We start from the raw sequence: 81,137 nt of genomic DNA, 5'->3' as shown, positions 1-81,137 counted from the left end.
CCCCCCGAGGTGGGTGATCGTGCGGTTCCCGGTGACTGGGAAGGTGACTGCATCGTGGGCCGTGACGGGCGTTCGCAGATCGGCACGTTGGTCGAACGCTCGACCCGGTATGTGATGTTGCTGCATATGCCGACCACACGCACCGGTGAGGACCTGCGTGCTGCGTTGCAGGTGGCGATCGGCGGGTTGCCGGCGCACCTTCGGCGTTCGATCACCTGGGATCAGGGCTCGGAGATGCGTGGGGTTCATGCCCGTCGAAGTACGGCAGTGTGATCGCAGGCGTCTACGACATCCTCTCGACCGACGGAGTCAACGAGAAGGGGTTGGCGGGCCACATTCTGTGGCTTGCCGAATCCGAGTACGGTGCCCCCGACCCTGACCGCCCTCAGCTCGCGATGTCGATCTGGCTGCAGTTCTTCCTCGACAATTTCGCGTCGGTGGCAGAAGCCGTCCGGTGGGCAGAGGAAAACAACCCGCAGGTGATCCCCATGACGGATCCGACCGGTGGCAGCAAACCTGCGATCCACCTCGCGATCGATGACGCGTCGGGCGATTCGGCGATCTTCGAGTACATCGACGGCAAGCTGGACATCTATCACAGCGAGGACTACTGGGTGATGACGAATTCGCCCAGCTACGACCAACAACTCGAACTCGTGAAGAAGTATGAGGGTCTCGGCGGCGACCAACCACTTCCGGGTACATGCGCAGCTCCCGACCGTTTCGCTCGCGCCACCTTCTACGTGCACAACCAACCAGAGCCGAAGTCACGCGTGCAGGCCACGGCCGCCATGGCGAGCATTATCCGAAATGCTGCGCAGCCGTACCGGATTCCCGAACCCGGCAAGCCGGATGCGTCGACGACGCTGTGGCAGGTCGTCATCGACCTGACCAACCCCCGCTACATCTTCGAGTCCGTCACGTGCCCGAACGTCGTGTGGGTGGATTTGAAAGACCTCGACTTCACCGAGGGTTCTGGCGACGCCAAGTTGGATCTGGTCAAAGGTCTCGCGGTCGAGAATGGGCTTGCGGGCAATGTGGCCCACAAGTTCGAAAAGCATAAGTTCCATATCGTTTCCATCGAACAGGCGAAACTGATCGGCGAAGTAGCCGCCAAGGCGAAAGAAGGCTTGGATTCGACGAAGCCGATAGAGGATCGCATCAAGGCGGTCCAGGAAAAGGTGGACGCAACGCTCGCGGAATTCGTCGACGCGACGTGAGGCGGTGTGGCCTGCAGGGTCACACGTTCCCGACACATTCGGCGGTACGCATTGCGTAGCGGAATGTGGCACCGCCGCCCCGGCGTTGCACAGAGCATGAGTACTTTACCTATCGACGTGTGGTCGGACATCGCCTGCCCGTGGTGCTATATCGGCAAGCGCAACCTCGACGCCGCGCTCGTGCTCCTCCAAGATTCCAACGCTGTCGACTCCAACGCTGTCGACTCCAACGCTGTCTCTGTGGACTTCCACAGCTACCTACTCGCGCCTGACACACCGCCGGAGACGGACGCTCCCGAGATCGATTTCTTGGTGCAGAGCAAGGGGATGCCTGCCGATCAGGTCAGGCAGATGTTTGCCCACGTCACCCAGGTCGCCGCCGATGCCGGTCTGCACTACGACTTCGACATCGCCCGACACGCCAACACCCGCAAGGCCCACGAGCTGCTGCATTACGCCAAAAGCGTTGGGCGGCAGGCTGATATGGCCGAGCGTTTGTTTGCCGCACACTTCACCGAGGGCAAGCGCCTCGGCGACGTCAATGAACTCACCGACCTCGCAGCCGAGATCGGCCTGGACCGGGACGACGTCGAAAATGCCTTGCGCACAGGGACGTACGCGAACGTCGTCGACGCCGATCTCGACCAGGCGAGCGCCTACGGGATCAGTGGTGTGCCGTTCTTCGTGATCGACGGTCGCTACGGGATCTCGGGTGCGCAACCGCCGGAGGTGCTTGCCCAAGCCATCGGTCGGGTTCTCTCCGAGCGCGCTGAAACCTGATGTAATCCGACCGAGGGGCCCAGAGCGGCACTGCCTGGGATTACACGGTCAATTGCCCGCGTTGAACCAGCTCAGCGCTGTGGTCGAAGTGAGTTCTTGGCGGTCAACTGGCCGTCGGGTTGATCGACGAACTGTCCGTCGCAATGTCCGGCTGCTGCACGCGAAACAGCTCGGAAAACTCCGGGATTGACGGCCTCGGCGGTGTGTTCGGTGTAGCCGGTCGGCGCGACGAATGCGGGCAACGGCGTGACACGGCACTGACCGCCGTCGAGGTCGCCGGTCACCCATTCGTATGCACTGCGGATGCGGTAGTACTTGGTGGGGCCGGGGGTGTCGTCTCCTGCATTGAGATCGCGCAGGAACGCACTGCCCGGACACAACTGTCCGTCTGTGCCGGGTTGGTTGCATCCGCCCGGCGAGCCGTATTCCGGTGTGCCGACGGCGATTACGTTCGCCACCTTCGACGCGCCGCCGAGGTTCTTCACGTAGTAGCGCGTCGTCACGCCACCGACGCTGTGTCCGACGAGCGACACCGGCGTCGACGGCCTGGCCGCCTTCTCCGCATCGACGGCCCTGCCGATGGCGTGAGCGTCGGAGACGAGTTGCGTTCCCATGAGGTCGAGGACGCGCACTCGGTAGCCATCACGGCGCAGCGCGTCGGCCATCAGGGTGTACGGAGTGGCTCCGAACGACTGGCCGGGGACGATGAGCAGCGTCCCGCGGGGCGCTGCCGCATTCGCGGTGGTCGTCGGCGCTGCCACTGCAGCCCCGGCGGCGGCGGCGGTGAAGGCGACGATCGCAGTAAGGCGGCGCAGAATTCCCATGCGCGCCATCTAATCATGCTTAGCCTTGCCTTACTAGCCCGCGCGTTTGCACTCGGCCCCGACCACGCGCTCGCCGAGATGCTTCTTGCCGACTTAATGATCGTCGACGCGTGGAAGCCGTTTGGCGACAACACTTTTCTCGAGATCGAGCGCGCTGTCCGCGATGGGCGTCCGCACGAGACGATGGGCGGGCGCTCACTCAACGACGACTGCATGGACACCCTGTACACGTATCTCGTCAACGCGGCGAAGGGTCCGCGCATCAGCGACCACGTCGACTCGCCGTCGCGCCGCGCGAACGACACATTCCCGTATCTCGTGCCCGCCAATCCGAATCCGCCCGCGGGGCCCGGCCCTCACTGAAGTGCGACCATTCATCTGGAAGACTCGGTGCCATGTCCTCTGAGCCGTCTTCTGGGCCCGGTGCGCCCAGCCCCGTCTCCAGCCTGCCCAACCTGCGCGACCTCGGTGGGTACCGAGGACACGATGGAAGGGTCGTTGTATCCGATCGGTTGTACCGTTCGACGGATTTCCGGTCCATGGCCACCGCCGATCTCCCGTCCTTCGAGAAGCTCGGTGTCCGCACGATCTACGACCTGCGGTCGACGGCTGAGCGGACCGCACTTCCCGATCCCGCGCTTCCCGACGTCGCCGACATCCACCTCGACGTCCTTGCCGATTCGGAGACCGCGGTACCGGCAAATCTGCAGCGGTTCTTCTCCGACCCGGAGACCGTGAAGATGGCCTCACGTGAACTCGCGGGCGGTAAAGCCGCCGAAGCCATCGCGGCCACCTACCGCGGAATGGTCTCGCTACCGAGCGCTGTGCGCTCCTACCGCGGCTACTTCCGGGGGCTCCTCGGCGAATACGACGGTCCGTCGCTGTTCCACTGCACGACAGGCAAAGACCGCACCGGCTGGGCGGCAGCGTCGCTGCTGGCGCTGCTCGGCGTCGACAAGGACGACATCTATCACGACTATCTGCTCACCAACGAGCGCCTGATCCCCTCGTTGAAGCCGATCTTCGACGACTTCGCGGCAGCGGGCGGCGACCCGGACGTGCTACTTCCGGTCCTCGGCGTCGACCCCGCCTACCTCGACGGCGCGTTCGACGAGGTACGGCAGAAGTTCTCCGACATCGAGGGTTACTTCCTCACCGGACTTGGATTCGACGACGCCGCGCTCGCCACGCTGCGCGACACCTACCTCGTCGCGGACTGATCGTGATCACTGCGCGCCGCAGTGGTGTCGACCGGTGAATCCCCGCAGCGGAGGGCATCGGCATGCAGTGCGTCGGGCGTGGCGGGTGGCGCACGTGGCAGCCACCGTTGCTATCCCGTGGATGCTAGCGGTCTATTACTGGACATCAGCGGACCGATACACCATCGAGGGTTCGGGCCGTGTGGCCGCGCACTTCCACATGGCGGCGGCAATAGCTGCGGCGGTCCTGTTCGTAGATGCAGTGGTCCTGCGTGTCATTGGTCGGAGCGCCGCGGCGACGGTACCCTTCGCGATCGTGTGGGCGGGCGCCCTTGCATACTCGCTCAACGGGATTCGCACGTTCAGCGGTAAGGAATTCAAGGACTACTGCGGGAACGTCGAGTTGTGCATCCCCGACCTCGATTTGTTCGTGGGTGCGGTTCCGTTCGCGCTCGCGATGTCGTGCGCCGCGGTGTGCTCGATCGTCGTTGACCGCAAGCGTCGATCTGAGCGATTGACGGTGGAGGCAATCCACAACGGCTGAGCCGGGTCGGCTGGTGTCAAAACCGGGTGCCGCCCTAGCGGAACACGATGCACGTGGTGCTGCCGTGCGCGACGAGCTTGCCGTCGGACGAGAACACCTTGCCCTCGGCGGTGGCGGTACGCCCGCCGACGTGGATGATCTCGCCGACGCCGGTGAGTTCGCCGTCGTCGGTCTGCACGGCGCGAATGTAGTTGACCTTCAGTTCCAGCGTCGTATAGCCGGCGCCCGCGGGAAGGGTTGTGTGGATGGCGCAGCCCATCACGGAGTCGAGGAGCGTCGCACAGATACCGCCGTGGACGGTGCCGAGCGGATTGGCGAAGTCGGGTTGCGGGGTGACCGCAAAACTGACCGAACCCTCGTCTACGCGGACCGGGCGCATGCCGAGTAGTCGGCCGATGCTGGGGTGTCCGTCGTCGGGATTGTCGGCCCAGGCGCGAAGCAGCTGCAGGCCTGACATGGCTGTCGGATCGCTCGGTGCTGCTGTATCTGAGGTGGATTGCTTCATGACTATGTATCCTTGCATAGAAGCGATCAACTATGAAGGCCTACATAGTCGAGTTCTGAGAAAGGTGGCGTGACAGTGGCTCACGATGACGGCGAACTCGGCCCGCGGGACCGGATGATCGTGTACGCGGCAGACCTGATCGGTCGAGACGGTGTGCCGGGGACGTCCATCGGCGACGTTCTCGCGGCCAGCAAGGCGCCACGCGGTTCGATCTATCACCACTTCCCGGGCGGGAAGTCGGAGTTGATGACCGAGGCCGTACGGTATGCGGGCGAGTTCATCTCGTCGCGAATCGCTGACACCCACGCCGGTTCTGCCGCTGATGCCGTGGTCTCTATCGGCGACGTCTGGCGCAAGATGCTGGTCAGCACCGATTTCCAGCGCGGCTGCCCGGTGCTCGCGGGCGGACTCGCGCGGCGGGCCGAGCCGGCGACGGCCGACGAGGCCGACGAGATCTTTCGACGCTGGAGCCACCAGATCGCGGCGCGCCTCGTCTACGAGGGAGTCGACGACGCGCGCGCCGACTCGCTGGCCAATCTGATCATCGCGGGTATCGAGGGGGCTGTCGGGCTGTCGATGACCCAGCGCAGCGTCGAACCTCTTGATCTGGTGATCGGTGAGCTCTCGCGGTTATGCGAATCCGCGGTGGTCGTGGCCTGAAACCACCCGCTCTCTCGAGCGTCACGGGCATCACTCGCCGAACTCGGGCCGGAGGTCTCTACACGGTGTCGTGCGCCACATAGTAGGTTCTCCCACAGGTCCGGGGGCAGGGGTTGCCGTCGGTACGGCCAGGGGAGGTGGAATCGTGACGCCGGTGTATCGGGAGGCGCTGGGTTCCGACTTCGACAACCTGCACCCCAATGTCGCGTGGCGGTACTCGATCGACTCGACGTCGGGTGTTGCCCAACTCGGCAGCGGAATCTACGAGTCGGTCTACGTATCGTCGGCGCTGCCGCCCCCGCTCGTCTGGTTCTACGCCAAGCGCAACGCTTTTCCGGCACGGTCGAGTCGAATGGTGCCGTTCACCCAGAATCAGTACTGCTACGTCGACGAGCTCGGCCGGGAATCGCTGGCCGTGCTGCGCACCTTCTCGTACGGCAACGGCGACCGCGCGCTCAACTCACTTCTGGTCGACGGCAGGTCGGGACTCGTCGACTACTTCGGCGACGGCCCCGATCTGCTGTGGCCCATCGAGCCGTCGGTGACGCGGGCAGGCGAACTGCTTCTCGAGAGCGGGCCGATGCGCTGGCTCGGTCGCGGACCCAAGGTCGGAATGAAGGGCATGTTCGCCACGCAGATGAAGTACATCGAGGGGTGGGATGACGAGCACGAGCGTTTTCGCTGCGACGCCACCGTGCGCAATCCCGTCATCGGTGAGGTCATCCACTTCCGCGGTTGGTTCACCGCTGTCGATGTCGCGTGCGGTCTGCGCGACATCCCCGACGAGGCATGGCCGCTCCATCTCGTCGACCGCGAGGATTGACGTCATCCCGATCACACGCACAGGGTAGGTTGCTCATCATGGCCGTCTCAGCAAAGACCGAATTCGATATCGCCGCACCGTTATCGGTGGTGATGGAAGTCCTGATGGACGTCGAGTCACTCCCGGAATGGTCCGGCCCCCACAAGGCAGCGCAAATCGTCAGCACCCACGATGACGGCACGCCCGACGAGGTCTCGATGACCGTCAACGCGGCAGGCATCAACGACGACCAGTCCGTGAATTACTCGTGGACCGACACCACCTGCGAGTGGACGCTGATCAAGTCGACGACGCTCTCGGAGCAGCAGGGCAAGTACACGTTGACCGATAACGGTGATAGCACGCACGTCGAATTCGAGTTGCTGGTCGACCTCAAGATCAAACTGCCCGGACTCATCGTGAAGAGGGGACAGAAGGTCGCCGTCGACACCGCGCGCAAAGGCTTGACCGCCGAGGCTGAGCGTCGCGCAAAGGCTTGAGCCACATAGCTTTTCGTCCTTCCTGACAACAACGCCGGAGCTCCCGTTCGGGGGTTCCGGCGTCGTTTCCTATCCGTTACCTGAGAACGTGGGTTCCGCGGTATTCGTGAGGACTGTGGCGGGGTACGCTGACGGGGCTGTCCGCGTCTGCGCGACGCCCGAACGTCTTCTGGAGGCCAAACAAATTGCGTATCAACACTTTTGCCGTCCGTATCGTCGCCGTCGTCTGCGGAGGTGCGGGATTAGTTGCCGGGTTCACGCTCGGCGGCGGTGATGCGCACGCGGCCACAGAATGTAATGCCGCCAACGGCACTTCGGTGCAGCACATTTCGGGCACCAGCGGTTGCGGTGCACGCGCGGGCGCAGGCAGCACGGCCAGTGCCAGTGATGCCTCGTCGAGCGGCACCGCAGTGGCAGTCGCAGACGGCGGAGGGCACGCCCGCGCACACAATCTGCAGCCGGGATCGACGGCGCTGGCCGGAGCCAACTCCGGCGGCAACGCCTACTCGGTGACCACCGGCCCCGGCTCGATGGCGATCGCGCAGGCGCGTCGCGGGAGCAACTCGGTCGCTGTCGGTGGATGGGGTGGCCAGGCGGTCGCGACGCAGCAGGGTGTCTCGTGCACCGGTGGGTTCGCGGCGGCAGCTGATTCGGGCAGCGGCAAGGCATGCCTGCGTTCGGGGTCGATCAGCCTGCGCAACTGAAGCGTGTGCCTCGACTGAACACGCGTAACTGAACTTCACGCGCACAGCCGACTGCCGACGCCCCGAGGGAGCGTCGGCAGTCGGCTTTTTGGGAGCCACCCCACGTTCTGGCCGACGCCGAGTTCACCTCATTGCCACGCAGCGTTTGCCGGATACGCATATCGTTGGGTAGTGACCGAGTTACACGATCTCGAAGCCGTCGGCCCCGATTTCAGCAAGTTGAACGGACGTGAAGCCCTTCAACAGCTTGTCGATCTCAAGGACACCACGCAGTTCACGGTGAACGACGATGATGACGACGACCCGATCCTCCTCACGCTTCCCGAGCGCAACGTCGTCGACACCTGGCGCGAGGACTATCCGTACGACGAACGCATGAGCCGCCGTGAGTACGAGATCACGAAGCGTCGCCTGCAGATCGAACTGTTGAAGATGCAGAAGTGGTCCAAGCAGACCGGCCAGCGTCACCTGTGGCTCTTCGAGGGCCGCGACGCTGCGGGCAAGGGTGGCACCATCAAACGATTCAACGAGCACCTCAACCCGCGCGGCGCGCACACCGTCGCACTGGAGAAGCCCAGCGAGCGCGAGTCGACACAGTGGTACTTCCAGCGGTACGTGCAGCACCTGCCCGCGGGCGGCGAGATCATCTTCTTCGACCGGTCCTGGTACAACCGGGCCGGCGTCGAGCGGGTCATGGGATTCTGCACAGACGAGCAGTACGACGAGTTCATGCGACAGGCCCCCGGGTTCGAGAAGATGCTCGTCGACGACGGCATCAGCCTGGTGAAGTTCTGGTTCTCCGTCACGCCGCTCGAGCAGCGCACCCGGTTCGCGATCAGGCAGATCGACCCCGTGCGGCAGTGGAAGCTCTCGCCGATGGATCTCGCCTCCCTGGACAAGTGGGACGCATACACCGCGGCCAAGGAGAACATGTTCGAGCGCACCGACACCGACCATGCGCCGTGGATCGTCGTGAAGAGCAACGACAAGAAGCGTGCCCGCATCAATGCGATGCGCTACGTGCTGTCACTGTTCGACTACGAGGGCAAAGACGAAGAGATCGTCGGCCGGCCGGATCCGCTGATCGTCGGGCGTGCCCGCGATCTGGTCGGGGAGTGACGGCCACGGAACACTCATCGAGAGGTCAGCTTCGAGCGGTAGCGTCATAGCCGTGCGAACCTTCCTCAGCGGTCTGGCGACGATCGTCGCGGTCGTGGCCATCATCCTTGCGGTACCCGCTGTGTGGATCAGCGAACGAATCGTCGACGACGCCGGCTTCAGCTCACTGATCGAGCCGGTCGGCCACGACCAGGCGGTCAAGGACTACCTGGCGGGCGAGATCACCGAGCAGATCGCCTCGCGGACGTCGATCTCGGGGGCCGACGCAGTGGTGCGGCCACTCGCCAACGCTTATACCAACAGTTCGCAGTTCCCCGCCGACTTCGCCGACGTCGCCACGCAGCAACATCAGTGGTTGTTCGACGAAGCATCGGATCCCAACGCGCCGATGCAACTCGACATCACGTCGATGGTCAACCGCGTGCTCGAGAACGCGCGTGTCGGTGTCAGCGTCTCCGGACCGATCACGATTCCCGTCTCCAGCGGCGACACCGGCCTGCACGCGGGCGCGTATCACCGAGCCGGGGAGCAGATCACGACGATCGCCAAGGTGTCGGTGATCGTGGGGATCATCGCTGCGGTCATCGCGCTGCTTGTGGCGAGGCGACGCGGGACCGTGATCGCGTGGCTGGGCATCGCGACGGTCATCGCGGGTGTGGTGTGCTGGGCGGGCGCGAATCTCTACGGGACCTACCTGAAGAACGACATCGCGTCGTCAGAGAACAACGCCAAACCAGTTGCCGACGTCGTCATCGACACCATCTCGCACGAACTGCAATGGACCGGCGTGATCTCGATGCTCGTGGGCGCGGGCATCCTGGTGTTCGGAATCATCATCCGGCTCGCCTTCGGCGGACGGCGATGACTGCGCGCCTTCGGCGGACGGCGATGACTGCGCGCCTTCGGCGGACGGCGATGACTGCGCGCCTGCGGCCGGGAGAGATGGCCCGATGACCGCGAACGCCGTCGACTTCTCCGTTCCGCAGCGTGCGCCAGATGTCGTCGACGACATGGTGTTGGCTGACGGCACCCATACACCGGTGCGGATCTTCCGCGCGGAGGCAGACTCTGCCGGGCCGCTGGTTGTCCTGTTCCCCGGATTGGGAACCCCGGCAAGCTACTTCGACCTGTTCGCCACCCGCTGTTCCGCCGCCGGGGTGTCGGTCGCGTGCGCCGACCTGCGGGGGCAGGGCGCAAGCAGGCCACGCCCGTCGCGCGCCAGCGTGTTCGGCCAGCAGGAGATGGTTGTCGACGACGTGCCGTCGGCCATCGCCGTTGCCCGACGACACGTCCCCGACGGCCCGCTGTACCTCGCCGGGCACTCGATGGGCGGGCACATCGTGTCGCTGTATGCCGCGCGGCAGGCTCACCGCGCTGCCGAAGGCGGCCGACAGCTCGGCACCGACGGCAGTCACCGACTGAGTGGACTCATCCTGATTGCCTCCGGTGTGCCGTTCCACAAGCTCTACCGCGGCGGCTCGGGTCTGCGGGCCTCACTGGGGCCACTGGCGATGTACCGCATCTCGCACGCCGTCGGCTTCTGGCCGGGGACGGTCGTCGAGGGCTACGGCAGGCAGTCCCGCGTGCTCATCCGCGATTGGACGTACCTGAACAGGCACGGCCGATTCAGTCCCCGCGGTGCCGACATCGATTACGAGGCCGCTTTCGGCGAGATCGACATCCCGGTGTTAGCGGTGACGATCGGTGCCGACTCCGACGCACCGCCACCCGTCATGGGCGCGTTGACCGCGAAGTTCACGCACGGCGCCGTCGATCATCGGCACATCGCGGCACCTCTCGGACACAATCGTTGGGCGCGCGACTCGACCGCACCTCGCCTGGTCGTCGAGTGGCTGTCGGAGCTGTGAGTCTCCTCGGAGGATGACCGGCAGGCGTCGATCGCGGGCGCGGTAGCCGTCGGTGCGTCACACTTGACCACGATGACGCAGGCAACCGGTGATGTGAGGACAGGCGGGCTACCACGACGTGTGGCAACCCACGTCGTGTCCTGCCTGCGCAGCGCACCCCTGACCTTCCTCTGGCTTGCGGTGCTGTTGGCGACGACCATCGCACAGCACCTGATGAGCCCCGCCGACCTCGACCGCGTACTCGGCGCCCGGTCGACCAACCTCGAACACCTGACGCACGATCCCATCCACGTCCTGTGGACGAGCCTGTTCTGGATCGACGGCGCGTTCTGGCTGCCGTGGGCGGTGGCGTTCTGCATCTTCCACGTGCCGGCCGAGCGGTGGCTGGGGTCGTGGCGCTGGCTACTCGTCGGTGCGTCGGCGCACATCTTGGCGACCTTTGTCAGTCAGGGTGTGCTCGGGCTCGCCATCCGCGAGGGCGTCCGCAGCGCCGACATGATCCATGTGCAGGATGTCGGCGTCAGCTACTTCTTCGCCGGGGTGGTCGGAGTACTCACATATCGGATCGCTAGACCGTGGCGGTGGATCTACCTCGCGGGAGTGTTCATCTACTACGGCGTTCCGGTGATCACCGATCTCAGTTTCACCAACATCGGCCATCTGAGCGCCGCGCTGGTCGGGTTGGCGTGGTATCCGATCACGCGCGGTCGGGGCGAGGCGTGGGACCCCGTCGCCGCGGTCCGTCGATGGCGTGGGTGGAATGCGCGCGGACAGCATCCGTGACGCGCTGAGCGCTGTGCCTACGAGCCGTCGTCCCCGCCTTGCTTTTCGGTCTCACCCTGCTCGTCGGTCTTACCTAGTGTCTCCCAGAGGAACTCGTAGGCAAGCGCCGACTTGTATGCCGCCTGCTTGTTGTCGGCGGCGCCGCCGTGGCCGCCCTCGATGTTCTCGTAGTAGTCGACGGTGTGTCCGTTTTCTTCAAGCCGCGCAACAAGTTTGCGTGCGTGACCGGGGTGTACGCGGTCGTCGCGGGTCGAGGTCGTCACAAGGATCGGCGGGTAGTCGACGTCGCGTCGGATGTTCTGATATGGCGAGAACGGCTGCATGAACGCCCACTCGTCGGGGTCTTCCGGATTGCCGTACTCGGCCACCCACGACGCTCCCGCGAGCAACAGGTGATAGCGGTACATGTCGATCAGCGGCACCTGGCAGACGAGCGCACCGAAGAGCTCGGGATAGCGGGTGAGCATGACGCCCATCAGCAGTCCGCCGTTCGAACCACCCTGTGCACCAAGCTGTTCCGGAGTCGTGAAGCGTCGGATGACCAGATCCTTCGCGACGCTGGAGAAGTCCTCGTAGACCAGATGGCGTCCCGCCTTCTGGGCAACGGTGTGCCATGCGGGGCCGTACTCGCCGCCACCGCGGATGTTGGCGATCACATAGATGCCGCCGCGTTCGATCCATGCCCTCCCGGCAACTGTTAAATAGCCTGGGGTGAGCGCATTTTCGAATCCGCCGTACCCGTAGAGCAGCGTCGGACCACTCGTGACGTCGGTCCGTCGGACGACGAAGTAGGGGATGAGCGTGCCGTCGTCGGAGGTGGCGAAGTACTGCTCGGTGGTCACCGATGAGGCGTCGAAGAACTCGGGGCTGTGCTTGATCACGGTGGCGTCGTCCGAGCCGATCGTGCCGTGCAGCAGGCTGGGCGGTTCGGTGAACGACGTGGCCGACCAGAACACTTCGTCGCTGTGGTCGGGATCGGTGTCGAGCACGGAAATCGTTGCCAGGTTCGGCAATCCGGCGATCTCGACGGGCGACCAGTCGCCGACGGTCAGCACCGTGATCGATGTGTGCACGTCGTGCAGCGTCGTGATGATCAGGTAGTTCTTGGTGAACGTGAAGTCGACGAGGCTGGTGTGGCCGTCCGGCTCGAACAGGACTGTGGCGTCGCGGTTTCCGTCGAGGTAGGCCGGATAGTCGAACGTGAGGAGTGTGCCGGGCGCGTACGTGGGACCGTCTGGGCCCGACGGCGACCACTCCGAGCGCGTCATGACCAGCAGCCAGTCGCGTCGTACGCCCGCATACGCATCGGTGGGGACGTCGATGAGGACGAGCTCGCCGTCGCGGTTCTCGAAGAGCAGAGAGTTGAAGAAATCTGTTGCGCGGGAGACAAAGTGACGTTCGAACCCGGGAGTGTCGTCGTAGACCGCTCGGATCGAGATGTCGGACGGTTCGCCCGTGAAGACGGTGACGGCGTCATCGAGTGGGGTGCCGCGCGTCCAGCGTTTCGCGATGCGCGGGTATCCCGATTCGGTCAGCGAGCTGTGCCCGTCGGGTGCGGTACCGAAGTCGGTGCCGACGTAGACGTTGTCCTCGTCGATCCAACTCACCGTCGACTTGTTCTCGGGGAGCGTGAATCCGTCGGTGACCCAGGTGCGTGTGGTGAGGTCGAATTCGCGCACCACCGCGGCGTCGGCACCGCCGCGTGACAGCGAGATCAGCACGCGCCGATAGTCGGGGCCGCTGTCGGTTGGTGAACGCAGCGCCGTCGCGCCCTTCCACACCCAGTTCTCGTCCTCGGACTTCGCGAGCTTGTCGACGTCGATCAACACGTCCCACTCGGGATCGTCGGTGACGTAGGAGTCGAGTGTGGTGCGGCGCCACAGGCCGCGCGTATTGGTGGCGTCGCGCCAGAAGTTGTAGAGGTAGTCGCCGCGGCGTCGAACATAGGGAATGCGGTCGTCGGTGTCGAGAGCTTCGAGGGTCTGCTCCTCGATCTCGGCGAATCGCTTCGACGCGGTCAGCCGGTCGACGGTCGGGGCGTTATGCTCGCGCACCCAGTCGAGCGCGGAGTCGGAGGTGACCTCCTCGAGCCACAGGTACGGGTCGGTGCTCTCGGATGTCATCGGTGCGCAACCTCTCGTCGGGGACGTCTGGCATGGTCGATCGTCCGCTCACACGGACCTACTGGCCAAAATAGCGCGCCCACGCAGTGGGGTCGGTGCTCTGCTGGTCGCCGGCGTCGGCAGCGTGTCGATACGGTCGGGCGTGGATAGGCTCGGGAGGGTGAGCCGTTCCGTCCAGCATGTGCCCGCCCCCGTGCGCCGCAGTGCAGAGCCTGATCAGATCTCCGTGCGCGGGGCTCGGGTGAACAACCTGGCCGACCTCGACGTCGACATCCCGCTGCGCGCGCTGGTGGGGATCGCGGGAGTGTCCGGGTCGGGTAAGTCGTCGCTGGCACTCGGGGTGCTGTACGCGGAGGGGTCGCGGCGCTACATCGAGGCACTGTCGACCTACACCCGACGACGGATGGCGCAGGCGGCGCGCGCGAAAGTCGATTCCGTCGAACACGTACCGGCAGCGCTCGCACTGCGACAGCGACCTGCGCCACCGGGAGTGCGCTCGACGTTTGGTACGTCGAGTGAGTTGCTCAACGTGCTGCGGCTGATGTTCTCGCGCCTGGCGTCGCATCGATGTCCCAACGGCCACTACGTGCCCCCGACGATCGACGTCGCTGCCGAACGGCCGTTCTTCTGCCCGGTGTGCGGCGCGCAGGTCGACGCTCCCGGCGCCGAGGATCTCGCCTTCAACTCGCGCGGCGCGTGCCCGACGTGTGCGGGGACCGGCGTCGTACGGACCGTCGACGACGACGCGCTCGTCCCCGACCCCGACAAGACCCTCGACGAGGGCGCGGTGGTGCCGTGGAACATGTTCGGGTTCAACGTGCAGCCTGCCATCGCCCGCGAGTTCGGGGTGCGCACCGACGTGCCCTGGCGCGACCTCACCGATGACGAACGCGAGATCGTGCTCGACGGACCGGAGGAGAAGAAGCACATCACCGTCACGTCGAAGAAGGGTGTGCACGATCTCGACTTCACCTTCCGCAACGCCCGACTGACGGTCACCGAAGAGCTCAAGCGTGCCGACAACGAGAAGCGGCTCGCTCGGGTGAGCCGATTCCTCACTGTCGGAACGTGTCCCACGTGTGACGGCACGCGATTGAGCGACGCGGCGCGGGCACCACGGATCGGCGACGACAATCTGGCGGATATCACCGCGCTCTCGCTCGACGATGTACTCGCCTGGGCGCCAGGGGTTCCGACGACGCTGCCACCCGAGATGCGGGAAATGGCACAGGGACTCGTCGACACGCTGTTCGATATGGCGCGACGACTTGTCGAGTTGGGCCTCGGCTACCTCACCCTCGACCGCGCGGGCGCCACACTGTCGACGGGAGAGCGGCAACGCGTACAGCTCGCGCGGGCGGTACGCAATCGCACCACGGGCGTGCTCTACGTGCTCGACGAGCCGTCGATCGGTCTGCATCCCGCGAACATCGAAGGCCTGCTCGGTGTGATGAACGACCTTCTCGCCGACGGTAACTCGGTGGTCTTCGTCGACCATGACGTGCAGATTCTGCGTCAGGCGGGATGGCTCGTCGAGATCGGACCCGGATCGGGAAGCGACGGTGGCAGGGTCATCGCACAGGGGACGGTGTCGACGGTTTCTGACGACCCGGATTCGCGCCTGGCCGGATTCCTCACCGGCGCAGAGGATGTGGTGGTTCGCGCGCAGAGTCCGCGCGACCAGGTATTCGCGCTCGGTACATTCCATCTTGAGACGTCGGCGATTCACACCGTCGAACCCCTGACCGTCGACATCCCGCGTGGTCGGCTCGTAGCCGTCACCGGGGTGTCGGGCTCGGGCAAGACCACGATGGTGCTCGAGTCGTTTGTGCCGGCGCTTGCGGCGTTGTCGACCGAGCCGGCAGGGCGCCTCCCGCGGCACGTCGTCGAACTCGATGTCCCGGAACTGTCGTCGGGCAAGAGGTTTCATCCCCAGGTGGTCGACGCAACTCCGATCGGTATCAACGTACGATCCACTGTCGCAACCTATTCGGGTGTGATGGACGATCTCCGGCGTGCCTACGCCGACACCGACGCGGCACATGCTGCGGGTTTGACCGCCTCGGACTTCTCCTACAACACCGGATCGCTCTCGTGCCCGAGATGTGAGGGAACGGGCGAGGTCTCACTCGACGTACAGTTTCTGCCCGACATCGACATCGTGTGCCCCGAATGCAAGGGGAACAGGTTCGCGCCACGTGCGCGGGAGTTCACCCGCGACGGAGTGTCGCTTCCGGAGTTGCTCGGTTACACGATCCGCGACGCCGCGCGCGCAGTGTCGGGTCTGGCGCGAGTCACCAAGCGGCTCAAGGCTCTTGACGAACTGGGGCTCGGCTACCTCACACTCGGCGAATCGACGCCGGCGCTGTCGGGCGGCGAAGCGCAGCGTCTGAAACTGGTGAATCAGTTGCACCGCGACCAGTCCGACACGGTGTTCATCCTTGATGAGCCGAGCGTCGGGCTGCACCCGCTGGACGTGCGCACGCTACTTCAGGTGCTGACTCGACTGACCGAGCGCGGCGCAACGGTCATCGTCATCGAGCACGACCTCGACGTGATCGCCAACGCAGACTACGTCATCGACATGGGGCCAGGGGGTGGGGAAGCGGGCGGTCGGATCGTCGCGGTTGGCACGCCTGGCGAGGTGGCGACGGATTCGGCGTCGATCACCGGCCGCTACCTCGCGGAGCATGTGCGGAGCTGAGGGTGGTCTCGACAAGCTCGACCAGCGGATAGCGCTCGACCAGCGGGTGATGCTCGACCAGCGGCGGGAGCGCCTACTCGCGTTCCGGGCACCTCGTGCGCGAGTAGATCGTCGGCATGCACAGGTTGCAGTGCGTGCACTGCGAGCGCACGGCGGGGTCGTCGGCGATCCGCAGCGGTAGGTCGGGTTCGCGCAGCAGTGCGCGGCCCATCGCGAGAAAGTCGAAACCCTCACCCAGCGCAGTGTCCATCGTTGCGCGGTCGGTGATGCCGCCGAGCAGGATGATCGGCAGGTCGACGCTCTCACGCAGCCTGCGGGCCAGCGGCATCAGGTAGCCGGGGTGATAGTCGTAGTGCTTGAGGAAGAAGGGGCCCGCCGCCTTCAGCCCCCACCGCATCGCGCCGTGGAAGGCGTCGGCGAAAGCCTCACGCGGTGCGTCGCCGTGGAAGAGGTACATCGGGTTCAGCAGTGAGCTGCCTGCCGTCGGCTCGATCGCGTCGAGGTGGCCGTCCGATTCCAGAAGTCGCGCGACCTCGCACGCCTCGTCGACGTCGAATCCGCGCCACCTCCCGACGCCGCCGACGCCGTCGTACATATTCAGCTTCACCCAGACGGCAGCCGAATCGCCGACCTCGTCGCGCACCGACTCGACCACTTCACGCGCGAGCCGCGCACGATTGACCAGTGTGCCGCCGTATCCGTCGCGTCGATGGTTGAGCAGGGGTGAGAGAAAACAACTGATGAGATAGTTGTGGCCGCAATGGATTTCGAGTCCGTCGAAACCCGAATCGACCGCGATGCGCGCCGCCCGTCGAAACGATGTGCGGAGATCCGCGATGCGGTCAGCCGAGATCTTTCGTGTCACCGACATTCCCATCGGCGCCGGAATGCGCGACGGACCAAGGGCTTTCGCGCGATTCGACGCCGAGTTCGCGACCGGCCCCGCGTGGCCGAGCTGGGCAGCGGCAAGGGCACCTTCGGCGTGGATGGCGTCGGTGAGCCTGCGCAACCCCGATGCCGCCTCGGGACGCATCCAGATCTGATGTCGATCGGTCCGCCCCTCGGGGCCGACCGCGCAGTACGCAACCGTGCTCATGGCGACGCCGCCCGCCGCCACCTCGCGGTGGAACTCGACGAGATCGTCGGTGACGAGTGCGTCGGGGGTCGCACCCTCGAACGTCGCACATTTGATGAGGCGGTTGCGCAGCGTCAGCGGACCCAACCGTGCCGGTGCGAAGGGATCGGGGGTCGACGACGAGCCGTTCACGGGTTGTCCTCGGTACCGGCCGTGTTGCTCGTGGCCGCAGGTTGACCGAGTCCGGCTGTGACGAACTCGCTGAGCGACGCCACTGCGTCGTCGGACAGCGGACGGTCGGCGGAGAAGCGCGACAGGATCAGCTCGAAGGCGAGTGCCCAGCGTCGTCGAGCCTGGTCGTGGCCGAGGTTGCCGACCATCGCGACCAGCATGTCGGCCCACCGGTCGAGATCGAACCAGGCGCCGTGCCAGGGAGCCTCGGGACGCGCGTGGACGAAGCGGGCCAGGAGTTGCAGATGCAGATGTCCGGCGGGGTCGTGCTGGATCTCGACGAACGGGGTGAGCACGACGTCGACCAGCGCGGCGACGGAGTCGCGTGAGACATCGACGGAGCAGAGGGACGCCGCCCAGAGTGACGCGAGGCGCGCCTCGAGCAGTGCCGTCGCGAGCTGATCCTTCGATCCGAAGTGGTAGTGCACGGCCGCCGGATTGGCTCCCGCGCCCGCGCAGATGGCGCGCACGGAGACGGCGTCGTAGCCCTCGGTGAGGAAGAGGCGCTCGGCTGTCCGCAGCAATTGCTCGCGGGTGGGAGATGTGGACACGCTCATGCGGCGATTCAATCAGTGATTGAACGACGCGGTGGCCGATTCGCGGTAACGGTCGATTCGGACCAGTCCGGGGGACGTTCTGCGCGCAGGTTGGCCCTAGTCGTAGGCTGGCAGTCGTGGCTGATCACTTTGAAACAGTTGTCCTGGGAGCAGGTCCAGGTGGGTACGTGGCCGCGATCCGGTCCGCCCAGTTGGGCATGAACACCGCCATCATCGAAGAGAAGTATTGGGGCGGTGTCTGTCTGAACGTTGGATGTATTCCGTCCAAGGCGTTGCTGCGCAACGCCGAGCTCGCCCACATCTTCAACCATGAGTCGAAGACGTTCGGGATGTCCGGGGATGTGACCTTCGACTACGGCTCGGCATTCGACCGCAGTCGTAGCGTCGCCGACGCGAGCGCCAAGGGCGTGCACTACCTGAACAAGAAGAACAAGATCACCGAGATCGAGGGCTACGGCACCTTCGTCGACGCCAAGACCATCAAGGTCGGCGACCGCGAGATCACCTTCGACAACGTCATCATCGACACCGGCTCGGTGGTCAAGCTCCTGCCGGGCGTCGAGCTCTCCGACAACGTCGTCACCTACGAGACCCAGATCCTCACCCGCGATCTGCCCGGCTCCATCGTCATCGTCGGCGCGGGCGCGATCGGTATGGAGTTCGGCTACGTCCTCGCCAACTACGGCGTCGACGTGACGATCATCGAGTTCCTCGACCGCGTGCTCCCCAACGAAGACGTCGACGTCTCCAAGGAGATCGCCAAGCAGTACAAGAAGCTCGGCGTGAAGGTCCTGACCTCCACCGGAGTCCAGACCGTCACCGACAACGGCAACGACGTCACCGTCACCTACAAGGACGCCAAGGGTAACGACGGAGAAGTCACCGTCGACCGCGTGCTCATGTCGGTCGGCTTCGCTCCCCGCGTCGAGGGCTTCGGACTCGAGAACACCGGCGTCGAGCTCACCGAACGCGGCGCCATCGCGATCGACGACTTCATGCGCACCAACGTCGACGGCATCTACGCGATCGGCGACGTCACCGCCAAGCTCCAGCTCGCACACGTCGCCGAGGCGCAGGGCGTCGTCGCAGCGGAGACCATCGCGGGCGCCGAGACCATGACACTCGGCGACTATCGGTTCATGCCGCGCGCGACATTCTGCCAGCCGCAGGTCGCCTCGTTCGGACTGACCGAGCAGCAGGCCAAGGACGCGGGCTTCAACGTCAAGGCCACCACGTTCCCGTTCAGCGCGAACGGCAAGGCGCGCGGCATGGGCGAGACCGCGGGCTTCGTCAAGCTCCTCACCAACGCCGACACCGACGAGCTTCTCGGCGCACACCTCGTGGGCGACAACGTCTCCGAGATGCTGCCCGAACTCACGCTCGCGCAGAAGTGGGACCTGACGGCCAAGGAACTGGCCCGTAACGTCCACACCCACCCGACCATGAGCGAAGCGATGCAAGAAACGTTCCACGGCGCGATCGGGCACATGATCAACCTGTGAGCCGCGCGTTGCGTCGTGTAGCCACGGCGCGATCGGGCACATGATCAACCTGTAGAACACACTGCAGCACAACCGAATACACGCGAGCCGGGACCGACGACGATGTCGGTTCCGGCTCGCGTCTCTTCAGCGACGAGGCTTCAGGGTAGGAGAGTTACGGCACGGGGCTCACGGCACGATGATCAGGGGGCACTGGGCTGAATGCAGAACCCGTTGGCTCGTCGACCCCAGTAGAAGCCCGGTGAATCCGCCGCGACCTCGACTGCCGACGACGACGACGTCGGATTCGGCCGACGCCTTGGTGAGTGCAGCAACCGGAGCGTCGTCGACGATCTGCGTGGTCACGCGCAAGCGGGGGAGGCGTCGTTTGATTGCTTCGACAGGTATGGCGAGTGCGCCTTCGATCTGGTGCGCGGCTGTGGTGAACGCTTTACGCGAGTGGTCGAAACCCGTTGCGTCCCAGGCCGAGAGCACGACAAGTTCAGCAGCTCGATCAGTCGCCTCGTGCGCTGCCCAATCGAGCGCCTCCAGTGATTCGGGAGAACCGTCGACGCCGACGGTGACCCGACCGTTGGGTGGGGCGTCGTTACTGTGCTCGCGTATCACCGCGAGGGGGCACACCGAGTGCGCCGTCAGCGCTGACGCTGTCGACCCGATGAAAGCCGCTGTGAGACGGCCGGTCCCGGACGCGCCGACGGCGATGATCGACGACGCCCGCGAGCGCGCGAGCAACTCGCCACGCGGCGAACCGGTGACGATGTGTGTGCGCGGCGCGAGATCGGGGTCCTCGTCGAGGGCGACCTCCGTCGCCGCACTGAGCGCAGCCTTGGCGCCGACGCGCGCGGCGTCGAAGAATGTCTCGGGTACGGCGAATTCGATCAGTGGGGGTGACGCGGCCTCGACTGCGAAGACGATGTCGAGGGTCGTCTGATGGATAGATGCGGTGTGCGCTGCCCAGCGCGCCGCTGCCAATGCGTTCGACGAACCGTCGATGCCGACGGTGATGGGTTCCGAGTACCTCATGACCCGAGTGTGCGCTGGTCAGCGACGCCGATCGTGAGGCTTACGTCCCAACCGGCGCGGGTCGCACGGCCCCCAACGGCGCCAGTGTGCGAGCCCAGCGATGTCGGACACGACGACTACAGTCGAAGAGTCGCGGGCAGGAAGGTTTGGGCAGGGAGAAACCGATGAGCAGGGGCGAGGCCACACGGTTGTGGACACCGTTGCAGCCGGTCGACGTCCGCGCGACGCTCGGGCTGCACCGGCGTGGCAGCGGCGACCCGGCTTTCCGATACGGAGCCGACGGTTCCATCTGGCGCGCGATACACACTCCCGACGGACCGGGCACGCTGGCCATCGCCACCGACGGTTCGACGATCCGCGGGCGTGCCTGGGGTCCCGGCGCCGCATGGCTACTCGACCAGATGCCGGACATGCTCGGCGCCTCAGACGACCCGGCCGCCCTGGTGCCGAAAGACGATGCCGTCGCTCGATTGATCGCGGCGTCGACCGGCTTGCGTATCGGCAGCAGCGGCCGCGTGTGGGAGGCGCTTGCGCCGGCGATCCTCGAGCAGAAGGTCGTAGGGACCGAGGCGTGGCGGGCGTGGCGGCACATACTGAAGCGATTCGGCGAACCCGCGCCGGGACCCGTTCCGCGCGACATGCGCGTGCCACCCCCGCAGGCCGACTGGGCGCGGATTCCGGTGTGGGAGTGGCATCGCAGTGGTGCAGAGCCCGTTCGGATGCGCACCATCAGAGGTGCGACGGCACTGGACGTCGAACGTCACCACGACAAGTTGGAGGTGCTCCGCGGAGTCGGCCCGTGGACTGTTGCGGAAACCCGAGCGCGAGCCGTCGGCGACGCCGACGTCGTGCCGGTCGGCGACTACCACATACCTGGTCTCATCGGCCATACGCTGATCGGCGAGAAGGTCGACGACGCCGGGATGCTGGAACTGCTGGAACCCTATGCGGGCCAACGCTATCGAATCGTGCGCATGGCCGAACTCCACGGCACCTGGGCACCGCGGCGGGGACACCGGATGTCGGTCCGCGACTATCGGGAGCTGTGATCGGCGTCAGGCAGTGGGTTCGGTTGTCAGGCAGTGGGTTCGGTTGTCAGCCAATGGGTTCGGGCATGCGCGCAACGCGGTACCCGCACTCGATCGTCGCGCCCGTGGCCTCGTCGGTCATCGCGACCCGCCACGAATCGGCGAACTGGTCTATCCCCTCAACCATCGGAATGGTTCCCGAGATCAGAATCGTGCCTTCGCGCAGCAACTTTCGTTCCGCGAGGACGTCGAGCCAGTAGTTCGGCGACAGCAGGTCGCCGAGGGTGCCGGACTGGATCAGGGTGTCTGGGGTGCCGCTCCCGTGCCCGACCCACGCCGACAAGGTGATGTCGTCGATGTGGTCTGCGACGTCGGACAGGCGCCACGCCGCGGTACCGAGCACGTCCGGTGACGCGTTCTTGCTCCACGCGACACCGTGAACTTCGAGTTCTCTGTCGGTGTGATCGCATGCGACGGTGAGCAAGACGTCGTCACGGGTGTCACCGGTGACGATCAGGGCCCACTCGGCCTCGCCGGAGGTACGACCGTGCTGCACTACGACCTTGTCAGTCTGCTGCGCGAGGTACGGCGAGATCGGATACAGCGACGGAGTGACTGCAGGCGCAGGTACTCCGAGCTCGGCGAGTTCTGTGATGTGGCTGGCAACGGCGGCCTGGTCGCGGCCTGCGTAGCCGGCATTGCACACGACCTGCGGTTCTACGGCGACCGACGATCCATCGGGGAGCGTAAATGTGAGCATGTGGGTCGGAGTCCTTTCGTAAACAGCCTGTTTCGATAGCGCTGAAACACTTGCGCATACGTCTTGTATACAGCAAGTATGGGAGGCACGTCACACGACGACAGTCCGCGACAACGAATGGAAACTACCGATGACCGATGCTGTCACCGATAAGAAGTCGCTGGTCAAGGCGTTTGCTGCCAGTCTGACCGGCACCGCGCTCGAGTGGTACGACTTCGCTGTCTACTCCGCGGCGGCCGCGCTGGTGTTCCCGAAAGTCTTCTTTCCTGATAGCGATCCGCTGACCGGCACCCTGCTCGCGTTCTCGACGTACGCGGTCGGCTACGTGGCCAGGCCCGTCGGCGGTTTCGTCTTCGGCAGGCTCGGCGACGTGATCGGGCGTAAGCGCCTGCTCGTGATCACGCTGCTGATGATCGGTGCGACCACGTTCGTGATCGGATTGATCCCCTCCTACGCGGCGATCGGAGTCGTAGCCCCGATCATCCTGGTCGTCATGCGGTTCGCGCAGGGAGTTGCGGTGGGCGGCGAATGGGGTGGTGCGGTGCTGCTCTCCAGCGAGTACGGCCCGCCGGAGAAGCGAGGCTTCTGGTCGTCGGCAGCGCAGATCGGTCCGCCCGCGGGAAATCTCCTCGCCAACGGTGCACTCGCGCTATTGACCCTCACCCTCACCGAGTCCCAGTTCGAGTCGTGGGGCTGGAGAATCGCGTTTCTGCTCTCGGCGGTACTTGTCGCTTTCGGACTTTGGATTCGACTGCGTCTGGAAGACACACCTGTCTTCAAAGCGCTCCAGGACAGCGATGATCGTTCCGATGCCCCGGTGAGTGAAGTCTTCCGTACTCAGACCAAACCGCTTGTGTCGGCGATACTCTCGCGTATTGCGCCAGATGTGATGTACGCGTTGTTCACAGTCTTCTCCATCACCTATGGGGTCAACAAGCTGGGATTCGACCGTGGAGATGTGCTCATCGCGATTCTCATCGGATCGGCATTTCAGCTCGGCCTCATTCCGTTGGCAGGGGCGGCGTCCGATCGGGTGAACCGCCGACTGCTGTATGCCATCGCGGCCGTTGGCGGCGTCGCAGGGAGTGTTCTCTTCTTTGTGCTCGTCCGCGGAAACTCGCTGCCGTTGCTCATCCTCGGCGTGACGGTCGGACTGGTGTTCCACTCGTTCATGTACGGACCGCAGGCTGCGTTCGTGACCGAGCAGTTTCCGGTTCGGTTGCGGTCCACGGGAAGCTCGTTGGCGTACACGATCGCCGGAGTGTTCGGCGGCGCGCTGGCGCCCCTGATCTTTACGTTCTTGCTCGACAAGACCGATAACTGGGTGCCGATCGTCGGGTACATCTGTCTCGTCGGTGTGCTGACTCTCATCGGACTGGCGATCGGGCGAGACCCGGACCGCGCTGAAGCCGAGGATGCGTCCCTGCGCAGAATCAACCCCGCAGCAGTGCCTGCAGAGTGATCTCCAGATGCGCGTCTATGGCATTTCCGACATCCGATTCGTCTCCGGATGCAAGCGCATCGACGATCGCGCCGTGTTCTCGGCAGACCGACTGTTGCCGATCCGGCGTCGTGGACAACGCCGTCAGACCGGCACGGAGCTGACGCGACCGCAGCCCGGCGTAGGTCGTCGACAGCAGCTCGCTTCCGGCTGCGTCGATCAGTGCCATGTGGAACGAACCGTCGAGGTCGATGAATTGTTTCGCGGCTCCATCGCTCGGCGCGTCGGCAAGTTGATGCTGTTCAGCCAGGATCGCGCGCATCTGGGCTACCGGCGCCGACGTGGTGCGCAGTGCGATCGACGCCGCGTGGCGTTCAAGAACGCCGCGCAGATCCATCAATTCGCGCAACTGGCGACCGGACATCGGCGGGACGTGCGCGCCACGTTTCGGCACCAACTCGACGAGGCCCTGGGCCTGCAGCATCAGCAATGCCTCACGGACCGGCGTGCGGGAGACCCCGATCTGCGTCGCCAGGTCTTGTTCATTGAGAAATGCACCAGCGGCCGCGGGGGACGTGAGTACGACGTCGCGCACGTACTCGTATGCCTTGTCCCGGCCGGACGGACTTTGCATACCTTATGTATACCCCAATTACAACCCGTGGTCGCGGACCTATCCAGGAGGATTCAATGAGAACGACGTCAAACCCGCAACTGCGCATCGGGCTCGCACAGGTCAGCAGTGGCACCGACCCGGCCGCGAATTTGAGGATCATAAAACGTCACGTCTGCGATGCCGCGGCACTCGGAGTTGATGTTGTCGTCTTTCCGGAGGCCATGATGTGCCGATTCGGGGTCCCCCTTGCCGAGATTGCAGAGCCGATCTCCGGGGACTGGGCGCGTGCTGTCGACGAGATCGCGGCGGAGGCGGGGGTCACGGTCGTCGCAGGCATGTTCACGCCGGGCGACGGACCAAGAGTGCGCAACACTCTGTTGATCACGGGGCCCGAAACGCGCACCCACTACGACAAGATTCATCTCTACGATGCGTTTGGATACTCGGAATCCGACACCGTGTCGGCGGGTGATCACCTGGTCACCGCGGAGGTGAAAGGCGTGACCATCGGATTCGCGACCTGTTACGACATTCGGTTCCCGGCGATGATCCAAGAGCTCGCGGCCGCGGGGGCAGACCTCGTGGTCGTATCAGCGTCCTGGGGTGCGGGCGAAGGCAAGGCCGATCAATGGACGCTCCTGGCACGGGCGAGGGCGCTGGACTCTACGACGTTCGTCGCGGCCTGCGGACAGGCTGACCCGGCGGCAAGCGGCGAAATCATCACCGGCACTGCGCCTTTAGGTGTCGGACACAGCCTGGTCTGTGACCCTTCAGGGGCGGTGGTCGGTCAGCTCGGCAGCGGCCCCGACCTGTTGGTCGCCAATATAGACACGGCGGCTGTCCGATGTGTGCGTGACTCGCTGCCCGTGCTGCGCAATCGCCGACGCATTGATGCCTCGATGATCGGCAGTGCTGTGCCGAGCTGAACCCAACGGTTCTTTCGGTCGCGGTGAGTGAAAATCTTTGCGGCGCAGCTGAGCTGGGCCGATGCGACCGGCCTCCGTGTCCGACGGTGGCGGTGATTGGTGTGATCGCCACACCGGCGCCGACAATTCTTCCCAACATCGACACCCGCGGGGGTGGTCTGGAAAGGAAGTACCGTGTCGAGGAAACGTTGGGGCGCATTGGCCGTCGGACTCGCAGCTGCGCTGTCGCTGTCTGTGAGCGGATGCTCTTCCGATGATTCAGGTAGCGGTGGCCAGTCGACATCGGCGCAACGCATCACCCTCACCGTCGGCGATCAGGTCAAGCAGACCCAGTCGCTCCTCGAAGCATCCGGTGAGCTGAAGGACCTGCCCTACGACATCGACTGGGCTTCGTTCGAGTCGGGTCCGCCACTGCTCGAAGCCGCAGCGGCCGGCAAGGTCGACATCGGTGGAACCGGGGATGTGCCACCGGTTTTCGCGCAGGCCAGCGGCGCGCCCCTGAAGATCGTGGCGGTCCAGTCACGCGAGAAGCCCGGCGACTTCCTGCTGGCTCCGAGCGGCTCGTCGGTGAAGTCGATCGCAGACCTCAAGGGCAAGAAGGTCGCCTTCACCAAGGGATCGAGCTCCAACGGACTCGTGCTCGCGCTCCTCGACAAGGCGGGCCTCAAGCCCGGTGACATCCAGCAGACCTACCTGACGCCCACCGAGGGCCTCTCCGCCTTCACCAACGGCCAGGTCGACGCCTGGGCAGTCTGGAATCCGTTTGCGCAAGTGGCGATCTCGCAGCACGGAGCCAAGGTCATCTCCGACGGCGCCGGCTTGGTCACCCAGCAGGCGTACTACCTCGCCTCGTCGGCGTCGCTCGGCGACTCGGCGAAGCAGAAGGCGATCAGCGATCTCATCGGCCGTCTCGCGCGAGCGAACAAGTGGTCGGTGACCCATGAGGACCAGTGGATTCCGATCTACAGCAAGCTCACCAAGCTCCCCGAACCCGTTGCGCAAGCGACATTCTCGACGTCTTCCGGTTCTCTGGTCCCGATCGGTGATGAGCAGATCGCCAAGCATCAACACCTCATCGACCTGTTCGCCAACGCCAAGGTGATCCCCAACAAGCCCAGGGCAGCCGACTACTTCGACAACCAGTTCAACGGCGCACTCGCGGGCACGAACTGATGACGGGGGCAGTCGCGGGCTCGGCCACTGCGATCCGGGGTGACGCCGACGCAGGCAGTCGTCGTGCGCCGAGCCGACGGCGCACGCGCCTGTCGGTCGGTCCGTGGCTGCGGCTCATCTCACCGCTCGTCCTGCTGATCGCCTGGCAGGTGCTATCGACCAACGGCGTCATTCCGGCCAGCAAGCTGTCTCCGCCGACACAGGTGTGGGCGGCGGCGCGTGAACTGTGGGGCACAGGAGAACTGCAAGCGGCGCTGGGAGTTTCGCTGCAGCGTGTCGGCATCGGACTGGCGCTCGGCGTGGTGTTGGCAGTCGCGCTCGGTCTGCTCGTCGGCTTCTTCCGGATCGCAGATCTGGCCATCGACCCGCCACTGCAGATGCTCCGCACCGTGCCGTTCCTCGGGCTCATCCCGTTGTTCGTCGTGTGGTTCGGTATCGGGGAGGAGCCCAAGGTCTACATGGTGGCGCTCGGCGTACTGTTCCCGCTGTACCTCAATCTGGTGTCGGGTATCCACGGCGTCGATGCGAAACTCATCGAGGCGGGTCGCTCGGTGGGTCTCGGTCGACTCGGATTGGCACGCAACGTGATTCTCCCCGGGGCGATGCCCAGCGCCCTCACCGGGTTTCGTCTGTCGCTCGGTGTCGCGTGGCTGTCGCTGATCGTTGCGGAGCAGATCAACGCCGACGCAGGGCTCGGCTACCTGGTCATGAATGCGCGCACCTACTTCCGCAACGACATCATCGTGCTCGGATTGGTGATCTACGCATTGCTGGGTCTCTTCAGCGATTCGATTGTCCGCGGCCTCGAGGCATGGCTGCTCCGATGGAGGGTGAGTCGATGAGTGGGGAGACAGTTGTACGTGCACAGGGGATCACCCGTTCCTTCGGCAACGTCGAGGTGTTGCACGGCATCGATCTGACACTGCACAGCGGCGAGATCGTGGCACTCGTCGGCAGATCGGGATCGGGCAAGTCGACGTTGCTGCGGATCATCGCCGGGCTCGACGACCAGCACGGTGGTCGACTCGAGGTCGACGGATCGCGCGCGGTGGCATTCCAGGAGCCTAGGCTGCTGCCGTGGCGCAACGTCCGAAAGAACGTGTCGCTCAACCTCTCCGGCGGAAATGCCGCAGCGCGTGCGGCGACGGCGCTCGACGAGGTCGGACTATCGCATCGCGTCGACGCCTGGCCGCTGACGCTCTCCGGTGGAGAAGCCCAGCGCGCGTCGCTCGCTCGTGCGTTGGTGCGCAATCCAGAAGTACTACTGCTCGACGAACCATTCGGTGCACTCGATGCGCTCACCCGGATCGAAGCGCACACACTGCTCACAAGGCTGTGGAGCACACACGGATTCGCCGCGCTGCTCGTGACTCACGATGTCGAGGAGGCCGTGGTGCTTGCCGACCGTGTGCTCGTCCTCGAGGACGGCGCCATCGCGTACGACGTGGCGGTCGACGTCGAACGTCCCCGCCATCGAGACGATCAGCGCGTCGTCGAACTGCGTGAACGAGTGCTCGGCCACCTCGGCGTCGGAAGTCGAGACACCAACGTTACAGCTGTTGAGGAGCCTGCCCGATGAGTGCGTCATTCCACTGGTTTCTGCCGACGTCGGGCGACGGTCGAGAGGTGTTCGGTGCGCTGCAATCGTCCGGTGTCCTCGGCACCGCGTCGGCACACCGTGCCCCCGATCTCGAGTACCTGACTCTCGTCGCCAAGACCGCCGAGAAGTTGGGATTCGAGTCGGTGCTCACCCCGACCGGAACCTGGTGTCTGGATGCGTGGGTGACCACCGCGGCGCTCATTCAGGAGACCACTCGGCTGAAGTTCCTCGTCGCGTTCCGGCCAGGATTGATCACGCCTACTTTGGCTGCCCAGCAGGCCGCGACGTTTGCCGAACTGTCCGGTGGGCGATTGGCATTGAACATCGTGACCGGCGGCGACCGGGAAGAGCAGGAGCGCTTCGGCGATCGCCTCAGCAAGCAGGAACGGTACGCCCGTACCGCGGAGTTCCTACAGATTGTGCGCGGGGCGTGGTCGGGGACACCGTACGACTTCGTCGGCGAGTACTTGGACGTCACCGGCGCCACCGTTTCACGGCCACCGCAACCAGCGCCTGCCGTGTTCTTCGGTGGCGCAAGCGACGCCGCGCGGGAAGTTGCTGCGGCACACGTCGACACGTACCTCACGTGGACCGAACCGCCGGACAAGGTAGCCGCACTGATCGACGACGTGCGTGCCCGCGCGGCGAAGCACGGCCGGACACTCTCATTCGGCATCCGTGCGCATGTGATCACCCGCGACACGCGCGAAGAGGCGTGGGCGGAAGCCCGCAAGCTGGTCGACCGCATGGACCCGAACGTGATTGCCCTTGCGAGAGAACGGCTTCTGCAGTCCGAGTCGGAGGGTCAGCGTCGACAACTGTCGTTGAACGCCGACCTCGCGAATCTCGAGGTGTACCCCGGTTTGTGGGCGGGTTACGGACTGGTGCGGCCCGGTGCCGGCACCGCTTTTGTGGGAAGCCACTCCGAGGTGGCCGACCTCATCGGTGAGTACCGCGCGCTCGGCGTCGACCACTTCATCCTGTCCGGTCAGCCGCACATCGAGGAGGCGTACTGGTTCGCGGAGGGAGTGGCACCGCTGGTGCGCGCGGCCGAAACCCGCGCGCCGCAGGCGATCTGAGCGTGAGAGGTCAACGGCGCGCGCAGTTCGGCGTCTAGATGTGTGTCGAATCGAAGGATGTGGGTGCTGCAGCGCACACATCCTTCGATTCAACACACATTCAGGGGCGGTCTTCTTCGGTGGGTAGCCGGGCGAGGACGAACTGCCCCTGCCCGGTGATGGTCTGCTCGACGTCGACCGCTCCGGCCGCCCGCAGGCGATCGACGATCTCGGCGCGGCCGAAGATCCGATACCCGGTGAGCGCGGTGACGGTTCGGACTCCCGGCAGTCCGGTCAGGTTGGTGACGACCGAAGTGAATACCGCGACCTCGCCACCTGGTTTGGCGACCCGGACCAGTTCGTCGATCACCGGCAGCGGGTCGGGGATCAGATACAGCGCCGCCAGGCACACGACGGAGTCGAAGGTGTTGTCGCCGAACGGAATCGAATGTGCGTCGGCGCGAATGTAGGCGACTCGTCGGCCGCTGTTTGTGGCCGCGGCCTTGGCCAGCATCGTCGGCGAGAAGTCGATGCCGACGCAACGGCCGTCGCCGGTGAGCGCCGCTGACAGCCGCCGCGTGTAGTTGCCCGGGCCGCACGCGACGTCGAGGATGCTGCGTTCACCGCGGCGCGCCAGATGCGCAACCAGCGCGCGATCGGCGACCTCGGTCGACGACCCGCCGAGACTGAACAGTCGGGTGAACGCCGGTCGCCACAGTCGTTCATAGACTTCGCTGAACAGTCGATTGTTCATGGCCCGCTGGGCCAGCGGGGTCATCGTGGGAGCCTCACACGCGGTCGTCGCGCTGGACCCGCAAGGTGTGCAGCGTGGTGGCCAACGAGTCGTACTGCAGCGCGAGCAGAACGAAGGCGATGGCCCGGCGTTCGTCGAGATGTCGACGCAGCGACGTCCAGGTGGTCTCGCTGATGTCCTTGTCGGCGATCAATTCGTCGACGGCCTGCAGCATCCACTTCTCCCGGTCACCCCAGCCGGCGTCGGGTCCGGCGATGATCCGTGCGAGCTCGGCGTCATCGATGCCTGCGCGTTTGCCGAGGCGGCGATGGTGGTCGAGTTCGTAGTCACTGCCGCGCAAGTGCGCGACGCGGATGATCACCATCTCGGACTCACGCCGCGAGAGTGAGCCGAACGGCATCAGCCTGCTGGAGTAGTAGAGCCATGCGCGGAAGAGTCCGCGTGTGCGCCCCAGAGTCGAGAAGACGTGAGCGTCGCGCACCCCGATGACGCGTGCCGCGCCCCTCGCGAACACCCAGTTGATGAGTCCGAGGTCGCTCAATGTTCCGGGCGCAACACGCGGACCGGTTGCCACGTCACCTTCACTGGTCGTCATGATCGCAACGGTAGACTACGGAATTCATGACGGACATCACACCACGGACGTTCAACAGCATCTCTGAGCTGACAGCGGCGATCGGCGAGGATCTGGGGTACGGCGACTGGTTGGAGGTCACGCAGGAGCGCATCGACGCATTTGCCGATGCGACCGGCGATCACCAGTGGATTCACGTCGACCCCGAGCGTGCGAAGGACGGGCCGTTCGGCGCGACGATCGCGCATGGCTACCTGACGCTGTCGCTGCTCCCACTGCTGGCGGGCGACATCTTCACCGTGAACGGGCCCAAGCTGGTGATCAACTACGGACTGAACAAGGTCCGCTTCCCCAGCCCGGTCAAGGTCGGATCGCGAATCCGGGCCAACGCCGAGATCGTCTCGATCGACGACAGCCCCGCCGGGGTGACCATGGTGGTGCGCAGCACGGTGCAGATCGACGGTGTCGAGAAGCCCGCGTGCGTCGCCGAGAACGTGCGCGTGCTCGTCTACTGAACCCATCACCGCCGCGAGACGTCACCGACTGAACCCGACACCGCCTGAACCGATCAGCTATGTGGGCAACCGCTGCGTGCAGGTGAGCCACGTAGTCGCGCGTCGAGCCAACGCATCGCATCCGGAAAGCCGATCACGGCAGCGGTGACGTGCTCGCCGAGCACCTCACGGTACTGAGCGTTCGCGCCGAGCCGACACTGTTCGACGAACGGTGCCGGGGCGGAGGGAACCGAGGTTCGACGGCCAGCGGTCGAATATGGGATCCCCGGTCGGGGTAGGGAGCGTGGCCTCGCGAAATTCCTTTGTCCGCCAAGACAATCCGGGTGACTGTGCGCGCAACGGAATTCTCGACAGATGCGGAAAGGGCGGTGCGGGTACCACGTGGTCGATGGCATCGGGGATCTGCTGGGGGATGCCCATCATGTTCGGCGGATCCGCGGCAGCGATGCCCGGTGCAATCGCGACGACAACACACGCCAGCACGAAGGCGGCGATGGCAGAGTTTCGCCGTAATGAATGTCGCCGTGATGAACGCATGGCGTCGTGCCTCCAGACCGGGAGAGGGGAAGCACCCCCGACGGCTGCTTCCCCTCTCCCGCGCCCACCATAGGGCGCATACTGATCGATTGATCCACAAATGGCTACGACGTACGACCTGTGATGGATCTGTAACCCTCGGACCGGGGTCCGCTTGTGCGACAAGAAGAGTTGTCGAGGAAGCGTGACTGCGTCAGAGCGACATGTAGGGCGACACGCTGCTGCGGTGGGAGTCGACCCGCAGGCTCGAGCCGAGTGGTGGGAATGCGCGCTGCGCGCAATGTTGTCGTTCGCACACGCGACATCCCGCACCAATCGGCGTGATTCGCGCCTGAGGGCCGATTTCGAGTCCGTCCGAATAGATGACACGAGCAGCGTGGCGCAGCTCGCAGCCGAGTCCGAGCGCGAACGTCTTGCCCGGCTGGCCATATCGCACGGCCCGCCTCTCCACCGTGCGCGCGACCCAGAAGTAGTCACGGCCGTCAGGCATTTCGGCGATCTGCGTGATGATCTTTCCGGGGTAGGCGAACGTCTCGTAGACGTTCCACAGTGGGCATGTGCCGCCGCTCGACGAGAAGTGAAATCCTGTGGCGGACTGGCGTTTCGACATGTTTCCCGCGCGGTCGACGCGGACGAATGACCACGGTACGCCACGGAGGTTCGGTCGCTGCAGCGTCGAGAGTCGGTGGCAGATGGTCTCGTAGGAGACCGCATAGAACGCCGAGAGACGTTCGATGTCGTAGCGGAAATCTTCTGCCGCGCCGTGGAACTGCGTGTAGGGCAACAGCACTGCGGCCGCGAAGTAGTTTGCCAGTCCGGTCTTCGCGAGCGCCTGTGCCTCGTCGTTGGTGAAGTTCGCCTCGTCGACCAATTCGGTGAGCAGATCGTCGAATTCGACGAGCGCGAGTTCTGCGGCGAGTTTGAATGCGCGCTGGCCGGCCGACAGCGCTGCCGAGACCTCGAGACGTCTTGTCGCGGGGTCGAATCGGTGCAGGAGGTAGTCGCCGAGGTCGACGCGCGGCGCGATCGTCACCCCGTGGACGCGTTCGAGCCGGTCGGCGATCTCGCGTCGAACGTCGCCGGAATGCATCCGCATGCGCGCGTTGAGCTCTTCTGCCGCGACATCGAGTGCGTGAATGTAGTTGCGGCGCTGGTAGAAATAGTCGCGCACCTCTTCGTGGGGCGCGGTGATCGATCCGCGCATGGCGCGGTCACTGCGTTCGTCGGTCGCCGCGGCGAGCTGGTCGATCGCGATCCGGTAGCGGCGATGCAGATTCACCATCGCCTGCGCCATGTCTGGGTGGGCCGAGACCATCGCCGCGATCTCCTGGGGGTCGGCGGTTGTCGGGGCGGCCTCGATGTCGTCGTCGAGCAGCGCCTCACGCAGTTCTGCGACGAGTCGCACGTCGTCTTGGGAGTCGAAGAACCCGCCGTCGACTCCGAACGCCTCGGTGATCCGCGCCAACACGGATGCGGTGAGCGGCCGGGCGTCGTGTTCGATCTGGTTGAGATACGACGCGGAGATGCGCAACGTCTGGGCCAACGCCACCTGCGACAGCCCGCGTTCGGAGCGAAGCTGACGTAAGCGCGATCCGACATATGCCCTGTTGTTCATAGGTCACCGCCGTTCATAGCTCACTGCTGTTCATAGCTCACCGCAGTTCACAGGTCGCCATTTCGTCGGACCCGCTCAGGGTACGGTGACCCCGTGCGTGGGCGGTGGGTTCGACGGTGGGTGGCAGCGACGCTGCTCGCCTGTGTTGCTGCAACACTCGCCGGCTGCGGCGATGATGACGCGGTCTCGACCGCCGCGGCCGTCGCTCCCGCCGACCTGCTGCTTCGGCCCGCGCAGTTGCCGTCGGGTTTCGCGACGACGCAACTGACCGTCTCCGACCTCGTGGACTCCGACCGTGCGCAACTGGTCGCGGCACGCGCCGACACGGTGATGCCACAGGAGTGCCGCGCCACTGCGGACACGGCGTTCACCGAGAAGGTCAGCGCGTCGAACTCTGCGGTGCTGGCAGCGAGCGCGGCCGACGTCGGGCTCGTCGAGCTGGTATCCACTGTTCGACGCGACATCGACGACGACATCCGCACGAGGACTGCGCAGTGCCGCAGGACGCACACCACTGTTGCGGCGGGAAGTCTTGCGGGTGCGACGGTCACCACCGAGTCGACGACGCTGCCCGACCCGCCGGAGGTCGCGAAGAGTCCCGGCGGACTCAGCGTCGAACGTGCTTTTCTCTCGCGATCGGATGTGTCGACGACGCTGCCGGATTCGACAGTGCGAAAGCAGGTCGGATATGTCGGATATGCGCTCGTGAAGCGTCCAGGAGGTTCGGTGTTCACGGTCAGTCTCACGGTGAACGGTCCGGGCGGCCGGGCGCAGAATCCGCCTGCCGACGCGGTGGAGCCGATGTCGTCGTCGGCGTTCGTCGATCTGTTCGGCACAGCACTGAAAGCGGCCGCGAGATGACCGACCACACGGTGACGAGGCCCGGCCGCGGCCGGGTGCACCTGGAACCTCGGTGTGAAACACGCCACATGTGAGGTGTCGGGAGTCTTTCCAGTGGGCGTCGGCTTGATGCTCTTGCGCATGCCGACCGTCAGCGGAGTGTGCGGAGAAAACGCAGTACGCGCGTACTTTTTAACGCCCCGCTGACGACTCTTCACATCTCCAGATTTGCAAAATTTGCAAATCTTCGCCACATGGTTGGCGCATTTTTGCAGTCAAAGGGGATTGGACCTGCGTGTTTTCGGTATGGCACCCTTGAGTCAGGCGTTTCCGGGAAGTGCCGAAGAGTTCGCAAACTCCGACCCCATCCTGTGGTGGTCATCACATTTGCGGACGCGACGCGCGCTCGGAGGCCTGACATCATCCGGCCTGGGTGCATTCCTTGGCAGCTTCGGCCGGGTCCAGATAGGCCCCGGTCTCTGTGAGCCGGACAAGCATTCGTCTCGGGAGATCGGGACGAGCAGCACAACGAAAGCGAAGTGGCTAATGAGCAACGTCGGAAAGCCCCGCACCGCCGCGGAAATCCAGCAGGACTGGGACACCAACCCGCGGTGGAAGGGCATCACGCGCGAATACACTGCCGAGCAGGTTGCCGAGCTCCAGGGCACCGTCGTCGAGGAGCACACCCTCGCTCGTCGTGGCGCCGAGATCCTGTGGGAAGGCGTCAACAGCGACAACTACATCAACGCGCTCGGCGCGCTGACCGGTAACCAGGCCGTGCAGCAGGTGCGCGCGGGCCTCAAGGCCATCTACCTCTCAGGTTGGCAGGTCGCCGGTGATGCGAACCTCTCCGGCCACACCTACCCCGACCAGTCGCTCTACCCGGCAAACTCGGTGCCTGCCGTCGTGCAGCGCATCAACAACGCGATGCTGCGCGCCGACGAGATCGCCCGCGTCGAGGGTGACAACTCGGTCGACAACTGGGTCGTGCCGATCGTGGCCGACGGCGAAGCCGGCTTCGGTGGCGCCCTCAACGTCTACGAGCTGCAGAAGGCCATGATCAAGGCCGGCGCCGCAGGCACCCACTGGGAGGATCAGCTCGCCTCGGAGAAGAAGTGCGGCCACCTCGGTGGCAAGGTGCTCATCCCGACTCAGCAGCACATCCGCACCCTGACCTCGGCTCGCCTCGCTGCCGACGTTGCCAACACCCCGACCGTCGTCGTCGCTCGTACCGACGCCGAGGCTGCAACCCTCATCACCTCCGATGTCGACGAGCGCGACAAGCCGTTCGTGACCGGTGAGCGCACCACCGAGGGCTTCTACAACGTGAAGAAGGGCATCGAGCCCTGCATCGCGCGTGCCAAGGCATACGCTCCGTACGCCGACCTCATCTGGATGGAGACCGGCAAGCCCGACCTCGAGCTGGCTCGCCAGTTCGCCGAGGCCGTCAAGAGCGAGTTCCCCGACCAGCTCCTGGCCTACAACTGCTCGCCTTCCTTCAACTGGAAGCAGCACCTGGACGACGCGACCATCGCGAAGTTCCAGAACGAGCTCGGCGCGATGGGCTTCAAGTTCCAGTTCATCACCCTCGCCGGCTTCCACGCCCTCAACTACTCGATGTTCGATCTCGCTTACGGCTACGCCCGTGAGCAGATGACCGCTTACGTCGACCTGCAGGAGCGCGAGTTCGCTGCTGAGGCTCGTGGCTACACCGCCACCAAGCACCAGCGCGAGGTCGGTGCGGGCTACTTCGACCGCATCGCCACCACGGTCGACCCCAACACCTCGACCGCTGCTCTGAAGGGCTCCACCGAGGAAGGCCAGTTCCACTAGGAACTAGTCCGCCTCTTCGAGGTCTGCTCCAGCCCAGGCGGCCCGCAGCTTTACGTTGCGGACTCGTCCGCCTCTCCGGAGCTTTTGCGAATCGACAGGCGGCCCGCGACTTACGTTGCGGGCCGCCTGTTGGCATATTCGGCACTCGTGGGCGTTCCCGGCGAGTTACCCATGTGCCCGCGAGATCTGTTGTCACCAAACGAAATCTGAGCGGAGCGAGTGTGTCTGAGGCGTGGCGTGTCGGTGTGGTCGGTGCGGGCCAGATGGGTGCGGGGATCGCCGAGGTGTGCGCTCGCTCCGATGCCGACGTACTGGTCTACGAACCTTCGCGCGAACTCGTCGCCGGCGGTCGGTCGCGGATATTGCGCTCGCTCGAGCGGGGAGTGTCGAGCGGCAAGCTCACCGAGCGGGAACTTGAACAGGCGTCGATGCGACTGCGATTCACCACCGAACTCGACGATTTCGCCGATCGGCAGGTGGTCTGTGAGGCCGTCGTCGAGGACGAGACCGTCAAGACCGAGATCTTCGCGGCCCTCGACAAGATCGTGCGCGATCCCGGCGCTGTCCTGGCGTCCAACACGTCGTCCATTCCGATCATCACGCTGGGCATGGCCACCCAGAATCCGGCGCGGGTGATCGGTCTGCACTTCTTCAACCCGGTCCCGGTACTGCCGCTCGTCGAGTTGGTGTCGACGTTGCATACCGAAGCCGACATCGTCACGCGCGCAGAGGCTTTCGCCAACGCCGTGCTCGGCAAGCAGGTCATTGCGTCTGCCGATCGGTCCGGGTTCGTGGTGAACGCGATGCTGGTGCCCTACCTGCTGTCGGCAATTCGGTTGGTGGAGAACGGATTCGCCGATGTCGAGGACGTCGACCGAGGCATGGTGCTCGGCTGCGCGCATCCGATGGGTCCGCTGCGGCTTGCGGATATGGTCGGATTGGACACCGTCACAGCGATCGCCGACCGCATGTATGCGGAATCGAAAGAGGCGCTGTACGCACCGACTCCGCTGCTCCTGCGCATGGTGGAGGCCGGGCATCTCGGTAAGAAGTCGGGTCGCGGCTTTTATCGATACGCCGACGATCCGCAGGCGCGATTCTGATTGTGGGCGGTATCACAGCGATCCCGCAAATAGTGCTAGCAGATTGCTTGCAATAGCTAGCAAACGTGGCATACTGGCTTATGGAACCACTACAAGTGCTGGTGCGGCACCTATCGAGACCAGAAGTGACAGTGTGGTTGCCTCCTCGATATGCCTTGTGCTGCAACATTTTTTGGTGACCAATTGACTAAGGAGATCGCCATGACCACCACCGAACGCAATCTGCCCAGCCCGTTCTATGCCGTGGTTGGCGCGGGCGACCTTGCACTCAAGCAGGTCAGCGACGCCGTCACGCAGATCAAGGAGCGCACCGAGGCTGCAGGCGAGACCGCCCAGACCCGCTTCGAGGAGACCCGCGGCCGTCTGAACGCTCTGCCCGAGGAACTTCCGGGCACCATCGAGTCGACCATCGACGACCTGCGCACCAAGCTGTCGCCGGAGGAGCTGCGCAAGCTCGCCGACGGCTACGTCGAGTTCGCCACGAGCGTCTACACCTCGCTCGCCGAGCGCGGCGAAGAGGCTGTCGGCCGTCTGTGGCAGCAGCCGATCGTGCAGGAGGGTCTGACCCGCGCGGAGAAGACCTACAACGACGCCGTCGATCTGACCGAGGACGCACTCGGTGTGGTCTCGCATCAGACTCGCGCCGTCGGTGAGCAGGCTTCCAAGCTCGCCACGCTGGTCAGTACCCGCGTCGGCGAAGCCGGCGATGCCCTCGACGACGCCGTCGACGATCTCAACGACAAGGTCGAGGAAGCTGCTCTCGAGGTGAACGAGAAGCTCGACGAGGCAAGCGCGGCGGTCACCGAGGCCGGCAAGACCGCCAAGGCTCGTAGCGCGACCGCAGCGTCGAAGATCGACGGTGCCGCAGGCAAGGTCGAGGGCAAGGCGCGCACCGCGAATGCCTCGCCCGCCAAGAAGATTGCCGCCAAGCGCACCAGCACCGCTCCGGCAAAGTCGACCCCGGCCAAGAAGTCGACCCCGGCCAAGAAGAGCACCAGCTAGTTTCTGGCCACATCTACTCGCATTCCCGCGAACTCGATTCGTTGCCGCGACCGACATTTCGGTCGCGGCAACGGACTTGGTTCGCGGGAATGTGCGTTGTGGGGGTCATGCGGCCATCAGCCCGAGATCGAGAAGCCTGGTGCGCACCAGTGGCACCATCTCGTCGCGCTCGAGCATTCCCCATGTCCAGCGCACGAGGGTCGCGTGGAGGAGTGCGAGATCGGCTTCGCGCTTCTTTTCTCGGATCAGCGCCTCGCGTGCAGTCTCGCCGGGACGCATACCGTACTTGTTGATCCCGTCGAACTCGCCGATCAGAGTCGCCGCCCAATCGAAGTCGGTGCGGTAGTCGCGTCCGTTGACGTGGAACGTGTGCTGGAGACGAGGCATGGGTAACTCGGCCTCGATGATCTGTGCTCTGCTCCACGACTCACCGACGCTTTCCGAACGGCCGTCGGCGACGGAGAGCGCCTGTCGTGCGCCGCGGACGCCTCGACGACGTCGACCGTTGAGTAATTTGCGCATCGCGTCGCGGTCGGCGCCGAGGCGGAGCGCGGCGTCGAACACGACCACCCCCTGGGCGAAGGTCCCGCTCAGTGCGATGTCGACGGCTGTCCGCTCCAGGGTTGTCAACGCCAGGTCGTCGATCGACATCGTCTGCTCGGGCGCCACGAATGCGGAATGAACGTGGCGTCGCCCGCGTATGAATCCGCCGCTCGTGCCGCCGTTCGCGAAGTGCACCAGCTCGTGGTCGGGTTTCAGTGTCGGGAGACCGTGCAGCGCGGCCGCGGACCAGTGGCTCAGCACTCTCGGTCCGGTGCTCTTCGACGACGTCGCGACCGCGATGGTCCGCAGGCGATACAGGCGATCGCCCCCGTCGTCGCCGTCGGTGAGCTCGTCGCTGGAGACGGCGAAGACCCCGTCGGCCAACCGGATGAGAATTCCGGCCGAGATCGCGGCTGCGAGCTGGCCGTCGGAGATGTTATTGCGCAGAGCGGCCTTGCGGCGGACTAGTCCGTGGCGATCGGTCGGGAAGTCGAGTTCGGGGAGCATGCGTCTTTTGACGCAGCGGACCCGTGCGCGGTTCCCTCGATTTTTCGCGACGTCGTTCCGTTCCCGCGACCTGGGTTGGGTTCGCGCGAACGCAACGGGGTCGCGCCGACGACCGAAGCTAGGCAGGTGAGTCGATGGTGAGTACGGCGAGGACGTCGTCGTCGGTGCGGTAGGTGTGCGGTCGGTCGCTGATCCATTGCAGGGATTCGCCTGCGGCCGCGGCCCTTTCGTCGCCCTCGGGCCCGGCGACGAGGTTTCCGCGGACCACTCGGACATGTTCGACGACGCCGGCGCCGTGCGACGGGGAGCGTCGTACCCCTCCGGAAGAGACGTGGAGCCAGAAGACCTCCGTCGTCGAACCGTCGTCGTGATGTTCGACGTGGAGCAGCCGTGCGGTGAGGTGCGTGCCGTCGCCCTCGGTTCCCGACGCCTCGCCGAGGAGGGCCGTCAGTGGCACGCCGAGGGGGCCCGCCACGGCGTAGAGCGTGTCGAGGGTCGGGTTGCGTTGTCCCGCTTCGAGTTCGGACAGCGAACCCTTGCCGATCCCGGCGGCGCGGGCCAGCGCGGACAGGCTGAGTCCGCGTTCGGTCCGTAGCGCCGAGATCCGCTCACCGACGTCTCTTCGCCGATCGTCACGCTCCGAGTCGCTCACAACTCCCTCGACCACGTGCCTGCCTTTCCGCGTCATTGGTCGGTCGCGGTGCGGTCTCGCACCGAGTGTTCTGTTTACAGAACGATACCGCTATGCTGGCGTCGTGACCGCACAGCAGCAGGCGTCGAACACCGAGCCGATCGTCGCGGGCGTCGTCACCGCGCTCGTCGGTTTCACCTCGTCGTTTGTGGTCGTCGTGTCCGGGCTTCGCGCCGTCGGGGCGTCGTCGACACAGGCGGCGTCGGGTCTGTTGGCGCTCACGGCTACATTCGCGCTCGGCATCATCGTGCTGTGCCTGCGCTATCGGATGCCGATCACTCTGGCATGGTCGACGCCCGGCGCGGCCCTGCTCGCGGCGATGGGTGCGAGTTACCACGCGGGCTGGCCGGCCGCTGTCGGCGCGTTTCTCGTCGTCGGAGTTCTCGTCGTCGCCACAGGATTGATCCCCGCGCTCGGTGATCTCATAGCAAGAATTCCGACGCCTGTCGCACAGGCGATGCTCGCAGGCGTGCTGCTGACGCTGTGTCTTGCGCCGATCAAATCCCTTGCGGTGCAACCGTTGCTGACCATTCCGATTCTCGTGGTGTGGCTATGTGCCACTCGCTGGTTGTCGCGCTGGGCGTTGCCGCTCGCTCTGATGACCGCGCTCGTCGTGATCGGGATCTACCTTGCGGTGCGCGGCGTCGACTCCGCGGCCCACACCGAATGGTGGCCGCAGATCGCCTGGACCACACCGCATTTCGACGCCTCGGCGGTCGTCGGCATCGCGATCCCGCTTTACGTGGTCACGATGGCCTCGCAGAATGTGCCGGGCGTCGCGGTCTTGAAGTCGTTCGGCTACCAAACCCCTTGGCGGGCTTCGATGTTCGGCACGGGCACGGGCACGGTCGTCGGCGCGCCGTTCGGTGGTCACGCGATCAATCTGGCCGCGTTGTCGGCAGCGCTCGCCGCGGGCGATGAGGCCGGACCGGATCGTTCCCGACGGTGGATCGCGGGAGTCTCCGCGGGCGTGTCGTATCTCATCCTCGCTGCGCTGTCGGGCGTGTTGGTCACGATCACGGCGATCGCGCCGCACGGTCTGCTCGAAACGGTTGCGGGACTGGCATTGCTCGGTACCTTCGCCTCGGCGCTCGTCGGTGCGCTGGCGCAGGAGGAGTACCGAATTCCCGCCGCGCTCACGTTCGTCACCGCTGCTGCGGGGATCTCGTTCTGGGGCATCGGGGGAGCGTTCTGGGCGCTCGTCGTCGGACTCGTGGCGCACACGGTGCTCCGACGCCGCGACCCGTCGACCTGATCGGCTGCCCACCGCGAACTCAGTCGGAGGCCGCGAGCCTCTTCTTCTGGGCGTCGATGTCGAAGTCGGCCTTTGGCCACTCGAGGTCGAGGCTTTCGAGTGCGGAGATCAGTAGTTCACACACCGCGAGGCGCGAAAACCACTTCTTGTTCGCGGGAATGAGATACCAGGGCGCTGTGTCGGAGTCGCAGCGATCGAAGATCGCCTGGTAGGCGTCGAGATAGTCGTTCCAGAACGGTCGCTCGTCGATGTCGTCCGGATTGAACTTCCAGTACTTGTCCGGTCGGTCGAGTCGCTCGGCAAGGCGTTTACGCTGTTCACCTTTGGAGACGACCAGTGCACACTTCACGATGGTCGTTCCGGTCTGGACGAGATCATCCTCGAACTCGTTGATGGTCTCGTAGCGTCCTTCCCATTCGGATTGCGGCACGAGATTGTGTACCCGCACGGGAAGTACGTCCTCGTAGTGCGAACGATCGAAGATGCCGATATGCCCAGCGGGAGGCACGGCCTTGCGGATGCGCCACAGGAAATCGTGCTCGAGCTCTTCTGGTGTGGGCTTACCGAAACCCTTGATCGACAAGCCCTGTGGATCGACGAGACCGCCGACGTGTCGGACGATCCCGCCCTTGCCCGCAGTGTCCATACCCTGCAGCACGAGTAGCACCGAGCGGTGATCACCGGATCGGCCGTTGGCGTACAACAACTCCTGTAGATCGGCGAGCACCTCGCCGCGTTCGGCGAGCAACTGGGTGCCGTACCCGTGATCGCCCTCGAAGCCGGGGGTGGACCCGGTGTCGAACTCGGCGATCGGCCCGAGTGTCGTGGCCCGCAGTGCCTCGGTCGCGGGTCGCGTCCATCCCGCGTTCTTGTCGTTCTCACCCATCGACGTGAGCCTCCTCCGGTCTCGTCGGTTGTGTCAGCGGGGGAGGGTCGGAGATGAACTGCTCGCGGGACCCGTCGACCCCGGCGATCCCGATGACCGAACTCCACACCATCATCGTCAGGTAGTCGATCAGCTCGTCGACGGAGACGTCGCGGTCGGTCATCCACCAGTCGACAGCGCGCTGGATGCCGCCCACGAGTACGTGGGACCACACCTTGGCCCCGGAGGTGTCTGCGGAGCGCTCTTCCATCCGCAGGACGATCGCCGCCGTCAGCAACTGGGCGACGAGTCGCTCCGATTCGACAGTCCCGACCGACGACGTCGGTGAGTTGGTCAGTGCGAACCGGTACAGCGCCGGGTCGTCGGCCACTGCCCGCACATACACGCCGATCACCGTTCTGGTCAGCGTGTACTCGTCGGCGTCGTCGGAGATGGCCTCGGCCAACCTGGGGAGCAGCGTTGTCTCGAAGAAGCGCACGGTCACTGCAGTTCCGAGGTCGTTCTTGTCGCTGAAGTACCGGTAGAGGACGGTCTTCGAGACACCGATGTGTGTGGCGATCTCGTCCATCCCGGCGTCGGCTCCGAGCGCGCGCACGGCGTCGATCGTGCCATCGGTCAACTCACTCCGACGATCCTGTTTGTGCTTCTCCCACCGCTGCCTGCGCCCGTCGGGTTTGACCGTGTCGTCGGTGACCGCGCCGAGCAGCGCCTGTTCGACCCCGCGCGTCACGTGTGCAGCAGCCGAAAGCGCAGTACGTGCCGCGGCCGCAGGGCTTGGGCGGTTGGGTATCACCCGGCCAGCCTAATCCCCGGAAGAGGGTAGAACTTATTGAGTGTCGACAGTGATTCCGGACGTTTCCGGCCAACCGGGGCAGACGCCCGCGCGGGCGAAGGGGTCGTCGCCGGGATTCGGCGCCGCCGACGGACCGGGTGACCAGCGCCGGCGCCGTGACCTCCGCAAGATGAAAGTGGTCTCGACCGGCTTCCTCGTGGTGGCTGCGATCGTCTACCTCTGCATGCGCTACCTCGAGCATCGCGACGGTGCCAACGTGGCGGCGTGGGTGGGGTACGTGCGCGCGGCGTCGGAAGCGGGCATGGTCGGCGGACTCGCCGACTGGTTCGCTGTGACCGCCTTGTTCAAGCATCCGCTGGGCATCCCGGTGCCGCACACGGCTCTGATCCGGAAGAAGAAGGACGAGATCGGAGATCAGCTCGGCGAGTTCATCGAAGAGAACTTCATGACGCCGGCCGTGGTCGTCGAACGTGCAGAACAACTCGACATGCCCCGTCGGGTGTCGACGTGGCTGGCCGACCCCGCGAACGCTCCGCGCATCTCCGATGAGGCGGCACGCGCGATCAAGTTGGCCTCGGAGATGCTCGGCGACGAAGACATCGAGCAGTTCATCCAGGCCGTGTTGAAGTGGGCGGCCGAACCCGAGTGGGCGCCGCCGATCGGCCGCATCCTCGAGCAGCTCGTCGACGAGGACCGGCTCGACCCGGTCTTCCAATTGCTGTGTGACCGTGCCTACGACTGGGCGGTCGGCAGCCAGGACCTCATCGAGCGAGTCGTCGATCAGGATGTGGGGCCGTCGTGGAAGCCGAAATTCGTGACCAACCTCGTCGGCGACAAGATCTATCGCGAACTCGTCGACTTCACCTACAAGGTCAAGACCGACCCCGAGCACGAGATGCGGCGGTCGATGCACCAGTTCGTCGAGCAGTTCTCCCACGACCTCCAGCACGATCCCGCGATGATCGAGCGCTTCGAGGGCATCAAGCACGACCTCGTCGGGAGTGCCGAGGTCGCTGACGCGGCGTCGACCGCATGGAACACCGGCAAGGCCGTCATCGAGCAGATGCTCGAAGATCCCAACAGCACGCTGCGCAACACCCTGACCGACGCCGTCATCCGACTCGGAACGCGTATCCGCGACGACCGTCCGCTGCAGGAGAAGATGAACGGCTGGGTCGCGCGGGTGGCCAACCACGTCGCGACGAACTACTCCCGCGAGATCATCTCCGTGATCACCGAAACCGTGCGCAGCTGGGATGCCGACGACACCAGCCGGAAGATCGAACTGCAGGTGGGGCGCGATCTGCAGTTCATCAGGATCAACGGAACCGTGGTCGGTTCGTTGGCCGGACTCGCGATCTACACGGTGTCGGTGCTGATCTTCGGCTGACGTCACTGCTTGCACGAGCTAGCACGCACCCCGATACTGGCATGGGGCAGCGAGTATCGGGAGTGAGAAGCAGTGCAGAGCAAACCAATCCCGTCGGACGACGACGCGAACACCGGGTCCGACGACGCGCGCGAGATCGTCGAGGCGACGGTTGACGAGGCGACAGGCGACGAGGGGTCGAGCAACCCGGTGGAGACGGTCGCCAATGCCGCGCAGGACGTGGTGGCCACGGCCGCGCAGGACATCGGCTCCTTCATCCGCTCGCAGCGTGTGGCTGCCGAGGTCTCGCTTCGTCAGCTCGCCGACCGCGCCGGCGTGTCGAACCCGTACCTGAGCCAGATCGAGCGAGGGCTGCGTAAACCGTCGGCCGACGTTTTGGCCCAGATCGCAAAGGGGCTGCGGGTGTCCGCCGAGGTGCTCTACGTGCGAGCGGGCATCCTCGAGGAGCGCCCGGCGAGTCCCGTGCGTGACGCGCTGCTGATCGACACGTCGATCAGCGAACGGCAGAAGCAGATGCTGCTGGAGATCTACGAGTCGTTCCAGCGCGAGAACCGCGAGAACGACGCCGACCCGACCGCGGGCAACCACGACTAGAGTGTGATTCGTGAACTTTGTGAGCTTCATGGCTGCGGGCCAAAACCTGATCCTGTGGGTGCTGACCATCGTCGCCGGTGTTGCGGCGATCGTGTCGCTGATCCACGCGTCGATCCAACGCTCCGACGCCTTCCGGGCCGTCGATAAGCAGACGAAGGTCATCTGGGTCGCGATCCTCGCCGCGTCGACGGTGTTCATCTGGTTCTTCCAGGCGCCCTCGCTGTTCTATCTGATCGGCGTCGTCGCGGTTCTGGTGTACATCGTCGACGTGCGGCCCCGCGTCGACTCGATTCAGGGGAAGTCCTGGTTCCGTAAGGTCGGGCGCTAGTTTTGTGGGTCGGGTGCTGCTGAAACCCGGCGAGTCGATCCGCCGCAGGGAGTGGCGGGATCCCCGATGGGTGGCGAATACACTCTGATTCATGGCTGAGTATCGGATCAACGAGCTCGCGGACGCGTCGGGAGTCAGTGTTCGCAACATCCGCGTCTATCAGGACCGCGGATTGCTCCCGCCTCCGACGATCCGCGGCCGCACCGGCTGGTACTCCGAAGAGCATCTGGTCCGTCTCAACCTGATCTCCCGCATGCTCGAGCGTGGCTACACCTTCGCGACGATCAGCGAACTGCTGCACGCCGCCCACTACGGGATGAAGGTCGAGCACGTGCTGCGCGGCGAACCCAAGGGCGGCCGCTTCCGGAACTTCAAACGCGCCGCGACGATCACGATCACCGAACTGCGCAAGACGCTCAATGCCTCGGACAAATCGATCGCGCTCGGCCAGAAACTCGGCCTGCTCGTCAAGGACGGCGCCCACTACGCGATCAAGAACCCCGAGGTTCTCGAGGGTGCCGAGGTGCTGGTCAAGAGCGGTGTCGACATCGACGTCCTGCTCGATCGGTTCGTTAGAGTGCAGGACGACCTCGAAGACGCGGCGCGCAGTTTCGTCTCGATCATCACCGACAAGTACTTCGACGAGAAGCTGCCAGAACTCGGTGAGGCCAATGTCAGCAAGATGGCCGAACTCATCCAGACGGTCCGACCGATGGCTCACGACATCGTCGAGACCACATTTCGCAAAGCCCTCGACGACGAGATCTCGAAGGCCATCGGCGAGGCGTCGACCTACTTCGACGCCGCATCAGGCGGACCAGACGCAACCGCGGGCGGGGACGCGGTTGCGGACGGGGAGGCAGCCGCGGGTGGGGAGGCGGTCGCCGAGGAGTCGACCTATGAGGCATCGCCGTCGAATCTGACAACGGGTAGTGTTACATCAGAAGATGTCATTCGCGAGTAGAGAGCACCACACGGGGTGGAGTGGAGACGTATGAAGACTCGGAACTGGGCGCTCGGCGCCGCGGCGCTCGGGCTCGGTTCGGTGGCGGTCGGTGCGGGCACCAACCTCGCGGGGATCGCGCGCGGGGTGATGTCGTCGGCTCCGGCCGTCGACGATGGACCCGATGACCTGCTGGCCGACCCGACGGCACCTCGCGTGCAGCGCAGCGTGGCGAGCATCGACGGGACCAAGCTGAACGTCGAGTTGTACGGTCCCGATCCTGCAGCCGCCGACACCGGTGACGTGATCGTCGCGGTACACGGGTGGACCTGCAACACCCACTACTGGAATCCGCAGATCAACCACTTCGCGGGTGAGCGTACCGTCGTCGCCTACGACCAGCGCGGGCACGGGCTCAGCGAGCTCGGACGACGCAGGCCGACTGTCGACACCCTCGGCCACGACCTCGACGCCGTGCTCGGCGCCGTTGTCCCGCCCGGTCGCAAGGCGATTCTCATCGGCCACAGCATGGGTGGCATGACCATCATGTCGTGGGCCAAGCAGCACCCCGAGAAGGTGTCGACGACGGTGTCGGCGGTGGTGCTCGCGTCCACGGCGGCGCGCGGCGTTGTGCAGAACCACATGCTCATCCCCGAGGGGTTGCCGCGTTACAGCAGGCCGTTCGTGCCCGCGGTCAGTCGAATCGTCACCAGTGCGTCGACACCATTGCCGCACGGCCAGTTCACTTCTCGCATATCCCAATACGTGGCGCTCGGCTCAGAGGCACGCGCGTCGCATGTGGAGTTCGTCGACACGATGATCATGGCGTGTTCGCCTCGTGCGCGCGGTCGGTGGGGTGCGGCGATGGGCCGCCTCGACGTCGCGGCCGGACTCGATGCGCTGAGCGTTCCGACGACCGTGATCGTGGGCACCGACGATCGGCTCGCCCCTCGCCGACACGCCGACGAGATGGCAGACATCCTGCGCCGCAACGGTTCTCTGCGTGACGAAATCATCTTCGACGGCGTCGGGCACATGTCGACGATCGAGGCCGCGCAGCGCGTCAACGAGCTGCTCGACGACGTCGTCGGCGAGGTGTCGCGCACCCAGGTGCAGGCCGCTCAGTTCTGAGGCGCGCTGACCAACGGGAGGCTCAGGGCGACCGCCGCCGCGCTCAATCTCCGGCCACGAACTCGCCAGTCTCGTGGTGGCGCGGCCGGGTGCACACGGCGTACACGATCCAGTCGGCCGCGATAGTCGGTCAGAGTGAGCAGTTCACCAGCACCGGCTCGGGGTGCAGCGTGACGCCGAACGCCTCGTACACGCCGGTGCGTACGTCGCGTGCGAGGTCGAGGAGTTCGTCGGCGGTCGCCCCGCCCCGATTGGTCACTGCCAGTGTGTGTTTGGTCGACAGTCGTGCGGGTGAGGCAGGGCCGGGATAGCCCTTGGCGTATCCCGCCCGTTCGATGAGCCAGCCCGCCGAGAGTTTGACGCCGTCGGCGACGGGGAACGCGGGCATGGAGATGTCGGCGCCGACGCGGTCGCGGATGCGTTCCATGACTGCGGGTGCGTCGCCGGACCCGATGATCGGATTGGTGAAAAACGAACCGGCACTCCAGGTGTCGTGGTCGTCGGCGTCGAGCACCATGCCCTTGCTGCGGCGCAGCCCCAGTACCGTCTCGCGGACGCGAGAGGCGTCGACACGTGAATCGCGTGCGACGTCGAGTCGGTCGGCGAGGTCGCGGTATCGCAGAGGCTGACTGAGGCGATCGTCGTTGAGCCAGAACGAGACTGCGACGACGACGAAATCGTCGCGGTACTTCAGGTTGCTCGTCCGATAGCCCAGTCCGAGTTCGCCGGGGGACACCCAGCGCAGCGTTCGTGCTCGCCTGTCGAGTACCTGCACGCTGCGCAAGATGTCAGCGACCTCGACCCCGTATGCGCCGACGTTCTGCACCGGCGTGGCGCCTGCGGCGCCCGGGATTCCCGAAAGGCATTCCAGCCCACCGAATCCCGCATCGATCGTTGCTGCGACGAGCGAGTCCCACGCCACCCCGGCGTCGGCGGTCACGTGCGCGCGACCCGATTCGCGGCCGGTGCCGAAGTTGATGTGTCCGCTCTCGATCACGACGGCGGTGCCATCGAACCCATCGTCGGAGATCAACAGATTCGATCCTCCGCCGATGACGAGGACCCGTTCCGACTCGGCGTCGAGTGCGGTGATCTCCTCGACGACGCTGCGGGTGTCCGGGCAGTGCACGATCGCGTGTGCCGGTCCGCCGACCCGCAGAGTGGTCAGATCGGCGAGCGGCGCGGATTGCAGGGCGGAGGGGTTGTCGATCACGGTGTAACGGTAACCGAGCGCGCGCTGTCGGGACCGATGGTGCGCGCTCGCTCGGGTAATGTCCTCACCCATGGCGAGCACGCTGAATCACACCGTGACCTACACGTTCTCCACCGCGCGGTACTGGGAGATCATCACCAACGAGCAGTATTGGCGTGATCTGCTCCAGATCATCAACTCGAGTCACGGCGTGCTCGAGTCGTTCTCCCTCGACGGCGACACCGTGGCCGTCGAGATGAAGCAGGGCATCCCCGAGGACAAACTGCCGTCGATGATCACCAAGGTTCGCCCCGGCGACCTGGAGATCCCGCGTCGCAACGTGTTCACGCGTAACGGTGAGACCATCAGCGGGACCATGACCGCGTCGGTCACCGGCGCGCCCGCGACGGTCGAGGCCACGGTGTCGGTGACGGGCGATCCAGCGTCGATGCAGTACAGCGGCAGCGCGAATGTCTCGATCCCGTTCGTCGGCGGCAAGATCGAGAAGGCCGTCATCGACGAACTGATCAAGCTGCTCGACGCCGAGCACGACGAGACCGTCACCTGGGAGCAGTCCAACCACTGAGCTGGTGGCGAGAGGACGCGCTACGGCGCGGGTAGGCGCCGGTGCCGGTTTTTGATGGCCGTACCCTGCTCGGTTAGCCTGAAACGCATGGCACGACGGCTCAGTTACTCAGCGCGCTACTCGCATCCCGTGGAGAAGCTCTACGAAGCGCAGAGCACAAAGCAGTACTGGGACGACATGATGGCGGGGTTCCAGATGATCTCGCCGCACTGCGAGGTCGAGGATTTCCGATCCGACGAGACCGGCATGAGTGTTGTCCTCAAGCAGACCATCGGACGCGATCAGCTCCCGGCACTGGCGCAGACCGTGCTGATGAAGGACATGGTCATCACCCGCGAGGAGTCGTTCGGTCCGTTCGACCCCGACAACACCAAGGGCGATTACAACGCGTCGATTCCCGCGGGTCCCGGCAGCCTCAACGGCTGGCAGGAGCTGTTTCCCACGGAGACGGGCTGCACGATCCGCAAGACGACCGAGGTCAAGGTGTACATCCCGTTCGTCAACGGCAAGCTCGAGCAGTTGATGCTGGTCAACCTCGTCGACCTGTTCCGCGCCGAGGCCGAGTACGCCGCCGACTGGATCACGAAGAACCTCTAGCGCCTTGCCTGAGCGCGGAGCCGGCTCCGACAAGCGCGGCTCCGGCAAACCGACCGGGCGGATCACTCGCGGCACGACGAACATCAACCGGCTCCGCCGCGTCGATCGTTGGATGGCCTCCGATGCGTCGGTGCTCACCGCGCTCGGCGAGGTGAACGCACCGCTCGTCGTCGACCTCGGTTACGGCGCGCGACCCGACACCACGGTCGAGATGGCGCAGCGGTTGCGAGCGGTGGCGCCCGATCTGGAGATGGTCGGACTCGAGATCGATCCCGAGCGCGTCGTCGAACCTCGTGACGGTGTGCGATTCGGTCTCGGTGGGTTCGAACTCGCGGGATTGCGACCGCAGCTCATCCGTGCGTTCAACGTGCTCCGGCAGTATGACGAGGACGAGGTCTGGCCCGCCTGGCGTCGATTGATGGACCGGCTCGGACCGAACGGCGTGATCGTCGAGGGCACCTGCGATGAACTCGGTCGACGCTGCACGTGGGTGTTGCTCGACGCTGACGGACCCCGCAGCCTCACCCTGAGCTGGGCTCCCGCTTACACGAGCCGACCGTCGGAGGTCGCCGAGCGGTTACCCAAGGTGCTCATCCACCGCAATGTGCCCGGCGAGCCCGTGCACGACCTGCTCGTGGCTGCTGATCGGTGCTGGGACGTCGCGGCTCCGCACGCCGCCTTCGGCCCGCGCGCTCGGTGGCGCGAAACCCTGCGACTGTTGTCCGAGGCGGGTGTTCCGGTCGAGCCCACCCGCAGGCGCAGCGTAGACAATGTATTGACGGTTCCGTGGTCCGTCGTTACGCCGACGGAGTAGCCGAGACCGTCTCGACGGTCGGGGTCGGGCAACTACGCTTGCCACATGCGCATCGCAATGGCACAGATCAACTCCAGCGATGATCCGAGCGCCAATCTCGTCATCGTTGCCGACGCCGCGGCACAGGCTGCAGGCGACGGAGCCGACCTCGTCGTGTTCCCGGAGGCGACCATGTGCCGCTTCGGGGTTCCGCTGGGCTCGATCGCCGAACCGCTCGACGGACCGTGGGCCACGCGGGTCTCGCAGATCGCCGTCGACCGGCAGATCGTGATCATCGCGGGCATGTTCACCCCCGCCGACGACGGTCGGGTGTGCAACACCCTGCTGATCGCGCATCCCGATGGTCGCCGGGAGTCGTACGACAAGATCCACCTCTACGACGCATTCGGGTTTCTCGAGTCCAAGACCGTTGCCGCAGGCGACAAACCGGTGATCGTCGACGTCGCGGGCACCGCGGTCGGCGTCGCCACCTGCTACGACATCCGATTTCCCGATCTGTTCACGACCCTTGCCGATCGCGGGGCGCAGATCATTGCCGTGCCTGCGTCATGGGGTGCGGGGCCGGGAAAGGTTGCGCACTGGAAAGTGCTCGCGACGGCGAGGGCACTCGATTCATCGTGCTACGTGGTTGCGGTCGGGCAGGCAGAACCCGAGGATCCGGACCTTGCGCGGGGCAGTACACCAACCGGTGTAGGCCACAGCCAAATCACAGATCCCTTGGGTACGGTGGTCGCCTCGTACGGGTCCGGAGAATGTGTCCGGGCTCACGACATCGACCTAGCGGCGGTGGAGACGGCACGGACGCGCATCGCCGTCCTCGCCAACCGGAAATCCATCTGACCGATCTCGGCCCAAGCACTCACCACCGAGCTTGTGCGCCACGGATCGACGACCACGGACCGAAGGTGCTCTGACCATGACCGACAACGAGAAAGAACCCCAGGCGCGGCCAGGCGACGCCGACGCGTCGTCAACCCCCGACAGCGAATGGGCGCCGGTGGCTGACTCGACTTCGTCGTCGACGCACGCTGGGGCCTCATCGACTGATCACGCGCCAAGCGATCACGCTCCTGCCGATCACGCCCCGACCGAGCAGTTCGCGGCGGCGCCGACCGAGCCCGGGCCGCGGGCGTACTCGGCGACCGACGGTGGTACCCGGTCATTCGAGCAGGGTACGGCGACGACTGTCATCGATCCGGCCGATCCCGCGGGCGAGCCGGTCCTCACCTCACCTGTGCGTCGGCGTCGCACCGCCAAGATCATCGGCATCACTGCGGCTGCGCTGGTCCTGGTACTCGTCATCGGCGCGGTGGCGTCGGAGCTGATCCTGCGTAAGCGGGTGACGGACTGTCTCGAGCAGCAGTTCAGCAGCCTCACCGGGGTGCCTACGACCGTCTCGCTCAGTAAGAAGCCCATGCTGCTGCAGGCCACGGGAAGTGAGATCCCCTGGGTGCAGGTCGACACCGCGAACGATTCTGGCGCGACCCGGTTGCACATCCGTGCCGACCGGATCGACGCCGAGAGTGACAAGACCACCGTCGGCTCGCTCGACGGCAGCGGCTACGTCCCGTTCTCTCGCGTCGTCGAACTCGGTAAGCAGGAGACGGGCGGCAGCGGCACGGGCACAGGCGGTACCGGTACCGGCGGGAGTGGCACCGGAACCGATCAGAGTGGTGCCGGTGGGGTCGTCTCCGGCGCGAACATCGAGTCCATCACGGGTAACGAGGCAGACGGTACCGTCGACGTCAGTACGTCGTTCAACCTGGGATTCATCCCGATCCCGGTGAGCGCGACGATCAAACCCACGACCGAGAACGGTCACATCAAGTTCGAGGTCGTCAAGGCCAACGCCTTCGTCTTCGGCATCCCCTCCGACTATGCCCAGCAGATCGTCGACGGCGTGTCCAAGACGATGTTCGGCCCGTTCTTCGATCAGGTGAACGTCAAGAACCTCAAGGTGACCAACGACGGCGTCGACTTTGCCGTCGACGGCGACAACCTCACGCTGACCAACTCCGCCACGGGTGCCAACGACAACACGAATGGCTGCAACGTCCTCTGACCTCGCCCGACCGATCTGGGACCAATCCCTGGCCGCAGGGGCAGTTCCGCAACGTCGTCGCAGGCCGGACTCGTGCGGCATCGGTACCCTCGAAGGGGGATGTCCGATTTTTCGCCGCGACACCCACCCGCCCCCGTGTTGGAGGAGAACATGACCGCGCTGCTCTTGATCATCATCGTCGTCGTCCTCGTGGTTGGGGTGGTGGTGGTGTCGCAGCAGCGTTCGGGCGCGAGCAAGGCCCGCAGCCTCGACGACGCCAAGGCCGACGCCCGACAGGTCATCGAACGTCTCGGCGGCCAGGTGTACATGCTGGTCGGCGACTCACCTGCGTCGAAGCAGGCACTCGCCGATGCCGGGGAGCGCTACACGGCGGCGGGCTCGCAGATCGATCAGGCCAACTCACCCGCACAGGCCCGCCTCGCGAAGCAGACCGCGATCGAAGGCCTCTACTACATCCGCGCCGCACGCACCGCGATGAACATGGACCCCGGCCCGGCAATCCCTGAGCTCGACGGTCAGCGCAGCGCGGGCGCCGTCACCGAGGACCGCACCGTCGAGTTCGACGGACGCCAGGTCGAGGCGTCGCCCGCTCCGTCGTCGCGGACCCCGAACTACTATCCGGGCGGCCGGGTTGCCGGACGCCCCGTGCCCGCCGGGTGGTACTCCGAACCGTGGTGGAAGCCCGCACTGGTCGCAGGTGCATGGGGCGTCGGCTCCATGCTGCTCTTCTCGACGTTGTTCTCGGGCATGCACGGAGTGCCTTACGACGCAGCCGCATTCGAGAACGGCGCGGGCGACGGCTCCGACATGGCAGGCATCGACGGTGGCGGAGATTCCGGCGACTGGGGCGGCGGAGACTCGGGCGACGGCGGCGGCGACTGGGGAGGCGGCGATTCCGGAGGCGACTGGGGCGGTGGAGGAGATTTCGGTGGCGGCGACTTCGGCGGCTTCGACTTCTGACCGTCGACCGGGCGCTCTATCCCGCCGACTGTGCGCGAAACTAGTTGAACACCACGGTCTTTCGTCCGTGAACCAGCACGCGATCCTCGAGATGCCAGCGGAGTCCGCGTGACAGCACGAGCGTTTCGATGTCGCGGCCCTGACGCACCATGTCGTTCACCGAGTCGCCGTGATCGATACGGGTGACGTCCTGCTCGATGATCGGCCCGGCGTCGAGGTCGGCGGTGACGTAGTGGCACGTCGCGCCGATGAGTTTCACGCCGCGGGCGAAGGCCTGATGGTAGGGGCGCGCTCCGACGAAGCTCGGCAGGAAGCTGTGGTGGATGTTGATGGCCTTGCCGGCCCACCGATCGCACAGCTGCGGCGGCACGATCTGCATGAAACGGGCCAGGACGACGGCATCGGGGTCGAGGTCGTCGACGATCGATGCCACCTTCTCGAAGGCACCCTGCTTGTCGCCCGCGGGAAAGGGCACGTGGTGGAACGGCACGCCGAACCGCGTCGTGAGTCCCTCGAGGTCACGATGATTGCCGACGACGGCCTCGACGCGGGCGGGTAGTTCGCCGCGGTCGGCGCGACCGAGCAGATCGGTGAGGCAGTGCCCCTCCTTGCTGACGAGCAGCACCACCGACTTCTGCACCCCGCTGTCGGTGAGTCGCCAGACGGTGTCCGGTCCGAAATCGGCGATGGCCGCGGCGAACCGCTCGCGAAGATCGTCGACGTCTGCCGAGACCGAGTCGGCGCGGACGGCCTGGCGTGTGAAGAACCAGCCGGTGTCGGGGTCGGAGTGATAGGCGGCCTCGGTGATCCAACCGCCGACGTCGGCGAGGAACGTCGAGATCCGCGCGACGATACCGGTCCGGTCCGGACATCCGAGGGTCAGCACATACCGTCGGCTCGAGGCGTCTGTGCTGGAGGTGTCTGTGAGGGTCACACCACTCAGTGTGCCAAGCTCGCCTATGTGACCAACACCGACCTGACGCGCTCCGACGTCGCCGCGATCGTCGACCACACACTCCTCAAACCAGAAGCCACGCGCGCCGACGCCGAAGCGGCGATCGCCGAGGCCGCCGACCTCGGCGTCTACGCCGTCTGCCTCTCACCGTCGATGTTGCCGATCGCGACGGGCGCTCAGAAGTCGTGCGTCGTGGCGGGCTTTCCGTCGGGGAAGCACCACTCGCTGGTCAAAGCTGCGGAGGCGCGGCTGGCCGTCGACTCCGGTGCTGACGAGGTCGATATGGTCATCGACGTCGGAGCAGCGCTCGCGGGCAACTTCGAAGAGGTATTCGTCGACGTGCTGACCGTGCACGAGGCGATCGGCGACGCCGCGGTGCTCAAGGTGATCGTCGAATCTGCCGTACTCCTCGACGTTGCGGGTCACGCGACTCTCGCCGAAGTGTGTCGTCGCGCAGTGGCGGCAGGCGCAGGATTCGTCAAGACGTCGACGGGTTTCCATCCGGCGGGCGGCGCGTCGATCGAGGCCGTGCGCATCATGCGTGACACCGTCGGCCAGACTGTCGGGGTGAAGGCCAGCGGTGGCATCCGCACCGCCGACTTCGCGGCAGAACTCATCGAGGCCGGGGCGAGCAGGCTCGGACTGTCCGGCAGCCGCGTGGTGCTCGACGGCTTCCCCGAGTAGCGTTCTGGAGCCCGCGGCGCTGTCGTGAGTGAATGTGTGCCGTATCGAAGGATGCGGGCGCTGCAGCACACACATCCTTCGGTTCGACACACATTCTCCGGTCAGTCGAGGGCGCGCTGCCTCCAATCTTCGACGACGCCCACACGATCGACGACTACGCGGCTGCGCTGCGTACCGCCCTGCGCGCATCGGTCATGGCGAGGTCGGCGTTGATCATCGCGCCGGCCTGCGTGCCCGCTGCAGCCGCTGCGCCGACCATGGCCATCGGATCTGCGCAGTTCCCCGCGGCCCACACGCCCGCGAGTGGGGTCCGACCGCCCATCTCGGTCGGAATGAACACACCCGCCGGAGTCGTGGTCGGTTCGCCGCCCAACGACTCGTACAGTGCGGTTCTCGCGACGAAACGCGGTGCGACGACCAGCGCGTCGAGTTCCACTTCGCTGCCGTCGGCCAAGACCGCGGCGCGTAGATGTCCCGACGCATCCGTGTCCAGCCGGGCCACCGGACCTGCGGCGCGTTCGACGCCGAGTGCGTCGAACAGCGCGCGGTCGTCGTCGGACAGCTGCGGCATGCCGTGATCGATCACCGTGATGTGCGGACTCAGCTGCCTGAACAGCAGTGTCTGATGCGGCGTGGCCGGTCCCGTACCGAGGATTCCGATGCGCTTTCCACGCACCTCGTACCCGTGGCAGAAGGGACAGTGCAACACGTCTGTGCCCCAGAGTGATTCGATACCCGCGATGTCGGGTAGTTTGTCGACGAGTCCGGATGCCAGCAGCAACCGGCGGGCGCGCAGTGTCGTTCCGTCGACCAGAGCTGCGTCGAAGGTGGTGTCTCCGTAGGACGCCGCGGTGTCGAATTCTGTGCGCGTGACCGACTGTACCTCTCCCGAGATGATCTGTGCGCCATAGGATTGCGCTTCTTCGCGACCGATGGCGACGAGCTGCGACGGCGAGACTCCTTCGCGGCCGAGGAGGTTGTGTGCTCCCGCGGCGGGCGCGTTGCGGGGCTTGCCCGCGTCGACGACCGCGACCGAGCGTAAGGACCTGGCCAACGCGACGGCGGCAGCCAAACCTGCTGCGCCACCGCCGATCACGAGCGCGTCATACGTGACAGTCGATGTCTGTGGCATGAAAGTGTCTCCGTTCTCAGAGAGTTGTGTCGGTTGTGCTGTGCGGCTTGGTGATCCACATCCTGCGGCCGCCGCGTACGTTCAGGTCGGTGCGCCGGGCGAGCGACGACGGCGACTCGGCGTCCACCAGTGCATCGATGGCGGCGAGGTCGTCGACGGTCAGATCGTCGGCGAGGCCCGCTCGTATCCGCGACAGCCACGACGCGCCGTACCGGAGGACCGTCGGAGTGATCTCGGAGATCTCCACAGAGAGGTCGACGCCCTCGACGACGTCGAGATCCGCCCGTGAAAACGCCTGTGTCCAATCCGCGAACGGGTTCATCTCGTGGCTGCTCATCGCCGCGACGATGCGTTCTTCGAGCGGATCGTCGTTCGGCAGAAACAGTGGGGGAGAGGTCATCTCGATGATGGCGAGTACTCCGCCCGGCCGCAGATGCGCAGCCGCGGTGCGGAGGAAGGCGTCGGGATCGGCGATGTGATGCAACGACGACGACGCCCAGAGGACGTCGGCGTCGGGGAGCGCAGCCGGCCAGCCGTTGTCGAGGTCGGCGATCGCGGTACGCACGGTCGGGTGGCCCGCCGCGTCGATGTGGGCGGTCATCTCGGGAGAGGCGTCGACGCCGATGATCTCTGCGGTCGGAAATGCGCGTGCGAGGGCGCGAACCCCGACGCCCGTGCCTGCGCCGATATCGACGATCACCGACGGCTCACGCCCGAGTGCCGCGCGGATTCGGTCGGTTGCCGTGTCGAGGTATGTGCCCATGACGGCGGCGTCGAGTTCGAGCATCTCGACCATGTCCTCGCCCTGGTGCTCGTGTTGATGTCCATGCTCGTGCTGGTGTCCGTGGCCGTGCCGGTGCGGGTGTGAATCGTGTCCCATGGGTTCGAGGTTAGCCAGCCTGTGCGTTTGAGGCATATCATCTTGCGTATGGAGCAAGAACTCGACGAGGTGGTCCGACAGCGCATCCGCGGCCTCCGACTCGCGAAAGGCTGGACGCTCGACTCGCTGGCGTCGCGCTGCGAGATGAGTCCGTCCACGTTGAGCAGGATCGAGACCGGGGGTCGACGCGTCGCCCTTGACCAGATCGTGGCCATCGCGCGCGCACTCGGCACGTCCGTTGACCAACTCGTCGAGCCTGCGTCGGACGAGGACGTGGTGATCCGGCCGCAGCCGCACGACAGTGAAGGCGTGACCGTGTGGCCGCTGTCCGGTTCGGACACGCCGGGCGGGGTGTCGGTCGCCAAGATGAGGATCGTCCCGGGAGCGCCCGTCGACCCCAAGAACCTCGGGGTGCATCCCGGGCGCGAGTGGTTCACCGTGCTCTCGGGGACCGTAGAGCTGTGGCTCGGCGACCGTGTGATCTTGGTTCCCGCAGGTCAGGCGGCCGAATTCGCAACGATGATCCCGCACGCGATCCGAGCACGCGACGGTGCCGTCGAGATCTTGTCGATCTTCGACCACGACGGTGAGCGTGCCCACCTCGGGCCTGTGCGTCAGGCGTGGTCGACGAAAAAGGGTGCCGGAGGGAAGTGAGTCGAAGGTTCCTCACAGGTCTTCGACGGCGCTCCCTCATATGCGATCGCTATTGTGTATTCGATGTCCGAGAATGTAATGCCCAGTCGCCGCACGGTGCTCGCCACCGGTGGTTTGGCGACCCTTGCGGCAGTTGTGCTCGCGGCGTGCGGCAAGTCGAACGACACCCAAGCGGCGAGCGGTCCCAAGAAGCCGACGGCCCGCGTCGAGTACACGCCGTCGCTGACCGACGATGCTGCGCCGAACCCGACCGCAAAGGTCGAGGTCAAGGCCATTGACGGGGTGCTCAACCCCGACGTCAAGCTCCTCAACCCGTCCGGCAAGGCCATCCAGGGCACCATGTCCGACGACCGCACGACCTTCACCGTCACCGAGCCGCTCGGATACGGCACCACCTACACGTGGCAGGGCAGTGCGACCGGATACGACCGGATGAGCACTCCGGTTGAGGGCAAGTTCACCACTCTGGACCCGAAGACGCAGCTCAACGTCGTCGTCAACATCGCAGACGGTCAGGAAGTGGGCATTGCCGCGCCGCTCATCCTGAAGTTCGACGGCACCGTCGACAACAAAGAAGCTGTCGAGAAAGCACTCACACTGACGACCGAGCCGCCCACCGAGGGCGCATGGGCCTGGCTCGGCGAGGACAACGGCTCGCGCGTGCACTGGCGTTCCAAGGAGTACATGGCTCCCGGCACCAAGATCCACATGTCGGCCAAGCTGTACGGCCTCGACCACGGCGACGGTGCCTACGGCGCGGCCGACGTCACCAGCGACTACGTGGTCGGACGGTCGCAGATCGTCAAGGCCGACGCGGGGAGTCACCAGATCGTCGTCGTGCGCGACGGCGCGACCCTCATGACGCTGCCGTGTAGCTACGGGCAGGGCGACGTCGACCGCAACGTCACGCGCTCGGGCATCCACGTGGTCAGCGAGAAGCACGAAGACTTCTACATGAGCAATCCGGCCGCGGGGTACTTCAACGTCCACGAGCGCTGGGCCGTCCGCATCTCCAACAACGGTGAGTTCATTCACGCCAACCCGGAAACCGTTGGCGTGCAAGGAGCGTCGAACGTCACCAACGGGTGTATCAACCTCTCGCTCGAGAACGCGCAGCAGTATTTCAACACCGCGATCTTCGGCGATCCGGTCGAGGTGACCGGCACACGGATCGACCTGTCGGAAGCCGACGGCGACATCTTCGACTGGACCTACGACTGGCCGACGTGGAAGTCGATGTCGGCCATCAAGGGTGAGCCACGCACGGCGTCGGCTCCCGCGACACCCAAGGGCGCCCCCACGTCCGTAGGCGCGCCCAACTAAGGCCCAATCAAAGGGTCCCCGCCCTACCCGGTGCGAACGTTGCGCCGCGCCGATGCCTGATCGCGCGGCCGGATGACGATCTGGTCGAGGTCGACGTGCGGCGGTCGGGAGGCGACGAATCCGACGACCTCGGCGATGTCGTCGGCGGTCAGTGGGGTCACTCCCGAGTAGACGGCGTCGGCGCGCTCCTTGTCGCCGCCGAAACGCACCAGCGAGAAGTCGGTTTCGACCATCCCCGGGCAGATCTCGGTGAATCGGATCGGCTTGCCCAGCAACTCGAAACGCAGCGTGCGGTGCAGCACGCCCTCGGCGTGCTTCGCCGAGGTGTAGCCGGCGCCGTTGTCGTAGACCTCGAGCGCTGCTGTAGAGGTGATCGTGACGATCAGACCGTCGCCCGACGCCTCCAGTGCGGGCAGCAGGGCTTTGGTGACCCGCAGCGTGCCGAGAACGTTGGTCTCCCACATCCAGCGCCAGTCGTCGAGGTTCGCCGACCCGACCGGGTCGAGTCCCTTGGCGCCTCCCGCGTTGTTGACGAGGAGGTCGACGCGGTCGAGGCCGTCGACGAATCGGGCGACCGACTCGTCGTCTGTGATGTCGAGTTGCCTTCCGGTGCCGCCGATTTCGGCCGCGAGCTCGGTGATGCGATCGACGCGCCGCGCACCGACCACCACGTGGTAGCCCTGCGCTGCGAGGGTGCGCGCGATGGCTTCGCCGATACCTGAGCTCGCTCCGGTCACCACGGCGACCTTCGCGTTCTCGATGTGCGCTGCGGTGGTGTCGGCGTCGGGCGAGGTCTGGCCGGTCGGAGCGTCGGAGGGTGTGGTCATGGGCTTCACTTTATCGAGTCCGAGTACCTCCACCGATGTCGCTGCGTGGGCTGCCACGTCCGACCACGACCGCGCTGCTACATTCAGCGCATGTTGCGTGGAGTCGTCCCGGCGACACTGCAGATCGGCTCGACGCCTGCTGCAGCCGTGCTGCACGCGATCCGGGTCGGCGCGCCCATCACCCGTGACCGGCTTGCCGACGTCACGGGGCTGTCCCCGGCAACCATCAACCGCCAGGTCACGGCACTCGCGGGGCAGGGTTTGGTCACCGAGAGGCCAGACCTCGTCAGCCCGGGCAGCATCGGACGTCCCAAGAATCCGCTGACCCTCGACCGCGACACGCTGTGCGCGGCCGGCATGCACATCGGCGCACGCCGCACCCTTTTAACCATCGTGGATCTGGGTGGGCGACCTCTCTACAGCCATGCGGTGCTGACCCCGCGCGGCGACGCCGACGCCGCGCTCGCCGAACTCTGCGGGCAACTCCGCGAACTCGCCGACCGATTCTCGGGGCGACGCCTGCTCTGGGGTGGCGCGGCGGTCGGCGGTTCGGTCGACGCGGCGTCGGGCACGGTCGACCATCCGATCCTCGGGTGGCATCGCGCGCAACTCGGACCAGCGCTGGCAGACGCACTGGGTGTGCCGGTCTCGGTCTGCGAACACGTCGAGGCCATGGCCGCGGCCGAACTGTTGCTCGGCCAGACGATCATCGACGCCGCGTCGGGCCTGTTCTTCTATGCGCGCGAAACCACCGGCATGGCCATGACGCTCAACGGTCGTGTCCACATCCCGGCACGCGGCGCGGGCAGCATCGCGCATGTGCGGGTCGACGCCCCGGTGCTGTGTCCCGGGAGTGGCGCGACACTGTCCGACGTCATCGGCAGCGAGCCGACGTTGCGTGCGGCCAAGCGACTGGGGATCTCACCGGACGCATCGCCGATCGTCGACGAACGCGCACGCATCCTCGGTGAGGTTGTCGCGACGTTCCGTGATGCGCTCAACCCGGATTCGGTCGTCGTCGCAGGAGACGCCTTCGCCGCGCATCCACACGGCCTCGCGCCGGTGCAGGCGGCTTTCGACGCCGCGTCGCAAACCGACTGGCCGATGGAACTCACGCCGTCCCTGTTCGGGGTCACGGTGCCCGAGGGTGCGGCAATCGTGGTGGCGCTCAGCGTGATCTACGCAGATCCGGTCGCCTCGCTCGCGTAGGCGAACTGGTATGTATCCGGAATGACCTGGGGTGCAGTCATTCTGGCGCTCACGGGGCTGCTCCTGGTGTTCCTCGCGATCTCCGGAGTGATCATCTGGTGGCCTGGGCTTGGCCGTCTGCGCAGCCGCTTTCGGGTGCGAATCGGCAAGGGGCGCTTCGCACGCGACTACGACCTGCACAGGTGTCCAACGCCATCATCGACGACTGGGCGCAGCCGACGTTGCACTATGGCGTTTCCGTGAACGCGTGGTGGCGGGTGTTCTGGTTCGTCCTCGGCATGGCGCCACTGTTGCTGTTCCTCACCGGGCTGAGCACGTGGCAATTCCGGCGTCGAACGGCCCGCAGGCGGAAAGCGGCCCGGAAGGCCGCAGCGCAGGTGTGACCTTCGATTACACGTGGCGGGCAATTCGCCCTTAGAGTGAGCGATATGTCGAGCTCCCCCCTGACGCTGCCGCGTGACGTCTCCGCGACCATGTCCATCTCCGTGACCGCACCGACCGAACTCGAGATGCAGATCGCCGTGGCGAGGATGCCCGGTCTCGAACTCGACGAGAAGCTCGTCGTCGCGGTCAACGGCGACGAGATCACCCCGGAAGAGATCATTGATCCGCACGGCGGGCGCATTCACCGGCTGAACGTGGAGTCGGGTGTCGTCGCCGTCAACTACACCGCGGCCGTGACCGCGCCCGCAGACCCGGTGGCGGTCGCTCCGACGGACCGCTCGATGTACCTGCGTCCCAGCCGATATGCCGAGTGTGACAAGTTCTTCGGGTTCGCCGCCGGACAGTTCGACGCCTCGCTCCCCGCGGGTGAACTCCTCGACCACGTGACCGCATTCGTCGAAGACCGCCTCGACTACATCCCCGGCGCGAGCGACCCGATCGACGGCGCCGTCGACACCCTGCTCGCGGGTGCGGGCGTCTGCCGCGACTATGCGCACCTCGTCGTCGCGTTGTTGCGTGCGTTGAACATTCCCGCTCGATTGGTCGCCGTGTACGCGCCCGGATGCGACCCGATGGACTTCCATGCTGTCGCCGAGGCGCTGATCGAGGGGCAGTGGGTCGTTGTCGATGCGACAAAGCTGTCACCGCGACAGAGCCTCGTGCGCATTGCCACCGGTCGCGACGCCGCCGACACCGCTTTCCTCGACAACCACAACGGCTCGATCTCGCTGGACAACTACCAGGTCATGGCGACGGTCCGTGGTGAGCTGCCCATTGACGATGGCAAAGAGCGCATCAGCATACGATGAACCGATGCATGCACTGACATGTCCCATCTGTAATGCGCTGTCGGGCTTTCTCGGACAGCAATGCCCCAACTGTGGCACGACGGTCGGTATCCACCTGCCGAGTCGATCGCTGGTCGTCGCCTCGGACGACGGCGTCGACATCGACGGCGAACGCTGGGTGCGCTGCATCAATTGGGACAGCGGTTGCAACTGGATGACCCCTGCCGAGTTCTCCGAGGAGGACGCGGGCATGCGCGGTCGGTGCTTCCCCGATTCGCTGCTGCGCAAGATCCCCGACGCCGACGACCCGATCGGTCGCGAGAAGCTGCCGTCTGCGCTGTCGGATCTGCGCATGCTGGTCTATCAACTCGTCGACCTCGGCCTGCCCGTCGAACCGTTCTGGCGCACCGACGGCGGGCTGGCTTTCGACTTGCTGTCGAGCCAGACGCTCGGTAGGCCGGTGACGATCGGACACGCGAACGGCGTCGTCACCATCGACCTCTCCGAGACCCTGGACGCCTATCGCGAGCGGCTGCGCGTCGATCTGGGTGAGGCGTACCGCACGATGCTCGGACACTTCCGGCACGAGGTTGGCCACTACTACGAGAGCATTCTCGTCGAGAACGGCGACGGCGCCGACCGATACCTCGAGAAGTGCCGTGAACTCTTTGGCGATGAACGTGCGAGCTACAGCGACGCCATCGATCGTCACTACAAGTTCGGCGCGCCTGCCGACTGGGCCGACTCCTACATCTCCGAGTACGCGACGATGCACCCGTGGGAAGACTTCGCGGAATGCTTCGCCCACTACCTGCACATCACCGGAACCATCGACACCGCACGGGAATCGGGCGTTCGGCTCGACAACGACCAGGTGCGTTTCGCGATGGACCGCGACATCATCCCGCTGCAGTCCTACGCCGACCAACCCATCGAACGTCTTCTCTACGACTGGAAGTGGTTGGGCACCATGTTCAATCGCGTCAATCAGGCGATGGGCGCGCGTCCGCTGTACCCGTTCGTCATCCCGCACCCGGTTGTCCGCAAGCTCGGCTTTGTCCACAAGGTGATCCGCGAAACCGACAAACGCTCCGCGCACGACGACCCGCTGGTCGACCAGGTCGCCGCGCCGGCGTGAGCCGAGCCTAGAGGGCTTGCTTGCGCAACTCGACGACGAGCTCGAGAAGTGCTGCGACGTCGTCGGTGTCGGCGATCCGGTAGCGGGCGCCGGTGGTGCCGTCGCCCACCTTGACGCTGATGTCATTCTCGCCGGTGAGGTGCGCGAACGCCTTCTCGTCTGTGACGTCGTCGCCGATGTAGACCGTTGCGTCCGAACCGAACTGGGTCTCGAGTATGTCGAGCGCGTGACCTTTGCTCGTCTCGATGACCGCGAGTTCGATGACCATCTTGCCCTCGGTGACCTGAACCCCCGGCCATGACGCGGGCCCCGACCGTGCCTGCGCAAGAGCATCGTCGGCGACGTCGGGTTCCGCATTGCGCACGTGCAGCGCGGCGCTGATCGGCTTCACCTCGACCGTCGTGCCTGGATGGGTGTCGGCGATCTCGTTGAACGCCTTGACGATTCGATCGAGGAGGGCGCGCTCGTCGTCGGTGACCTGCTCGCCGAACCCCGTGGTGAACTCGGTGCCGTGGCTGCCGACGAGGGTCACCGCGTCGTCGTCGAGACCCGACAGCGCACGAAGGTCGTGAAGCGAGCGGCCCGAGATGACCGCGGCCTCGGTGTCACGTAGTGCACCCGCGGCGCGGATTGCCGAGATTGACGCCTCGTTGGGTTTGGCGTCCTGTGGACGTGACACGATGGGCGCGATGCAGCCGTCGTAGTCGCTCGACACCAGCAGTCGGGACACGGTGACCGTGTGTGCTACCGCATCACGCAGGTCGTCGGGAATTCCCGTGTCGCTCACGAATTCTCGTCCCCACGATCGGTGTCGTCGGAGCCGCCGCTGGAGACGAGTTGGACTCCACGGTTGGCCGACGACGTCGTCTCCGTCGTCGACGTGAGGGTGTCGAGGAAGCTCTTCGCCCATTTCTCGACGTCGTGGGTGAGTACCTGCCTGCGTAGTGCCCGCATGCGACGCTTGCCCTCGGCCTGTGTCTGCTCGACCGCTGCGACGATGGCGTCTTTCACGCCGTCGAGGTCGTATGGGTTGGCCTGATAAGCGGTGCGCAATTCTGCTGCGGCACCGGTGAATTCACTCAGGACCAGCGCGCCGCCCAGGTCGCTGCGGCACGCGACGTACTCCTTGGCGACGAGGTTCATCCCGTCGCGCAACGGCGTCACGAGCATGACGTCTGCCACCACGTAGTAGGCGAGCAGGTCGTTGCGGGGCACCGATCGATTCAGATACTCCACCACCGGATGGCCCACTTCGCCGTACTGTCCGTTGATGTTTCCGACGAGCTGCTCGATCCCCGCTCGCATACGGACGTAACTCTCGACGCGTTCGCGGCTCGGGGTCGCGAGTTGGATCATGACGATGTCGTGTGGGTCGATGCGACCCTCGTCGAGCAGTTCCGACAGTGCGCGTAGACGCACGTCGATGCCCTTGGTGTAGTCGAGTCGGTCGACGCCGAGCAGGATGGTCTTGGGATTGCCGAGTTCCTTGCGGATCTCACGGGCGCGGGATCGGATGTCCTTGGACTTCGACTGGGTGTCGAGCTCGCCGGAGTCGATCGAGATCGGGAAAGCGCCGACGCGAACGGTCCGGAACCCGACCTGCACCACTCCGAAGCGCGACCGCACGCCCACCGTGCCCTTGCTCGTGGCCTGGCCTGCGAGGCGTCGGGCGAGGTACAGAAAGTTCTGAGCGCCACCGGGCAGGTGGAACCCGATGAGGTCGGCCCCGAGGAGGCCCTCGATGATCTCGGTGCGCCACGGCAACTGCATGAACAGTTCGACCGGGGGGAACGGGATGTGCAAGAAGAAGCCGATGCGGAGATCGGGGCGCAGCATGCGCAGCATCTTCGGGACGAGCTGGAGCTGGTAGTCCTGCACCCACACGATCGCCCCGTGCGCAGCGGCTTTCGACGTCGCTTCCGCGAATCGACGGTTGATCTCGACGTAGGCGTTCCACCACTCGCGGTGGTACTCGGGTTTGACGATCACGTCGTGGTAGAGCGGCCAGAGTGTGGCGTTGGAGAAACCCTCGTAGTACTCGGCGATCTCCTCTGCCGAGAGGGGGACCGAGCGGATGCTGATGCCGTCGACTTCGGCTTCCTCGGAGTCAGATTCGGCAGCGCCCGACCATCCAACCCACGCGCCCTTGTGCTTGCGCAGGATCGGCTCGAGTGCCGTCACCAGACCGCCGGGACTGCGTTTCCAGGTGACGTTGCCGTCGGAGTCGACCAACTTGTCGACGGGCAGTCGGTTGGCTACGACGACGAATTCAGAACCGCCGGGGTCGCCGCCTGCGCCGGACGGGCGGGATTGGAGATCAGGGAGTCCGCCTGGCTGGGGTGGGTGTGCGCCGAAGGTGGCCTCCGAGTTGTGCACGCCGGACGTTGCGGATGCGTCGGTGTCGGAACGGTCGGATACCTCTTCGGATCCCGGGTTCACGACTCAGGCGTTCTCGCCCGGAGCGATCCCCAACATGGCAAGCAACATCCGGCACTCGTCGGCGTCGGTGGCATACGCGGCCACAACGCGTCGTGCGGAACTGGCGGTCTCGTCGGCCACCGGCTCCAGCTCTTCGTCGGCGATGTCAGTGGTCTTGGGGGGCATTTCGTCCTCTCGGCTTGCTGTTGCGCGAGGTTGTGTCATGCGCAACACCCGATCTTACCCGCTGACGACGGCCAGTACTCACAAGACCTCACCAGATCCCAAGACCTCACCAGCGTCGTCGTGCGGCGCGTGCCTCGCGGCGACGACGCGCCCAGTCGGGTGCCACCGGCAGCCGCGGGCGGCGCAGTGTGCGCGCGACGAACTCGCCGAGCGTGACGCCCGCGGCCAGCGCGCAGCCGACACCGAGCGCTGCCGCCATCCAGGTCAGTCCGGTCAGGGTCTGGTCGTTGAGCACGCCGTAGAGCGCGCGGTAGACCGCCAGACCGGGTAGCAGCGGGGTGATGCCCGCGATGGCGACGACCAGAGGCGGGACGAGAGCGCGTCGAGCGAGCAGGCCGCCGACCAGGCCGACGCAGGTGGCGGCGAGACCGCCGGCGATCACGTCGCCGACCGGCAGGAAGACCGTGATGGAGGCGACGCCCGCACCGATCAGGCCACCGAGGAACGCGATCGGCAGGGCTCGACGCTCGGCGTAGCTCGCCAACGCGAACGCGAAAGCGGCGACGGCGCCCGCCGCGACGCGAATGGGGACGTCGACCGGAGCGAACTCCGTCGAGGTGGTGATGGTCGGTAGATAGATGCCGACAGAGCTCATCAAGCGCAATCCGATACCGACGCCCGCGATGATGCCGCCGGTCATGAGCAGCAGTTCGAAGAAGCGGGCGACACCGGTGATCGGCGCACCGGTGATGGCGTCCTGCACCGAACCGACCAGCGAGAGTCCACTCAACAGCACGACGATCCCGGCGGCGATGACCTGCGACGGCGTGATCGACAGGCTTTGCCACCCTGTCTTCTCACCGAGTTCGTACACGAGCGCGGCAGGGACGACGGCGATGAATCCGCCCGCGACCTGCTGGAAGAAGATCGGCGTGCCGATCCTGTTGAGTCGGCGGTTGAAGGAGACGGTGACAACGGTGGTGAGCCAGGCGAGGACGGCAACGACGACGTCACCGCCGAGGAGCACCGAGATGCCCGACGCCATCAGGCCCCAGGCGAAGGTCGAGACCCAGTAGGGGTAGGGGTGTTTGGCGGCGATGATCTGGTCGACGATCCGGTGCGCCGTCGACGGCGTGATCGCCGAGTCCCTGATGCGACGCACCAACCGGTCGACCGCCGCGAGGCGCGTGAAGTCGAGCGATCGGTAGTGCACCGTCTGCATCGTCGTGATCGGGGGAAGGGTTGCGCCGCGTCGAGCAACGACGACGATCGTGTTGTACGTGACGTCGACGTCGACATCCTCGACACCGTAGATGCTCGCGACGAACCGGATCTGAGACGAGGTGTCTATCGCTCCGGTTCCCGAGTCGAGCAGCACGGCACCGATCTTGGTCGCGAGGTCGAGCACCTCGGTGATCGCGCCGACGTCGAACCGGTCGATCGGGCGGCGCGGCGCCACCATGATGCTGCCCGGTTCGATCGTGTCGATCGTCGCCTGCCTCGTCCCGGTGAGGCGGCGGACAGCGCGCCCGATATACTCACGCACGCATGCCTCCTTAGCTCAGTGGTAGAGCACTCGCCTTGTAAGCGAGCGGTCGTCGGTTCAATCCCGACAGGGGGCTCCACCCGTTCCGGTTGAATTCGCTACGCCTGATCCCCCCACACCGGGGCCCCTGATCCGACGTCCCGCGTAAGTGTGGGGTCGGATGATCCTTTGGCACAAACCAGCAGGCCGAACCACTGATCGCCCCTATCATTGCGGCGTGAACAGCGGAGTCGACGCAGTGGCGGGCCGGACGGTCTATCGGGGTCAGACGTCCGGCGATGTCGACGTCTGGCGTGGCATCCGGTACGCCACACCGCCGACGGGCGATCTTCGGTGGCGTCGCGCGCGGCCACTCGAGCCGGAGTCGGGAACCGTCGACGCGACCGCGTTCGGGGCTGTGGCGCCGCAGGAAGTGAATCCAGGCGTCCCGATGTCACCCGACGCGATCAAGAGTGAGGACTGTCTGTTCCTCAACGTCTGGGCGCCGTCGGGCGCGGCGGGAGATGGCCGGCGGCTGCCGGTCATGGTGTGGATTCACGGTGGCGCATACGTTTTCGGTGCAGGCACACAGCCCATCTACGACGGCGCGCATCTCGCGTCGACGCAGAACATCGTGGTGGTGACACTGAACTACCGACTCGGCGCGCTCGGCTTCGCCGATCTCGGTGCGGGCGGTTCTGGTGCAGGCGGGGTTTCCGACAGCGCCGCCGGTGGACGATACGAAACCAACGCGGCACTCAGCGACGTCCTCACCGCGCTGCGCTGGGTGGCCGACACCATCGACGCGTTCGGCGGCGATCCGGACAACGTCACGGTCGCGGGCGAGTCGGCGGGTGGCGGCATCGTGACGACGCTGTTGACGATGCCGCTCGCACGAGGACTCTTCCACCGGGCCGTCGCGCAGAGCTCTCCGGTGCTCGGTCTACGACAGAGCGCGAGCCGCGTACGTCGCGGAGAGGCTGACTGCTGCGGTCGGAGGCACCTGTGGCGACATCGACAGTTTTGCGGCGTTGGACACCGACAAGGTTGTCGCCGCCACGATGAAGGCGTTCACCGGGGTGCCCGCCGCACATCCGGGCACCATCCCCTTCTCGCCGGTGGTCGACGGCGATCTCGTGCCGCGACATCCGATCGACGTGTACCGCGACGGCGAGTCGCTGCCGATCCCACTTCTCATCGGCACCAATCGCGACGAGGCCGCGCTCTTCAAGTTCATGAAATCGCCACTGATGCCCATCGCCGAGCCCGCGATCATGCAGATGTTCACCGCGATCGCTACGGAGTACCCGGAGGTCTCGATCCCCACGGCCGAGCGCGTCGCGGCCGCATATCCGGGTACGAAAGCCAAGTCCATGGGCCTCGATGTCGCGCGTGACATGGCGTTTCGGATGCCGACGGTGTGGGCGGCCGAGGGCCACGCGGGAGTCGCTCCCGTCCATCTCTATCGATTCGATTGGTCCACACGGCTGTTGCGCGTCATGGGGATTCGCGCGTCGCATGCCACCGAGGTGCCGTACCTGTTCGGCTACTTTCCGAGCGGCAAGGCAGGCTTCCAGTTCTGGCTCGGAGGTCGACGGATCGGCGAGCGAATCGCCGCGGACATGCAGGCGCGGTGGGGTTCGTTCATCCGCGACGGCGACCCGAACTCCGGTCTCGACTCGACTGCGAGCACGTGGCCGACGTTCACCACGGACCGTCGGGCAACGCTTGTCATCGACGCTCACGACAGCGTCGTCGACGATCTCGACGGGTCACTGCGTGAAGCCTGGGGCGACGAGGTCCTAGGGTTCCGCTGAGCAATCGTCATCGGAATGTACCCGATTTGCGTTCTCGAATGAGACGGCATTAACCTCGCGTCTCAGACTCTTCTTACCCGCAAGTAAGAAGAGGATGACGTGGAGGGGAACAATGCGCAGATTCTTGGGGACATCTCTGCTCGCAGCGGTGGTTGTCACGCTCGGGTTCGTCGGAACGGTCGCGGCGACGCCGCAGGCATCGGCAAGCGATCGTCTCGACAGTGTTCTCAATCTGCCGCTGGTCAATCGTGACGCGTCGAGCGGGCCGGGTGGCGTGAATCCGGCGTTGCCCACCGATCCGACGGTGCTCCGCTCGCTACTCGACGAAGCGCGCAGTCGCTCGATCGCGCCGTCGTCGTATCGCGCGCTGCTCTTCCAGTATTGGCTCGCCGACACCACGAAGGCCGCGGGCATCGATCTCGCGTCGTGGAATCCGCGAGCGGGTGTGAGCGCCAATCGACAGAATCTGGTTCGTTCGTACCGCTTCTACGAGAATCTGCAACTGTCGCACCGCGAACTGCAGTGGGCAGGCATGGGCGGGCTCGTCGGCGCCGACTTCGGCGGTGGACTCCTCGACTTCGAGCTCGCGACCAACATCTACGACTTCGCCCGTCTGCAGCCAATCGCCAATGCGATTGTCGGACAGACCAATACAACCCTCGGGCCGGTATTCGTCGACAAACTTCCGCGCGGTCTGCGTGCACTGGCACGCGTCGGAGCCACCATCTCGGCCGACGATCTGCGCAAGATTCAGGGCGACATCCTGGTGATGCAGAAGAACATCTTCTCCGACCTGATGCCGATGCACCGCGCCTATGTCGTCGGCGGACTGTCTGCTCTCGATGAGATGCACCGAGCAGGCCTGTTCGACGGCGAGATCCTGCGTGCCTGGCAGCAGATCGCCTCCAAGCAACCCGACGCGATCGCCGCGGGCAACGCGCGGCTGCTGCGTCGCGAACAGGGTGAGGTCATCAAGGATCAGTGGGATGCCACACGCGCGTACAAGGGCGACGTCGGCGAGGCGATGACGTACGCGAGTACCGTCGCGGGCTCGCCGTCGGTTGCGGGGGTGATCCCGCCGCGCTCATTCCGCTCGATCGAGATCGGTGGGACCGCCCCGAACGGCCGCCCGGCGACATTGACTGTGCCGCTACCGGATTGGAACTGGTCGGTCTTCCCCGAGCGGTGGGCCTACATCACCGATCAGCTGCTGCCCAAGTACAAGGATCAGGTCAACAACCACTGGCCGGAACTCTCCGCAACGCTGCGCAAGCCCTATGACCAGCAACTGGAAAGCCACCGCCCGATGTGGAACATCGCGCCGATGCTGCAGTCCGCCCTGGAGACGACGAAGGTGACCTACCAGTGAGTTACACACCAAAGACGGTGCGCCACAACCGACGACGCGGCGCACTCGGAGTGGTCCTCGCCGTCGCTGCGCTCGCGGCAGCGGTGCTGTCGGCACCCGCCGCCCACGCGGCACCACCCAATCGCACCCCGGGACTGGGCGAGGTCTTCAACGGCTACGTCGTCGGCACGTTCACCAACGGCAGGCTGGCGAGTCCCGACGAGGTCATCAAGCCACTCACCTCCGGCGACCCGTTCTACGCCGAGCCGCGCCTGCGTGGCGACGAGAAGCCGGGCACCGTGCTCAAGGCCAAGAAGGTCGACGTCCAGTTCACCGGATTCCGTCCGGGCAAGCTCGACGCCTACAAGTTGATGTACGTCACGCGCGGACTGCACGACGAACCCGAGATCAGCACGGGAATCCTGATGGTGCCGGTCGACGGCCGCGACGATGCCACCCGGCCGCTCGTCGGCTATCAGTTCGCCAACGACAGCGTCGGTGCGTACTGCCACCCGTCGTCGATGTGGACAGGAGCCGATCCGCTCGACGGTGCGTCGTGGTCGGCGCTCGGACCGCTCGCGCAGATGTTCGGCAAGGGCTACGCGGTGATGATCAGCGACGTCGGCAACGACGGTGATCCCAAGCCGCACGGCGTCTTCGCGGGCAAGTTCGGCGGAAATGCGCTGCTCGACGGAATGCGCGCAGCACTTGCCCACCGACCGGCGGGACTGTCGAAGAGCGCCCCCAAGGCGATCTTCGGGATCGCCGGGGGCGGAGTCGGTGCAGCGTTCGGTGCCGAGAAGGCCGCGGCCTACGCGCCCGAGTTGAACATCAAGGGCACCGTGCTCGAGGGCATGGTGGTCAACCAGCGCAACTTCATCCGCACGTCCGACGGCTCGGTCGGTTCGGGCTTCGCGTTCGCGACGCTGCTCGGACTCGAGCCGCGGTATCCGGAGATGAAGATCGACGACAAGCTGACGCCCGCGGGTAAGGCGCTCGCCGACGTGTTCCGCACGCAATGTCAGACGCCCGCATACTTCGGTACGCCGTTCGTGCCGCTGCGCACGCTGTTCAAGGGCGGCAAGAGTCCCGCCGACATCCCCGAGTTCCAGCACGTCTACCGCGACAACATGCTCGGCACGCAATCGCCGAAGTCGCCGGTGCTCATCGCCTCCTGCGCCAAGGACGACTCGCCGATGTCGCTGGTGCCCGCCGCGGATTCGCGCAAGCTCGCCGCGACCTACCGCGCAGGCGGCACCCGCGTCGACTACCAGCCGACGGACTGCAGCATGCTGCGCTTCTTGACCAACATGTACGGCTGGGGCACCGACCTCTTCGGGATGCAGACGATCGACTGGCTCGACGCGCGGCTGAAAAGCTGACCAGTCACCGCCCCGCTGGTTGAGCCGGCCGCGAGCGCAGCGAGTTGCCGTGTCGAAGCCAGCCGGCCAACGCCACGCATCCCACCAACCCCGGCTGGCGAGTGGTGTCGAGGCCTACGATCGGAGCATGACCCGAATTACGCTCAACGGCTCGTCGGTTCTGCACGACGGCGGATTCCCCTACAGCGCAACAGTGAGCGCGGGGCCGCTGCTGTTCACCGCGGGAATCTCGCCGCTCGACGAAGACGGGGTCGTTGTCGCGGCCAACGACGTTGTCGGGCAGACGCGTCGGTGCCTGCAGAACCTGTCGGCGCTACTGGCCGAGCGCGGCGCGACACCCGCCGATCTCGCCAAGCTGACGATCTATGTCGCCGAGCACCTGCAGGCCGACCTCGCCGTCGCGTGGGAGGCGGTCGTCGCAGAACTCGGCGAGTCGGTTCCGCCGGCCATGATGGTGGGCGTCACGGTGCTGCCGTACGACGAGCAGGTCGTCGAAATCGACGCTGTCGCTGCACTTCCCGCGTGATCGCGGCTCGATGAGCTCTGCGCTCCGGCCACACATCTCCGACGCCGAGCGTCGCGCTCGCCTGATGCGCAGGCACCGACTCGCCGATGACTCCGCGGCCGCGACGCCCGTCGACGTTGCCGAGTCGATGGTCGGGCTACACGCAACCACCTGGTCGACGGTCTACCTATCGACGTGGGCGCGGAAGCCCGACTTCGTTCCCGCCGACCTCGACGCCGCGCTCTACGACGACCGCAGCCTGGTTCGACAACTTGCCATGCGCCGCACCATGTTCGTGTTTCCGAGGGAGACCCTGCGCGACGCCGTCGGCGCTGTCGGCCCGCGCGTTGCGGCGTCGGAGCGTACCAACATGCTGCGAGACCTGCGGCGCAGCAGCGACTTTCCCGACCCCGAAGGCTGGATCGACACGGCACGGGCGGCGGTGGCGCGGTTGGAGTCCGACGGCATCCCGCGCAGTACAGCCCAATTGCGTGACGCGCTACCTGAACTCGACGGTCGGGTGACTGTCGGTACGGGGAAGTCGTGGGGCGGAACGATTCCGATGGCGCCGCGAGTGCTGAACATGATGAGCGCGGCCGGCGACATCGTCCGCGGCCCCAATGACGCTCCCTGGCATCGGTCCAAACCGCTGTGGGTCGGGATGGAGCAGTGGCTCGGCGGCCCCCTCGATCCACCGGACGTCGCGACCGGCCACGTCAGGATGATCGACCGGTGGCTGCGAGCCTTCGGTCCCGGCACCGAGACCGATCTCGTCTGGTGGTTCGGCAGTACCAAAAGTGCTGTACGTCAAGCCCTTACGCAGCTCGACGTCGTCGAGGTCGAGCTCGACGACGGATCGGTCGGCTACGTGCACGCCGACGACACCGAAGAAGTCGGCGCCATTGAACCGCGGGCAGTGCTGCTCCCCGAACTCGACCCGACCACGATGGGCCACAAGCAGCGCGCCTTCTATCTCGGTGAACACGGCGCGCACGTCTTCGATTCGAACGGCAACGGCGGGCAAAGCGCGTGGTGGGACGGTCGGATCGTCGGAGGTTGGTCGCGCCAGCCGGACGGATCGGTGCAGATTCATCCCTTCGAGCGGCTTCCCCGTGCCGCGACACGAGCACTGACGTCGCGAGCGGACACGCTGGCCGAATGGCTCGGCGACGAGAACCCGCGGCCCGCATATCCGGCGCCGTTCATGCGTGGGGCCTCGATGAGTACTTCTCGAACTACACCCACTCGACGAACTGCACGATGATGCCGTTCGGGTCCTCGATCTGGAAGTAGCGCTCGCCCCAGGGTTCGGTCTCGGGTTCGGTCACCACCTGTGCGCCCGCATCGCGGACGGTGCTGAAGACGCTGTCGACGTCGTCGACCACGAATGCCAGGAGTAGTCCATCTCCCGCGCTCCCTGCGCGATGTGCGGGCTTGAAGGTCCCCAGACCGGTCTCGAGGAAGATGACGTTCGGTGTCCCCGTCGGCGCATCATCCGGTGCGGCGAGTGAGATGAAGCCGTCGGCCTGCATGGCGACGGTGTAGCCGACGTGGCGGGATAGGAAGTCGGCCGACGCCTCTGGGTCGGGCACGTTGCCGACCGAATCGGGTCGCGATTCACCCTTCGTGACGTCGCGCAGGAGCTGGGCGCACCGGTGATGTCGCTGTACTCCTACGTCGACAATCGCGAGCAGCTCGTCGAGCTCATGGTCGACCAGTGCCGCGCCGACATGACGCATGTTGAGCTGACCGGAACATGGCAGTCGCGACTACGACAGGTCGCGGCCGACAATCTGAACCTCTTCGACCGCCACCCGTGGCTGGTCGATGTCGAGTCCGAACGCGCGATTCTCGGACCGGGAACCCTCGGCAAGTACGAGCGAGAACTGCGCGCCGTCGAATCGCTCGAGCTGAGCGACGCGGCGAAAGATGCTGCGCTGCAACTGGTACTGAACTTCGTTCGCGCGTCGGCTCGTTCGCTGCATCATGCGATCGCGGAGAGGCGAGAAGAGACCCCCAAGCAGTGGTGGGAGCGCGAGGGTGCGCAGCTGGCGAAACTCGGCGTCGACGAACGTTATCCGCTGGCATCCCGTATCGGCACGGCCGCGGGGCAAGCGACCGGGGCGGCCGAAAACGCCGATGCCGCCCGCGACTTCGGGTTGTCGGCGCTCCTTCTCGGCATCGAGGCGATGGAGTCCGCAGGGGTGTAAACGCGGCGAGGAGGCCGAGCGCGACAAACTGCGTACGTACTCCATGGGCACACGGGTCGTGCGGGCGTGACGATGAGTTTTCCCGGCCGCGGTGGTCCGTCTCTGTGACCGGGCTTCTGCTCGGCCGAACTCGGCTGAAATTCGAGAACAGGGGAACCCATGTCTGAAGCACTCCCACCCGTCGTCGACGCCGACACCTGGCGTCGCGAGCTGGACGAACTGCGCACCCGCGAGAAGGCGGCAACTCGTGAACTCGATGCGATCGCGGCACAGCGTCGTCGAATGCCGATGGTCGAGGTCGCCGATCACACGCTCACCGGTCCAGACGGGCCGATCGCGCTCTCGGACATCTTCGATGGTCGCTCACAGTTGATCGTCTACAACCACATGTGGACCGACGGCGCCACCTTTCAATGCGGCGGTTGCACCGGGTACACCTCGCAGTTCACCCGACTGGACTTCTTGGACAACTACGATGCGCGTTTCGTGATCGTCACCAACGGACCGATTGACGAGGCGCTGAACTACAAGCGGCGGGTCGGCAATCAGATGGACTGGTACTCGGCGGCGGGCACGACCTTCGGCACCGAGGTCGACGCGGCACCAGGCGAGGGCTTCGCCGTCAACGTCTTCCTCCGCGACGGGCAACGGGTCTTCCGTACCTGGCACACCGCAGGTCGCGGCACCGAGCAACTCGGTCATAGCTTCTCGCTCCTCGACATCCTGCCGTGGGGCAGGCAGGAGGAGTGGCAGGACGTGCCCGACGACTGGCCGCAACGCCCGACGTACTCGGGGTGGGCCGGTTCGGCCGATATCGCGCGCCTCTACGGCGAGGCGTAGGCGAAAGCTCAGGCCGCTCGGCGCTCGGGCGCGGGGTGGATGCGTCTGAACGTGCAGGTCATCGCTCACAGGGAACTGCCAGCCTGTCTCCAGATCGATGGCAGAATCCTGGGGGAAGGTGTATCTGTGAACGAGATGGGTCAGGGAACACACCAGTTGATCAGCAAAGGCACCGGAACCGGGCCGCGAGTGCTCGTCGTCGACGACGAGACCAATATCCGCGAGCTGCTCTCGGTGTCGTTGAAATTCCAGGGGTACGACGTCGAGGTCGCCGCCGGTGGCCCCGAGGCCATCGACAGGTGCCGAACCTACAAACCCGACGTGCTCATCCTCGACGTGATGATGCCCGGCATGGACGGATTCGGCCTGCTGCGCCGGTTGCGTGCCGACGGCGTCGACGCCCCCGCACTGTTCCTGTCGGCGCGCGACAGCGTCGAGGACAAGATCAACGGCCTGACGATCGGCGGAGACGACTACGTCACCAAGCCGTTCAGCCTTGAAGAAGTCGTCGCACGCTTGCAGGTGTTGTTGCGCCGCAGCGGATTCGACGCGCGGGCCAAAGAGGCGTCGCGGGTCACGTTCGCCGACATCGAACTCGACGACGAGACACACGAGGTCTGGAAGGCGGGCAAGCTGGTCTCGCTGTCGCCGACGGAGTTCACGTTGCTCCGCTACTTCATGGTGAACGCGGGCACGGTGCTGTCGAAGCCTCGTATTCTCGACCACGTGTGGAACTACGACTTCGGTGGTGAGGTGAACGTCGTCGAATCGTATGTCTCGTACCTGCGTCGCAAACTCGACTTCGGCGAGAAGCCGCTCATCCATACGCTCCGCGGCGTCGGTTACGTGATGCGAGAGCCGCGTACCTGATGGTGGCAACGCACCCGCACTCTGCAGCGGCACGCTCCGCTTCGCGGGACGCCGAGTCTGTGGGCGGACTGTCCGGTGCGGTCGTCGGCCGTGTGAAACGCGGTGTACCGCTGCGCATCTCGTTGGTTGCGCTGACCGTTCTGCTGATGGCCATCGGCCTGCTGGTGTCCGGGATCGCCGTGACGTCGGCGATGAAGAGCGACCTGATGTCGCGCACCGACTCCGGTCTCGTCTCGGCCGTCGACACCTGGGCCAAGCCACGCACGCACGTCAGCGACCTGCCCGGTCCTCCGCCTGGGCCGCGCAGGCCGCCGTCGGCCTACTTCGTGGAGAACACGCTGTCGAACGGGACGGTGATCTCCAGCAATGACTTCGACGACCAGCCCGCGATCTCCGGGTTGCCCCAAGGTGACTACGGACCGGTGACGGTCAACTCCGCGGACGGCGACGGGCCGCAGTGGCGGGTGATCAAGCGGTCGAGTCCAGAGGGGCAGTCGATCGTCGCGCTCCCGCTGACGGATGTGAACAAGACCATCTCGCGTCTGCAGTGGCTCGAGTTCGGGATCGGTGCGGCGATCGTCCTCGTCATCGGGGTGCTGAGCTACCTACTCGTCCGCTCCTCGCTGCGGCCGTTGCGTCGCGTCGAGGAGACCGCGCATGCGATCGCGGCGGGCAACCTCAACATGCGTGTACCGTCCGCCGCGCCGAACACCGAGGTCGGCAGCCTGTCGTCGTCGCTGAACACCATGCTCGGCCAGATTCAGCACGCGTTCGCCAAGACCGCCGCGTCCGAGCAACAGGCCAGGGCCTCCGAAGAACAGGCGCGCGCATCCGAGGAGAAGATGCGACGTTTCGTCGCCGACGCCTCCCACGAACTACGCACACCGCTGACCTCCATCAAGGGGTTCGCCGAGTTGTCGCGCAGCGGCGCGCTCCCCGACACCGGAGACGCACTTGCACGCATTGACGACGAGGCAGGCCGAATGGCCCTGCTCGTCGAGGATCTGCTGGTGCTCGCGCGTCTCGACGCACACCGGCCGCTGAACTCCGAGCCGGTCGACGTGTTGTCGCTAGCCGCCGACGCCGTGCAGTCGGCCCGCGTCGCGGCACCCGAGCGGAGTATCCGGCTCGAGATCGGCGAGTCCGACGAGCCACCGATGGTCATGGGCGACTCCCCGCGCCTGATGCAGGTCATCCGCAATCTGGTGAACAACGCGGTGGTGCACACACCGAAGGACGCGTCGATCACCGTCGGAGTCGCCGTCGACCGCTCCGGCACTCGGAGTGACGGCACGCCCGTCGACGACGTGGTGATCAGCGTCGCCGACACCGGTCAGGGCCTCGAAGCCGGCGAACTCGAGCACGTATTCGAGCGGTTCTACCGCGGCGACTCGTCGCGCTACCGCGGTGAAGGCGGCGGCAGCGGGCTGGGCCTCTCGATCGTGGCGGCTCTCGTCGGTGCTCACGGCGGCCGCGTCGGCGTTGAGTCGACACCCGGCCAGGGCGCACGCTTCTGGGTGCGCCTACCCCGGCTCGCGGCCTGAGCCGCGCGTCGACTGGGCCGCTCGAGCGTGCCGAGGGCGTCAGACCAGTCGGTGCAGCCGCGCGAACTCGGCGAGGTCGTCGCGGAATGTGTCGAGCGTTGCGAGCGTGTACATTCCGTCGATCTGGCGGTCGGCCCACAGTTGGTGGATGCGACGGAGGTCGGACTGCCTCGACTTCCAGCCGATTCCGTCGATGACCGCCAGGACCACCTGGCGCGGAAGCCGGACTTCGGCCATCTCCTCGATCTCGCGCACGGCGTCGGTCAGCTTGCTGCCGGTCGAGTCGAAACCCTTTGCGGCGACGACGATGTCGGCGGCTCCCTCGTGTCCGACGATCAGGTCGGCGGGTGCGTCGCGCCCGCCTCGTCCGGAGAATCGGGAACGGGTCACGTAGGGGAGTCCGAGATCGCGGGCAATCGCCTCGATCTCGTCTTCGATGTGTCTGCCCGACGCTCCTGCACGTGTGGCCGTCGCGCGAGTACCCGACCGCGCGACGAGTATGTCGGCAAATGTGTACGTCCGTGCCATCTGTACTCGCAGCATCCGGACCAGGTCGAACTCTCGGTCCATCCAACTGACCAACTCGTACGGTTGTGTGCGCGCAACCTTCTGCCACGACGACGTCCCGAACTCGTGCCTCAGGTTGTTGCGCAACTTCTCCTGCGAGAGGCCGACGGCCAGCCGCAGGATACTGTCTTCGTCGGCGTGATCGCGCGCCCAGACGGCGAGTCCCGTGAGGTCGGTGTCGAGTACCTCGGTCAGCGTCTCGACGGCGTCGACGATCTTCTCCGCATCAGGGGTCGACGCCGTCGGGTCGACATGAGCGGTCAGCCGGCCCAGCGTCGACAGATAGTCGTCGAACTCTCCCGCGTCACTCATCGTCGTCGATCCCTGTGTGTATCAAAGATAGTGTGCCTCAACGATATTCAGTCTCGACCGATGAACAGGAATTCGCTCACGTCGCGACGGGTCGCGGCGGCGTGGGTGCCGAAGCTGTACTTGTGGTCGATCGCGATGACCTCGACCGACGGCTTGACCTTGCCCAGCAGGTCGACGATGCGGTCGGCGCCGGGCAGGGCGTTCGACGAATAGGACAGCACGATCGCGCCGGCGTCCTCGAAGTGCTCGAATGTGCGGACCAGAGCGTCGTCGATGGTTCGCTTGTAGGCGAACGGGGTGAACCGCTTCGGCAACTTCTTGGTCTTGGTGTTCTCCATGATGCTCATGCCCTCCCAGTAGACCGAGAGGCCCTCGAGGAAGTGGTAGCGCTTGATGTAGTCGTTGTCATCGGTGGGCGGAGCGTAGGGAGGGTCGAGGTAGACGAGGTCGGGTGCGGCGTCGAACAGTGGTGTGACGTCGAGGTCGAAGACGTCGCCGCAACTGCTGCGATGTTTGCGTCCGTTGCTGAAGACTGTCGAGTTGTACTCCGACGCCGCGCGCAGCCGGAAGTGGTCGCGCAGCGACATGCGCAGGTCGCGGCGGCCGTCGGCGTAGCGGGTGGAGTCGGTGAACGTGAAGACGCCGCGTGGCTGCTTACGTGCTGCGGAGAGGACGAGAGCGGAGATGGCGAGGTCGCGTCGATACCCACGCAGCCTCGCGATGTGTGACCACGCGGAATCGAGGAAGGCGCGGTCGGCGGCGTCGAAGTAGAGGCCGTCGAACGTGCTGCGGATGAAGTCGCGGTCGTCGAGGGGTGGTCCGCAGATCTCGTCGACCAACTCGGGCTCGAGCCGCACCGACGAATTCGCGACCGTCGCGCGGGCGATGATGTTCGGAAAGTTCAGAAAGTCGTTGCTCGCAACGGAGAAACCCTGCGCCTTGAGCAGATACGACACCACGCCCGACCCGGAGAACGCGTCGACAGCGGTGGTTCCGCCGATCTCGGCAAACGTCCGCTCGAGGTGCGGCACGAGCCGGTACTTGGAGCCCATGTACCGCAGCCGGGGGAAGCGCTGCGCGCGTGCCACCACCTCTGCGGAACCGACCGGCCGCGTCCCGGACGACGATGCAGACTGCGTCGGGGGTGCGGCGTCGGTGAACTCTCGACGACTCACAGGAAAAGAATGTCACGGCCTACCGACAAGATTGCAGGCAACACGACCCGATCGCCGACAACGTCGCCAGGATTGCCGACAACACCCGCAGGATTGCCGCCCGACCGCCATAGACTGTCCTCATGGCATCGGTATTCACCAAGATCATCAACGGAGAACTGCCGGGTCGATTCGTGTGGAAGGATGGCCAGGCGGTCGCATTCCTCACCATCGAGCCGGTGACCGAGGGCCACGTCCTGGTCGTGCCGCGCAAGGAGGTCGATCACTGGGAGCAGATGGACACGGCGTCGTTCACCCATCTCGCCGACGTCGCGCAGCAGGTCGGCCGCGCAGTCAAAGCCGCGTTCGACGCTCCGCGCATGGGCCTGCTCATCGCCGGACTCGAGATCCCGCACGTCCACCTCCATGTGTTCCCCGCCAAGAGCATGGAGACGTTCGACCTCAGCAAGGCCCGCAAAGACATCACCCCCGAGGAACTCGACGCCGACGCGGAGAAGATCCGCGCTGCGCTCCGGGCCACCGGCTACGGCGAGTACGTCGCCGACTGAGTCACCCACAACTGCGCCCATCGGCCCGTGACAGAACACGAGCCGCCCTGGCTGATCCATCACGCACCTCGTCGCCGACGCTTGTCACACGATGCTGCACGGGCTCATCTCATGCGGGGTCGGGGGCTCGAGGCCGTGGATGCGCGACAGCGCACACGTGTCAGTGCGGGTCGCCCCGAGGGGCTCGCGCACTCTGAGGCGTGCCGTCGTGTCGCGGCATCCGAGGCGATGTATGGAGTTCTCAAGGGTCGTGTGTCCGGTGCCGACGTGCTCGCCGGACAGTGGGTGGCTTGCGGAGAGTGCACGCGTCGCGTGCCGGGTAGAACTCGCGGGATACGGGCTGAGGGCAAGGTCGATGGGGGGCGACGGGTGCTACTGGGAAGGCTATTGTGTTCTGCGCGGCGGTGGGTTCAGGAGGCGGGTTCAGGCGGCGGCGTCGTCGAGGCGCAGTGTTCGTCGGTTGTAGGCGGGTAGTGGTGTGCGGTG

83 protein-coding genes, 1 tRNA gene and 3 pseudogenes are annotated in these 81,137 nt (G+C 65.5%); 60 read left to right on the top strand and 27 right to left on the bottom strand.

All coding sequences use genetic code 11. The features are described 5' to 3' along the window. The 3 genes and pseudogenes from B3T59_RS11425 to B3T59_RS11415 all read left to right on the top strand — a co-directional run. A pseudogene (locus B3T59_RS11425) lies at positions 1 to 237 on the top strand (transposase); the annotation flags it as partial. Positions 238 to 254: 17 nt separating this feature from the next. After that, a pseudogene (locus B3T59_RS11420) lies at positions 255 to 1,220 on the top strand (linear amide C-N hydrolase); the annotation flags it as partial. 96 nt (positions 1,221 to 1,316) lie between these two features. Then, complete coding sequence (locus tag B3T59_RS11415; protein WP_005204844.1) at positions 1,317 to 2,000, top strand: DsbA family oxidoreductase; 684 nt, start codon at positions 1,317 to 1,319, stop codon at positions 1,998 to 2,000. Positions 2,001 to 2,071: 71 nt separating this feature from the next. Here B3T59_RS11415 and B3T59_RS11410 read toward each other — a convergent pair whose 3' ends face one another. After that, the gene (locus B3T59_RS11410; protein WP_005204845.1) at positions 2,072 to 2,833 is read right to left on the bottom strand and encodes an esterase/lipase family protein; all 762 of its coding nucleotides are present in this window, start codon (positions 2,831 to 2,833) and stop codon (positions 2,072 to 2,074) included. Between the two features lie 6 nt (positions 2,834 to 2,839). Between B3T59_RS11410 and B3T59_RS11405 the strand changes: the two genes are divergently transcribed. From B3T59_RS11405 to B3T59_RS11395, 3 genes are all read left to right on the top strand, one after another. Next, the gene (locus tag B3T59_RS11405) at positions 2,840 to 3,187 is read left to right on the top strand and encodes a hypothetical protein (protein WP_287003416.1); all 348 of its coding nucleotides are present in this window, start codon (positions 2,840 to 2,842) and stop codon (positions 3,185 to 3,187) included. Positions 3,188 to 3,219: 32 nt separating this feature from the next. Next, entirely contained in the window at positions 3,220 to 4,044 is an 825-nt protein-coding gene (locus B3T59_RS11400; RefSeq protein ID WP_039855163.1) for a tyrosine-protein phosphatase, read from the top strand. A 94-nt stretch (positions 4,045 to 4,138) separates the two neighbouring features. Further along, the gene (locus tag B3T59_RS11395) at positions 4,139 to 4,567 is read left to right on the top strand and encodes a hypothetical protein (RefSeq protein WP_231894726.1); all 429 of its coding nucleotides are present in this window, start codon (positions 4,139 to 4,141) and stop codon (positions 4,565 to 4,567) included. 34 nt (positions 4,568 to 4,601) lie between these two features. On the opposite strand, the gene B3T59_RS11390 is transcribed toward B3T59_RS11395, so the two are convergent. Beyond that, entirely contained in the window at positions 4,602 to 5,090 is a 489-nt protein-coding gene (locus tag B3T59_RS11390) for a PaaI family thioesterase (RefSeq protein ID WP_287003412.1), read from the bottom strand. 96 nt (positions 5,091 to 5,186) lie between these two features. On the opposite strand from B3T59_RS11390, the gene B3T59_RS11385 reads away from it, so the two are divergent. The 8 genes from B3T59_RS11385 (at position 5,187) to B3T59_RS11350 (ending at position 11,508) form a co-directional block, all read left to right on the top strand. Further along, positions 5,187 to 5,732, top strand: coding sequence for a TetR/AcrR family transcriptional regulator (locus tag B3T59_RS11385; RefSeq protein ID WP_082965575.1), 546 nt, complete (start codon positions 5,187 to 5,189; stop codon positions 5,730 to 5,732). Between the two features lie 145 nt (positions 5,733 to 5,877). Then, positions 5,878 to 6,555: a DUF4166 domain-containing protein gene (locus B3T59_RS11380; RefSeq protein ID WP_005204855.1), complete on the top strand. Its 678-nt coding sequence runs from the start codon at positions 5,878 to 5,880 to the stop codon at positions 6,553 to 6,555. Positions 6,556 to 6,593: 38 nt separating this feature from the next. Then, the gene (locus B3T59_RS11375) at positions 6,594 to 7,034 is read left to right on the top strand and encodes an SRPBCC family protein (protein ID WP_005204858.1); all 441 of its coding nucleotides are present in this window, start codon (positions 6,594 to 6,596) and stop codon (positions 7,032 to 7,034) included. A gap of 185 nt (positions 7,035 to 7,219) precedes the next feature. After that, positions 7,220 to 7,738 carry a DUF6764 family protein gene (locus B3T59_RS11370; RefSeq protein WP_005204861.1) on the top strand — a complete coding sequence of 173 codons (519 nt, stop codon included), beginning with the start codon at positions 7,220 to 7,222 and terminating at the stop codon, positions 7,736 to 7,738. A 171-nt stretch (positions 7,739 to 7,909) separates the two neighbouring features. Further along, positions 7,910 to 8,857, top strand: coding sequence for a polyphosphate kinase 2 (gene ppk2, locus B3T59_RS11365; protein ID WP_005204864.1), 948 nt, complete (start codon positions 7,910 to 7,912; stop codon positions 8,855 to 8,857). Positions 8,858 to 8,909: 52 nt separating this feature from the next. Continuing rightward, positions 8,910 to 9,722 carry a hypothetical protein gene (locus B3T59_RS11360; RefSeq protein WP_005204866.1) on the top strand — a complete coding sequence of 271 codons (813 nt, stop codon included), beginning with the start codon at positions 8,910 to 8,912 and terminating at the stop codon, positions 9,720 to 9,722. A gap of 85 nt (positions 9,723 to 9,807) precedes the next feature. Continuing rightward, positions 9,808 to 10,725: an alpha/beta fold hydrolase gene (locus B3T59_RS11355; protein WP_287003406.1), complete on the top strand. Its 918-nt coding sequence runs from the start codon at positions 9,808 to 9,810 to the stop codon at positions 10,723 to 10,725. A 72-nt stretch (positions 10,726 to 10,797) separates the two neighbouring features. Continuing rightward, the gene (locus B3T59_RS11350) at positions 10,798 to 11,508 is read left to right on the top strand and encodes a rhomboid-like protein (protein WP_174273034.1); all 711 of its coding nucleotides are present in this window, start codon (positions 10,798 to 10,800) and stop codon (positions 11,506 to 11,508) included. A 17-nt stretch (positions 11,509 to 11,525) separates the two neighbouring features. Here B3T59_RS11350 and B3T59_RS11345 read toward each other — a convergent pair whose 3' ends face one another. Next, complete coding sequence (locus tag B3T59_RS11345) at positions 11,526 to 13,631, bottom strand: prolyl oligopeptidase family serine peptidase (RefSeq protein WP_287003401.1); 2,106 nt, start codon at positions 13,629 to 13,631, stop codon at positions 11,526 to 11,528. 160 nt (positions 13,632 to 13,791) lie between these two features. Between B3T59_RS11345 and B3T59_RS11340 the strand changes: the two genes are divergently transcribed. Continuing rightward, on the top strand, positions 13,792 to 16,335 hold the full coding sequence (locus B3T59_RS11340) for an excinuclease ABC subunit UvrA (protein WP_376782628.1): 2,544 nt from the start codon (positions 13,792 to 13,794) through the stop codon (positions 16,333 to 16,335). Positions 16,336 to 16,408: 73 nt separating this feature from the next. Here B3T59_RS11340 and B3T59_RS11335 read toward each other — a convergent pair whose 3' ends face one another. Next, complete coding sequence (locus tag B3T59_RS11335; protein WP_287003399.1) at positions 16,409 to 17,602, bottom strand: NADH:flavin oxidoreductase; 1,194 nt, start codon at positions 17,600 to 17,602, stop codon at positions 16,409 to 16,411. Beyond that, on the bottom strand, positions 17,599 to 18,198 hold the full coding sequence (locus B3T59_RS11330) for a TetR/AcrR family transcriptional regulator (protein WP_064905911.1): 600 nt from the start codon (positions 18,196 to 18,198) through the stop codon (positions 17,599 to 17,601). The genes B3T59_RS11335 and B3T59_RS11330 overlap by 4 nt, the downstream gene beginning before the upstream one ends. Positions 18,199 to 18,314: 116 nt before the next feature. Between B3T59_RS11330 and lpdA the strand changes: the two genes are divergently transcribed. Beyond that, positions 18,315 to 19,700, top strand: a complete 1,386-nt coding sequence (lpdA, locus tag B3T59_RS11325) for a dihydrolipoyl dehydrogenase (protein ID WP_287003395.1) — start codon at positions 18,315 to 18,317, stop codon at positions 19,698 to 19,700. A 168-nt stretch (positions 19,701 to 19,868) separates the two neighbouring features. Here lpdA and B3T59_RS11320 read toward each other — a convergent pair whose 3' ends face one another. Further along, positions 19,869 to 20,723 carry a universal stress protein gene (locus tag B3T59_RS11320; RefSeq protein WP_287003393.1) on the bottom strand — a complete coding sequence of 285 codons (855 nt, stop codon included), beginning with the start codon at positions 20,721 to 20,723 and terminating at the stop codon, positions 19,869 to 19,871. Positions 20,724 to 20,887: 164 nt separating this feature from the next. Here B3T59_RS11320 and B3T59_RS11315 point away from each other — a divergent pair, with 164 nt between their 5' ends. Next, positions 20,888 to 21,772, top strand: coding sequence for a DNA-3-methyladenine glycosylase family protein (locus tag B3T59_RS11315; RefSeq protein WP_287003391.1), 885 nt, complete (start codon positions 20,888 to 20,890; stop codon positions 21,770 to 21,772). 46 nt (positions 21,773 to 21,818) lie between these two features. Here the strand turns inward: B3T59_RS11315 and B3T59_RS11310 are convergent, their stop codons facing one another. After that, positions 21,819 to 22,511: a DUF2848 domain-containing protein gene (locus B3T59_RS11310; RefSeq protein WP_287003389.1), complete on the bottom strand. Its 693-nt coding sequence runs from the start codon at positions 22,509 to 22,511 to the stop codon at positions 21,819 to 21,821. A 130-nt stretch (positions 22,512 to 22,641) separates the two neighbouring features. On the opposite strand from B3T59_RS11310, the gene B3T59_RS11305 reads away from it, so the two are divergent. Continuing rightward, a complete protein-coding gene (locus B3T59_RS11305; protein ID WP_287003387.1) occupies positions 22,642 to 23,973 on the top strand; it encodes an MFS transporter in 1,332 nt (443 codons plus the stop codon). Here B3T59_RS11305 and B3T59_RS11300 read toward each other — a convergent pair. Then, complete coding sequence (locus tag B3T59_RS11300) at positions 23,945 to 24,586, bottom strand: GntR family transcriptional regulator (RefSeq protein WP_287003385.1); 642 nt, start codon at positions 24,584 to 24,586, stop codon at positions 23,945 to 23,947. The two genes, B3T59_RS11305 and B3T59_RS11300, sit on opposite strands and share 29 nt — an antisense overlap. 80 nt (positions 24,587 to 24,666) lie before the next feature. Here B3T59_RS11300 and B3T59_RS11295 point away from each other — a divergent pair, with 80 nt between their 5' ends. The 5 genes from B3T59_RS11295 (at position 24,667) to B3T59_RS11275 (ending at position 29,346) form a co-directional block, all read left to right on the top strand. Beyond that, complete coding sequence (locus B3T59_RS11295; protein WP_287003429.1) at positions 24,667 to 25,494, top strand: carbon-nitrogen hydrolase family protein; 828 nt, start codon at positions 24,667 to 24,669, stop codon at positions 25,492 to 25,494. A gap of 174 nt (positions 25,495 to 25,668) precedes the next feature. Then, entirely contained in the window at positions 25,669 to 26,667 is a 999-nt protein-coding gene (locus B3T59_RS11290; protein ID WP_287003382.1) for an ABC transporter substrate-binding protein, read from the top strand. Next, a complete protein-coding gene (locus B3T59_RS11285) occupies positions 26,667 to 27,509 on the top strand; it encodes an ABC transporter permease (protein ID WP_251722228.1) in 843 nt (280 codons plus the stop codon). The genes B3T59_RS11290 and B3T59_RS11285 overlap by 1 nt, the downstream gene beginning before the upstream one ends. Further along, positions 27,506 to 28,246: an ABC transporter ATP-binding protein gene (locus B3T59_RS11280; protein ID WP_251722230.1), complete on the top strand. Its 741-nt coding sequence runs from the start codon at positions 27,506 to 27,508 to the stop codon at positions 28,244 to 28,246. The genes B3T59_RS11285 and B3T59_RS11280 overlap by 4 nt, the downstream gene beginning before the upstream one ends. After that, positions 28,243 to 29,346 carry an LLM class flavin-dependent oxidoreductase gene (locus tag B3T59_RS11275; protein ID WP_251722232.1) on the top strand — a complete coding sequence of 368 codons (1,104 nt, stop codon included), beginning with the start codon at positions 28,243 to 28,245 and terminating at the stop codon, positions 29,344 to 29,346. The genes B3T59_RS11280 and B3T59_RS11275 overlap by 4 nt, the downstream gene beginning before the upstream one ends. Positions 29,347 to 29,446: 100 nt before the next feature. On the opposite strand, the gene B3T59_RS11270 is transcribed toward B3T59_RS11275, so the two are convergent. After that, positions 29,447 to 30,103: a class I SAM-dependent methyltransferase gene (locus B3T59_RS11270; RefSeq protein ID WP_251722234.1), complete on the bottom strand. Its 657-nt coding sequence runs from the start codon at positions 30,101 to 30,103 to the stop codon at positions 29,447 to 29,449. A gap of 10 nt (positions 30,104 to 30,113) precedes the next feature. Next, the gene (locus tag B3T59_RS11265) at positions 30,114 to 30,674 is read right to left on the bottom strand and encodes a carboxymuconolactone decarboxylase family protein (protein ID WP_251722235.1); all 561 of its coding nucleotides are present in this window, start codon (positions 30,672 to 30,674) and stop codon (positions 30,114 to 30,116) included. A gap of 26 nt (positions 30,675 to 30,700) precedes the next feature. Here B3T59_RS11265 and B3T59_RS11260 point away from each other — a divergent pair, with 26 nt between their 5' ends. Next, complete coding sequence (locus B3T59_RS11260) at positions 30,701 to 31,168, top strand: MaoC family dehydratase (RefSeq protein ID WP_251722237.1); 468 nt, start codon at positions 30,701 to 30,703, stop codon at positions 31,166 to 31,168. Between the two features lie 730 nt (positions 31,169 to 31,898). On the opposite strand, the gene ramB is transcribed toward B3T59_RS11260, so the two are convergent. After that, a complete protein-coding gene (ramB, locus tag B3T59_RS11255) occupies positions 31,899 to 33,320 on the bottom strand; it encodes an acetate metabolism transcriptional regulator RamB (RefSeq protein ID WP_251722239.1) in 1,422 nt (473 codons plus the stop codon). Between the two features lie 93 nt (positions 33,321 to 33,413). Between ramB and B3T59_RS11250 the strand changes: the two genes are divergently transcribed. From B3T59_RS11250 to B3T59_RS11235, 4 genes are all read left to right on the top strand, one after another. Further along, positions 33,414 to 34,181: a hypothetical protein gene (locus B3T59_RS11250; RefSeq protein ID WP_251722241.1), complete on the top strand. Its 768-nt coding sequence runs from the start codon at positions 33,414 to 33,416 to the stop codon at positions 34,179 to 34,181. 525 nt (positions 34,182 to 34,706) lie between these two features. Next, entirely contained in the window at positions 34,707 to 35,993 is a 1,287-nt protein-coding gene (aceA, locus tag B3T59_RS11245; RefSeq protein ID WP_005209419.1) for an isocitrate lyase, read from the top strand. Between the two features lie 221 nt (positions 35,994 to 36,214). Next, the gene (locus tag B3T59_RS11240) at positions 36,215 to 37,096 is read left to right on the top strand and encodes a 3-hydroxybutyryl-CoA dehydrogenase (protein WP_376782629.1); all 882 of its coding nucleotides are present in this window, start codon (positions 36,215 to 36,217) and stop codon (positions 37,094 to 37,096) included. Positions 37,097 to 37,297: 201 nt separating this feature from the next. Beyond that, the gene (locus tag B3T59_RS11235) at positions 37,298 to 38,098 is read left to right on the top strand and encodes a heparin-binding hemagglutinin (protein ID WP_251722245.1); all 801 of its coding nucleotides are present in this window, start codon (positions 37,298 to 37,300) and stop codon (positions 38,096 to 38,098) included. A 105-nt stretch (positions 38,099 to 38,203) separates the two neighbouring features. Here B3T59_RS11235 and B3T59_RS11230 read toward each other — a convergent pair whose 3' ends face one another. Further along, a complete protein-coding gene (locus tag B3T59_RS11230) occupies positions 38,204 to 39,148 on the bottom strand; it encodes a hypothetical protein (RefSeq protein ID WP_287003378.1) in 945 nt (314 codons plus the stop codon). Between the two features lie 118 nt (positions 39,149 to 39,266). Further along, complete coding sequence (locus B3T59_RS11225; protein WP_197501276.1) at positions 39,267 to 39,836, bottom strand: XRE family transcriptional regulator; 570 nt, start codon at positions 39,834 to 39,836, stop codon at positions 39,267 to 39,269. Between the two features lie 67 nt (positions 39,837 to 39,903). Between B3T59_RS11225 and B3T59_RS11220 the strand changes: the two genes are divergently transcribed. Further along, complete coding sequence (locus B3T59_RS11220) at positions 39,904 to 41,094, top strand: benzoate/H(+) symporter BenE family transporter (protein ID WP_287003375.1); 1,191 nt, start codon at positions 39,904 to 39,906, stop codon at positions 41,092 to 41,094. 19 nt (positions 41,095 to 41,113) lie between these two features. On the opposite strand, the gene B3T59_RS11215 is transcribed toward B3T59_RS11220, so the two are convergent. Then, positions 41,114 to 41,980, bottom strand: a complete 867-nt coding sequence (locus tag B3T59_RS11215) for a polyphosphate kinase 2 family protein (protein WP_251723859.1) — start codon at positions 41,978 to 41,980, stop codon at positions 41,114 to 41,116. After that, positions 41,973 to 42,710 carry a TetR/AcrR family transcriptional regulator gene (locus B3T59_RS11210; RefSeq protein ID WP_040517800.1) on the bottom strand — a complete coding sequence of 246 codons (738 nt, stop codon included), beginning with the start codon at positions 42,708 to 42,710 and terminating at the stop codon, positions 41,973 to 41,975. The genes B3T59_RS11215 and B3T59_RS11210 overlap by 8 nt, the downstream gene beginning before the upstream one ends. Positions 42,711 to 42,822: 112 nt before the next feature. On the opposite strand from B3T59_RS11210, the gene B3T59_RS11205 reads away from it, so the two are divergent. The 5 genes from B3T59_RS11205 to B3T59_RS11185 all read left to right on the top strand — a co-directional run bounded on the left by B3T59_RS11205 (position 42,823) and on the right by B3T59_RS11185 (position 47,159). Continuing rightward, entirely contained in the window at positions 42,823 to 44,163 is a 1,341-nt protein-coding gene (locus B3T59_RS11205) for a DUF445 domain-containing protein (RefSeq protein WP_251723860.1), read from the top strand. Positions 44,164 to 44,235: 72 nt separating this feature from the next. Then, the gene (locus B3T59_RS11200) at positions 44,236 to 44,757 is read left to right on the top strand and encodes a helix-turn-helix domain-containing protein (RefSeq protein WP_372495585.1); all 522 of its coding nucleotides are present in this window, start codon (positions 44,236 to 44,238) and stop codon (positions 44,755 to 44,757) included. A gap of 10 nt (positions 44,758 to 44,767) precedes the next feature. Next, on the top strand, positions 44,768 to 45,085 hold the full coding sequence (locus B3T59_RS11195) for a DUF2516 family protein (protein ID WP_005209405.1): 318 nt from the start codon (positions 44,768 to 44,770) through the stop codon (positions 45,083 to 45,085). A 91-nt stretch (positions 45,086 to 45,176) separates the two neighbouring features. After that, a complete protein-coding gene (locus B3T59_RS11190) occupies positions 45,177 to 46,049 on the top strand; it encodes a MerR family transcriptional regulator (protein ID WP_064863283.1) in 873 nt (290 codons plus the stop codon). A gap of 30 nt (positions 46,050 to 46,079) precedes the next feature. After that, a complete protein-coding gene (locus B3T59_RS11185) occupies positions 46,080 to 47,159 on the top strand; it encodes an alpha/beta fold hydrolase (RefSeq protein ID WP_287003369.1) in 1,080 nt (359 codons plus the stop codon). Positions 47,160 to 47,289: 130 nt separating this feature from the next. On the opposite strand, the gene B3T59_RS11180 is transcribed toward B3T59_RS11185, so the two are convergent. Next, entirely contained in the window at positions 47,290 to 48,372 is a 1,083-nt protein-coding gene (locus B3T59_RS11180) for a UDP-N-acetylmuramate dehydrogenase (protein WP_197501274.1), read from the bottom strand. Between the two features lie 70 nt (positions 48,373 to 48,442). On the opposite strand from B3T59_RS11180, the gene B3T59_RS11175 reads away from it, so the two are divergent. The 6 genes from B3T59_RS11175 (at position 48,443) to B3T59_RS11150 (ending at position 53,370) form a co-directional block, all read left to right on the top strand. Then, entirely contained in the window at positions 48,443 to 48,937 is a 495-nt protein-coding gene (locus tag B3T59_RS11175; RefSeq protein ID WP_064863281.1) for a DUF2505 domain-containing protein, read from the top strand. An 87-nt stretch (positions 48,938 to 49,024) separates the two neighbouring features. After that, positions 49,025 to 49,534 (top strand): DUF2505 domain-containing protein, encoded by a 510-nt coding sequence (locus tag B3T59_RS11170; RefSeq protein WP_005209386.1) that lies wholly within the window; start codon positions 49,025 to 49,027, stop codon positions 49,532 to 49,534. 112 nt (positions 49,535 to 49,646) lie between these two features. Further along, the gene (locus B3T59_RS11165) at positions 49,647 to 50,348 is read left to right on the top strand and encodes a class I SAM-dependent methyltransferase (RefSeq protein WP_231894521.1); all 702 of its coding nucleotides are present in this window, start codon (positions 49,647 to 49,649) and stop codon (positions 50,346 to 50,348) included. A 45-nt stretch (positions 50,349 to 50,393) separates the two neighbouring features. Next, positions 50,394 to 51,188: a carbon-nitrogen hydrolase family protein gene (locus B3T59_RS11160; RefSeq protein ID WP_287003365.1), complete on the top strand. Its 795-nt coding sequence runs from the start codon at positions 50,394 to 50,396 to the stop codon at positions 51,186 to 51,188. Positions 51,189 to 51,264: 76 nt separating this feature from the next. Then, complete coding sequence (locus B3T59_RS11155; protein WP_287003363.1) at positions 51,265 to 52,410, top strand: LmeA family phospholipid-binding protein; 1,146 nt, start codon at positions 51,265 to 51,267, stop codon at positions 52,408 to 52,410. Positions 52,411 to 52,560: 150 nt separating this feature from the next. Further along, positions 52,561 to 53,370 carry a DUF1542 domain-containing protein gene (locus B3T59_RS11150; protein ID WP_287003361.1) on the top strand — a complete coding sequence of 270 codons (810 nt, stop codon included), beginning with the start codon at positions 52,561 to 52,563 and terminating at the stop codon, positions 53,368 to 53,370. 40 nt (positions 53,371 to 53,410) lie between these two features. Here the strand turns inward: B3T59_RS11150 and purU are convergent, their stop codons facing one another. Continuing rightward, the gene (gene purU / locus B3T59_RS11145; protein WP_287003359.1) at positions 53,411 to 54,304 is read right to left on the bottom strand and encodes a formyltetrahydrofolate deformylase; all 894 of its coding nucleotides are present in this window, start codon (positions 54,302 to 54,304) and stop codon (positions 53,411 to 53,413) included. A 27-nt stretch (positions 54,305 to 54,331) separates the two neighbouring features. Here purU and deoC point away from each other — a divergent pair, with 27 nt between their 5' ends. Further along, positions 54,332 to 55,009 carry a deoxyribose-phosphate aldolase gene (gene deoC, locus B3T59_RS11140; protein WP_251723866.1) on the top strand — a complete coding sequence of 226 codons (678 nt, stop codon included), beginning with the start codon at positions 54,332 to 54,334 and terminating at the stop codon, positions 55,007 to 55,009. A gap of 154 nt (positions 55,010 to 55,163) precedes the next feature. Here the strand turns inward: deoC and B3T59_RS11135 are convergent, their stop codons facing one another. After that, positions 55,164 to 56,141 carry an NAD(P)/FAD-dependent oxidoreductase gene (locus B3T59_RS11135; RefSeq protein WP_287003356.1) on the bottom strand — a complete coding sequence of 326 codons (978 nt, stop codon included), beginning with the start codon at positions 56,139 to 56,141 and terminating at the stop codon, positions 55,164 to 55,166. A gap of 16 nt (positions 56,142 to 56,157) precedes the next feature. Beyond that, a complete protein-coding gene (locus tag B3T59_RS11130; protein ID WP_287003354.1) occupies positions 56,158 to 57,021 on the bottom strand; it encodes a class I SAM-dependent methyltransferase in 864 nt (287 codons plus the stop codon). A 48-nt stretch (positions 57,022 to 57,069) separates the two neighbouring features. Between B3T59_RS11130 and B3T59_RS11125 the strand changes: the two genes are divergently transcribed. Together B3T59_RS11125 and B3T59_RS11120 are read left to right on the top strand one after the other, a co-directional pair. Next, on the top strand, positions 57,070 to 57,675 hold the full coding sequence (locus B3T59_RS11125) for a helix-turn-helix domain-containing protein (protein ID WP_064903255.1): 606 nt from the start codon (positions 57,070 to 57,072) through the stop codon (positions 57,673 to 57,675). Positions 57,676 to 57,753: 78 nt separating this feature from the next. Beyond that, positions 57,754 to 58,998, top strand: a complete 1,245-nt coding sequence (locus B3T59_RS11120) for a L,D-transpeptidase (RefSeq protein ID WP_287003422.1) — start codon at positions 57,754 to 57,756, stop codon at positions 58,996 to 58,998. A 23-nt stretch (positions 58,999 to 59,021) separates the two neighbouring features. Here B3T59_RS11120 and B3T59_RS11115 read toward each other — a convergent pair whose 3' ends face one another. After that, positions 59,022 to 59,825, bottom strand: a complete 804-nt coding sequence (locus B3T59_RS11115; protein ID WP_251723869.1) for an SDR family NAD(P)-dependent oxidoreductase — start codon at positions 59,823 to 59,825, stop codon at positions 59,022 to 59,024. A 90-nt stretch (positions 59,826 to 59,915) separates the two neighbouring features. Between B3T59_RS11115 and B3T59_RS11110 the strand changes: the two genes are divergently transcribed. From B3T59_RS11110 to B3T59_RS11090, 5 genes are read left to right on the top strand one after another with little or no spacing between them, the layout of a single operon-like run. Next, the gene (locus tag B3T59_RS11110; protein WP_251723870.1) at positions 59,916 to 61,034 is read left to right on the top strand and encodes an ROK family transcriptional regulator; all 1,119 of its coding nucleotides are present in this window, start codon (positions 59,916 to 59,918) and stop codon (positions 61,032 to 61,034) included. 21 nt (positions 61,035 to 61,055) lie between these two features. Next, the gene (locus B3T59_RS11105; protein ID WP_287003350.1) at positions 61,056 to 61,277 is read left to right on the top strand and encodes a PepSY domain-containing protein; all 222 of its coding nucleotides are present in this window, start codon (positions 61,056 to 61,058) and stop codon (positions 61,275 to 61,277) included. After that, positions 61,217 to 61,417 carry a hypothetical protein gene (locus tag B3T59_RS11100; protein WP_287003434.1) on the top strand — a complete coding sequence of 67 codons (201 nt, stop codon included), beginning with the start codon at positions 61,217 to 61,219 and terminating at the stop codon, positions 61,415 to 61,417. Before B3T59_RS11105 ends, B3T59_RS11100 begins: the two co-directional genes overlap by 61 nt. Positions 61,418 to 61,462: 45 nt before the next feature. Further along, positions 61,463 to 62,287: a transglutaminase-like domain-containing protein gene (locus B3T59_RS11095; protein WP_197501272.1), complete on the top strand. Its 825-nt coding sequence runs from the start codon at positions 61,463 to 61,465 to the stop codon at positions 62,285 to 62,287. Positions 62,288 to 62,291: 4 nt separating this feature from the next. Continuing rightward, entirely contained in the window at positions 62,292 to 63,404 is a 1,113-nt protein-coding gene (locus B3T59_RS11090; RefSeq protein WP_064903248.1) for a zinc-binding metallopeptidase family protein, read from the top strand. Positions 63,405 to 63,411: 7 nt separating this feature from the next. Here the strand turns inward: B3T59_RS11090 and otsB are convergent, their stop codons facing one another. From otsB to B3T59_RS11070, 4 genes are all read right to left on the bottom strand, one after another. Next, complete coding sequence (gene otsB / locus B3T59_RS11085; protein ID WP_064903246.1) at positions 63,412 to 64,191, bottom strand: trehalose-phosphatase; 780 nt, start codon at positions 64,189 to 64,191, stop codon at positions 63,412 to 63,414. Further along, positions 64,188 to 65,843 carry an alpha,alpha-trehalose-phosphate synthase (UDP-forming) gene (locus B3T59_RS11080; RefSeq protein WP_287003345.1) on the bottom strand — a complete coding sequence of 552 codons (1,656 nt, stop codon included), beginning with the start codon at positions 65,841 to 65,843 and terminating at the stop codon, positions 64,188 to 64,190. The genes otsB and B3T59_RS11080 overlap by 4 nt, the downstream gene beginning before the upstream one ends. A 3-nt stretch (positions 65,844 to 65,846) precedes the next feature. Next, positions 65,847 to 66,008 (bottom strand): hypothetical protein, encoded by a 162-nt coding sequence (locus B3T59_RS11075; RefSeq protein ID WP_005209365.1) that lies wholly within the window; start codon positions 66,006 to 66,008, stop codon positions 65,847 to 65,849. A 106-nt stretch (positions 66,009 to 66,114) separates the two neighbouring features. After that, positions 66,115 to 67,554, bottom strand: coding sequence for a threonine/serine ThrE exporter family protein (locus B3T59_RS11070; RefSeq protein WP_064903244.1), 1,440 nt, complete (start codon positions 67,552 to 67,554; stop codon positions 66,115 to 66,117). Between the two features lie 4 nt (positions 67,555 to 67,558). Between B3T59_RS11070 and B3T59_RS11065 the strand changes: the two genes are divergently transcribed. The 7 genes and pseudogenes from B3T59_RS11065 to B3T59_RS11035 all read left to right on the top strand — a co-directional run bounded on the left by B3T59_RS11065 (position 67,559) and on the right by B3T59_RS11035 (position 73,849). Beyond that, a tRNA-Thr gene (locus B3T59_RS11065) sits at positions 67,559 to 67,633 on the top strand. 81 nt (positions 67,634 to 67,714) lie between these two features. Then, a pseudogene (locus tag B3T59_RS11060) lies at positions 67,715 to 68,437 on the top strand (carboxylesterase family protein); the annotation flags it as partial. A gap of 76 nt (positions 68,438 to 68,513) precedes the next feature. After that, positions 68,514 to 69,350, top strand: coding sequence for a carboxylesterase family protein (locus B3T59_RS11055; RefSeq protein ID WP_349681966.1), 837 nt, complete (start codon positions 68,514 to 68,516; stop codon positions 69,348 to 69,350). A 112-nt stretch (positions 69,351 to 69,462) separates the two neighbouring features. Then, positions 69,463 to 70,719: a hypothetical protein gene (locus B3T59_RS11050; protein WP_287003340.1), complete on the top strand. Its 1,257-nt coding sequence runs from the start codon at positions 69,463 to 69,465 to the stop codon at positions 70,717 to 70,719. Beyond that, on the top strand, positions 70,716 to 72,080 hold the full coding sequence (locus B3T59_RS11045) for a lipase family protein (protein ID WP_287003338.1): 1,365 nt from the start codon (positions 70,716 to 70,718) through the stop codon (positions 72,078 to 72,080). The genes B3T59_RS11050 and B3T59_RS11045 overlap by 4 nt, the downstream gene beginning before the upstream one ends. 127 nt (positions 72,081 to 72,207) lie before the next feature. After that, on the top strand, positions 72,208 to 72,606 hold the full coding sequence (locus B3T59_RS11040) for a RidA family protein (protein ID WP_251723876.1): 399 nt from the start codon (positions 72,208 to 72,210) through the stop codon (positions 72,604 to 72,606). 10 nt (positions 72,607 to 72,616) lie between these two features. After that, positions 72,617 to 73,849, top strand: a complete 1,233-nt coding sequence (locus B3T59_RS11035) for a winged helix DNA-binding domain-containing protein (protein ID WP_287003337.1) — start codon at positions 72,617 to 72,619, stop codon at positions 73,847 to 73,849. On the opposite strand, the gene B3T59_RS11030 is transcribed toward B3T59_RS11035, so the two are convergent. Further along, positions 73,821 to 74,177, bottom strand: coding sequence for a VOC family protein (locus tag B3T59_RS11030; protein WP_287003336.1), 357 nt, complete (start codon positions 74,175 to 74,177; stop codon positions 73,821 to 73,823). The two genes, B3T59_RS11035 and B3T59_RS11030, sit on opposite strands and share 29 nt — an antisense overlap. A 66-nt stretch (positions 74,178 to 74,243) precedes the next feature. Between B3T59_RS11030 and B3T59_RS11025 the strand changes: the two genes are divergently transcribed. The 4 genes from B3T59_RS11025 to B3T59_RS11010 all read left to right on the top strand — a co-directional run bounded on the left by B3T59_RS11025 (position 74,244) and on the right by B3T59_RS11010 (position 78,049). Further along, positions 74,244 to 74,795 carry a TetR/AcrR family transcriptional regulator C-terminal domain-containing protein gene (locus tag B3T59_RS11025; protein WP_287003420.1) on the top strand — a complete coding sequence of 184 codons (552 nt, stop codon included), beginning with the start codon at positions 74,244 to 74,246 and terminating at the stop codon, positions 74,793 to 74,795. 159 nt (positions 74,796 to 74,954) lie between these two features. Further along, the gene (locus B3T59_RS11020; protein ID WP_287003335.1) at positions 74,955 to 75,635 is read left to right on the top strand and encodes a DUF899 domain-containing protein; all 681 of its coding nucleotides are present in this window, start codon (positions 74,955 to 74,957) and stop codon (positions 75,633 to 75,635) included. Between the two features lie 135 nt (positions 75,636 to 75,770). Beyond that, a complete protein-coding gene (locus B3T59_RS11015) occupies positions 75,771 to 76,505 on the top strand; it encodes a response regulator transcription factor (protein ID WP_039856290.1) in 735 nt (244 codons plus the stop codon). Further along, positions 76,505 to 78,049: a sensor histidine kinase gene (locus B3T59_RS11010; RefSeq protein WP_251723880.1), complete on the top strand. Its 1,545-nt coding sequence runs from the start codon at positions 76,505 to 76,507 to the stop codon at positions 78,047 to 78,049. Before B3T59_RS11015 ends, B3T59_RS11010 begins: the two co-directional genes overlap by 1 nt. Positions 78,050 to 78,088: 39 nt before the next feature. On the opposite strand, the gene B3T59_RS11005 is transcribed toward B3T59_RS11010, so the two are convergent. Next, positions 78,089 to 78,928, bottom strand: coding sequence for a hypothetical protein (locus tag B3T59_RS11005; RefSeq protein WP_005207421.1), 840 nt, complete (start codon positions 78,926 to 78,928; stop codon positions 78,089 to 78,091). A 47-nt stretch (positions 78,929 to 78,975) separates the two neighbouring features. Continuing rightward, positions 78,976 to 80,103: a DNA adenine methylase gene (locus B3T59_RS11000; protein WP_251723881.1), complete on the bottom strand. Its 1,128-nt coding sequence runs from the start codon at positions 80,101 to 80,103 to the stop codon at positions 78,976 to 78,978. 122 nt (positions 80,104 to 80,225) lie between these two features. On the opposite strand from B3T59_RS11000, the gene B3T59_RS10995 reads away from it, so the two are divergent. Then, a complete protein-coding gene (locus B3T59_RS10995; protein ID WP_005207423.1) occupies positions 80,226 to 80,651 on the top strand; it encodes an HIT family protein in 426 nt (141 codons plus the stop codon). Positions 80,652 to 81,137 lie beyond the last annotated feature (486 nt).

This window comes from Gordonia sp. UBA7860 (assembly GCF_002500165.1).
In the GTDB taxonomy this organism is placed as follows: Bacteria; Actinomycetota; Actinomycetes; order Mycobacteriales; family Mycobacteriaceae; genus Gordonia; species Gordonia sputi.
The sequence above is the reverse complement of the archived record's forward strand: the minus strand, read 5'-3'. Positions and strand labels throughout refer to the sequence as shown.

Bases quoted from the DNA above. Each gene is read 5' to 3' on its own strand.
- B3T59_RS11135 (WP_287003356.1), bottom strand. From the start codon at position 56,141: ATGCCACAGACATCGACTGTCACGTATGACGCGCTCGTGATCGGCGGT.
- B3T59_RS11040 (WP_251723876.1), top strand. From the start codon at position 72,208: ATGACCCGAATTACGCTCAACGGCTCGTCGGTTCTGCACGACGGCGGA.
- B3T59_RS11400 (WP_039855163.1), top strand. From the start codon at position 3,220: ATGTCCTCTGAGCCGTCTTCTGGGCCCGGTGCGCCCAGCCCCGTCTCC.
- B3T59_RS11125 (WP_064903255.1), top strand. From the start codon at position 57,070: ATGGAGCAAGAACTCGACGAGGTGGTCCGACAGCGCATCCGCGGCCTC.
- B3T59_RS11390 (WP_287003412.1), bottom strand. From the start codon at position 5,090: ATGCAAGGATACATAGTCATGAAGCAATCCACCTCAGATACAGCAGCA.
- B3T59_RS11225 (WP_197501276.1), bottom strand. From the start codon at position 39,836: ATGACGCGGAAAGGCAGGCACGTGGTCGAGGGAGTTGTGAGCGACTCG.
- B3T59_RS11300 (WP_287003385.1), bottom strand. From the start codon at position 24,586: ATGCAAAGTCCGTCCGGCCGGGACAAGGCATACGAGTACGTGCGCGAC.
- B3T59_RS11315 (WP_287003391.1), top strand. From the start codon at position 20,888: ATGAGCAGGGGCGAGGCCACACGGTTGTGGACACCGTTGCAGCCGGTC.
- B3T59_RS11075 (WP_005209365.1), bottom strand. From the start codon at position 66,008: ATGCCCCCCAAGACCACTGACATCGCCGACGAAGAGCTGGAGCCGGTG.
- aceA (WP_005209419.1), top strand. From the start codon at position 34,707: ATGAGCAACGTCGGAAAGCCCCGCACCGCCGCGGAAATCCAGCAGGAC.
- B3T59_RS11185 (WP_287003369.1), top strand. From the start codon at position 46,080: ATGAAGACTCGGAACTGGGCGCTCGGCGCCGCGGCGCTCGGGCTCGGT.
- B3T59_RS11405 (WP_287003416.1), top strand. From the start codon at position 2,840: ATGCTTAGCCTTGCCTTACTAGCCCGCGCGTTTGCACTCGGCCCCGAC.
- B3T59_RS11115 (WP_251723869.1), bottom strand. From the start codon at position 59,825: ATGACCACACCCTCCGACGCTCCGACCGGCCAGACCTCGCCCGACGCC.
- B3T59_RS10995 (WP_005207423.1), top strand. From the start codon at position 80,226: ATGGCATCGGTATTCACCAAGATCATCAACGGAGAACTGCCGGGTCGA.
- B3T59_RS11385 (WP_082965575.1), top strand. From the start codon at position 5,187: ATGATCGTGTACGCGGCAGACCTGATCGGTCGAGACGGTGTGCCGGGG.
- B3T59_RS11010 (WP_251723880.1), top strand. From the start codon at position 76,505: ATGGTGGCAACGCACCCGCACTCTGCAGCGGCACGCTCCGCTTCGCGG.
- B3T59_RS11235 (WP_251722245.1), top strand. From the start codon at position 37,298: ATGACCACCACCGAACGCAATCTGCCCAGCCCGTTCTATGCCGTGGTT.
- B3T59_RS11165 (WP_231894521.1), top strand. From the start codon at position 49,647: ATGGCCTCCGATGCGTCGGTGCTCACCGCGCTCGGCGAGGTGAACGCA.
- B3T59_RS11150 (WP_287003361.1), top strand. From the start codon at position 52,561: ATGACCGCGCTGCTCTTGATCATCATCGTCGTCGTCCTCGTGGTTGGG.
- B3T59_RS11015 (WP_039856290.1), top strand. From the start codon at position 75,771: ATGGGTCAGGGAACACACCAGTTGATCAGCAAAGGCACCGGAACCGGG.
- B3T59_RS11375 (WP_005204858.1), top strand. From the start codon at position 6,594: ATGGCCGTCTCAGCAAAGACCGAATTCGATATCGCCGCACCGTTATCG.
- B3T59_RS11025 (WP_287003420.1), top strand. From the start codon at position 74,244: ATGTCGCTGTACTCCTACGTCGACAATCGCGAGCAGCTCGTCGAGCTC.
- B3T59_RS11155 (WP_287003363.1), top strand. From the start codon at position 51,265: ATGACCGACAACGAGAAAGAACCCCAGGCGCGGCCAGGCGACGCCGAC.
- B3T59_RS11110 (WP_251723870.1), top strand. From the start codon at position 59,916: ATGTTGCGTGGAGTCGTCCCGGCGACACTGCAGATCGGCTCGACGCCT.
- B3T59_RS11095 (WP_197501272.1), top strand. From the start codon at position 61,463: ATGTCGAGCTCCCCCCTGACGCTGCCGCGTGACGTCTCCGCGACCATG.
- B3T59_RS11005 (WP_005207421.1), bottom strand. From the start codon at position 78,928: ATGAGTGACGCGGGAGAGTTCGACGACTATCTGTCGACGCTGGGCCGG.
- B3T59_RS11280 (WP_251722230.1), top strand. From the start codon at position 27,506: ATGAGTGGGGAGACAGTTGTACGTGCACAGGGGATCACCCGTTCCTTC.
- ramB (WP_251722239.1), bottom strand. From the start codon at position 33,320: ATGAACAACAGGGCATATGTCGGATCGCGCTTACGTCAGCTTCGCTCC.
- B3T59_RS11090 (WP_064903248.1), top strand. From the start codon at position 62,292: ATGCATGCACTGACATGTCCCATCTGTAATGCGCTGTCGGGCTTTCTC.
- B3T59_RS11350 (WP_174273034.1), top strand. From the start codon at position 10,798: ATGACGCAGGCAACCGGTGATGTGAGGACAGGCGGGCTACCACGACGT.
- B3T59_RS11415 (WP_005204844.1), top strand. From the start codon at position 1,317: ATGAGTACTTTACCTATCGACGTGTGGTCGGACATCGCCTGCCCGTGG.
- B3T59_RS11270 (WP_251722234.1), bottom strand. From the start codon at position 30,103: ATGACCCCGCTGGCCCAGCGGGCCATGAACAATCGACTGTTCAGCGAA.
- B3T59_RS11160 (WP_287003365.1), top strand. From the start codon at position 50,394: ATGCGCATCGCAATGGCACAGATCAACTCCAGCGATGATCCGAGCGCC.
- B3T59_RS11120 (WP_287003422.1), top strand. From the start codon at position 57,754: ATGCCCAGTCGCCGCACGGTGCTCGCCACCGGTGGTTTGGCGACCCTT.
- B3T59_RS11035 (WP_287003337.1), top strand. From the start codon at position 72,617: ATGAGCTCTGCGCTCCGGCCACACATCTCCGACGCCGAGCGTCGCGCT.
- B3T59_RS11305 (WP_287003387.1), top strand. From the start codon at position 22,642: ATGACCGATGCTGTCACCGATAAGAAGTCGCTGGTCAAGGCGTTTGCT.
- B3T59_RS11355 (WP_287003406.1), top strand. From the start codon at position 9,808: ATGACCGCGAACGCCGTCGACTTCTCCGTTCCGCAGCGTGCGCCAGAT.
- B3T59_RS11275 (WP_251722232.1), top strand. From the start codon at position 28,243: ATGAGTGCGTCATTCCACTGGTTTCTGCCGACGTCGGGCGACGGTCGA.
- B3T59_RS11285 (WP_251722228.1), top strand. From the start codon at position 26,667: ATGACGGGGGCAGTCGCGGGCTCGGCCACTGCGATCCGGGGTGACGCC.
- B3T59_RS11215 (WP_251723859.1), bottom strand. From the start codon at position 41,980: ATGGGTGAGAACGACAAGAACGCGGGATGGACGCGACCCGCGACCGAG.
- B3T59_RS11410 (WP_005204845.1), bottom strand. From the start codon at position 2,833: ATGGCGCGCATGGGAATTCTGCGCCGCCTTACTGCGATCGTCGCCTTC.
- B3T59_RS11265 (WP_251722235.1), bottom strand. From the start codon at position 30,674: ATGACGACCAGTGAAGGTGACGTGGCAACCGGTCCGCGTGTTGCGCCC.
- B3T59_RS11175 (WP_064863281.1), top strand. From the start codon at position 48,443: ATGGCGAGCACGCTGAATCACACCGTGACCTACACGTTCTCCACCGCG.
- B3T59_RS11190 (WP_064863283.1), top strand. From the start codon at position 45,177: ATGGCTGAGTATCGGATCAACGAGCTCGCGGACGCGTCGGGAGTCAGT.
- B3T59_RS11105 (WP_287003350.1), top strand. From the start codon at position 61,056: ATGACCTGGGGTGCAGTCATTCTGGCGCTCACGGGGCTGCTCCTGGTG.
- B3T59_RS11260 (WP_251722237.1), top strand. From the start codon at position 30,701: ATGACGGACATCACACCACGGACGTTCAACAGCATCTCTGAGCTGACA.
- B3T59_RS11050 (WP_287003340.1), top strand. From the start codon at position 69,463: ATGCGCAGATTCTTGGGGACATCTCTGCTCGCAGCGGTGGTTGTCACG.
- B3T59_RS11310 (WP_287003389.1), bottom strand. From the start codon at position 22,511: ATGCTCACATTTACGCTCCCCGATGGATCGTCGGTCGCCGTAGAACCG.
- B3T59_RS11345 (WP_287003401.1), bottom strand. From the start codon at position 13,631: ATGACATCCGAGAGCACCGACCCGTACCTGTGGCTCGAGGAGGTCACC.
- B3T59_RS11330 (WP_064905911.1), bottom strand. From the start codon at position 18,198: ATGAGCGTGTCCACATCTCCCACCCGCGAGCAATTGCTGCGGACAGCC.
- B3T59_RS11130 (WP_287003354.1), bottom strand. From the start codon at position 57,021: ATGGGACACGATTCACACCCGCACCGGCACGGCCACGGACACCAGCAC.
- B3T59_RS11320 (WP_287003393.1), bottom strand. From the start codon at position 20,723: ATGAGGTACTCGGAACCCATCACCGTCGGCATCGACGGTTCGTCGAAC.
- B3T59_RS11020 (WP_287003335.1), top strand. From the start codon at position 74,955: ATGTCTGAAGCACTCCCACCCGTCGTCGACGCCGACACCTGGCGTCGC.
- B3T59_RS11230 (WP_287003378.1), bottom strand. From the start codon at position 39,148: ATGCTCCCCGAACTCGACTTCCCGACCGATCGCCACGGACTAGTCCGC.
- B3T59_RS11170 (WP_005209386.1), top strand. From the start codon at position 49,025: ATGGCACGACGGCTCAGTTACTCAGCGCGCTACTCGCATCCCGTGGAG.